At 67.1% G+C, this 110028-nt stretch carries 118 protein-coding genes and 2 tRNA genes (1 of these 120 only partly in view); 70 read left to right on the top strand and 50 right to left on the bottom strand.

Annotated elements, in window-relative coordinates; genetic code table 11:
* The 3 genes from AC1RT8_RS17575 to AC1RT8_RS17565 form a co-directional block, all read left to right on the top strand.
* A tRNA-Val gene (locus AC1RT8_RS17575) sits at positions 1-38 on the top strand (it extends 38 nt beyond the left edge of the window).
* Positions 39-240: 202 nt separating this feature from the next.
* The gene (locus AC1RT8_RS17570; protein ID WP_493077002.1) at positions 241-750 is read left to right on the top strand and encodes a PilZ domain-containing protein; all 510 of its coding nucleotides are present in this window, start codon (positions 241-243) and stop codon (positions 748-750) included.
* A gap of 126 nt (positions 751-876) precedes the next feature.
* Positions 877-1149: a hypothetical protein gene (locus tag AC1RT8_RS17565; RefSeq protein ID WP_493077000.1), complete on the top strand. Its 273-nt coding sequence runs from the start codon at positions 877-879 to the stop codon at positions 1147-1149.
* Positions 1150-1153: 4 nt separating this feature from the next.
* On the opposite strand, the gene AC1RT8_RS17560 is transcribed toward AC1RT8_RS17565, so the two are convergent.
* On the bottom strand, positions 1154-1717 hold the full coding sequence (locus AC1RT8_RS17560) for a helix-turn-helix domain-containing protein (protein WP_493076998.1): 564 nt from the start codon (positions 1715-1717) through the stop codon (positions 1154-1156).
* A gap of 164 nt (positions 1718-1881) precedes the next feature.
* On the opposite strand from AC1RT8_RS17560, the gene AC1RT8_RS17555 reads away from it, so the two are divergent.
* A complete protein-coding gene (locus AC1RT8_RS17555) occupies positions 1882-2961 on the top strand; it encodes a DUF2855 family protein (RefSeq protein WP_493076996.1) in 1080 nt (359 codons plus the stop codon).
* Here AC1RT8_RS17555 and AC1RT8_RS17550 read toward each other — a convergent pair.
* Positions 2943-5846 (bottom strand): DUF2339 domain-containing protein, encoded by a 2904-nt coding sequence (locus tag AC1RT8_RS17550; RefSeq protein ID WP_493076994.1) that lies wholly within the window; start codon positions 5844-5846, stop codon positions 2943-2945. The genes AC1RT8_RS17555 and AC1RT8_RS17550 overlap by 19 nt on opposite strands.
* A gap of 149 nt (positions 5847-5995) precedes the next feature.
* On the opposite strand from AC1RT8_RS17550, the gene AC1RT8_RS17545 reads away from it, so the two are divergent.
* Positions 5996-6658: a glutathione S-transferase family protein gene (locus tag AC1RT8_RS17545; RefSeq protein WP_493076992.1), complete on the top strand. Its 663-nt coding sequence runs from the start codon at positions 5996-5998 to the stop codon at positions 6656-6658.
* Positions 6659-6671: 13 nt separating this feature from the next.
* Here the strand turns inward: AC1RT8_RS17545 and AC1RT8_RS17540 are convergent, their stop codons facing one another.
* Positions 6672-6893, bottom strand: a complete 222-nt coding sequence (locus AC1RT8_RS17540) for a hypothetical protein (RefSeq protein WP_493076990.1) — start codon at positions 6891-6893, stop codon at positions 6672-6674.
* 112 nt (positions 6894-7005) lie between these two features.
* Here AC1RT8_RS17540 and dapF point away from each other — a divergent pair, with 112 nt between their 5' ends.
* From dapF to AC1RT8_RS17525, 3 genes are all read left to right on the top strand, one after another.
* Positions 7006-7947, top strand: coding sequence for a diaminopimelate epimerase (gene dapF, locus AC1RT8_RS17535; protein WP_493076989.1), 942 nt, complete (start codon positions 7006-7008; stop codon positions 7945-7947).
* Positions 7948-8359: 412 nt separating this feature from the next.
* A complete protein-coding gene (locus AC1RT8_RS17530) occupies positions 8360-8656 on the top strand; it encodes a hypothetical protein (RefSeq protein WP_493076988.1) in 297 nt (98 codons plus the stop codon).
* A gap of 121 nt (positions 8657-8777) precedes the next feature.
* Positions 8778-9326, top strand: a complete 549-nt coding sequence (locus AC1RT8_RS17525; protein ID WP_493076987.1) for a glycine zipper 2TM domain-containing protein — start codon at positions 8778-8780, stop codon at positions 9324-9326.
* 97 nt (positions 9327-9423) lie between these two features.
* Here AC1RT8_RS17525 and AC1RT8_RS17520 read toward each other — a convergent pair whose 3' ends face one another.
* Positions 9424-9732 carry a UBP-type zinc finger domain-containing protein gene (locus AC1RT8_RS17520; RefSeq protein WP_493076986.1) on the bottom strand — a complete coding sequence of 103 codons (309 nt, stop codon included), beginning with the start codon at positions 9730-9732 and terminating at the stop codon, positions 9424-9426.
* An 87-nt stretch (positions 9733-9819) separates the two neighbouring features.
* Here AC1RT8_RS17520 and AC1RT8_RS17515 point away from each other — a divergent pair, with 87 nt between their 5' ends.
* On the top strand, positions 9820-10500 hold the full coding sequence (locus tag AC1RT8_RS17515; RefSeq protein ID WP_493076984.1) for a polyamine aminopropyltransferase: 681 nt from the start codon (positions 9820-9822) through the stop codon (positions 10498-10500).
* Here AC1RT8_RS17515 and AC1RT8_RS17510 read toward each other — a convergent pair.
* Positions 10497-11003, bottom strand: coding sequence for a DnaJ domain-containing protein (locus AC1RT8_RS17510; RefSeq protein ID WP_493076982.1), 507 nt, complete (start codon positions 11001-11003; stop codon positions 10497-10499). The two genes, AC1RT8_RS17515 and AC1RT8_RS17510, sit on opposite strands and share 4 nt — an antisense overlap.
* A gap of 190 nt (positions 11004-11193) precedes the next feature.
* On the opposite strand from AC1RT8_RS17510, the gene AC1RT8_RS17505 reads away from it, so the two are divergent.
* The 3 genes from AC1RT8_RS17505 to AC1RT8_RS17495 all read left to right on the top strand — a co-directional run bounded on the left by AC1RT8_RS17505 (position 11194) and on the right by AC1RT8_RS17495 (position 14744).
* Positions 11194-11406, top strand: coding sequence for a cold-shock protein (locus AC1RT8_RS17505; RefSeq protein ID WP_493076980.1), 213 nt, complete (start codon positions 11194-11196; stop codon positions 11404-11406).
* Positions 11407-12030: 624 nt separating this feature from the next.
* A complete protein-coding gene (locus AC1RT8_RS17500) occupies positions 12031-13158 on the top strand; it encodes an OmpA family protein (RefSeq protein ID WP_493076979.1) in 1128 nt (375 codons plus the stop codon).
* A 284-nt stretch (positions 13159-13442) separates the two neighbouring features.
* A complete protein-coding gene (locus tag AC1RT8_RS17495; RefSeq protein ID WP_493076977.1) occupies positions 13443-14744 on the top strand; it encodes a UDP-glucose dehydrogenase family protein in 1302 nt (433 codons plus the stop codon).
* Positions 14745-14795: 51 nt separating this feature from the next.
* On the opposite strand, the gene AC1RT8_RS17490 is transcribed toward AC1RT8_RS17495, so the two are convergent.
* Together AC1RT8_RS17490 and ygfZ are read right to left on the bottom strand one after the other, a co-directional pair.
* The gene (locus AC1RT8_RS17490; RefSeq protein ID WP_493076975.1) at positions 14796-15317 is read right to left on the bottom strand and encodes a DUF1993 domain-containing protein; all 522 of its coding nucleotides are present in this window, start codon (positions 15315-15317) and stop codon (positions 14796-14798) included.
* 90 nt (positions 15318-15407) lie between these two features.
* Positions 15408-16136, bottom strand: a complete 729-nt coding sequence (gene ygfZ / locus AC1RT8_RS17485) for a CAF17-like 4Fe-4S cluster assembly/insertion protein YgfZ (protein ID WP_493076973.1) — start codon at positions 16134-16136, stop codon at positions 15408-15410.
* A gap of 50 nt (positions 16137-16186) precedes the next feature.
* On the opposite strand from ygfZ, the gene AC1RT8_RS17480 reads away from it, so the two are divergent.
* Together AC1RT8_RS17480 and AC1RT8_RS17475 are read left to right on the top strand one after the other, a co-directional pair.
* The gene (locus tag AC1RT8_RS17480) at positions 16187-17515 is read left to right on the top strand and encodes a dihydroorotase (protein ID WP_493076971.1); all 1329 of its coding nucleotides are present in this window, start codon (positions 16187-16189) and stop codon (positions 17513-17515) included.
* Between the two features lie 51 nt (positions 17516-17566).
* On the top strand, positions 17567-17959 hold the full coding sequence (locus AC1RT8_RS17475; protein ID WP_493076969.1) for a hypothetical protein: 393 nt from the start codon (positions 17567-17569) through the stop codon (positions 17957-17959).
* 111 nt (positions 17960-18070) lie between these two features.
* On the opposite strand, the gene AC1RT8_RS17470 is transcribed toward AC1RT8_RS17475, so the two are convergent.
* Positions 18071-18895, bottom strand: a complete 825-nt coding sequence (locus AC1RT8_RS17470; protein WP_493076967.1) for a DUF1134 domain-containing protein — start codon at positions 18893-18895, stop codon at positions 18071-18073.
* 164 nt (positions 18896-19059) lie between these two features.
* Between AC1RT8_RS17470 and AC1RT8_RS17465 the strand changes: the two genes are divergently transcribed.
* The 4 genes from AC1RT8_RS17465 to AC1RT8_RS17450 all read left to right on the top strand — a co-directional run bounded on the left by AC1RT8_RS17465 (position 19060) and on the right by AC1RT8_RS17450 (position 23382).
* Positions 19060-19152 (top strand) — tRNA-Ser (locus tag AC1RT8_RS17465).
* Between the two features lie 117 nt (positions 19153-19269).
* Entirely contained in the window at positions 19270-20298 is a 1029-nt protein-coding gene (locus tag AC1RT8_RS17460) for a polysaccharide biosynthesis protein (RefSeq protein ID WP_493076965.1), read from the top strand.
* A gap of 73 nt (positions 20299-20371) precedes the next feature.
* On the top strand, positions 20372-22048 hold the full coding sequence (locus AC1RT8_RS17455) for a type I secretion system permease/ATPase (RefSeq protein ID WP_493076963.1): 1677 nt from the start codon (positions 20372-20374) through the stop codon (positions 22046-22048).
* Positions 22045-23382, top strand: a complete 1338-nt coding sequence (locus AC1RT8_RS17450) for an HlyD family type I secretion periplasmic adaptor subunit (RefSeq protein WP_493076961.1) — start codon at positions 22045-22047, stop codon at positions 23380-23382. Before AC1RT8_RS17455 ends, AC1RT8_RS17450 begins: the two co-directional genes overlap by 4 nt.
* Positions 23383-23398: 16 nt before the next feature.
* Here the strand turns inward: AC1RT8_RS17450 and AC1RT8_RS17445 are convergent, their stop codons facing one another.
* Both AC1RT8_RS17445 and AC1RT8_RS17440 read right to left on the bottom strand, forming a co-directional pair.
* The gene (locus AC1RT8_RS17445) at positions 23399-25309 is read right to left on the bottom strand and encodes an acyltransferase family protein (RefSeq protein ID WP_493077298.1); all 1911 of its coding nucleotides are present in this window, start codon (positions 25307-25309) and stop codon (positions 23399-23401) included.
* Between the two features lie 106 nt (positions 25310-25415).
* Positions 25416-27041: an alkaline phosphatase D family protein gene (locus tag AC1RT8_RS17440; RefSeq protein ID WP_493076959.1), complete on the bottom strand. Its 1626-nt coding sequence runs from the start codon at positions 27039-27041 to the stop codon at positions 25416-25418.
* Between the two features lie 90 nt (positions 27042-27131).
* Between AC1RT8_RS17440 and AC1RT8_RS17435 the strand changes: the two genes are divergently transcribed.
* Positions 27132-28595: a glycosyltransferase family protein gene (locus AC1RT8_RS17435; RefSeq protein WP_493076958.1), complete on the top strand. Its 1464-nt coding sequence runs from the start codon at positions 27132-27134 to the stop codon at positions 28593-28595.
* Here the strand turns inward: AC1RT8_RS17435 and AC1RT8_RS17430 are convergent.
* The 5 genes from AC1RT8_RS17430 to AC1RT8_RS17410 all read right to left on the bottom strand — a co-directional run bounded on the left by AC1RT8_RS17430 (position 28592) and on the right by AC1RT8_RS17410 (position 34720).
* Positions 28592-30235, bottom strand: coding sequence for a hypothetical protein (locus AC1RT8_RS17430; protein WP_493076956.1), 1644 nt, complete (start codon positions 30233-30235; stop codon positions 28592-28594). The genes AC1RT8_RS17435 and AC1RT8_RS17430 overlap by 4 nt on opposite strands.
* Positions 30232-31980: a hypothetical protein gene (locus tag AC1RT8_RS17425; RefSeq protein WP_493076955.1), complete on the bottom strand. Its 1749-nt coding sequence runs from the start codon at positions 31978-31980 to the stop codon at positions 30232-30234. The genes AC1RT8_RS17430 and AC1RT8_RS17425 overlap by 4 nt, the downstream gene beginning before the upstream one ends.
* A gap of 86 nt (positions 31981-32066) precedes the next feature.
* Positions 32067-33260, bottom strand: a complete 1194-nt coding sequence (locus AC1RT8_RS17420; RefSeq protein WP_493076953.1) for a glycosyltransferase — start codon at positions 33258-33260, stop codon at positions 32067-32069.
* Between the two features lie 7 nt (positions 33261-33267).
* Positions 33268-33807, bottom strand: a complete 540-nt coding sequence (locus tag AC1RT8_RS17415) for a DUF2141 domain-containing protein (protein WP_493076952.1) — start codon at positions 33805-33807, stop codon at positions 33268-33270.
* Positions 33794-34720, bottom strand: coding sequence for a hypothetical protein (locus AC1RT8_RS17410; RefSeq protein WP_493076951.1), 927 nt, complete (start codon positions 34718-34720; stop codon positions 33794-33796). Before AC1RT8_RS17410 ends, AC1RT8_RS17415 begins: the two co-directional genes overlap by 14 nt.
* A gap of 174 nt (positions 34721-34894) precedes the next feature.
* Between AC1RT8_RS17410 and AC1RT8_RS17405 the strand changes: the two genes are divergently transcribed.
* Positions 34895-36016 (top strand): glycosyltransferase, encoded by a 1122-nt coding sequence (locus AC1RT8_RS17405; RefSeq protein ID WP_493076949.1) that lies wholly within the window; start codon positions 34895-34897, stop codon positions 36014-36016.
* Here AC1RT8_RS17405 and maiA read toward each other — a convergent pair.
* The 6 genes from maiA to pyrE all read right to left on the bottom strand — a co-directional run bounded on the left by maiA (position 36000) and on the right by pyrE (position 40621).
* Complete coding sequence (gene maiA, locus AC1RT8_RS17400) at positions 36000-36635, bottom strand: maleylacetoacetate isomerase (RefSeq protein WP_493076948.1); 636 nt, start codon at positions 36633-36635, stop codon at positions 36000-36002. The genes AC1RT8_RS17405 and maiA overlap by 17 nt on opposite strands.
* The gene (locus AC1RT8_RS17395) at positions 36632-37699 is read right to left on the bottom strand and encodes an AI-2E family transporter (protein ID WP_493076946.1); all 1068 of its coding nucleotides are present in this window, start codon (positions 37697-37699) and stop codon (positions 36632-36634) included. The genes maiA and AC1RT8_RS17395 overlap by 4 nt, the downstream gene beginning before the upstream one ends.
* A 3-nt stretch (positions 37700-37702) precedes the next feature.
* On the bottom strand, positions 37703-38653 hold the full coding sequence (gene lepB / locus AC1RT8_RS17390; RefSeq protein WP_493076944.1) for a signal peptidase I: 951 nt from the start codon (positions 38651-38653) through the stop codon (positions 37703-37705).
* A 9-nt stretch (positions 38654-38662) separates the two neighbouring features.
* Complete coding sequence (gene acpS / locus AC1RT8_RS17385; RefSeq protein ID WP_493076942.1) at positions 38663-39067, bottom strand: holo-ACP synthase; 405 nt, start codon at positions 39065-39067, stop codon at positions 38663-38665.
* Positions 39068-39311: 244 nt separating this feature from the next.
* Positions 39312-40040, bottom strand: coding sequence for a pyridoxine 5'-phosphate synthase (locus AC1RT8_RS17380; protein WP_493076941.1), 729 nt, complete (start codon positions 40038-40040; stop codon positions 39312-39314).
* Positions 40037-40621: an orotate phosphoribosyltransferase gene (gene pyrE / locus AC1RT8_RS17375; RefSeq protein WP_493076939.1), complete on the bottom strand. Its 585-nt coding sequence runs from the start codon at positions 40619-40621 to the stop codon at positions 40037-40039. The genes AC1RT8_RS17380 and pyrE overlap by 4 nt, the downstream gene beginning before the upstream one ends.
* A gap of 197 nt (positions 40622-40818) precedes the next feature.
* Between pyrE and coxB the strand changes: the two genes are divergently transcribed.
* The 11 genes from coxB to AC1RT8_RS17320 all read left to right on the top strand — a co-directional run bounded on the left by coxB (position 40819) and on the right by AC1RT8_RS17320 (position 50197).
* Positions 40819-41958: a cytochrome c oxidase subunit II gene (gene coxB, locus AC1RT8_RS17370; RefSeq protein WP_493076938.1), complete on the top strand. Its 1140-nt coding sequence runs from the start codon at positions 40819-40821 to the stop codon at positions 41956-41958.
* 3 nt (positions 41959-41961) lie between these two features.
* Entirely contained in the window at positions 41962-43626 is a 1665-nt protein-coding gene (ctaD, locus tag AC1RT8_RS17365) for a cytochrome c oxidase subunit I (protein WP_493076936.1), read from the top strand.
* An 80-nt stretch (positions 43627-43706) separates the two neighbouring features.
* Positions 43707-44612 (top strand): heme o synthase, encoded by a 906-nt coding sequence (locus AC1RT8_RS17360; RefSeq protein ID WP_493076935.1) that lies wholly within the window; start codon positions 43707-43709, stop codon positions 44610-44612.
* The gene (locus AC1RT8_RS17355; RefSeq protein ID WP_493076934.1) at positions 44612-44743 is read left to right on the top strand and encodes a cytochrome c oxidase system small membrane protein; all 132 of its coding nucleotides are present in this window, start codon (positions 44612-44614) and stop codon (positions 44741-44743) included. The genes AC1RT8_RS17360 and AC1RT8_RS17355 overlap by 1 nt, the downstream gene beginning before the upstream one ends.
* On the top strand, positions 44740-45276 hold the full coding sequence (locus tag AC1RT8_RS17350; RefSeq protein ID WP_493076933.1) for a cytochrome c oxidase assembly protein: 537 nt from the start codon (positions 44740-44742) through the stop codon (positions 45274-45276). The genes AC1RT8_RS17355 and AC1RT8_RS17350 overlap by 4 nt, the downstream gene beginning before the upstream one ends.
* A 35-nt stretch (positions 45277-45311) precedes the next feature.
* On the top strand, positions 45312-46226 hold the full coding sequence (locus AC1RT8_RS17345; RefSeq protein WP_493076932.1) for a cytochrome c oxidase subunit 3: 915 nt from the start codon (positions 45312-45314) through the stop codon (positions 46224-46226).
* Positions 46227-46233: 7 nt separating this feature from the next.
* Positions 46234-46740 carry a DUF3291 domain-containing protein gene (locus AC1RT8_RS17340; RefSeq protein ID WP_493076931.1) on the top strand — a complete coding sequence of 169 codons (507 nt, stop codon included), beginning with the start codon at positions 46234-46236 and terminating at the stop codon, positions 46738-46740.
* A complete protein-coding gene (locus tag AC1RT8_RS17335; RefSeq protein ID WP_493076929.1) occupies positions 46682-47113 on the top strand; it encodes a DUF983 domain-containing protein in 432 nt (143 codons plus the stop codon). The genes AC1RT8_RS17340 and AC1RT8_RS17335 overlap by 59 nt, the downstream gene beginning before the upstream one ends.
* Positions 47110-47727, top strand: coding sequence for an SURF1 family protein (locus AC1RT8_RS17330; protein WP_493076927.1), 618 nt, complete (start codon positions 47110-47112; stop codon positions 47725-47727). Before AC1RT8_RS17335 ends, AC1RT8_RS17330 begins: the two co-directional genes overlap by 4 nt.
* A gap of 42 nt (positions 47728-47769) precedes the next feature.
* The gene (gene thrC, locus AC1RT8_RS17325) at positions 47770-49170 is read left to right on the top strand and encodes a threonine synthase (protein WP_493076925.1); all 1401 of its coding nucleotides are present in this window, start codon (positions 47770-47772) and stop codon (positions 49168-49170) included.
* A 145-nt stretch (positions 49171-49315) separates the two neighbouring features.
* A complete protein-coding gene (locus AC1RT8_RS17320) occupies positions 49316-50197 on the top strand; it encodes a class I SAM-dependent methyltransferase (RefSeq protein ID WP_493076924.1) in 882 nt (293 codons plus the stop codon).
* A 123-nt stretch (positions 50198-50320) separates the two neighbouring features.
* On the opposite strand, the gene AC1RT8_RS17315 is transcribed toward AC1RT8_RS17320, so the two are convergent.
* The 3 genes from AC1RT8_RS17315 to AC1RT8_RS17305 are packed head-to-tail and all read right to left on the bottom strand — an operon-like array spanning position 50321 to position 51962.
* Positions 50321-50965 carry a heme exporter protein CcmB gene (locus AC1RT8_RS17315; RefSeq protein ID WP_493076922.1) on the bottom strand — a complete coding sequence of 215 codons (645 nt, stop codon included), beginning with the start codon at positions 50963-50965 and terminating at the stop codon, positions 50321-50323.
* Positions 50962-51552 carry a heme ABC exporter ATP-binding protein CcmA gene (ccmA, locus tag AC1RT8_RS17310; RefSeq protein WP_493076920.1) on the bottom strand — a complete coding sequence of 197 codons (591 nt, stop codon included), beginning with the start codon at positions 51550-51552 and terminating at the stop codon, positions 50962-50964. The genes AC1RT8_RS17315 and ccmA overlap by 4 nt, the downstream gene beginning before the upstream one ends.
* Positions 51549-51962 carry a metallopeptidase family protein gene (locus AC1RT8_RS17305; protein ID WP_493076919.1) on the bottom strand — a complete coding sequence of 138 codons (414 nt, stop codon included), beginning with the start codon at positions 51960-51962 and terminating at the stop codon, positions 51549-51551. The genes ccmA and AC1RT8_RS17305 overlap by 4 nt, the downstream gene beginning before the upstream one ends.
* Positions 51963-52011: 49 nt before the next feature.
* Here AC1RT8_RS17305 and AC1RT8_RS17300 point away from each other — a divergent pair, with 49 nt between their 5' ends.
* Complete coding sequence (locus tag AC1RT8_RS17300; RefSeq protein ID WP_493077297.1) at positions 52012-52305, top strand: 4a-hydroxytetrahydrobiopterin dehydratase; 294 nt, start codon at positions 52012-52014, stop codon at positions 52303-52305.
* A 213-nt stretch (positions 52306-52518) separates the two neighbouring features.
* Here the strand turns inward: AC1RT8_RS17300 and AC1RT8_RS17295 are convergent, their stop codons facing one another.
* Complete coding sequence (locus tag AC1RT8_RS17295; protein ID WP_493076917.1) at positions 52519-53325, bottom strand: SDR family oxidoreductase; 807 nt, start codon at positions 53323-53325, stop codon at positions 52519-52521.
* A 57-nt stretch (positions 53326-53382) separates the two neighbouring features.
* On the opposite strand from AC1RT8_RS17295, the gene AC1RT8_RS17290 reads away from it, so the two are divergent.
* Positions 53383-54159, top strand: a complete 777-nt coding sequence (locus AC1RT8_RS17290; RefSeq protein WP_493076916.1) for an ATP-binding cassette domain-containing protein — start codon at positions 53383-53385, stop codon at positions 54157-54159.
* The gene (locus tag AC1RT8_RS17285) at positions 54156-55688 is read left to right on the top strand and encodes an ABC transporter permease/substrate-binding protein (RefSeq protein WP_493076914.1); all 1533 of its coding nucleotides are present in this window, start codon (positions 54156-54158) and stop codon (positions 55686-55688) included. The genes AC1RT8_RS17290 and AC1RT8_RS17285 overlap by 4 nt, the downstream gene beginning before the upstream one ends.
* A 5-nt stretch (positions 55689-55693) precedes the next feature.
* Here AC1RT8_RS17285 and AC1RT8_RS17280 read toward each other — a convergent pair whose 3' ends face one another.
* The 3 genes from AC1RT8_RS17280 to ubiG form a co-directional block, all read right to left on the bottom strand.
* Positions 55694-56230 (bottom strand): GNAT family N-acetyltransferase, encoded by a 537-nt coding sequence (locus AC1RT8_RS17280; protein WP_493076913.1) that lies wholly within the window; start codon positions 56228-56230, stop codon positions 55694-55696.
* Positions 56218-56538: a type II toxin-antitoxin system TacA family antitoxin gene (locus AC1RT8_RS17275; protein WP_493076912.1), complete on the bottom strand. Its 321-nt coding sequence runs from the start codon at positions 56536-56538 to the stop codon at positions 56218-56220. The genes AC1RT8_RS17280 and AC1RT8_RS17275 overlap by 13 nt, the downstream gene beginning before the upstream one ends.
* A 165-nt stretch (positions 56539-56703) precedes the next feature.
* The gene (ubiG, locus tag AC1RT8_RS17270; protein ID WP_493077296.1) at positions 56704-57435 is read right to left on the bottom strand and encodes a bifunctional 2-polyprenyl-6-hydroxyphenol methylase/3-demethylubiquinol 3-O-methyltransferase UbiG; all 732 of its coding nucleotides are present in this window, start codon (positions 57433-57435) and stop codon (positions 56704-56706) included.
* 57 nt (positions 57436-57492) lie between these two features.
* Between ubiG and AC1RT8_RS17265 the strand changes: the two genes are divergently transcribed.
* Both AC1RT8_RS17265 and AC1RT8_RS17260 read left to right on the top strand, forming a co-directional pair.
* Positions 57493-58752 (top strand): aspartate kinase, encoded by a 1260-nt coding sequence (locus AC1RT8_RS17265; protein WP_372857261.1) that lies wholly within the window; start codon positions 57493-57495, stop codon positions 58750-58752.
* A gap of 281 nt (positions 58753-59033) precedes the next feature.
* Positions 59034-60020, top strand: a complete 987-nt coding sequence (locus AC1RT8_RS17260; RefSeq protein ID WP_493077294.1) for an NAD(P)H-dependent flavin oxidoreductase — start codon at positions 59034-59036, stop codon at positions 60018-60020.
* 327 nt (positions 60021-60347) lie between these two features.
* Here the strand turns inward: AC1RT8_RS17260 and AC1RT8_RS17255 are convergent, their stop codons facing one another.
* Genes AC1RT8_RS17255 through AC1RT8_RS17235 form a run of 5 tightly spaced genes read right to left on the bottom strand, consistent with a single transcriptional unit; the run spans position 60348 to position 63685 of the window.
* Complete coding sequence (locus AC1RT8_RS17255) at positions 60348-60752, bottom strand: VOC family protein (protein ID WP_493076911.1); 405 nt, start codon at positions 60750-60752, stop codon at positions 60348-60350.
* 59 nt (positions 60753-60811) lie between these two features.
* A complete protein-coding gene (locus tag AC1RT8_RS17250) occupies positions 60812-62245 on the bottom strand; it encodes a hypothetical protein (protein ID WP_493076909.1) in 1434 nt (477 codons plus the stop codon).
* Positions 62246-62256: 11 nt separating this feature from the next.
* Positions 62257-62991: an ABC transporter ATP-binding protein gene (locus AC1RT8_RS17245; protein ID WP_493076908.1), complete on the bottom strand. Its 735-nt coding sequence runs from the start codon at positions 62989-62991 to the stop codon at positions 62257-62259.
* Between the two features lie 48 nt (positions 62992-63039).
* Positions 63040-63252, bottom strand: coding sequence for a helix-turn-helix transcriptional regulator (locus AC1RT8_RS17240; RefSeq protein ID WP_493076907.1), 213 nt, complete (start codon positions 63250-63252; stop codon positions 63040-63042).
* The gene (locus tag AC1RT8_RS17235) at positions 63245-63685 is read right to left on the bottom strand and encodes a hypothetical protein (RefSeq protein ID WP_493076905.1); all 441 of its coding nucleotides are present in this window, start codon (positions 63683-63685) and stop codon (positions 63245-63247) included. The genes AC1RT8_RS17240 and AC1RT8_RS17235 overlap by 8 nt, the downstream gene beginning before the upstream one ends.
* A gap of 124 nt (positions 63686-63809) precedes the next feature.
* On the opposite strand from AC1RT8_RS17235, the gene ybgC reads away from it, so the two are divergent.
* From ybgC to AC1RT8_RS17190, 9 genes are all read left to right on the top strand, one after another.
* On the top strand, positions 63810-64277 hold the full coding sequence (ybgC, locus tag AC1RT8_RS17230; protein WP_493076903.1) for a tol-pal system-associated acyl-CoA thioesterase: 468 nt from the start codon (positions 63810-63812) through the stop codon (positions 64275-64277).
* A 32-nt stretch (positions 64278-64309) separates the two neighbouring features.
* Positions 64310-64978, top strand: a complete 669-nt coding sequence (tolQ, locus tag AC1RT8_RS17225) for a protein TolQ (protein ID WP_493077292.1) — start codon at positions 64310-64312, stop codon at positions 64976-64978.
* Positions 64979-65416: a protein TolR gene (tolR, locus tag AC1RT8_RS17220; protein ID WP_493076901.1), complete on the top strand. Its 438-nt coding sequence runs from the start codon at positions 64979-64981 to the stop codon at positions 65414-65416. It begins immediately after the preceding gene.
* A gap of 28 nt (positions 65417-65444) precedes the next feature.
* Positions 65445-66329 carry a cell envelope biogenesis protein TolA gene (locus AC1RT8_RS17215; RefSeq protein ID WP_493076900.1) on the top strand — a complete coding sequence of 295 codons (885 nt, stop codon included), beginning with the start codon at positions 65445-65447 and terminating at the stop codon, positions 66327-66329.
* A 5-nt stretch (positions 66330-66334) separates the two neighbouring features.
* On the top strand, positions 66335-67729 hold the full coding sequence (gene tolB, locus AC1RT8_RS17210; protein ID WP_493076898.1) for a Tol-Pal system beta propeller repeat protein TolB: 1395 nt from the start codon (positions 66335-66337) through the stop codon (positions 67727-67729).
* A 114-nt stretch (positions 67730-67843) separates the two neighbouring features.
* On the top strand, positions 67844-68344 hold the full coding sequence (gene pal / locus AC1RT8_RS17205) for a peptidoglycan-associated lipoprotein Pal (RefSeq protein ID WP_493076897.1): 501 nt from the start codon (positions 67844-67846) through the stop codon (positions 68342-68344).
* Positions 68345-68492: 148 nt separating this feature from the next.
* The gene (locus tag AC1RT8_RS17200) at positions 68493-69395 is read left to right on the top strand and encodes an SPFH domain-containing protein (RefSeq protein WP_493076895.1); all 903 of its coding nucleotides are present in this window, start codon (positions 68493-68495) and stop codon (positions 69393-69395) included.
* A 7-nt stretch (positions 69396-69402) separates the two neighbouring features.
* Entirely contained in the window at positions 69403-69621 is a 219-nt protein-coding gene (locus AC1RT8_RS17195; RefSeq protein WP_493076894.1) for a type II toxin-antitoxin system antitoxin, read from the top strand.
* Between the two features lie 103 nt (positions 69622-69724).
* On the top strand, positions 69725-69994 hold the full coding sequence (locus AC1RT8_RS17190; protein WP_493076893.1) for a hypothetical protein: 270 nt from the start codon (positions 69725-69727) through the stop codon (positions 69992-69994).
* Here the strand turns inward: AC1RT8_RS17190 and AC1RT8_RS17185 are convergent.
* From AC1RT8_RS17185 to AC1RT8_RS17170, 4 genes are all read right to left on the bottom strand, one after another.
* A complete protein-coding gene (locus AC1RT8_RS17185; RefSeq protein WP_493076892.1) occupies positions 69991-70851 on the bottom strand; it encodes a S1/P1 nuclease in 861 nt (286 codons plus the stop codon). The genes AC1RT8_RS17190 and AC1RT8_RS17185 overlap by 4 nt on opposite strands.
* Before the next feature lie 48 nt (positions 70852-70899).
* Positions 70900-71817 carry an isoaspartyl peptidase/L-asparaginase family protein gene (locus AC1RT8_RS17180; RefSeq protein ID WP_493076890.1) on the bottom strand — a complete coding sequence of 306 codons (918 nt, stop codon included), beginning with the start codon at positions 71815-71817 and terminating at the stop codon, positions 70900-70902.
* Positions 71814-72989 (bottom strand): acyltransferase family protein, encoded by a 1176-nt coding sequence (locus AC1RT8_RS17175; RefSeq protein ID WP_493076888.1) that lies wholly within the window; start codon positions 72987-72989, stop codon positions 71814-71816. Before AC1RT8_RS17175 ends, AC1RT8_RS17180 begins: the two co-directional genes overlap by 4 nt.
* A gap of 105 nt (positions 72990-73094) precedes the next feature.
* Entirely contained in the window at positions 73095-74258 is a 1164-nt protein-coding gene (locus tag AC1RT8_RS17170) for an acyltransferase family protein (protein ID WP_493076886.1), read from the bottom strand.
* A 143-nt stretch (positions 74259-74401) separates the two neighbouring features.
* Here AC1RT8_RS17170 and AC1RT8_RS17165 point away from each other — a divergent pair, with 143 nt between their 5' ends.
* The 5 genes from AC1RT8_RS17165 to AC1RT8_RS17145 all read left to right on the top strand — a co-directional run bounded on the left by AC1RT8_RS17165 (position 74402) and on the right by AC1RT8_RS17145 (position 78257).
* A complete protein-coding gene (locus AC1RT8_RS17165; RefSeq protein WP_493076884.1) occupies positions 74402-75202 on the top strand; it encodes a LytTR family DNA-binding domain-containing protein in 801 nt (266 codons plus the stop codon).
* Positions 75203-75263: 61 nt separating this feature from the next.
* Positions 75264-76382: a flavodoxin-dependent (E)-4-hydroxy-3-methylbut-2-enyl-diphosphate synthase gene (gene ispG, locus AC1RT8_RS17160; RefSeq protein ID WP_493076882.1), complete on the top strand. Its 1119-nt coding sequence runs from the start codon at positions 75264-75266 to the stop codon at positions 76380-76382.
* Between the two features lie 135 nt (positions 76383-76517).
* Complete coding sequence (locus AC1RT8_RS17155; RefSeq protein WP_493076880.1) at positions 76518-77423, top strand: DMT family transporter; 906 nt, start codon at positions 76518-76520, stop codon at positions 77421-77423.
* A complete protein-coding gene (locus AC1RT8_RS17150; protein ID WP_493076879.1) occupies positions 77420-77899 on the top strand; it encodes a GNAT family N-acetyltransferase in 480 nt (159 codons plus the stop codon). Before AC1RT8_RS17155 ends, AC1RT8_RS17150 begins: the two co-directional genes overlap by 4 nt.
* 1 nt (position 77900) lies before the next feature.
* Positions 77901-78257 (top strand): TfoX/Sxy family protein, encoded by a 357-nt coding sequence (locus AC1RT8_RS17145; RefSeq protein ID WP_493076878.1) that lies wholly within the window; start codon positions 77901-77903, stop codon positions 78255-78257.
* On the opposite strand, the gene AC1RT8_RS17140 is transcribed toward AC1RT8_RS17145, so the two are convergent.
* The 3 genes from AC1RT8_RS17140 to AC1RT8_RS17130 all read right to left on the bottom strand — a co-directional run bounded on the left by AC1RT8_RS17140 (position 78184) and on the right by AC1RT8_RS17130 (position 81462).
* The gene (locus AC1RT8_RS17140; protein ID WP_493076876.1) at positions 78184-78894 is read right to left on the bottom strand and encodes a hypothetical protein; all 711 of its coding nucleotides are present in this window, start codon (positions 78892-78894) and stop codon (positions 78184-78186) included. The two genes, AC1RT8_RS17145 and AC1RT8_RS17140, sit on opposite strands and share 74 nt — an antisense overlap.
* Before the next feature lie 7 nt (positions 78895-78901).
* Entirely contained in the window at positions 78902-79459 is a 558-nt protein-coding gene (ppa, locus tag AC1RT8_RS17135) for an inorganic diphosphatase (protein ID WP_493077290.1), read from the bottom strand.
* A gap of 95 nt (positions 79460-79554) precedes the next feature.
* Positions 79555-81462: a M61 family metallopeptidase gene (locus AC1RT8_RS17130; RefSeq protein WP_493076874.1), complete on the bottom strand. Its 1908-nt coding sequence runs from the start codon at positions 81460-81462 to the stop codon at positions 79555-79557.
* 167 nt (positions 81463-81629) lie between these two features.
* On the opposite strand from AC1RT8_RS17130, the gene AC1RT8_RS17125 reads away from it, so the two are divergent.
* Both AC1RT8_RS17125 and AC1RT8_RS17120 read left to right on the top strand, forming a co-directional pair.
* Positions 81630-81788 (top strand): hypothetical protein, encoded by a 159-nt coding sequence (locus AC1RT8_RS17125; protein WP_493076872.1) that lies wholly within the window; start codon positions 81630-81632, stop codon positions 81786-81788.
* Between the two features lie 329 nt (positions 81789-82117).
* Positions 82118-82336, top strand: a complete 219-nt coding sequence (locus AC1RT8_RS17120) for a hypothetical protein (protein ID WP_493076870.1) — start codon at positions 82118-82120, stop codon at positions 82334-82336.
* On the opposite strand, the gene AC1RT8_RS17115 is transcribed toward AC1RT8_RS17120, so the two are convergent.
* Positions 82324-83262: a LysR substrate-binding domain-containing protein gene (locus AC1RT8_RS17115; RefSeq protein ID WP_493076868.1), complete on the bottom strand. Its 939-nt coding sequence runs from the start codon at positions 83260-83262 to the stop codon at positions 82324-82326. The genes AC1RT8_RS17120 and AC1RT8_RS17115 overlap by 13 nt on opposite strands.
* A gap of 92 nt (positions 83263-83354) precedes the next feature.
* Here AC1RT8_RS17115 and AC1RT8_RS17110 point away from each other — a divergent pair, with 92 nt between their 5' ends.
* From AC1RT8_RS17110 to AC1RT8_RS17100, 3 genes are read left to right on the top strand one after another with little or no spacing between them, the layout of a single operon-like run.
* A complete protein-coding gene (locus AC1RT8_RS17110) occupies positions 83355-84434 on the top strand; it encodes a hypothetical protein (protein WP_493076867.1) in 1080 nt (359 codons plus the stop codon).
* Positions 84431-85306: a TolB family protein gene (locus tag AC1RT8_RS17105; RefSeq protein WP_493076865.1), complete on the top strand. Its 876-nt coding sequence runs from the start codon at positions 84431-84433 to the stop codon at positions 85304-85306. The genes AC1RT8_RS17110 and AC1RT8_RS17105 overlap by 4 nt, the downstream gene beginning before the upstream one ends.
* A gap of 29 nt (positions 85307-85335) precedes the next feature.
* Complete coding sequence (locus AC1RT8_RS17100) at positions 85336-85821, top strand: anthrone oxygenase family protein (RefSeq protein ID WP_493076863.1); 486 nt, start codon at positions 85336-85338, stop codon at positions 85819-85821.
* 123 nt (positions 85822-85944) lie between these two features.
* Here AC1RT8_RS17100 and AC1RT8_RS17095 read toward each other — a convergent pair whose 3' ends face one another.
* Positions 85945-86844 carry a LysR family transcriptional regulator gene (locus AC1RT8_RS17095; protein WP_493076862.1) on the bottom strand — a complete coding sequence of 300 codons (900 nt, stop codon included), beginning with the start codon at positions 86842-86844 and terminating at the stop codon, positions 85945-85947.
* Between the two features lie 116 nt (positions 86845-86960).
* On the opposite strand from AC1RT8_RS17095, the gene AC1RT8_RS17090 reads away from it, so the two are divergent.
* From AC1RT8_RS17090 to AC1RT8_RS17075, 4 genes are all read left to right on the top strand, one after another.
* Complete coding sequence (locus AC1RT8_RS17090; RefSeq protein WP_493076860.1) at positions 86961-87701, top strand: SDR family oxidoreductase; 741 nt, start codon at positions 86961-86963, stop codon at positions 87699-87701.
* A 42-nt stretch (positions 87702-87743) separates the two neighbouring features.
* Positions 87744-88643, top strand: coding sequence for an SDR family oxidoreductase (locus AC1RT8_RS17085; protein WP_493076858.1), 900 nt, complete (start codon positions 87744-87746; stop codon positions 88641-88643).
* A 133-nt stretch (positions 88644-88776) separates the two neighbouring features.
* The gene (locus AC1RT8_RS17080; protein WP_493076857.1) at positions 88777-89265 is read left to right on the top strand and encodes a methylated-DNA--[protein]-cysteine S-methyltransferase; all 489 of its coding nucleotides are present in this window, start codon (positions 88777-88779) and stop codon (positions 89263-89265) included.
* The gene (locus AC1RT8_RS17075) at positions 89262-89954 is read left to right on the top strand and encodes a 2OG-Fe(II) oxygenase (protein WP_493076856.1); all 693 of its coding nucleotides are present in this window, start codon (positions 89262-89264) and stop codon (positions 89952-89954) included. The genes AC1RT8_RS17080 and AC1RT8_RS17075 overlap by 4 nt, the downstream gene beginning before the upstream one ends.
* A 439-nt stretch (positions 89955-90393) precedes the next feature.
* Here AC1RT8_RS17075 and AC1RT8_RS17070 read toward each other — a convergent pair whose 3' ends face one another.
* The 3 genes from AC1RT8_RS17070 to AC1RT8_RS17060 form a co-directional block, all read right to left on the bottom strand.
* The gene (locus AC1RT8_RS17070; RefSeq protein ID WP_493076855.1) at positions 90394-90759 is read right to left on the bottom strand and encodes a response regulator transcription factor; all 366 of its coding nucleotides are present in this window, start codon (positions 90757-90759) and stop codon (positions 90394-90396) included.
* 81 nt (positions 90760-90840) lie between these two features.
* The gene (locus tag AC1RT8_RS17065) at positions 90841-91482 is read right to left on the bottom strand and encodes a response regulator transcription factor (RefSeq protein ID WP_493076854.1); all 642 of its coding nucleotides are present in this window, start codon (positions 91480-91482) and stop codon (positions 90841-90843) included.
* The gene (locus tag AC1RT8_RS17060; protein ID WP_493076853.1) at positions 91479-93767 is read right to left on the bottom strand and encodes an ATP-binding protein; all 2289 of its coding nucleotides are present in this window, start codon (positions 93765-93767) and stop codon (positions 91479-91481) included. The genes AC1RT8_RS17065 and AC1RT8_RS17060 overlap by 4 nt, the downstream gene beginning before the upstream one ends.
* Before the next feature lie 170 nt (positions 93768-93937).
* Between AC1RT8_RS17060 and AC1RT8_RS17055 the strand changes: the two genes are divergently transcribed.
* Complete coding sequence (locus AC1RT8_RS17055; RefSeq protein ID WP_493076852.1) at positions 93938-94708, top strand: alpha/beta fold hydrolase; 771 nt, start codon at positions 93938-93940, stop codon at positions 94706-94708.
* Between the two features lie 16 nt (positions 94709-94724).
* On the opposite strand, the gene AC1RT8_RS17050 is transcribed toward AC1RT8_RS17055, so the two are convergent.
* Both AC1RT8_RS17050 and AC1RT8_RS17045 read right to left on the bottom strand, forming a co-directional pair.
* The gene (locus tag AC1RT8_RS17050) at positions 94725-95687 is read right to left on the bottom strand and encodes an SDR family NAD(P)-dependent oxidoreductase (RefSeq protein ID WP_493076851.1); all 963 of its coding nucleotides are present in this window, start codon (positions 95685-95687) and stop codon (positions 94725-94727) included.
* A 94-nt stretch (positions 95688-95781) separates the two neighbouring features.
* On the bottom strand, positions 95782-95928 hold the full coding sequence (locus AC1RT8_RS17045) for a hypothetical protein (RefSeq protein WP_493076850.1): 147 nt from the start codon (positions 95926-95928) through the stop codon (positions 95782-95784).
* A gap of 33 nt (positions 95929-95961) precedes the next feature.
* Between AC1RT8_RS17045 and AC1RT8_RS17040 the strand changes: the two genes are divergently transcribed.
* Both AC1RT8_RS17040 and AC1RT8_RS17035 read left to right on the top strand, forming a co-directional pair.
* Complete coding sequence (locus tag AC1RT8_RS17040) at positions 95962-96732, top strand: AraC family transcriptional regulator (protein ID WP_493076849.1); 771 nt, start codon at positions 95962-95964, stop codon at positions 96730-96732.
* An 85-nt stretch (positions 96733-96817) separates the two neighbouring features.
* On the top strand, positions 96818-97285 hold the full coding sequence (locus AC1RT8_RS17035) for a hypothetical protein (protein WP_493076848.1): 468 nt from the start codon (positions 96818-96820) through the stop codon (positions 97283-97285).
* Here AC1RT8_RS17035 and AC1RT8_RS17030 read toward each other — a convergent pair whose 3' ends face one another.
* Entirely contained in the window at positions 97286-97912 is a 627-nt protein-coding gene (locus AC1RT8_RS17030) for a DUF1345 domain-containing protein (protein ID WP_493076847.1), read from the bottom strand.
* A gap of 109 nt (positions 97913-98021) precedes the next feature.
* Here AC1RT8_RS17030 and hisS point away from each other — a divergent pair, with 109 nt between their 5' ends.
* From hisS to AC1RT8_RS16995, 7 genes are all read left to right on the top strand, one after another.
* Positions 98022-99269, top strand: coding sequence for a histidine--tRNA ligase (gene hisS / locus AC1RT8_RS17025; protein WP_493076846.1), 1248 nt, complete (start codon positions 98022-98024; stop codon positions 99267-99269).
* The gene (gene prfA, locus AC1RT8_RS17020; protein WP_493076845.1) at positions 99269-100342 is read left to right on the top strand and encodes a peptide chain release factor 1; all 1074 of its coding nucleotides are present in this window, start codon (positions 99269-99271) and stop codon (positions 100340-100342) included. The genes hisS and prfA overlap by 1 nt, the downstream gene beginning before the upstream one ends.
* 102 nt (positions 100343-100444) lie before the next feature.
* On the top strand, positions 100445-101299 hold the full coding sequence (prmC, locus tag AC1RT8_RS17015) for a peptide chain release factor N(5)-glutamine methyltransferase (protein WP_493077289.1): 855 nt from the start codon (positions 100445-100447) through the stop codon (positions 101297-101299).
* 254 nt (positions 101300-101553) lie between these two features.
* Positions 101554-102486, top strand: a complete 933-nt coding sequence (locus tag AC1RT8_RS17010) for a DUF4167 domain-containing protein (RefSeq protein ID WP_493076844.1) — start codon at positions 101554-101556, stop codon at positions 102484-102486.
* Positions 102487-102767: 281 nt separating this feature from the next.
* Complete coding sequence (locus tag AC1RT8_RS17005) at positions 102768-104159, top strand: DUF4139 domain-containing protein (RefSeq protein ID WP_493076843.1); 1392 nt, start codon at positions 102768-102770, stop codon at positions 104157-104159.
* Positions 104160-104161: 2 nt separating this feature from the next.
* Positions 104162-105745, top strand: a complete 1584-nt coding sequence (locus AC1RT8_RS17000; RefSeq protein ID WP_493076842.1) for a DUF4139 domain-containing protein — start codon at positions 104162-104164, stop codon at positions 105743-105745.
* Positions 105745-107328 (top strand): DUF4139 domain-containing protein, encoded by a 1584-nt coding sequence (locus tag AC1RT8_RS16995; RefSeq protein WP_493076841.1) that lies wholly within the window; start codon positions 105745-105747, stop codon positions 107326-107328. Before AC1RT8_RS17000 ends, AC1RT8_RS16995 begins: the two co-directional genes overlap by 1 nt.
* Here AC1RT8_RS16995 and AC1RT8_RS16990 read toward each other — a convergent pair.
* Positions 107325-107636, bottom strand: coding sequence for a hypothetical protein (locus AC1RT8_RS16990; protein ID WP_493076840.1), 312 nt, complete (start codon positions 107634-107636; stop codon positions 107325-107327). The genes AC1RT8_RS16995 and AC1RT8_RS16990 overlap by 4 nt on opposite strands.
* Positions 107637-107720: 84 nt before the next feature.
* On the opposite strand from AC1RT8_RS16990, the gene AC1RT8_RS16985 reads away from it, so the two are divergent.
* On the top strand, positions 107721-108149 hold the full coding sequence (locus AC1RT8_RS16985) for a CBS domain-containing protein (protein WP_372857192.1): 429 nt from the start codon (positions 107721-107723) through the stop codon (positions 108147-108149).
* A gap of 132 nt (positions 108150-108281) precedes the next feature.
* Here AC1RT8_RS16985 and AC1RT8_RS16980 read toward each other — a convergent pair whose 3' ends face one another.
* Positions 108282-109763 (bottom strand): lipopolysaccharide biosynthesis protein, encoded by a 1482-nt coding sequence (locus AC1RT8_RS16980; protein ID WP_493076839.1) that lies wholly within the window; start codon positions 109761-109763, stop codon positions 108282-108284.
* Positions 109764-110028: the final 265 nt, after the last annotated feature.

Genomic DNA, 110028 nt, shown 5'->3' with positions numbered 1-110028 from the left:
CGAGAATGTCGGCGGTTCGAGCCCGTCATCGCCCACCATCCCCTGTATTTCGAGCGATGCCGCCAGTCCTTCCTTGCGGCTCCATCTGCGCATCGCCGCAGGCGGACACCTGGGCCAGTACGTACAAGTACGGCATCCATGGAGTGAGCGTCGTTCATCAAGACGGGGGATACCGGCACCCAGGAGCAATGGCGCTCCCGATGCCCGACAGCTGCGCCGGGCCAGCGCGGAAACCGGCTGATGGAACGATCCTTTTTGTACACGGACCGCGAGACCTTTTCTCCGGAAGAAGAAGCGGCGGAGATCGGGACGATTCCGGCTGTCGCCCGATCCGAAGGCGCGCCGGAATCCGGAGACGGCGAGCCGACAGCTGACAGCGCCGGCCCACTAAAGCTGCGCTCGCCGCGTCAACAGCTCTTGCTCGGCGCTGAGATTGCCGGGTTCGGCCGCAGACCATCGACGAAACACCGCATCAAGAACCTGTCGGCGACCGGCGCGCGCGTGGATGGCGCCGCCTTTTTGAAGCCGGGAGAAGCCATATCGGTATCGATCGGCGCGCTTGAGGCCATCGAGGCCATGGTGGTCTGGGTCGACGGCGCGGTGGCAGGATTGAAGTTCGCAGTACCCATCGATCCGGATGCGGCCCGGTCGAAAACCATCGTTTCGAACGGCAAGGTCGTTCCTGCCCCAGTCAACCGCGACCCGTCGCCGACCGCTGGTTGGGTTGCCGAGCTGAAGAGCCCCTATTGAGCGACGCTGAAGCGCAGATTGTCTGATTTCCGGCGTGATGACGGTGCCTGCCCTTTGACCGGGGGAGAGTCTTGCGCGAAGAGCGGAAGCGCCCTCTCGCGGGCAGACGACCATGAGGCAGGGATCATGACCACATCCGACGAGCGGCTGAACAAGCTGCTGGAGAATTTCATGGGACATGTCATCTCGCTCGACGGCGTCCGCATGGCGCATCGGCACGTCATGGCCGAGCTGCTTGCCCGCCTGCCGGACAGCGATTTCGTCGATGAGCTGATCGCCGGTGCCGACGCCAACGAAGCCGAGCCGGGCGAAATGCGCCGCATGGCGGCCTATCGGGCCGAGCTGGATGCGCTCGTCGAGGAAGCCCGGGCGACGCGCGAGCAGCGCGGCGAGAGCTAGGCGCTCAGAGCGACCTCAGCAGCCGCACCGCCCGTGCGATCCAGGGTGGATCGGCCACGACCTGCTGGCGTGCGCCGGCGCCCAAAGGCAGGATCTGGAGCTTGCCCTCCTCGCGGCCGATCAACCGCCCGAACAGGAAGCGGCCCGCCGGGCGTGGCACCAGCACGTCGCGGTTGAGCGCACGGGCATAGACGTCCGGCGCTAGCATCTCGCACCATAGTTCGTCGCCGGCGCGGTAGTCGCCGATGCCCGCGGCGATCACGACCGCGGTCAGGCCGGGCGCGGGCAGTGGCGGGGCGACCGTCGCCGGGCGCCTGGGGGCATGCGCGCCGCTGGCGTCGAGTACCGCCGCCACGGCGATCTCGGCGCGGTCGGGCAGCCTGACCAGGTCGGCCGCGGTGACGCCGAGCGCATCGGCGATTCGGTTGAGCCAGCCGACCGATACGGTGCGCGTGCCGGTCTCGAGCCGCCCGATGGTCTGCGCGGTGGTGGGCGGTACGCAGCGGCGGGCGACGTCGTCGAGCGTCAGCCCCTTGGCGCGACGCACTTCGCGGATCGCAGTGATCATTGACCCTCTCCTAACCAGATCGGTTTGCCATTATCTCCCAAATGCGCCAGTGCGGCAAGGCTGCGACATTTCGTGCCGCAGCGCACATAAACGGGCTGGCGTCCGTCCCTCTCGCCGATCATGATGCGTGCTGCGCCGGTGGGGCGGCGCGAGGGAGACCGGCGATGCCCGTGAAGCGCGAGATGATGGTGCGGCGCGACGATCTGAGCCAGACCGCGATCAACGAGACCCTGGTATCGGAGCCGAAGGACGGCGAAATCCTGCTCGAGATCGAGGCCTTTGCGGTCACCGCGAACAACGTCACCTATGCGGTGGTCGGCGATCAGCTCGCCTATTGGAAGTTCTTTCCGGCGCCGGAAAGCTGGGGCATTGTGCCCGTCTGGGGCCATGCGCGGGTGACGGCGTCGCGCCATCCGGAGATCGCGGTCGGCGAGCGCGTCTATGGCTATCTGCCGATGGCGTCGCACCTGATCGCGCAGCCGGGCAAGGTCGCGGCGGACGGATTCCGCGATATGGCGGCGCATCGCCAGCCGATGAGCCCGATCTACAACCAGTATCGCCGCCTCGCCGCCGACCCGGCGCACGACCCGGCGCGCGAAGAGGCGCGCATGCTGTTCGCGCCGCTGTTCACCACCAGCTTCCTGATCGGCGACCAGCTCCGGCGCGCCGACTGGCATGGCGCGGGCGCGCTGATCGTGACCAGCGCGTCGAGCAAGACGGCGATGGCCGCCGCCCATGTCGCGCGGGCCGATAGCCCGGGCGTGCGGCGGATCGGGCTGACCGGCGCCGGCAACGTCGCCTTCGTGCAGGGGACCGGCCTGTATGACGAGGTCATCGCCTATGATGCGATCGATGGATTGACCGTGACGGGCAGCGCGGTGCTAGTCGATTTCGCGGGCAATGGCGAACTGTTGCAGGCGCTGTACGAACAGCTGTCCGGGCAACTTGCCTATGTGCTGCGTGTCGGGGTGACTCATCACGACGAGCGCGGCGACACCGGGGAGCTGCCCGGGCCGGCGCCGGTGTGGTTCTTCGCGCCCGATGCGGCGACGGCGCTGATCGGCGAGATCGGGCCGGATGCGTTCAACGCGGCGCTGGCGGCGCGCTGGGCCGGCTTCGTCGCCGAAGCGGAAGGCTGGGTGAGCGTCGAGAAGGGCGTGGGCGCCGAGGCGCTGCAGCAGGTATGGCGCGCCCAGCTCGCCGGTCGCGCCCCGCCGCAAAAGGGCTATGTGCTGAGGCTCTGAACCGCGACGAAACGGCGATAGGCCCAGCTGATCGCGATCAGTGCAATACCGAGCCCGAGGAAGGAAAGGATGCGCAATATCCCTTCCAGGATGGCCGCGTCGACCAGGAACACCTTGAAGGTCACCAGGAACAACAGGCCGAGCCCGACGATGCGCAGATCGCCGAGGCCCTGGCGGATGCCATGGGTGAGCCAGACCAGCGCCAGCCCGAGGAACGCGGCCGAATAGAGCCAGTTCTCCGTCCGGCCGATCGGACCGGTCAGGATAGCGCCATGAGTCGCCTGGCGGACCGTCGCCGCGACCGCGACCGCGATGGCGGCGAGCATCGCCCCGCGCCAATATCGATCGGCGCGCCTCGGCCAGAGCCAGGCGGCGACCAAAGCCGCATCGAGCGTCGCCAGGTTGAGCAGCGGGATCGTGCCGACCGATTGCGGCACGAGCACGGGACACAGCACCGCCAGATCGAACCAGACGAACCGGCCGAGCGCGATCGCCAGCAGAGTGTTGGGCAGCAGCGTGGGGCCAATGTCCCGCCGGTAGCGCGCGGCGAGCCAGGCGGCGGCGAAGAAGAGCTGGGTGATCGCGACCCGCTCGAGGAAACCGAGCGCCTCGAAGCGCGCCAGATCGGCGATGGCGAGCGGCGCCTTGGCAAGTGCGTAGACAGTCACGGCGCCGATGCCCGCCAGCACCGCGACGGCGCGGTTTCGCCACGGCCCGGGCATGTCGGGCGTTCGCAGCAGCGCAGCGCCGATCAGGCCGGCGGACAGGGTCAGCTCCCGCATGATCCGCACCAGCGGCGGCAGATCCAGATAAGGCAGCCGGTTCCCACCGAGCGAGGCGACCGTCATCCAGAGCAACTCGCCGATCAGCGGGGCAGCGCTGGCCAGGGTGGCGAGCCCTGCGGCGGCGGCCCAGAGGCGGGGGGCCGGGCGGTAGAGGATCAGCGCGGCGGCCGCGCCGGCGAGGCCGGGCGTGTGCCACGGCGCGGGCAGTAGCGCCGGGATGAAGCCGAGCGCCAGGGCCAGCGCGGCCCAGCCGAGCGCGGTGCGCATCCGTCCGGGCAAGAGCAGCCAGCCGGTCGCTGCGGCCAGGCACGCCGGCAACAAGCCGATCGCGACGAGATCGGCCGGAGCCGGTGCCGGGTCGGTCAGCATGATGCTGGACAGATAGGGGCCAAGCCGCATGAACCCGATCATCATCGCCGCGCCCGTTACGACGAGCGGTGCGGGCGCGAGATGGTTGAGCGACAGGTCGCGCGTCCGCCGCGACCAGGCCGCGATCGCCACGCCGATGACGAGCCAGGCGGACCAGCGCCATGGCTCGGCGAACAGCTCAGCCTCGGCCAGCCCGGCGAGCAACGCGGCAATAGCCGTGCTGCCGGTCAGTCCGATCGAGGGCGTCAGCGTCTCGCGCGCCGAATGGCGGGCTCGCCAGGCGAGCGACGCCGCGGCGAGGGCCGCCAGCGCCAACAGGCCAGCCCAGGCGGCCGGCGACAGCACGTCATGCGCGATGGCGAGTGTCAGCAACACCGGCCCGGTGGTCGCCCCGAGCGCGATCCCCGCCCATAGCGTGCCGCGCCGGGCGAGGAGGTGGCCGGGGATGCCGAACAGCAGGGCGATGGCCAGCGCCGCCAAGGGCGCATGGACAAGCTCGCCGGTGTCGAGCGCGATGCCGAGCAGGGCGAGCACCAGCGCCAGCGCCGCGGCTGGCCCGGGCGCCAGCGCTTCGTCGCGCCAGCCGAGCCAGAGCGCGGCGGCGCTCAGCAGCAGGTACAGCCCCCAGGCGAGCGGCGCGAAATCGAGCGCCGGCGCCAGGATCAAGAGCTGGACGAGCCCCGCGACCAGCGGGAGCATGCGCAGCCATGACCGGGCAGCGCCGGTGCGCGGCAGCGCCAGGGTCGCGCCGATCGCGAGCAGCACGACGAAGCCACCGACCCCGGCCAGTCCGCGTCCGGTGACCATGGCGACCAGGATGTTCACCCAGGCGAAGCCGCCGCCGCACGCCGCGATCGCCAGCCACACCCAGCCGCGCCGGATCGCCAGCCCGAACAACGCGGCGACGAGCAACCCGAGATAGATCAGCAGCGGCCCGATATTGCCCGGATCGAAGCTCGACACGAGCGGCGCCGCGAAGCCGCCGATCAGCGCCATGATCGCGGTCGGCGGGCCGTGGCGCAGCGCCAGGCCGAGGCCCGCCGCCGTCACCACCACCATGATCGCGAAAGCCGGGCCGGCGCCGAGCAGGTGATAGAGCTGTGCCGCGATGTAGAGCGTGCCGTACAGGCTCGCGATGCCCGCGCCGGCCAGCACCTGGCCGACGCGTTCGTCGTCGCGGGTGGCGGGCAGCCGGCGGGCGACTTCGCTCGCGGCGATCAGCACCAGCCCGAACAATCCGGCGATGATCGTCCGCGCCGTCGGCCCGAGCAGTCCGTTCTCGATCGAATAGCGCACCAGGAAGAAGGCGGAGAGGACCAGGGCCGCGCCACCGATCCAGATCGGCAGCTTGGCGCCGACGATGTTCTCGAACCCGATCCGGGCGGACTCGTGTGCGGGAATGGCATCGGCTTCCTTGACCAGGGTTGCGACTGGCTCGGGCGCAGGCGGCTCGGGGATCGGTGCGTCCGGGAGATCGATCGCCGGCGGCGGCGGCGCAATCGAAGCTTGTGCCCGGACCACGGTGGCGGTGCGGCGTTGTTCCACCGGTTCGTCGCGCTCGGGGGCAGCGTCCTCGCTGCGTGGCTGGCGTTCGGGCGCCAGGCCGGGGTCAAGACGGATCAGCCGGTCGTGCAGTTCGACGAGACGGTGTTCGAGCCGCCGCACCCGGGCGACGAGACGCTCCAGCATGATCCCGAGGGCGACGATCGCGATGAACAAGATGACCGTCACACCCGACTCCCCCGCTCCGCAGCCACGGGATGTGCCACAGTGCCTGCCGCGTGTCTCGTCCCCCGGGGCCTGAAGATGGGTTGCAACATGCAACTTATGTGCTAGGCTGACCCCAGCCATAAAAATGGACCGGGAAAGGGAGCTCAGCGATGATCGTCTATGGATCGAGCATGTCGCCGTTCGTGCGCAAGGTTCTTGCCTTCGGAATCGAGAAAGGCATCGCGCTCGAGCTGTCGCCCGCCGGCTTGGGCCGCGGCGGACCGGCGTTCGAGGAATGCAGCCCGTTCGGCAAGATGCCCGGCTTTCGCGATCCCGGCGCGGATAACGGCCGGGATTTCTGCATCTCGGATTCGACCGCGATCATCACCTATCTCGAGGCGAAATTCCCGGAGCCGGTCATGATCCCGAGCGATCCGATCGCGCGGGCGCGGACGATCTGGTTCGAGGAATTCACCGACACGATCATGTTCGCGATGGCAAGCAAGGTGTTCTTCAACCGCTTCGTTGCGCCCAGGATGCTGAAGCAGCCCGGCGACGCGGCGATTGCCGACGCCGCGGTGGAGATCGAATTGCCGCCTTTGCTCGACTATCTGGAGACCCAGGTCACGGCGAGCGGCTATCTGGTCGAGGATCGCATCACCCTGGCGGATATCGCGGTGGCGAGCCCGTTCGTGAACCTGGGTCATGTCGGCTGCCCGATCGACGTGGCGCGCTGGCCGAAGACGGCGGCCTATGTGCGCGGCATCCTGGCCCGGCCGAGCTTCGCGCCGATCGTGGCGGCAGAACAGGCGTTTATCGCCCGGGTGGCGTGACCGGCCGGGCGAATCAGGTCGACCGGTAGCGCATCCACCAGCGCCGTGCGGCGACGATCGCCCAGACGCTCTCGACCAGCCCGAATGGCCAGGCGCCTTGCAGGAATCCGTAAGCCGAGCCGAGCAGGCAGAACAGGGCGAAGCCAAGCCCCCACCAATGCGATCGAGCGTCGAACGCATAGCAGATCAGCATGCCCGTGACGGCGAAGAGCCCGAAGGCAGCGAGCAGGTCCATCGGCGCCGTCCTATAGAGAAGCCGGTTGGATCAGAAGTAGGGTGGATCAATCGCCCCGCGCGGATCGTGGCGATGGTGGAGCATGGCCGCGATTTCGGCTAGGACGCCGCCCATGCAGTTCGACTTCATCAAATGCCATGGCTCGGGCAATGATTTCCCCCTGATCGATGCGCGCGAGATCATGCTCGACGATACGGTCTGGGCCGGCGTCGCGCGGGCGCTGGCGGATCGGCGCGGGCCGGTCGGTGGCGACGGGCTGTTGCTGCTGACGCCGGGCGACAAGATCCACGCCTTTGGCATGCGCATGTTCAATTCGGACGGCAGCGAGGCGGAGACCTGCCTCAATGGCCTGCGCTGCGTCGCCCGGCTCGGGTTCGAGCGCCTCGGCATCGACCGTGCGCTGGTGCGCCTGAAGACCAGCGCAGCCGAGGCGGCGCGCGACGCCGATATCGCGCCCGGCGTGGTGACGATCCGCGAGACGGCGGGCCCCGCCGATCTCGACGTGACGCGCTGGCCGCTCGATATCGACGCGCACGAGATCGTCCAGCAGCCGATCGCCCTGTTGCCGACCGCGCGCAGCTTCATCGCGGTGGCGATGCCCAACCCGCATCTGGTGAGCTTCGTCGACAGCGTCGACGAGGCGGAGTTGGTCGCGGTGGGCGAAGTCTGCGAGGCGGCGCCGCCGTGGCTGCCGAACCGCGCCAATGTCTCCTATGTCGAGCTGCGGCCAAACGGTCTGTTCGTGCGCACCTTCGAACGCGGCGTCGGCCTGACCGACAGCTGCGGCAGCGCGATGGCCGCCTCCACCTTCGCCGCCTGTCTGACCGGCCGGGCCGAATTCGGCGACGAGCTGACCGTGTTCAACCGCGGGGGCCTGGTCCGCGCCCAGGCCGAGAGCGACGGCATGGTCCGCCTGTCGGGCAATGCGACCTTCGAATGGGAAGGATCGGCCGAGGTCGACTGGGAGCGCGGGCTGGCCGGCGACCTGATCGTCGCGCGGCATTTCGACGCCGAGATCGCCGCCTGGGCGGGGGTGGTCGAGGCGATCGGGTAGCGACGGCGCCGCCTGTTCCACCTGTTATTCCGGCCGAATTTTTTTCTTCACCTGTTATGTTGGATTTTGCGAGCAGGTTTATCCACCAATTCCAGTGAGATGCCGCCAATCCACCTGTTCCGCGATAACAGGTGGATAACAGGTACGGAACAGGTGCGTAACAGGCGAACATCTGCGAGATTTTCCGACTGTGCCAACGATAAGAAAGAGCGAATGCGGACTGTTGATGCAGGCCGATCGTGCACCACATTAGCACCAAACCATGCATGTTGAATCGACGCGGCGGCGATTGCGCCGCCAATGTCTTCCGCTGGAAACCTGTACCTAGCCCGACAACCATGTTCAGCAACCATGCTCGAACTGGCGCGTATCTCTCCTCATCGCCCGATGTATGGGCTTGAGAGGAGTTGTCATGAAGATCACCATTTTGCTTGCCGCCGCCGGCCTTGCCGTCGCGTCGATGGGCGTCAGCACGAGCGCCATGGCGCAGAGCCGGGACCATGACCGGGACGGCTATCGTGACGGGCAGCGCGATCGCGACGGATATCGCGATCGGGACCGCTATCGCGACCGGGACCGGTATCGCGGCGGGTATCGCGACCGCGGCCGTCATTACGGTTATGACCGCCGGCATTATGGCTGGAATCGTCACCGCAATCACTGCCGGACGATCTGGCGCTATGGCCACCGGGTCCGCGTCTGCCGCTGATCGGCGACGCATCGGGCGGCGGCTTTGGCCGCCGCCCCTTTTTGTCGCGGTGTTGGTTGCAACCGCGCAACATTCGGCCGGATCATTTGTTATGAACGCGTAACATCCTAGGGAGAATATCATGAGTCGCTTCACCAAGATCGCCGTCATCGCGGCCACCAGCTGCCTGGCGATCGCCACGCCCGGCTTCGCGCAGACCGCGCAGGACGATGCCCGTTTCCAGCAGGCGCAGCAGCGGCTCCAGAACGAGCTGCGCGTGTTCCAGCAGGAATTCGACCGCTATCAGCAGGCATCGCGCAACCGAGGCGGTGGCTATGGCGGTCCGGGCGGCGGCTATGATCGCGGCCCCGGCGGCCCGGGCGGCTATTATAATGACGACCGGGTCGAGAGCGGTTACGAACCGTCGCGCTATTATCGCGAAGGGCCGAATTATCGCGAGCGCGTGCTGAGCGCTGACGAGCGGGTCTATCGGGGCAGCGACGGCCGCTATTATTGCAAGCGCAACGACGGCACGACCGGCCTGATCGTCGGCGCGATCGGCGGCGGCATCCTGGGCAATGTGATCGACGGCGGCCATTCGCGCGGCGTCGGCACCATCCTGGGCGCGATCGTCGGCGGCGTCGCCGGCAAGTCGATCGACCAGAACAACCAGCAGGTGAAGTGCCGCTGATCTGATGCGGGGCGCCGCGCAATGCGGCGCCTCCATCGCACGAATATCTAACCGGATCGGCGCGGATTCGAAAGAATCCCGTGCCGGTCCGGTTCGTCTAGATGAAGCGCGGGATCGGCCGCGGATGCGGCGTCATACGGTCCGACAGGTCGAAATCGACCTCGTCGACATAGCACCAGCCCCAGCCTTCGGGCGGATCATAGCCCTCGATGATCGGATGCCCGGTCGCATGGAAATGCGCCGTGGCGTGGCGGTTCGGCGAATCGTCGCAGCAGCCGACATGGCCGCAGCTACGGCACAGGCGCAGATGGACCCACCAGTCGCCGGTCTTGAGACACTCCTCGCACCCGTCGGCGCTCGGCACGACGTCGCGGATGCCGTCCAGATGCGTGCATGACTCGTTCATGGCGATACGGTAGCGCAATTGCCGCCCCCGCCAACCCCATATGGCCAACCCCGAAGGTGGGCGGCGCTTCAGGACGAAAGAGCGAAGATGGTTCCCCGGATACTGATCGATACGGCGCAGGTGCCCGGTGGCGGCGAGCTGCGGCTGTTCCGGCGCGGCGACGACTTCTCGATCATGCTCGGCGCGAACGAGCTGATGAACAGCCGGCTTTCGGGATCGGAAGAGGCGCTGGCGACCCTGGTGTGCGATCGTCTGGTGGCCATGCCGGCACCGCGCCTGCTGATCGGCGGACTCGGCATGGGTTTCACCCTGCGCGCGGCGCTGGGCTGCCTTGGGCCGGATGCGATGATCACCGTGGCCGAGCTGGTGCCGGCGGTGGTCGCCTGGGCGCGCGGGCCGATGGCGCCGATCTTCGACGGGAGCCTGGACGATCGGCGGGTGACCGTCGCCGAGGAGGATGTCGGCGCGCTGATCGCCGGTACGGGGGCCGGCGTGCGGGGCGCCTGGGATGCGATCCTGCTCGATGTCGATAATGGGCCCGACGGCCTGACCCGGCGCGGCAATGACCGGCTCTACGGCGCGACCGGGCTCGATGCGGCCCGATCGGCGCTTCGCCCGGGCGGTATCCTGGCGGTCTGGTCGGCGGCGGCGGACGCGAAATTCGTGCGGCGCCTGGAGACGGCGGGGTTCGCGGTCGAGGAAGTCGTCGTGAAGGCGCGGGGCGGTCGCGGCGCGCGCCACATCATCTGGCTGGCGAAGCGGCTTTAGCTGTCGGCGCGTTCGTCCTCCTGGGTCGGCGGCATCGTCTCGACCGACGCGTTCGGAACCAGACGTTCGAATCGGGCGAGCAGGTCCGAGGCGAGCGGGCTGTCAGCGGTATAGGCGACCAGCGTGCGGTGAGTCGCCGGGGCGGTGTCCGGATTGGCGAGCAGCGCGAGCGTGGCGGTGGGCGCCGCGACCAGCAGCAACAGGATCAGGCTGATCGCCGGTCCGCGGATCCGCCGACGACGCGGCGGTGCCGGGCGGAAGATGGGTGGCGGCTGGCGGTGCGGTGTGATGACCGGCCGGCCGCCCCGCGCGCGATCATAGTCGGCGCGGCTGTCGGGCTTGCCGAGCACCGCGAATGCTTCGTTGATCTCGCGGGCTCGCTCCGTCGCCCGGTCGCTCGCATTGGTGTCGGGGTGATGCTTGCGGAGCAGCGCCTTCCACGCGGCATGGACGACGACGTCATCCGCCTGGGGCGACAGGCCGAGGACGGCGTAATAGTCCAATGAACCATTCATCGCTCTGTTGTGCTACGAAGCTGATCGAAATCAAAGAGGCGAGGTACAGTTGCGCGATCGCGAGTAAGCGGCGTCGAGTAAGCAGGGCGATATGGAGATAACTGTTACTCATCCGAAACATAATTGACTTGGAAGGCCCGCGGGGCTGGCATAGGCTTGCGGTGAGAGGAGAGAGACCATGGCGACCGGAACGGTAAAATGGTTCAACGACGCGAAGGGTTTCGGCTTCCTGACCCCGGACGACGGCGGCGAGGATTTGTTCGTCCATTTTTCCGGCATCAACATGCCGGGCTTCAAGACGCTTGCTGAAGGACAGCGGGTGTCGTTCGACGTGATCGAGGGGCCGAAGGGCAAGCAGGCGGCGAATATCCAGGCGGTCGAGCCCGACTGATCCATTCGCCATCGCGCCGATCGGTCCGGTCGTACCGCGAATCCCCCCGATGAGTTCCGTCCGGTCGCGACTCGGCAGCGTCGATTCCGGTTTATCCCGGGATTGATTCAGGCGCCGCGCGGCCACCTTCGAACCAAGTGCGGGGAAATTGTCCCATAACGGGCATAATTTCATTCGCACTTGCGGCATTTCATCGCGTCGCCGAAACCTGGACCAAGGCCTGAAACGCCATCTCGTCCGGAGGTGCGTCGATGCCCCTTTTCCATCGGCGCGCGCCGATTCGCTGCTCCTTCTGGGCGGCCTGCCATGGCCCGCATACGCAGCCGGGAGCCGCACAATCGCGCGCTTTGGCGAGGGGAAAGGCGCGGGCCGGGCAGCGCGGCCCGCAACGCCGGCGCGAACCGCGCCGCGATGTTGCGGGTGCGTCCGTTCGCGTGTGGTCCCGTGGGGCACCGCCGGGGGCATGTGCCGATGCTCGTGCCGACATGCCGTGAATGCCGTCGAAAAAGAGCCAAAGCTGTTGCGCTTCAGCAACAGCCATCGGAATTTGTTCGCTTGCGCGGAAACCTTCCTTTGGGTAGGGAGTTTGCGCTGTCCGAGTGACAACGAAGAAAGGGGATTTTTATGCGGAAGCTTGCCGTTGCTATGGCGCTCGCCTCCACCGCTCTCGCCTCACCCGCCCTGGCCCGCGACGATTCGTGGTATGTGGGTGTCGAAGGTGGTGCGCTGCTCGTCGAAGATATGCATTTTGATATCGGCGCGCTTTCCGACGCAGCGACTGTCGACAACCATTATGGTTATGATGTCGATGGCGTGATTGGCTACGATTTCGGCGCGTTCCGCGTTGAAACCGAAGTCGGCTACAAGAACTCGACCGTCGACTCCTATTCCTCGACGACGACCACCCCGATCCGGAACTTCCAGGGTGTGCCGATCAACGCTCCTCCCGGTACCTATGATTATGCCGGTGGCCGTACGACGGCGCTCAGCTTCATGCTGAACGGCCTGCTCGATTTCGGTGACGACGATGGTATCCAGGGCTTTGTCGGCGGCGGTGTCGGTGTCGCTCGCGTCAAGACGCGGATCGGCCTGAACACGCTCAGCAACTTCATCGACGATTCCGACACGGTCTTTGCGTGGCAGGGTATCGCCGGTCTGCGTGCTCCGCTGACCAGCCACCTCGATGCGACGTTCAAATATCGCTTCTTCAACGCCAACAACGTCAAGCTCGTCGACGTTTCGGGCCGTGCGGTCGATACCCGGTATCGCTCGCACAGCATCCTGGGTGGTCTGACCTACAATTTCGGCGAGCCGCCGGCACCGCCGCCTCCGCCGCCGCCGCCCCCGCCGCCTCCCCCGCCGCCTCCGCCGGAGCCGGTTCCGGTTGTGGCGCCGCCGGTCTGCTCGCCTGGCCCGTTCATCGTGTTCTTCGAATGGGACAAGTCGGACATCACGCCGGACGCGTCGTCGATCCTCGACAACGCCGTCACCCAGTACCAGAATTGCGGCAACGCGCAGGTCATGCTGGCCGGCCACGCCGACCGTTCGGGCGCACCCGCCTACAATGTGGGTCTCTCGCAGCGTCGTGCGGACTCGGTGAAGGCTTATCTGTCCGCTCACTCGATCCCCGAGGGCGTGATCTCGACCGAAGCATTCGGCGAGAGCAAGCCGCGGGTCGCGACCGCCGATGGCGTCCGCGAGGTTCAGAACCGCCGCGTGGAAGTTACCTACGGACCTGGCTCGGGCAACTAAGCCCGGACTTGAGTTCGAAGAATCGAGAGGGAGATCGGCTTGCCGGTCTCCCTTTTCGTTTGTGCGCGACGAATCTGTCGCGCCGGCCGGCCGTCGATTCGGCATGAGATCATGCGCTGCCGACCCTTTCATCTTCGTCGCCCGGCCGATCCGTCGACTTTTTCTTCGGTCCAGCCGGTTTTGTGCTGCAACGGCGAAGGGCGGGGCTGGCAATCGGCCCCTGTTCCGCTAGAGGAATGCGGGCCGCTGGCGGCGCCATCCACCTATGAAACAGGGTATCAGGCATGCGGATAACGATGATCGGTTCGGGCTATGTTGGTCTGGTATCTGGCGCCTGTTTTTCGGATTTCGGCCATGACGTGATCTGCGTCGACAAGGATGCGAGCAAGATCGCCGCGCTCGAGGCGGGCAAGATGCCGATCTTCGAGCCCGGTCTCGACACGCTGGTGGCGACCAATGTCGCGGCCGGCCGGCTGAGCTTCACCACCGACCTGAAATCCGCCGTCTCCGGCGCGGACGCCGTGTTCATCGCGGTCGGCACGCCCTCGCGGCGCGGCGACGGCCATGCCGACCTGACCTATGTCTTCGAGGCATCGCGCGAGATCGCCGCGGCGATCGACGGCCCGATCGTGATCGTCACCAAGTCGACCGTGCCCGTCGGCACCGGCGACAAGGTCGAGGAGATCATGACTGAAGTGGCCGGCGACTATGAGATCGCGGTCGTCTCCAATCCCGAATTCCTGCGCGAGGGTGCCGCGATCGGCGACTTCAAGCGCCCCGACCGAATCGTCGTCGGTACCGAAGATGCGCGCGCGCAACAGGTGATGCGCGATATCTACCGTCCGCTCTATCTCAACGAGAGCCCGATCCTGTTCACCGGCCGCCGCACCTCCGAACTGATCAAATATGCGGCGAACGCGTTCCTCGCGACCAAGATCACCTTCATCAACGAGATCGCGGATCTCTGCGAAGCGGTCGGCGCGAATGTGCAGGATGTGTCGCGCGGCATCGGCCTCGACAATCGTATCGGCTCGAAGTTTCTGCATGCCGGCCCGGGCTATGGCGGGTCGTGTTTCCCGAAGGACACGCTGGCGCTGCTCAAGACGTCCGAGGATTACGAGACGCCGATCCGCATCGTCGAGGCGGTGGTGCAGGTCAACGACAACCGCAAGCGCGCGATGGGCCGCAAGGTGATCAAGGCGCTGGGCGGCGAGGGCAAGGGCAAGACCGTCGCGATCCTCGGCCTGACCTTCAAGCCCAACACCGACGACATGCGCGACGCGCCGAGCCTGGCGATCGTGCAGAGCCTGCTCGACGCCGGTGCGACCGTCCGCGCCCATGACCCGGAAGGCATGGAGATCGCGAAGACGATGATGCCCGCCGTGACCTATTGCGGCGACGCCTATGAGGCGGCCGAGGGTGCCGACGCGGTGGTGATCGTGACCGAGTGGGACACCTATCGCGCGCTCGACCTGGGCCGACTGGCCGGCATCATGAACGGCAAGGTGATGGTCGACCTGCGCAACGTCTATCGCGCGCCCGAGGTCGAGAAGGCCGGCTTCGCCTATAGCTCGATCGGGCGATAGGCGCCGCCCCCTTTTCCGAGGAGGAGGGCCCATCTTCTCAGGCGCGCGGGCTCACGCCTTTGCGCGTGGCCTGCCCATGAAATCGCGTTTGACCAGCGGCACGCCCTTCCAGCGCAGGATGTCGTATGCCGTCGTGGTGTGAAAATAAAAATTGGGTTGCGAGAAGGAGAGCAGGAACTCCTCGGCGGTAAAGTCGATCCGGCGCTCGCCGAAGGAGAAGTACACCTCCTGCCCGATAAAGCCGTCGATCTCGGCCGGGTCGATTGCGCTGAGCGCGGCGATCGTTTCGGAAACCCGCGCGGAAAGCCCGGCGAAATCCCCCGGCGGCGTCGACGTGTCGGGCGAGAAGCCGCCCCGGCGCACCCCCTCGATCGCGCCGAGCGAATGAACCGTCGCCGATTTCACCTGATAGGCGAAAGGCAGCATGTCATCGGCGAGCCGGGCCTGGATGATATCGTCGGGCGCAAGCCCCTTTTCAGCGCAATAGGCCTCGGCCTTGCCGATCAGGCCGGCCACGGCGCCGAGCATCTGCAACTGGGAAGGAATGGTGGCGGCGTGGAGCGAAAAGGTCATAAGGTTCCTCTCTGGTTGTCGGCCGGCACAAGCCGGGGCGGACGTGGATCACCCAATTGGGGAACGCGCGACCATCTTGCTCGCGCCGCCCTATGAAAGCAACGCGGCCTGGAGCCAGGGCGGCGTGATCGCATCGCCCAGCGCCTCGACCCGGCGCAGCTCGACCATCAGCCCGAGATCGGGATAGGTTGCGCGCGTACGGTCGCCCGGCTCGGCGATCGGCGCGACCACCAGGCGGCGATTGACCTTGGCGCGGTGATGCATGCGCGCGGTGTTCTCCTGGCCGACATAACAGCCCTTGGTGAAGCTGACGCCGTTCAACTCGCGGGCATTGGCCTCAAGCCAGAGCGTCTTGTCCGACCCCAGCTCCTCGACGCCTTCGGTGACGCCGAGCGACAGGCGATGAGCCTTCCAGCCGGCTGCCGCCTCGCCAGCCTCGCCGAGCCAGCGCCGGCCGAGTTCGGGAAGGCGCGGATCGGCCACGCCGCGATCGCCGTCGGGTGACCAATGCACTGCGCCGGCGACCCGCTCGATCATGATCGCGCGGCGCAATCGGTAGATCGTCAGGCGCCGGGCGAGCCCATCGGCGGCGTCCGCTTCGCAGTCGACCAGCACGGCGTCGCCATCCGCCCAGAGCAGGAAATCGAACAGCGCCTTGCCCTGCGGTGTCAGCAGGCCGGCCCAGCGCGGCGCCGAGGCATCGAGTGTCGTGACGTCCTGAGTCACCAGGCCCTGCAGGAACCCGCGCACATCATCGCCGGCGATCCGGATCAGCGCGCGATCGGCGAGCATCGTGGTATGCGGGGTGGTTTCGCTCATGGCGAACAGGTAGGAGGTCGGCCGGGCAAGCGGAAGAGCCGGAGGCGATCGTGACAGCGACTTATGACCTGAAGCTGACGGGCGGCACCGTCCACACGCCGGCCGGCCCGATCCAGGCCGATATCGGCGTGCGCGGGGGCCGGATCGTCGCGATCGGCGGGGCGGGCGACGCGGGCGAGACGATCGACTGTGCGGGCCTCGATATCCTGCCCGGCGTGATCGACACCCAAGTCCATTTCCGCGAGCCGGGGCTGGTCCACAAGGAGGATCTCGAAAGCGGCAGCCGCGCCGCCGTGCTCGGCGGGGTGACCGCCGTGTTCGAGATGCCCAACACCAAGCCCAATACCGACAGCGCCGAAGCGATCCAGGACAAACTGACCCGGGCGCATCACCGCATGTGGTGCGACCATGCCTTCTATGTCGGGGCAACCAACCATAACGCCGCGGCACTGGCCGAACTCGAGCGGCTGCCGGGCACGGCGGGGGTGAAAATCTTCATGGGCGCCTCGACCGGGGACCTGCTCGTCGCCGAGGATTCGTCGCTCGCCGAGGTGCTCGCCTCGGGCCACAGGCGCGTCGCGATCCATGCCGAGGACGAGGCGCGGATGAACGCGCGTGCCGGCGAGCGCGTGCCGGGCGATGCTTCCTCGCATCCGGTATGGCGCGACGACGAGAGCGCGCTGCTGGCGACAAAGCGCATTCTGAAGCTGGCGCGCGACGCGGGGCGGCGCATCCATGTGCTGCATGTGACGACCCCGGCCGAGCTGGAATTGCTCGGCCAGCACAAGGACATCGCGACCTGCGAGGTGACGCCGCAGCACCTGACCCTGGCCGGCGAGGAGGCCTATCCCCGGCTCGGCACATTGGCGCAGATGAACCCGCCGATCCGGTCGGGCGCGCACCGCGAGGGGCTGTGGCATTGGCTGCAGCAGGGCGTGCCCGACATTCTGGGTTCGGACCATGCGCCGCACACGCTGGAGGAGAAGGCCAAGCCCTATCCCGACAGCCCCAGCGGCATGCCCGGCGTGCAGACCATGCTGCCGTTGATGCTCAACCATGTGGCGGAAGGTCGTACCACGCTCGCGCGCGTGATCGACCTGACCAGCGCCGGACCGCAGCGTGTGTTCGGCATCATCGGCAAGGGGCGGATCGCGATCGGTTACGACGCCGATTTCAGCGTGGTCGACCTGAAGGCGCGCTGGACGATCGAGGAAAGCTGGCTCGCCTCGCGCAGCGCCTGGTCGCCCTTCACCGGCATGACGCTGACCGGCAGGCCGATCGGTACGATCGTGCGCGGCCGACGGGTGATGTGGGACGGCGCGCTCGCCAACGCGGCGCAGGGCGAGCCGATCCGGTTCGAGGCAGTGGAGTTCGGCTGACGTGCGGCGTGGTGCACCAGGTGCCTCGCGGCTGCTCCTGACACCCTGCAGGTGACCGACCCGATCGAGATCGAAGGCATCTCGCTCCGGGCACTCCGCGCGCTGCCCGCTGAGGATCAGGACGCCCTTTTGGCGTTCGGGCATCCGATCGCCTTCCGGATGGGCAGCGCGACGGTCCTGGCCGAATTCAATCGCACGCCGGGACAACTGCAGGTCAATCTCGCCCATATCGATGGTGGCGGCGAGGGCGTGCTGGTCGCGCTCTGGAAGCTGATCGTCGCCTATGCCGCTGGGCGGGATATCGCCACGATCCGGTGGACCATCCATGCTGCCACCTGCGCGGTGCCCAATCCGCGCTTGCAACGCTTTCTGAAAGCGCGGGGCTTCCAGGAGATCGACGACGCTGACTATGGTCGGGTCTTTGCGCGGACGCAGATTCTGTGAGGCTCTGCCGTTTCGCAGACGATCGTTCAGATGATGGACGATGACAGCTCGATTCCTCGAAGCAGGTGAACCGCCCTTATTTCATGATCCGCACCTTGGCCGAATAGGGGCTCAGAAGGGCAGCCATTTCGATTTGTGACTGAACTTCATATAGCCGACATTCACGCCCTGGCGCCAACCGACGCCGAGCCGGATCGGGATCAGCACGATGTCGCCGCGGCGCAGATAGGTCGCGGCAAAGCCGCCGACGAAATAGAGCCGGCCCTCGCCCGCCGGGAAGCGGCGGTACAGTTCCTCCGAATCATGCAGATTGTAGACCAGCACGAACACCTTGTTGGCGTCGCCGCCCAGGTCGAAGCCGACCGACGGGCCGGTCCAATAGACGGGCATCTGCCCCTCGATCTTGTGGAACATCGTGCCGCTGCCATAGCGCAAGCCGACGACGATCGCGCCCGAGGCCTCGCGGCCGGAGATATAGGCGTTGGGCTCGCCCTGCTCCTTGAGCGTGCGCTCCAGGATGCCGGCGAGGCCCGAGGCGCCCTTGCCGAAGGTGCCTTCGGCGGCGACGAGCAATTCCTCGCGCTTGAACGTCGTGCCCTGGGCAGCGTCTGCATTGGCTTCAGCCAGCGCCGTGCTGCCGTCAGCGGGCGCGCCCTGGGCCTGGCCGCCGCCGGCGGGCATGTTGGGGTTGCTCGGATCATAGGGCGGATATTGCTGCGATCCCGATGCGGCGGGCGCGTCGTTATAGGCCGGCTGGCTGTCGGCCGGCACGGCGGTGTCCGGCTCGCGGGCGGGTGGCGGTGGGGTCTGCTGGCGCTGCAGGTCGCTGTCGATCGCTTCGTTGGGATCGATCGTGCGCACCTGGGCGATCGACGGCGCAGGGCCGACGCCGATGGCGGTCGCCACCAGCAACAGGATAAGAAGGGCCTTGCGCATCCGATATACTCCCCCGGCGCTTAATGGGGCAATGTTGCGCCTGCGCGGCTTGCCCCACAATGAACCGCGCGACGACCCGAGTCGAATTCGCGGCGGATGACATGTCGCAAGGCCGGTTGATCGCAAGCACACCCCTCGCTATAGCCGCGCTTCGCCGCCAAGCCGGAGACGTGGGTGAGTGGCTGAAACCAGCGGTTTGCTAAACCGCCGTACGGGGTTTACTCGTACCGAGGGTTCGAATCCCTCCGTCTCCGCCAGGTGCGATCCCGGCATGCCGTGCGAATGCCATGCCCCGCCAAATCCTGTGACAAGAATGTGCGGCCCGGCTATCGCTTGATCTCCGCCGACATCCGTCAGGAAGCGAAACGGTTCAGATGCAGGATTTGACCGGCAAGACGTTGATGATCACCGGCGGGACCGGCACCTTCGGGTCGACCATCCTGGAAACCTTCCTCGCCCTTCCGATCAGCGAGATCCGCATCTTCAGCCGCGACGAGAAGAAGCAGGAAGACCAGCGCATCCGGTTCGGGGACAAGCGCCTCAAATATCATATCGGCGACGTCCGCGATTTCCGCACGCTCGACATGGCGACCCGGGGCGTGGACTTCATCTATCATGCCGCTGCGCTCAAGCAGGTGCCGAGCTGCGAATTCCATCCGATGGAGGCAGTGAACACCAACATCCTGGGCACCAACAATGTGCTCGATGCCGCGATCCGCAACGGCGTCAGCCGGGTGGTGTGCCTCTCGACCGACAAGGCGGTCTATCCGATCAGCGCGATGGGCATCTCCAAGGCGATGATGGAAAAGGTGATGATCGCCAAGGCGCGGGTCGCCGAGGGCACCGGCACGGTGATCTGCGGCACCCGTTACGGCAATGTGCTCGCATCGCGCGGATCGGTCGTGCCCCTGTTCATGAAGCAGGTCAGCGAGAACCAGCCGATCACCGTGACCGATCCGGCGATGACGCGATTCGTGATGACCCTGGACGAGGCGGTCGACCTGGTCCGCTGTGCGTTCGATCACGGCACCAATGGGGACCTGTTCGTCCAGAAGGCGCCGGCCGTGACGATCGAGGATCTGGCCGGCGCAGTGCTCGACGTGATGGGCAGGCCCGATCATCCGGTACGGGTGATCGGGACGCGCCACGGCGAGAAGCTGTTCGAGACCCTGCTCAGCCGCGAGGAAATGTCGGTCGCCGAGGATCGCGGCGCCTATTACCGGGTCCCGGCGGACAATCGCGACCTGAATTACGAGGCCTATTTCGGCGAGGGCGAGCAGCGTCTGTCGCTATTGGGCGACTTCAATTCGCACAACACGCGCCGGCTGGATCGGGGCGAGATGGCGGCGATGTTGGGCGCACTGCCCTTTGTTCGATCCTATTCGACAGCGACGCACGCGTAGCGACTCGCCAACGGGCGGGATTTCGCTGATATATCGGGCCATCTCGATATTTTCTCGGTCGTAACAGGGCATCATGAAGCGCTTCCTCGACTTGCCCTATATTCGCCAGCCGCTGACGACCGCGCTGGGCGCGAGTCTGGCGATCAATCTGCTGACCCTGGTATCGCCGCTTTATCTTACCCAGCTCTATGACCGGGTGATCCCGTCGCGCAGCGGTGTGACGCTGATCGCGATCACCGGCATCACGCTCGTCGCGGTGGGGCTGGCCGCCCTGTTCGAGATGCTGCGCGGGCTGGTGTTCGCGCGGGCCGGCGCCGCGCTCTATGCCGAGATGGAAGCCGATGTGCTGGCCGTGTCGCGCAAGGCAGCGCTTGCCGGCGCGCCAGGGCGCCGGGCGCGGGCGTTCGAGGATCTGGAACAGGTGCGCGGCTTCGTCACCGGGCCGATCCCCGCGGCGCTGATCGACCTGTTGTTCGTGCCGCTGTTCGTGATCGTGCTGTTCATCGTCCATGTGACGATCGGCCTGCTCAGCCTGGCATGCGCCGCGGCGCTGATGATCGCGGCCTGGATCAGCCGCCGGGCGATGGCGCGCACCGCCGACGAGATGGTGGCGCGCCAGCGCCAGGCGGGGGACGCGCTCGAGGCGCATCTCGATTCGGCCGAGAGCGCGACCGCGATGGGCTATGCCGGCCGCGCCGAGGGGCGCGCGGCCGAACTCAACCGGCTGGCACTGACCGCGCAGATCACCGCGACCGTCTCGACCAGCGGGGTCGCCTCGGTAGTGCGCGGCATCCGCTCGGCCAGCCAGACCCTGATCCTCGGCCTCGCCACCTGGCTCGCGGTGCAGGGTTCGGTCAGCATGGGCTCGATCATCGCCTGCTCGATCGTCTTCTCCAAGGCGCTCGGCCCGGTCGACCAGATCCTCTCCTCATGGCGCCAGGTGTTCACGGTGCGGAGCGCCTGGGCGCGCCTGACCGCGCTGGGCGACCAGTCGGCCCCGCCGGTGACCCTGAAGCTGCCCGCGCCAAAGGGCGTGGTGACGTTCGACAATGTCATCGCGACGGCGCCGGCTGGCACCGCTCCGATCCTGAAGGGCGTTTCCTTCGCGCTCGCGGCGGGCGAATCGGTCGGGATCATCGGGCCTTCCGGCTCCGGCAAGTCGACGCTCGCCCGGCTGATGGTCGGCGCCTGGCCGGTCAGCCGCGGGTCGGTGCGCATCGACGGGGCTGACATCAGCCAATATGATCCCGAGGATCTCGGCCGCCATATCGGCTATCTGCCGCAGAACGTGACTCTGCTGCCGGGCAGTGTCGCCGACAATATCGGGCGGCTGACCGAGCGCGACGACCAGGCGATCGTCGCCGCCGCGCGGGCGGCGAACGCGCACGACATGATCCTCGGGCTCCCCAAGGGCTACGACACGCCGGTGGCGGCGGCGGGCTTCGGCCTGTCCGGCGGGCAGCGCCAGCGCATCGGCCTTGCGCGTGCGCTCTACGGCGATCCGATGCTGGTCGTGCTCGACGAGCCGGAGACCGGGCTGGACGGCGAGGGCGAGGCAGCGCTCAAGGCGGCGATCGCCGAGGTGCGCCGTCGCGGCGCGACGCTGGCGGTGATCGCGCATCGCCCGGCGCTGGTGCACGGCCTGGACAAGATCCTGGTGCTCAAGGGCGGCACCATCGCCCGGTTCGGCGCGACGAGCGAATTGCTGCCCCAGCTATTGCCCAATGTCGGTGTGGGAGCGCGGGCATGAACGCGATGACGCCGGTGCCGCGCACAGCCGAAGAGCGCGAGGCGCTCGCCACCGCGCTGTCCCGGCCGATCGCGCCGGCGATCCGGCGGCTGGCGATCGGGCTCGGCGTGGCCGTCACGGTGATCATCCTGTGGGGCGCGCTGGTGCCGATCATGAGCGGCGTCGTGGCGCAGGGGCGAGTTGCGGTCGAAAGCAAGCGCAAGACCGTCCAGCATCTCGACGGCGGCATCGTCAAGAATATCGCGGTGCGCGACGGCACGCGCGTCAAGGCCGGCCAGTTGCTGATCCAGCTCAACGACGGGGATGCCGGCCTTCAGGTCCAGGTGCTGCAGGCACGGGCGGATTCGCTGCGGGCCGAACAGGCAGCGCGCGAGGCGGAGCTGGCCGGCCGCGACAGCATCACCTTCCCGCCCGATCTCCTCGCTCGCGCATCCTCGCCGTCGGTGCAGGCAGCGATCGCGACCCAGCGGGCCGCCTTCGGCGCGCGCAAGGCCGGCCGCGGCGGGCAGGAGACCGAGATCGACCAGAAGCTCGTCCAGTTCGGCCAGGACGTGCAGGGGTCGACTGCCCAGTCGACCGCGGGCGGCGAGCAGCTCGCGCTGCTCGAGCGCGAGATCCGCGACACCAGCGCGCTGGTCGACAAGGGCTATGCGACACGCCCCAGGCTGCTCGCCCTGCAGCGCGCGGCGGCGCAGCTTCGCGGCGAGCAGCATTCGATGAACGCCCAGGCCGAACGCGCCCGCGCCCAGATCGCCGAGGCCCGTATCGCGCGCCGCCAGGTCGGCCGCGAGGGCGGGGTGACCGCGGCCGAGGCGCTGCGATCGGTCCAGTCCGAGCTGGTCGAGGTGACCGAAAAGCTGTCCAACGCGCGCGAGGTGCTGGCGCGCAAACGGATCGTCGCGCCGGTCGACGGTACCGTGGTCGGGCTGGCGGTGACGACCGTCGGCGGTGTCGTGCGCCCGGGCGAGCCGCTGCTCGATATCGTTCCGTCATCGCTCCGGCTGGTGGTCGAGGCGCAGCTCACCCCGGCGCATGCCGACGATGTCCGCCCCGGCCAGCGTTCCTTTGTGCGGCTGGAGGCGGGCGGATCGCGCACGGCACCGGTGGTCGAGGGCACGGTCCGCACCGTCTCGGCCGATGCGCTGACCGACCAGCGGACCGGGGAGCGCTATTTCACCATGATCGTCGAGATCGCGCCGTCGGCGCATGTGCCAGCGTCGCTGGTCAAGCCGGGTCTGCCGGCATCGGTGCTGGTCCGCACGGGCGAGCGGACCCTGTTCGGCTATCTGCTCGAGCCGATCAACCGGGTGACGTTCGAGGCGATGCGGGAATGACCGGCCGCCTGAACCCCTAGTCGCCGGGCAGCGCGAGGGTCTGCAACACCGGCTCGAACACCGGCGCCACCAGGAGCGCGCCGCGTTCGCTCAGATGGTTGCCGTCGAAATAGAGCGGATAGCCCGCATCGGTGACCTTGCAGGTCTGCGGCCCGCAGAGCAGGCGCGCCGGATCGATCACGCCGATCAGCCCGCGCCGTTCGAGATCCGCCGCGATGGCGCGGAAGGCGGCGTCGCGGTGCAAATGTTCCGCGCGGCGCGGCTCGATGCTGTGCATCACGCCGAGCAACTGCGCCTTGGCCAGCCGCCGGGGTTCGGCGAACGGGGCGTCGGGCACGTCCAGCACGACCTGCACCGCGATGCCGAGCGCGCGCAACTGCCGCACGCCCTCCTCGAACGCGCGCCGGTCGCCGCCCGGCGGTTCCGGATCGGGATGCCGCCCGCCGGCATAGACGCTCCAATGCGCCGCCAGCAGCACCACCCGCGGCCGCTCCTCGGCGAGGAAGCGCATCACCGCCGCGTTGCGCGCGGCGCATTCCCGTTTCCGTTCCGGGCGGAACATCCATTGGTTCGCCTTCTCCTCCTGTGCCCGGACCGGCAGCAAAGGCGGGCAGCCGAGCGAGGTCAGATCGTACCCCACTATGCCGTGGCGCCGGGCCAGCATGTCGAGTGCGGGCAGATAGACCGCAGCATGCGAATCGCCCCACAGCACGAAGCTTGGACGCCTTGCCGCACCGCCGATGCGGCAGCGCGTATCGCTGCGCATCGTGTCGATCGGCTGGCCCGCGCATGCGTAATCGGGCTCGGGGCCGCGTTCGTTCAGCCGCTGAACCGCCGCGTCGAAGCGCCATGGCAGGCCGTTGGCGAGGGCGATGCCGGCACCATACAGCGCAAGCGCCGCGCTCGCGCCGGCCGCGCTCAGGAACAGGGCGCGCCGTGGCAGCAGCAGCCGGGGCTTGCGGAAGGGCAGCTCGACATAACGCCAGGAGAGCCAGGCCAGCGGAAAGGCCAGCAGCACCATCGCCAGCCGGACATAGCGGTACGGCCCGAGCAGATAATAATTGCCGAACACGATCAGCGGCCAATGCCAGAGATAGAGCGAATAGGAGATCAGCCCGATCGCAACGAGCGGCCTGACGCCGAGCGCCTGCGCGACGCGTGAGCCCGGAGCCTGGCTGCCATAGAGGATCGCGGCGGCGCCCAGAACGGGCTCGACCGCGGCGAGGCCGGGAAAGGCCGATCGTTCGGACAAGGTCCAGATCGCATGGCCGATCGCGGCGAGCCCGATCAGCGCGATCGTATCGCCCAGCCAGCGCCAGCGCGGCGCGGGCAGCAGCCCGGCGGCGAGCAGCGCGCCCGCCATGAACTCCCAGGCGCGCGACAGCGGCGAATAAAAGGCGCCGCCGGGATCGGCCTGAACCGCCCAGACGCTGTACGCGAAGGATGCGAGGCCGCCTGCGAGGAGCGCGGTGCGCAGCGCAAAAGGCTGGGGCCGCACCAGCAGGAGCAGCGCCGGAAACAGGATGTAGAATTGCTCCTCCACCGCCAGCGACCAGGTGTGGAGCAGCGGCGTCGCCTCGGTGGTCAGGCTGAAATAGCCTTCCCAGCCCCAGAAGAGCAGGTTCGATCCGAGCAGGGCGATCGCCGCGAGGCTCTGGCCGAAATCGCGGAAATCCGCCGGCAGCAGGATCCAGCCCGCAATGCCCGAGGCGGTCAACATAGCCAGCAGCGCCGGCAGGATGCGCCGCACCCGCCGCTCGTAGAAACCGATCAGGGTGAAGTCGCCTTCCGCGCTTTCGCGCAGGATCAGCTGGGTGATGAGATAGCCCGAGATGACCAGGAAGATATCCACCCCGACGAACCCGCCGGGAAAGCCGCGGATGCGCGCATGGAACAGGACGACCGCCAGCACCGCGATCGCCCGCAGCCCGTCGATCTCGCGCCGATAGGTCGAAATCTGGTCCGTACCCGTCAGTTATCCGCTCCCCTCGATCCGCCAGCACGGCAAATCGAGGGGCGAGTCAAGCTGCGTGTCAGGCCATCATATTGCGGCCGCGCGCGATGCTGGCGCTATGGCCGATACTGCCCTTGGCCGAGGGCGCCTTGATCGTGTCGACCATGATCCAGTCATTGGTCACCCGCTCGGGCGTGATCGTCATCGCCATATAGCCGCGCCGGCTGGTGTCGCACCATTTCAGCTCCGGATTGGCCTCGACCAGCGCCGTGGCCAGAATCTTCGGGTCGACGCCAAGCCCGGCTTCATAGCCCGAGGAGGTGACGCTGTGCCCGGCGAATTCGACCCCCGCTGGCTTGCCGTCCTGCGCCAGATCGTACGCCCAGGCATTGTGGCTGTCGCCCGAGATGACGACCAGGTTCGCGCCGAGCGCCTGCGACGATGTCAGGAAGCGCGCGCGGGCGGCGGGATAGCCGCCCCAATTGTCGAAGTTGAACGGCAGTCCGACCTTCGCCGCCGCGATGCCCGCTTCGACATAGCTCCTGGAACGCTCGCTCGCATCGGGTGCCAGCCAGCTCGCCGCGGCGAGCGGCATTACCGTCCGGCCCATGATCGTGCCGAAGCCGACCACTTGCCAGCGCTGTCCCGCCTTGACCGAGGCGCGCATCGCGTGGGCCAGCCAATCCTCCTGCTGCGACCCCATCATCGTCGCGCCCGGATCGGCCCATGCGCCGTCGCGGAACGCCTTCAGCGCCGCCATCGGATCGGCCTGCTTGAACAAGGGCGCGATATCGGGCTGCTCGGTCCGGGCGAGCAGCCGGGTCTCGGTGCGGAACAGAGTCGCCAGCGTACCGATATCATAGGCCTTCCACGGCTCGTCGGAGACCGGCATCCATTCGCGGAACACCTGGATCGAGGCAGCGCGCCGGGCATTCCAGTCGCCCTCGTCCGCCTGGTGGTTCTCCGCGCCGCCTTCCCAGCTGTCGTTCGCGGATTCGTGATCGTCCCATTGAACGATCATCGGCACCAGGCTGTGCAGCTTCTGCAAGTCCGGGTCGGCGCGGTAGCTGGCATAGCGCAGCCGGTAATCGGCGAGATGGATCATCTCGGTCGCCGGCTCGATCACGCGGCCCGGCACTGACTCCTTTGCTGAAGGATAGGTGCCGATCGGATATTCGTAGAGATAGTCGCCGAGATGCACTGCGAGGTCGATATCGCCCCGCGCCGCGGCATGCGCATAGGCGTTGAAATAGCCGAAGGGCAGGTTGGAGCAGGAGAAGACCGCCGCGCGGAAGCTGCCGATGGCACCCTCGGGCAGAGTCTTGGTGCGGCCTGTGGGCGAGAAGCTGCCATCGGGCGCGACGAAGCGGAAATGATAGGTCCGGCCCGGCGCGAGCCCGCCGACGGTGATCTTCGCGGTATGGTCGCGCCACGGGCCGGTGATCTGCACGCCGCCCGCGACGATCTTCGCGAAGTCGGCGGTGTCGGAGAGTTCGACCTTCAGCTCGACGGCATTGCCGCTCGCGGGCACATAGCGCGTCCAGAGCAGGATCGAATCGGCCGCCGGCTCGCCGCTCGCCACCGAATGGGTGAAGCCGCGACCACCCGCCACCGTCGCCGTCTGCGCGAAGCCGGGAATGGCGAAGGCGCCAAGCCCCAGCGATCCGGTCAGCATGAACGAGCGGCGATCGATCCGGTATTGCATGGTCATTTCCTCCTGCCTGAATGCCGCCCTTGCGCCCGCTTGATGGCGGCTCCGTGACAGCCGCTGGTATCGCTTCTAAGGGCCGAGGCGATGCTCCGACTTTATTCCCAGGCCGCGGACCGGCTGACGACGCCCATCGCGCCCGGCCCTCGGCTGCTGATCGTCCTGCTTGTCGCTATCCTCGCCCGTGCGGTCACCTTCGGCAACCCGATCGTCCATGTCGACGAGGAATTCTATTTCGTCGCGGCGCAGGCCTGGACTCACGGCGCTTTGCCTTATGTCGATGTGTGGGACAGGAAGCCGGTCGGGTTGTTCCTGGTATATCTGCCGGCGGCGGCGCTCGGCATGCCGATCGGTATCTGGGTCTATCAGGCGATGGCGCTGGCCAGCCTGGTTGCGACCGCGCTGCTGATCGCGCGCCTCGCCGATCGCGCCGGCTGGAACAGGGGGGCGCTGGCCGGGGCGCTGGCCTATGTCCTGTGGGTCGATTTCGTCGACGGGCAGGGCGGGCAGGCGCCGATCTTCTACAATCTGCTGATCATCGCCGCCGCCACGCTGATCGCGCCGCGCCCGGGGGAAAATACCCCCCGCACGCGGGGCCTGATGGCGATGGCGCTGGTCGGGCTTGCGCTCCAGATCAAATATTCGGTCGTGTTCGAAGGCATGTTCTTCGGCCTGTGGCTGCTGGTGCGCGAATGGCGTTCCGGACGGCGCTGGTCGATCCTGCCTTATGGCGCCGCGCTGGTCGCGCTTGCCGTGCTGCCGACCCTGCTCGCCTGCTGTGCCTTTGTCTCGATCGGTGCGGGCGACGCATGGGTCTATGCCAACCTCACCTCGATCCTGGAGCGAAACGCCGATCCGCTGCTCGAGCAGCTCGGCAACCTGGCGAAGATCCTGCTGATCACCTCTCCCTTGATCGCGGCGACCATCCTCGCGGTCCGGTCGGGGGGGCAAACGCCGGAGACGCCGGCATTGCGCCGCTGGCTCTTCACCTGGGCGATCTCGGCGGCGTTCGGCCTGCTGATCTTCGGGTCCTGGTTCGACCATTATGCCCTGCCGCTGATGGTGCCGCTGGCGGTTTGCGCGGCCGGCTTCTTCGGCGATCACCGCGATGGGCGGCGCACGGTCCTGGCGATGCTGATCCTTGCCTTTATCGGTGGGCAGGTGGTGCTGGTCAGCAAGCGCTTCACGCGCGGCACGCCGGCGCAATTCACCGCGATCGCCGATGCGATCGGGCGCGGGCCGGGCTGCCTCTATGTCTATTCGGGCGAGACGGCGCTCTATCCCGCCACGGGCCGGTGCGTGCTGACCCGCTATCTCTTTCCGAGCCACCTGGCGCGCGTGCGCGAGACGGGCGCGATCGGGGTGGACCAGACGGCGGAGATCGCGCGTATCCTGGCGCTGAAACCCGCCATCGTCGTGCTGCGGCCGGCCTATCGCGGCGAACGCGCCGATACGCGGGCGCTGGTGATGGCGGATATGCAAAAGGCCTATCGCCTGCGCGCGGTCAGGCCGCTGGGCAGTCAGGCGATCCAGATCTTCGAGCGGCGCTAGAACCTCGCGTCGAGGCAGCAATAGGGTCCGTTCCGGCGCGCCCGGCTCTGCAGCGCGGGGGGCAGGTATCGGCACCCGATCACCGCGCCGGAAGAGCCATGCGCCCGGAGATAGGCGGCCGGATCGCCGATGCTGCCGTTCCAGTCGGACAGGACCCCGGTCCGGTGCAGCGGCCGCCACGTGTTCATATAGGCGATATAGGTCAGGTCGTCGATCAACAGGCCTCTGGTGCGCGGGTCGTCGGATAGGCCGCACAATCTCCCCGTCGCGACGATATCGGTGCGGATCGCGCCATAGCCGAAGGCGGAAACCGAACTCTTCTGCTCAGCGATATAGCCGGGTGTCCTTGCGATGCCCGACAAGGCCGGGCCGTAAAAGGCCATGAGCAGGACGGCGCTCGCCACGGCGCAACCAAGCGCCGTCAGCGACAGGGCGCGGGTCAGCTTCAGCACTCGGGCGGATTCCTGGATCGCGGTGAAGGCGAGGATGAAGACGATGATCGTCAGGGGGACGGTCAGCGCGCTTTCATAGACGTTCTTGTGAATCTGGGCGACGCTCCAGAACAGGATGGTGGTGGCGATCAGCAGCGCCAGTACGAGCCTCCTGGCATCGCCCGGCTCTCTCGGGCGGCGGCGCAGGACGGCGATCAGCACGCCGATCGCCGCAAGCATGCAGGCGGCCCAGCAGATCATGACGAGGATGGTCCAGCCCAGCGCCGTGCCATGGCCAAGTACCTGCGGCGGCAGCCAGTTCGACATGTTCCGCATCTTGGGGACGGTCAGCAGGATATAGTCGAACGGGTTCAGCCCGGCCAACAGCTTGCCGATCTTCGGCGCGATCGGGTCCGAATTGAAGATGACCGACGCGATATTCTCCCGGCCGAGCTTTTCGGCCAGCAGCGGGTCGGCCGGGCAGCGGAACCGGCCGATCCAGTATGGGATCGACAGCGCGGTCGCGCCGACCAGCACCGCCAGGGCGCCGAGCCGCCAGGGCCGGCCCTTCGCGCCATGGCTGCTATAGACAGAAGCCGCCAGGAAGACCGGCATGAAGATGATGCCCTTGAGATGATAGCCCAAGGCGATCATGCCAAGCAGGGTCACCAGCAGCGCCTTAAGCGCTGATGCCGCCGCGCCGTCTTCGACCCGCGCCTTGTTCAATCCGCCGGTCGCAAGGAAGATCGCAGCGGTCAGCGCGAGCAGGATCGGCTGTTCCGGACGGCTGATCACCAGCATGAAGGGGAGCAGGCCGAGGCTGGCGAGGGAGAAGCCGATCGTCCTCATCCGCCCAGCTTCGGCGCTTGTCCGGCTGAGGCGTCCGATTAGGGCCCAGAGCAGCGCGAGCCAGGCCAGCGCGCAGGCCATACCCACCAGTCGAATGGCAAGCGGATCGGCAAAGCTCGTGTTGAAGGCGGCGGTCGCGTAGCGCAGCGGCCGGATGAAGAAGGGCGTCTGGGCGAGCGTGTTGAGACCGCAATTTTCCGCCACGAACCGATCGACCCCGCCGTCGAGCGCCATGCGCGCCTGGAACCGCCAGCCGATTTCGTCCGAATAGATCGGCACCAGCAGGCCCAGCGCGACCGAGCACAAAGCCACGGCTGCGGCGATCCAGGATAATCGGCGTGAGGGCACGGAGAACGTCATGCGATGGGACGGCTCCAGGGCCGGGGCTGGCGGACATCCAGCCGGCACACCGCACGCAGGCCATGTTTGCTGGCATAGGCCCGGACTCGGGCGTCATAGTCGGGCAGGTTCGAATCGGCGAAGTTCCAGTCAGGCGGATTGAAGGTCGAAAAGCCGTTGATCGTCGGCACGCGCCAGAGCTGCGCGAGCAGCATGGCGTCGACATTGTGCGGGTACAGGCCGTTGCCCTCGCCCGGCTTCGGCTTCTTGAGGGCGCTGCCCGCCTTGTTCGGGACTTCCTCGCTGGTCCGGGCAAGCACAACATAGAAGCTGCGGCATCCGGCCGGCGGGGCGGGAATATGCCACAAATCCTGGATCTGCCGGGCCCGGCTCAATTGCGCGGCGGGTTCGGCGGTGAGCTGTTCGGCAATGAGGAAAGCGGCGAATCCGGCGGCCACCCAGGGAGTCGACCGCATCAGCCGCATCGCCTGGTCGCGATATACCGCGAACACCAGCAGCAGCACGGGCAGGATGAGGAAGAGCTGATAGCGCAGCACGATGCGGATGCCGCTCGCGCCGGGGACCAACAGGTGGACGAGGAACCAGGGCGAGAGGATCCAGAGCTGCAGGGTCAGGCCCCAGCTGATCACGATCGCCAGCGCGAACACCCTGAGATCGAGCGGTGCCGTCGGGCTGGTCCGTCGGCGCAGCACGCGGAGCAGGGCAAGGATGATCAGCGTGAAGAGCAGCAGCGGAAAACCGGTCTCATGCTCGCCGCGCAGGAATCGCTCGGGCAGGTTGGACCCGGCCGGCACCAGCGCGCGGAACAGCGCCTCGAGCAGCTGGAAGATCCAGCCCCAGACATAATTGCCCGGCCCGACATTGATCAGGTCGACGAACGTGACCAGCGGGCTGATCTTGTAGCCATGGCCACCCGTCTCGGCGAGCTTCGCCATATAGACGATCAGGAACGGCACGATGCAGAGCGCGAAGGCGAAGCCGGTCGCCGCGATCGTGACGATATGCCGCCGCGCCAGCGCCATGGCCTTGCGCGGCGAAAGCTGTCCGCTCTGCCACACCCAGCATGCCGCAAGGATGCAGGCGAACAGGATCGTGAACCAGGCCAGATAATAGGAGGTGAAGAACCAGGCTGCCATCACCGCCGCGAAACCGCCGCCGAACGCCGCGCTCCGCGCAGGCCGCCCGGCGCGCTCGGCCCGGATCATGCCGATCGCCAAGATGGTGACGATCGGCAGCAGCCCGATGGTGTGGAGCTGCGCATGGCCGCCCTGGACCGCCATGCCGCTGGCGATGGTGAACAGCATCGCGACCAGCAGCGCGATCGGCCGCTCCCAGGCAAGGCTCCTGGCCACCAGCAGGTAGGTCGCGACGAAGCCGATCGTCTTGAAGGTGGCGATGTTCAGCGTGTCGGCATGGAACGGGTCGGCGAACAGCCGCCAGAAAGAATAGACCAGCCCGTAGAGGAAATAGCCGTCATTATAGCCGAGCGTATCGCCATAAGGATGGAAATAGCCCGGCAGGTTCCAGGTCGTCCCATGGACGAAGACGTTGCGCCAATGTTCGAGCAGGCTGATCTCGATCAGCGAATCACCGCGGTCGCCGAACCCCAGGTCGAATCCGCTGAGGATGGTTTCCCGGAAGCACAGGAACATCGCCGCCAGATAGACGGCCAGGAAGGCGCTGCCGCTCAGCGCGCGCGAGGGCCGCGGCGGCGTTGCGATTGATGGTATTCGTGCTTCCTGCAAGATCGGACCGCCCTCGTGCCTGGCGGCGCGCCGCAAGATTGCGGCGGCTTGTCCGGAACGGGTCGAGCGCTGTCAACCCGCCGGGATCAGGCGACTGCGCTGGCCCCGCGTCCCGCGCGCCGCGCCGCGACCAGTTCGGCATAATAATCCATCAGCTCGATCGTGTGCTCGCGGTCGCTGCGCACCTTGCCGGCGGCGACCTTTGCCGCGCGGCGCAGGATCGCCGGATCGCGTTCGAACAGCCGGTGGATCGCCAGTGCCGCCGACTGCGCGTCGCGCGCGGTATAGAGCTCGGAGCAGAGCGGGTCGGCGATCTCGGCACAGCCGCCGGTGTCGGGGGCGATCAGCGGCAGGCCCGCGGCCATTGCCTCGGACGCGACCAGCCCGAACGGCTCGGCTTCCGATCCATGGATCAGCGCGTCGCAGCTCGCCACGATCCGGGCCAGCCGCTCGCGGTCATAGACCGGTCGGAACATGCGGATATGCGGCGAGCCTGCGATCCTTTTCTCGATCGCGCGGCTCTCGATCCCGGCGCCGAGCAACATCAGGCCGACCGGCAGGTCGGCGCCGGCGCGCTCGACCGCGTCGATCACCAGACGCCAGCGCTTTTCCGGATGGTGCCGGCCGAGACCGAGCAGCAAATGGCCCTCGGGCGGCAGGTCGCACTGGGCGAGCAGCGCGGCCCGCAGCTTCTCGTCGCGCAGGCCGGGGGAGAAATGGCCGCGCTCGATGCCGAGCGGCATGGCCGCGTCGATCCGCACGCCGCGCGCCTTCAGCCTTTTCTCCAGCGCCGGGCCGTTGGTCACCACCGCATCATAATTGTCGAGGAAGCGGCTCATATAGCGGCTGTACCAGGCAAAGGCGCGCTCGATCCGGTCGGGCGCGGCCAGCCCCTCGAACCAGCGCATCGCATAAGCCGCGACATTGTCGTTGTGCATGAAGAACACCTTGGCGGCGTCCCCCTGCCATTGCCCGACGATCCAGGCCGGACGCCACGGCGACGAGGCCTCGACCAGGTCGGGCTTCAGGTCGTCGAGCAGCTTGATGACCGGCGCCGCATCCCAGAACAGGCCGTAATTCTTGTCGAAGATCAGGCGCGATGCCTTGACGTAGATGATCCTGCCGCCGCCGGGGCGCTCCTCGACCAGGTCCTCGCGGCCCGGGGCGATGACGATCAGCTCATGCCCCAGTTCGGACATGATTCCCATCTTGCGGTCGATATAGGTGCGCACCCCGCCACCGGTCGGCGAGTAGAATTCGTTGACGTCGACGATGCGCATACGGCCCTCAGCTCTTCGGCTTGATCGGGCCGAAGCCGCCCAGGCCGCGCAGATATTGCGCCTGGATGTCGGTCGTGGTCACGCCCGGGCCGACATTGATCGTCGCCATGTTCAGCTTGGGGCGGGTGCGCCCGAGCTTCACGTTGCTTGGGAAGCCGGCGCCGTCGCTCCAGAAATCGAACTTGTTCCGGCCGTCGCGGTTATGCGTGAACAGCAACGCGTAGCGCCCGGGCGTCGGCGCCTTGATGCACATGATGACCGCGCCCGCTTGCGGGGTCGGCACGCGGACGCGGCGAAAGAATTTGCCTTCCTTCACCAGATCGCGGTCGTCCTTCAGGAAATCGGCCTCGGTCGCCGGATAGAGTTCGAGCTTCAGTTCGCCGGCGCGATCCTTCAGGCCGCTGACATTGACCCGGATCGCAGGGCCGGTGCCGCTCGTACAGGCCGAGCTGTCCGGGCCGAGCACGCCGGCCTGGGCCTTGCCCGTCAGGGGGACCATCATCGCACCGCACAAGGCGATGCCAGCGAGAAGTTTACGCGACGCCATTCTTCGTCCTCAGCAAGCCATGCAGGCTGAAGGAACCGATGAGGACGATGTGCACGAGCAATACCAGGGCCGCGGTCATCGCCATCAGTTCCGAAAGCGCTGCATCCTGGCCGATCAATATGATCGCGAAATTGGCGAAAAGAAGGTCCTTGTTCGGCACCAATGGGAGACGCGAGACGAGCATGCGCGCAGCGCCAAGAATCAGCCACATTCCGATGGAGACGGTCGGCAGGGCATAATGCCAGGCGAAGGCGATGAAGATCGTGCCCGAGATCAGCCGGATGGCGTGCACCATGAAGATCCACCACAAGGTGCCGCGCGGGAGCGAAAAGACCCGTTTGGAGAAGATCAGGAACGGCAGCGACATGGCGAAGGTGATCGCCGCCGAGGTCTCGACCGTGCTCAGCTGGATCGGGGTCAGCAGGCCCGCCCCGAGCGGCAGCGCCAGCGCGATCATCGCCAGGGTGACGGCATTGCCGGCGATCGCCGAGAGGATGCTGACATCCTTCACCGCGCCGAACGGCGCCGCGACGATATGCGTGCGCTGCCGCGCCCAGGCGTAGAAATAGGCCTCGCCCGAATAGCCGAGCACCACGTCGTTCGCGATGCGCTTCTTCAGCAGTGCGGCGAGCCCGGACAGCGGGATGCCCCAGAGGCGGCGATAGATGATGAAGTCGCCGACCGGCGGCGCGAGATACAGCAGCGCGAAGGCGATGTAGAACAGCGGATTGTGCGGCACGGCACGGCTCAGGCCGGCGAGCCCCGATCCGAACAGCTCGCGCCCCAGCCCGGCGATCATGGCGATCGTCACGATCGCGCCGATCACCATCGGCCAGCGCCGCTTCAGCGTCTGCACAGGCTCCAGCCCGGCGAGGTCGGGGACCGTCACCAGAGGAGCTTTGGCATTGTCCATCATAGGAATTTTAGATCCCAGTCCGTCCACGTTTAGACCCGTTTTTTTTGTTTCCGGTCTTGACCGGGGTTGGCGCGCCGTAGCTAGATCGCGTTTTTGCGGCAATTTGCAACCTGCAAGGAAATAATGTCCGTTTTGTGCTGCGCTGCGAAACTTTTGCCTCAATGAGTCGTTATGGCGCCCCTTCAGATGCTGACCTCTCCGCCCGAAGCGGCCAGCATTCTGGCCTGTGCCCAGACGCTCAAGGGTGGCGGGGTGGAGCGGGTGCTATTGCGACTCGCCCGCAATTGGGCCGATCTGGGGCGGCGCGTCACTTTGGTGATCGGCGACGCGAGCGGGCCTCTGGCCGCCGAGCTGCCCGCCAATGTCCCCGCCAATGTCGATGTCCGGGTGCTGGGCGATCCGTCCTATGGCGGGCTGCGCGCTATGGCCGGAATCGTCCGCGATGTGGCGCCCGATCTGATCTTCTGTCCCGGCAATCACTATACCGGCATGGCTCTTTATACGCGCATGCGGCTCGGCCGGCGCTGTCCCCCGATCGTGGCCAAGGTGTCCAACCGGCTCGACCGGATCGATCAGGGCGCGCTCGTGTCGCTCGGCTATCGCGTCTGGCTGCGGCTCCATCCGCGCTTCATCGACCATGTCGTCGCGATGACGCCGGCGATGCGCGACGAGGCGATCGGGACGATGGGGTTCGCGGCGGACCGCATCAGCGTCATCCCCAATCCGCCGGCACCGCGCTTGTCCGAAGCGGCACCTTCATGGATTCCGGGCGGCCCTTTCCTGCTCGGTGTTGGCCGGCTTGCGCCGCAGAAGCGGTGGGACCGGATGATCGCGGCCTTGCCCCGGCTCGCACAGGGCGATGTGCACCTGGTGATCCTGGGCGAGGGCGCCGAGCGCACGGCACTCGAGGCGCAGATCGCCGCACTGGGGCTGCAGGGGCGGGTCCATCTGCCGGGCTATGTCGCCGATCCGCGCGCCGTGCTCGGACGGGCGGCCGCGGTGGTGCTGACCTCCGATTTCGAGGGTGTGCCGGGCGTGCTGCGCGAGGCGCTGGCCGAGGGCACGCCCGTCGTCTCGACCGAATCGAGCGTCGCGGTGCGCGAGATCGTGACCAATCCGGCACTAGGCAGCGTGGTAGTGCCGGGCGACGATCGGGCATTGGTCGCCGCGCTCGATCACTGGCTCGCGCCCGGTCGCGCCCGTCCCGAACCGGTACCGGAGCCGGGTGCCGATTCGGCGCAGCTCTATCTCGACCTGTTCGATTCCGTCGTCGGATCTACACGGCGGGCCTGACCCGGTCGGGCTGCGCGGCGGCGATCTCGGGGATTGCATTGGCCGCGGCGTCGGCCGCCAACAGCCTCGGAAAAGCCTCCAGCGGAATCTTGAAACGGCGCGCGTTGAACATCTGCGGCACCAGGCAGACATCGGCGAGATTGGGCGTGTCGCCGCCGAGCAAGGGCCCGGCGCTCGCCTGGGCCAATTTCTCCAGCGCGGTGAAGCCCTCGACGATCCAGTGGCGATACCAGTCGTCCTTTGCCGCCTGGTCGGCGCCGAACTGGCTCTCCAGCCGCTTCAGGATGCGCAGATTGTTCACCGGATGGATGTCCGCCGCGATCACCAGCGCCTGGGCCAGCACCCGCGCCCGGGCGAGGGGATCGCGCGGCACCATCGGCGGATCGGGATAGAGCGCGTCGAGATAGTCGATGATGGCGAGGCTTTGGGTGATCGGCTCGCCGTCCACCTCGAGCGTCGGTACGAAGCCCTGCGGGTTGCGCGCGAGATTCTCGGGCGCGCGGTGCACGCCTTCGAGCAGCGCCACGTCCTGGCTCTCATAGGGAACGTGCTTCAGGTTGAGCGCGATCCGCACGCGGTACGCCGCGGACGAGCGCCAGTAATCATAGAGCTTGATCATGTGTCGCCCGTCTCCTCTGCGATGGCGCGCTCCGAGTTGCGTTCCAGCGCCACCTTGATCATTGCCACGATCGGGTCGGCGAGCGCGAGGCCGAGCACACCGAACAGGGTGCTGGCCAGGATCTGCGACGACAGGGTCAGGGCAGGGGGCAGATCGACGGTGCGCCGCGCGACCATCGGGATCACGACATAGCCGTCAAAGGTCTGGACGCCGAAATAGACGGCGATCGCCCATAGCCCGGTATCGACCCCGGCGCTGAAGCCGACCGCGATCATCAGCACGCCGCTGGTGAAGGCGCCGATATTGGGGATGAAGGCGAGCATGCCGGTCAGGATGCCGAGCAGCAACGCCATCGGCACGCCCACCGCCCACAGGCACAGCCAGGTCAGCACGCCCTCGAACAACATGCCGGCCAGGCGCCCGGCGAGCAGCCGGCGCATCGTCGCGGCCATGCGCTCGATCGTGATGGCGAATTCGCCGCGCATGTCGGAGGGGACCATCCACTGCAGCCCGCGATCGTAGATCCGCGGCTCCATCGCGACGAACAGGCCGATCACCAGCACCATGAACAGGCTGGTCAGCGCGCCCAGGGCGGTGCCGACCCAGGAGGTGAGCTTGCCGAACGACCCCATCGCCTGCTGGGCCAGCCCGTTCAGGTCGGCCCGGCCCGGCATCAGCCCGCTCGCCGATGCCCAGGCGGCGAGGCGGTTCGCCTGCACCTCGAGCGTCACGCGCAACTGCTCGGCCTGCGCCGCGACCTGAACGCCGGTCATGTAGAAGACGGCGAGAATGAACACGACGGCGCAGACCATTACGATCAACAGCCTCAGGCCACGCCCGATCGGAAGGACTCGCCCGAGCAGGCGGACCCCGCCGTCGAGCATCGCGGCGAAGACGAGCCCGCCGAAGATGATCAGCAAGGGCTGGATCAGCAGCACCACCAATGCCATCGCCGCGGCGAGGCCGAGCCACACGCTCGCGCGTTTCAGCTCCTTGCGGACGAAGGGGTCGCGCAGCTCGTTCGGGCCGGGTTCGGGATCGATCGCTGCGGAGGCTTCGGCCATATCTCAGTCCTTCGGATTGTCCCGTGCCGCGTGAAGCGACGTGCCGGCACGGCCCGGCCGGAAGCTCTGCCCCCAGGTGAACGGGTTCCAGGTGCCGTTGCCGCTCTTCGAGAAGGTGATGAACTCGGCGCGGCCGCCCAGATTCTCCCAGGGCACATCGCCGCCCAAGCCCATGGCGGCGATGCTGAAGCGGCTGTCGGCGCTGTGGTCGCGATTGTCGCCCATCAGGAATACATGGTTCGGGCGGATCGTGATCGGGCCGTAATTGTCGCCGTCGCTCTGCCCCGTCTCGACCGTATCGTAATGGCGGCCATTGGGCAGCGTCTCGGTGACCAGGGTCAGCCGGCAATAGGGCTTGCCGTCCTGCCCGGTCTCGAGCGCGCCGGGATATTGGTCCTCGGCGCACACCGTCTTGTTGTCGACCGGGATCAGCGTGTCGTGCGGAGGGCCGCGCTTCACCGCGACGCCGTTGATGAAGACGGTGCCCTCGATCACCTGCAGCCGGTCGCCGGGCAGGCCGATCAGCCGCTTGATATAATCGGTGTTGCGGGTCGGCGGGGTGACGATGACGACGTCGCCGCGCTCGGGCATCTTCCCGAACAGCCGGCCGGGGATGAAGGGCAGCTGCACGCCCCAGCTTTCCACCTCCTGGTGAAGCACCAGGCTGCGGAACATCGCGATCGGATTGGGGATGGTCGGCGAGACGAACGACCAGCCATAGGCATATTTGGTGACGATCAGCTGATCGCCGACCTGAAGCCCCGGCAGCATCGATTCGGACGGGATGTAGAAGGGCTTGGCGATGAAGCTGTGGAAGCCCAGCACCGCCAGGATCAGCCAGAGGATCCCCTTCACCTCGCCCCACCAATCGGTGGTCGGGCGCTTCTCGACTGTTTCCGGCGCGGGCACGGCCTCCTGATCGGGCACTCCCTCCAACGCCAACTCCTCACTCATTCTATTGTCCTACTCGGCCCTGATCGCTTCGATGATCACGAAGGCCTGCGCCCATGGATGATCGTCTGTTAGCGTCAGATGTACATGGGCGACGTGGCCCGCGGGTGTCAGCGCGTCAAGCCTCGCCCGGGCGCCGCCGGTCAGTGCAAGCGTCGGCGCGCCCGAGGGCGCGTTGATCACGCCGATATCCTTCATGAACACGCCGCGCTTGAAGCCGGTGCCGACTGCCTTGGAGAAAGCCTCCTTCGCGGCGAAACGCTTGGCCAGCGTGCCGGCCTTGGTGAAGGGCCGCCGATCGGCCTTGGCCCGCTCGATCTCGGTGAAGACGCGATTCTCGAACCGCACGCCGAATCGATCGAGCGACGCCTGGATCCGCTCGATATTGCAGAGGTCGGAGCCGAGACCGATGATCATGACGCATTCCTCCCCGGAACGGGGAGGGGGACCATGCGAAGCATGGTGGAGGGGCTTGGAGCGCACTGGTGTTGCCTCAACTCCTCACCACGCCATTTCGCATCGGCGTGGAGACGGGTCACGCTGTCCGAAGATCGACAGGTAATTGAAGCGTTGAAGCAGGAGGACGCTTTGCCGCGCTCCAAGCCCCTCCACCGCTTCGTGGTCCCCCTCCCCGTTCCGGGGAGGAACTGCGGGCGTGTGCTCATCGCGCCGAATCCATCGCGGCGCGCATCGTGCGCACTGCCTTGTCCAGCCCGACGAACATCGCCTCGCCCACCAGGAAATGGCCGATGTTCAGCTCGCGCACCTGCCGGATCGCGGCGATCGGGGCCACATTGTCATAGGTCAGGCCGTGGCCGGCATGGACCTCGATGCCGTTCTTGGCGGCAAGCGCGGCGGCATCGCTCAGCCGGCGCAGCTCCTCTGCCTGCGCTTCGCCCTCCAGCTCGGCATAGCGGCCGGTGTGAAGCTCGACCACCGGCGCGCCGAGGCGCAGCGCCGCCTCGATCTGGCGCGCGTCGGGTTCGATGAACAGCGAGACGCGGATCTTCGCCGCGCCAAGCGCGCTCACCAGCGATGCGAGCTGATTATGCTGCCCCGCCGCGTCAAGGCCGCCCTCGGTGGTGCGCTCCTCGCGCTTCTCGGGCACGATGCAGGCGGCATGCGGCCGGTGGCGAAGCGCAATGGCGAGCATCTCGTCGGTCGCCGCCATCTCCAGGTTGAGCGGGATGGTGAGCTGCTCGGACAGCCGCGCGATATCGTCGTCGGTGATGTGCCGCCGGTCCTCGCGCAGATGCGCGGTGATGCCGTCGGCGCCGGCCTCCGCCGCCGCCAGCGCAGCGCGGACCGGATCGGGATAGCCCGCGCCGCGCGCGTTGCGGACGGTCGCGACATGGTCGATATTGACGCCGAGCCGCAGGAAATCGGTCATGCCGCGGCCCGGCTGCCCGGCTTGATCGCGGGCAGCGCCGCCAGCTCGGGCGGCAGCGACTCGGCAGCATAGGTCGGCACGTCCACGCGGATCAGCGGGAAGAAGGGCACGCCCAGATCGGCGGTGCCGCCCGAGCGATCGACCAGCGATGCCGCCGCGATCGTCTCGCCGCCGGCGCGGCCGATCGCGGCGATCGCCTCACGCGACGAGAGGCCGGTGGTGACCACATCCTCCATCATCAGCACCTTTGCGCCCGGTGTCAGGCGGAAACCGCGGCGCAGCTCGAACACGCCCTCGGGCCGTTCCAGGAACATCGCCTCGACGCCCAGCGCGCGCGCCATTTCGTGCCCGGCGATCACCCCGCCCATCGCCGGCGAAACCACCACGTCGATGCGCGAGCGGATCTCGGTCGGAATGCGCGTCGCCAGTTCGGTGGAGAGCCGCGCGCCGCGCGCGGGATCCATCAGCACGCGCGCACATTGCAGGTAGCGCGAGGAGCGCAGGCCCGAGGACAGGATGAAATGTCCTTCCAGCAGGGCGTCGGCGGCACGGAATTCGGTCAGGATCTCGTCGTCGGTCATCTACGCTGTCTTTCGTGAAAGCGAGCGGTTGATAGGAGCCCCATAGGGGCCGTGCAACGCCCACAACCTATGGTGTGTCAAAAAACGCCCCGACACGCTTGAGGCACCAGCACCTCCCGCGTATAGGCCCATCGCAACGAGCGTATTCCCGCTCGCGCGCCATGGATGGAAAGGCGCAATCAGGGGTGACGAGACGCATGCGCAGTAAGGGGTTGAAGTCGATCGTGCTGGCGGCAGGACTCGCGATAGCGGGTATCGGCTACGCCGCGGCACCGGCGCCACAGGCGGCAACGCCCACCACGGCGGCTCCGGCAACGACCACTGCCGCGCCGACGACCGGGGCTGCGCCTGCCGCGACTCCGGCGACCGCTGTGCCGACCGATCCGATGCTCGTGCTCGACGGCGGTCCGGAGGTGAAGCCGGTTCGCGGCGTCGGCATGCCGGTCGACGGCCACTGGACGCTGCAGGATCAGGTGACCCCCAATGGCCGCCGCGCCCACTGGTTCCACGATGCCATCCTGTTCCCCGTGATCGTCGTCATCTCGCTGTTCGTGCTGTTCCTGCTGATGTGGGTGATGTTCCGCTATCGCCGCTCGGCGAACCCGGTGCCGTCCAAGACCTCGCACAACACCTTTATCGAGATCATCTGGACCGCGGTCCCGGTCATCATCCTCGCGCTGATCGCCGCGCCCTCGATCGGGCTGCTGGCGGCGCAGTACAAACCGGCCCCGGCCAATGCCGTCACGCTCAAGGCGATCGGCAACCAATGGTACTGGACCTATCAATATCCCGATCATGGCGGGTTCGAGATCACGTCGAACATGCTGAAGGAAAAGGCCCAGGTCCAGCCGGGCGAGCGCTTCCGCACCGACGCTGACGGCCCCGAGCTGCTCGCGACCGACAACCGCGTGATCCTGCCGATCAACACCCCGATCCGCCTGATCACCACCGCGAACGACGTGATCCACAGCTGGGCGATCCCGGCTTTCTGGATCAAGCTCGACGCGATCCCCGGCCGCCTGAACGAGACGAGCTTCACCATCGAGAAGGAAGGCGTCTATTTCGGCCAGTGCTCGGAACTTTGCGGCGCGCGCCACGGCTTCATGCCGATCACCGTCGTGGCGGTGAAGCCCGCGGTGTTCGCCGCCTGGGTCAAGGCGAAGGGCGGCACCATGCCGGCCCCGGGCGGCGCCAAGCCCTCCGACGCCGCACTGGCGCCTCCGGCCGATGCCGCCGCCAACACCGCCGGACCGGTCGAGAATGCGACCAGCGCCGCTCCCGCCACCAATCAGGCTGCCACGGCGAACACCGCCGGCGCCGGCAACGCTGGACAGTAAGAAATGACCGACACCGCCCTTCACCCGTCCGCGTTCGACGCGCATCATGACGATCACGCGCATCACGATGCGGATCACAAGCCGGCCTTCTTCGCGCGCTGGTTCATGTCGACGAACCACAAGGACATCGGCACCCTCTATCTGATCTTCGCGATTTTCGCGGGCATCGTCGGCGGCGTCATTTCGGGCCTGATGCGCCTGGAACTGGCCGAGCCGGGTATCCAGTATCTCGGCGAGTGGGCCAGCTTCTTCCACGGCAGTCCGCAGAGCCTCGACGAATCGCTTCATTTCTGGAACGTGCTGATCACCGCGCACGGCCTGATCATGGTGTTCTTCATGGTCATGCCGGCGATGATCGGCGGCTTCGGCAACTGGTTCGTGCCGCTGATGATCGGCGCGCCGGACATGGCGTTCCCGCGCATGAACAATATCAGCTTCTGGCTGCTGATCCCGTCGATGATCCTGCTGTTCGCCTCGCCCTTCTTCGGCGGCGCGGGCAATGGCTGGACGCTCTACGCCCCGCTCTCGACCTATGGCGAGCCCGGGCCGTCGACCGACATGGCGATCCTCGCGCTCCATCTCGCGGGCGCCAGCTCGATCCTGGGCGCGATCAACTTCATCACCACCATCTTCAACATGCGCGCGCCGGGCATGACCCTGCACAAGATGCCGCTGTTCGTGTGGTCGGTGCTGGTGACGGCGTTCCTGCTGCTGCTGGCGCTCCCGGTCCTGGCCGCGGCGATCACCATGCTGCTGACCGACCGCAACTTCCACACCACCTTCTTCGATCCGGCCGGCGGCGGCGACCCCGTGCTGTACCAGCATCTGTTCTGGTTCTTCGGCCATCCCGAGGTGTACATCATGATCCTGCCGGGTTTCGGCATGATCAGCCACATCATCTCGACCTTCTCGAAGAAGCCCGTGTTCGGTTATCTCGGCATGGCGTACGCCATGGTCGCGATCGGCGTGGTCGGCTTCGTCGTGTGGGCGCACCACATGTTCACCACCGGCCTCAGCGTGAACGTGAAGATGTACTTCACCGCCGCGACCATGGTCATCGCGGTCCCGACCGGCATCAAGATCTTCTCGTGGATCGCGACGATGTGGGGGGGCTCCCTGAGCTTCAAGACCCCGATGATGTGGGCGATCGGCTTCATCTTCATGTTCACCGTTGGCGGCGTCACCGGCGTCGTGCTTGCGAATGGCGGCGTCGACGACGTGATGCAGGACACCTATTATGTCGTGGCGCACTTCCACTATGTGCTGTCGCTCGGCGCGGTGTTCAGCCTGTTCGCCGGCTTCTATTACTGGTTCCCGAAGATGTCGGGCCGGATGTACAACGAGCTGCTCGGCCAGATTCACTTCTGGGTGTTCTTCATCGGTGTGAACGTGTTGTTCTTCCCGATGCACTTCCTCGGCGTGCAGGGCATGCCGCGGCGCATCCCGGACTACAATCCGGAATATGAGTATTTCAACCACATGGCCTCGATCGGCTATGCGATCATGGGCATCTCGATGCTGGTGTTCTTCGTCAACCTGTTCTGGTCGCTGTTCGCCGGCAAGAAGGCGGGCGACAACCCCTGGGGCGAAGGCGCGACGACGCTCGAATGGACCCTGTCGAGCCCGCCACCCTACCATCAGTTCGAGACGCTGCCGCGTATAGACTGACGAGCGGAGCCGCCCGCGGCGGCACCACAAACCAATAGCGGCGCCGGATTCGACCGGCGCCGCTACGCATTGAAATGAAGATGAACACGACGACCGCACAGCCACTCATGCTCCCCGCCGACTGGCGCGATTTCGTCGCGCTCACCAAGCCGCGGGTGATGACGCTCGTCGTCTTCACCGGCCTGTGCGGGATGCTGGCGGCGCCGGTCGGGATCGATCCGGTGCTCGGCTTCACCGCCATCCTGTGCATCGCGCTCGGCGCGGGCGCGGCTGGCGCGCTCAACCAATGGTATGAGGCCGATATCGACGCGGTGATGAAGCGTACCGCGCGCCGCCCGCTTCCGGCCGGCCGCATGGACCGGCAATCGGCGCTGCATTTCGGCGTCGGCCTGGCGATCTTCTCGGTGATCCTGATGGGGCTGGCGGTGAACCTGCTCGCCGCCGCGATCCTGAGCGTGTCGATCCTGTTCTACGTCCTGGTCTATACCGTCTGGCTCAAGCGCCGGACGCCGCAGAACATCGTCATCGGCGGTGCCGCGGGCGCCTTTCCGCCGCTGATCGGCTGGGCCGCCGCGACCGGCGATGTCGCGACCCTGCCGGTGCTGCTGTTCGCCCTGGTCTTCCTGTGGACGCCGCCGCATTTCTGGGCGCTCGCCTTGTTCATGAAGTCCGATTACGCCGCCGCCGGTGTGCCGATGCTGCCGGTCGTGGCGGGCGAGCGCACCACCCGGCTTCAGATCGGGCTCTACACCATCCCGATGGCCGCGGTGGCGATCGCGCCATGGGCGCTCGGCCTGACCGGCGCGATCTATGGCGGCGTCGCGGTTGCGACCACGCTGGTTTTCGCCGCGCTGGCGCTTCAGGTGAGCCTGCGCACGACCGGCACGGACGATGCGATGAAGCCGGAAAAGCGGCTGTTCGCCTGGTCGATCCTCTATCTTTTCATTCTCTTCGGCGCCCTGGTCGTCGACAGGTGGGTTGGCTGATGCAGAACGATGACGACATCCGCGCCCGTCAGCGTTCGCGCGCGCGCGTCATGGCGCTGTTGCTTGGCGCCTTCGTCATCCTGGTGTTCGCGATCAGCATCGTGAAGATCAAGGCGGGGATGGCGCATTGACCCGCACGCTGCGCACCGCGATCCTCGCCGGTATCGGCGTGTGCTGCATGACCGGGCTGGGTTATGCCAGCGTGCCGTTGTACCGCATGTTCTGCGAGGCGACCGGGCTCAACGGCACGACGCAGCGCGGCCTGGTCGCGCCGGGCGCGGTCGGCGATGCGCAGGTGCGGATCGATTTCGACACCAATGTCGCGCCCAAGCTGCCCTGGATCTTCAAGCCCGAAGTGCCGTCGGAGACGATCGCGATCGGCGCGCGCGACATGGCGTTCTTCACCGCGACCAACAAGAGCGACAAGCCCATCACCGGGACCGCGACCTTCAACGTCACCCCGGCCCAGGCGGGCAAATATTTCACCAAGATCCAGTGCTTCTGCTTCACCCAGCAGACGCTGAAGCCGGGTGAGACCGCCCGCATGCCGGTGATCTTCTACGTCGACCCGAAGATCCTCACCGATCCCGACGCGGCGGACGTGAAGAATATCACCCTCAGCTACACCTTTTACCCTGTGGATTCCGCGAAAGCAGCCAGCTAGAGCGTTGTCGACAGCCTATTAACGGGGACCGAAGAATGGCCGGCGCCAAGAACCACGATTACCATATCCTGCCACCCGATATCTGGCCGATTATCGGCGCGTTCTCCGCGCTGACCATGGCGATCGGCGGCATCATGTGGATGCATTCCGGCAGCGTGTTCGGCATCGGCGGCGGCACCATCTTCTTCATCGGCGTCGCGGCGGTGCTGCTCACCATGTTCTCCTGGTGGAGCAACGTGATCAAGGAAGCGCATGCCGGCGATCACACGCCGGTGGTGCAGCTTCACCTGCGCTACGGCATGATCCTGTTCATCGCCTCGGAGGTGATGTTCTTCGTCGGCTGGTTCTGGGCGTTCTTCGATTTCTCGCTGTTCCCGGCACCGGTTCAGGTCGTCGACGGCACGGTCAGCCTGATCGCCGATGCGGCCCGAGGCACCTGGCCGCCCAAGGGCCTGGAAGTGCTCGACGCCTTCAAGTTCCCGCTGCTCAACACGATCATCCTGCTCACCTCGGGCACGACGGTCACCTGGGCGCACCACGCGCTGATTCACAATCAGCGCGGTGGCGAAAAGACCGGTCTCTGGGGCCTGCTCGGCGTGGGCAATCGCGACGGCGTGCTCAAGGGCCTGTGGCTGACGATCGTGCTCGGCCTGCTCTTCTCGTCCATCCAGGCCTATGAATATGCCGAGGCGCCCTTCCCGTTCAAGGGCATCAACTATGGCGCGTCCTTCTTCATGGCGACCGGCTTTCATGGCTTCCACGTCATCATCGGCACGATCTTCCTGATCGTCTGCCTGGTCCGGGCCTATCGGGGCGACTTCACCCCGCGCCAGCATTTCGGCTTCGAGGCTGCCGCCTGGTACTGGCACTTCGTCGACGTGGTGTGGCTGTTCCTGTTCGTCTCGATCTATGTCTGGGGTGGCTGGGGCGCGCCGGTCCACGGCGGCTGACACCAGCGTGATTCAGCGCTGGCACCTTGCACAGGTCAATATCGGTCGGCTCGCTGCGCCGGCCGATGACCCGCAAGTGGCTGGCTTCTTCCAGGAACTCGACCGGATCAACGCGCTCGCGGAAGCGAGCGCTGGATTCGTCTGGCGGCTGAAGGGCGAGGGCAACAGCGCCACCGATCTTCAGCCGACGCCCGATCCGAGGCTGATCGTCAACATGTCGGTCTGGGCCGATGCCGAATCGCTGTTCGACTATGTCTATCGCAGCGCCCACACGCCGGTGATGGCGCAGCGTCGTAGCTGGTTCGACCGGTTCGACGGCGCCTATCAGGCGCTGTGGTGGATTCCTGCGGGGGCCACGCCCAGGATCGACGACGCCTTCGCGCGGCTCTGGCTGCTCGACCGGTTCGGTCCGAGCGACCGGGCCTTCACCTTCAAGCTGCGCTACCCCGCGCCCGATGCGCCCGGCACCCCCGTCGATATGCGGCCCGATCCATGGTGCATGGGTCACGCCTGATCCTGCCTCCTCGCCGAGCCCGGCGCCCGCTGACGTGGCGATCAAGGGCCTGTGTCCGCGCTGTGGCGCCAAGACGCTGTTCGCCGGCGTGACCAAATTCGCCGATCGCTGCGCAGCCTGCGGGCTCGATTTCACCCAGTTCAATGTGGGCGACGGGCCGGCCGCGTTCCTCACGCTGATCGTCGGCGGATTGCTCGTCGGTGTGGCGGTAACCTTGCAACTGACCGTCGAGCCGCCGCTCTGGCTGCTGGCGCTGATCCTGATCCCGCTGGCGGCCGTTGCCGTGACCGGGTCGCTCCGGGTCGCCAAGGGCGCGCTGCTCGCCTTCGAATATCGCAATTCGGCGCGCGAAGGCCGGATCACCGACAAATGAAGCCGCGCTTTCCCATCGTTGCGACCATATTGGTCGGCCTCGCCATCGCCGCGATGGTCGCGCTCGGCGTGTGGCAGCTCCAGCGCAAGGGCCAGAAAGAGGCACTGCTCGTGCAGCTCGCGGCGAATCGTTCACTGCCGCCGATCGCGTTCCCGCGCATTCCGGTCGACGATACGCTGCTGTTCCGCCGCGCCAGCGCCTTCTGTCTCCAGGCGGTCAGCTTCAGCGTCGAGGGTGGGCGCAACGCGGCGGGCCGGACCGGCTGGCGCCACATCGCCCGGTGCCGCACCGGCGCGGAGGGCCCGGGCCTGACCGTGCTGATGGGCGTGGCCAAGGCGCCTGACGCCAAGCCAGCCTGGGGCGGCGGCGAGGTGACCGGCTATATCACCCATGCCCCCGATCACCGGCCGATGATCGCGACCTGGTTCTCGCACCAGCCCAAGACGCTCATGCTCGTTGCTGACCCGCCGGTGTCCGGCCTCGACGCCAATCCGCAGCCCGATCTTGCCTCGGTGCCCAACAACCATCTCGCTTATGCGGTGCAATGGTTCCTGTTCGCGCTCGTCGCCGGCGTGATCTACGCGATAGCGCTGCGACGTCGCCTGAAAGCTTGACGTGCTTGTGACTTTGCCGCGCCGCGGTTAGGCGCAACGGCCATGCGCTATATCAGCACCCGTGGGGCGGCTCCCGTCCTGGACTTCGAACAGGTCACGCTCGCCGGCCTTGCCAGCGATGGCGGCCTTTATGTCCCCGAGAGCTGGCCGAGCCTGAGCATCGACGAGATCGCCGGCCTGCGCGGCCTTTCCTATGTCGACACTGCCGTCGCCGTGATGGCGCCGTTCGTCGAGGGCACGCTCTCGCGCGAGGAACTGCGCGATCTGTGCGCCCAGGCTTATGGCCGCTTCTCGCACAAGGCGGTCACGCCGCTGGTCCAGCTCGACCATCAGCATTGGCTGCTCGAGCTGTTCCACGGCCCGACGCTCGCCTTCAAGGATGTCGCGCTTCAGCTGCTCGGCCTGTTGTTCGAACGCTTCCTCGCGGGCTCCGACAGGCATGTGACGATTGTCGGCGCGACCTCGGGCGACACTGGTTCGGCCGCGATCGACGCGCTGGCCGGCCGCGCCGGCGTCGACGTGTTCATGCTCCACCCGAACGGCCGGGTGTCCGACGTGCAGCGCCGCCAGATGACCACGGTGCTCGCGCCCAACATCCACAATATCGCGATCGAGGGCAGCTTCGATGACGCCCAGGCGCTGGTGAAGGCGATGTTCAACGATCCAGGCTTTTCCGGGAGATTCCAGCTCTCGGCGGTCAATTCGATCAACTGGGCGCGGCTGATGGCGCAGGTGGTCTATTATTTCTACGCCGCCGTCCGCCTCGGCGCGCCCGACCGCCTGGTCGCCTTTTCGGTCCCGACCGGCAATTTCGGCGACGTGTTCGCCGGCTATGTCGCGGCGAAGATGGGCCTGCCGGTGGCGAAGCTGGTCGTCGCGACCAACGTCAACGACATCCTCCACCGCGCGCTCGCGCAGGGCGATTATTCGCAAGGGACGGTCGTGCCGACGCCCAGCCCGTCGATGGACATCCAGGTGTCGAGCAATTTCGAACGCCTGTTGTTCGATCTCGGCGGACGCGACGGCAGTGCGACGCGCGACCAGATGCGCGGCTTCGAGGCGACCAGGGCGATGCGCCTGACCAACGCCCAGCGCGAGGGTGCCGCCGGCCTGTTCGTCAGCGACCGGATCGATCTCGATGACATGGCGCTGGCGATGCGCTGGGCCTGCGACGGTTCGGGCCAGGTGATCGATCCGCACACCGCGATCGGCCTCGCCGCCGCGCGCCGCGCTGGTCTCGCCGCCGATGTGCCGGTGGTGACGCTCGCGACCGCGCATCCGGCGAAGTTCCGCGAACCGGTCGAGCGCGCGACCGGCGTACGTCCTGGCCTCCCCGCGCGCATCGGCGACCTGTTCGACCGGGAAGAGCGTTACGCGACCCTGCCCGGCAGTTTCGAGGCGGTCACCGGCTATATCGCCGAGCGGGCGGTGGCGAAGGCGTGATGATGTTCTCCCCGTTCGTTTCGAGCGCAGTCGAGAAACAGGTACCGGGCGCAGGTTTCTCGGCTTCGGCCCGAAGGGCCGAAGCCTGTCCTGAGCGCCTGCCTACGCAGGCAGTCGAAGGGCTCGAAACGAACGGAGATGGGGTGTGAACCTCGTAACACTCATCGGCGAACCCTGGGCTGACTATGGGCTGATCGATTCAGGCAATGGCCGCAAGCTCGAACGCTATGGCCGTTTCCGCTTCATCCGTCCCGAAGGCCAGGCGCTCTGGGCTCCGGCCCGCGACGACTGGCGCGCCCAGGCGGAATTCGTGCCCGGCTCCGACGAGGAAGGCGGCGGCCGCTGGGATTATGCGGAACCGGTCCCGCGCGAGGGCTGGCCGCTGATGTGGGACCAGGTCCGCTTCCAGGCCCAGACCACGCCCTTCCGCCATCTCGGCTTCTTCCCGGACATGGCGCCGGTGTGGAGCTGGATGCGCGAGCAGGTCTCCGACAAGCTGGCTGAGGGGGAGGCGCCCGAATGCCTCAACCTGTTCGGCTATACCGGCGTCGGCACCCTGGCGATGGCGGCGAAGGGCGCGAAGATGGTCCATGTCGACGCGTCGAAGAAATCGGTCGAGGCGGCGCGCGCCAATGCGGTGCTCTCGGGCATGGCCGACAAGCCGATCCGCTGGATGACCGACGACGCCACCAAGTTCGTCGCCCGCGAAGTCCGCCGGGGCCGCCGCTACGACGGCATCCTGCTCGATCCCCCCAAATTCGGCCGCGGGCCGGAGGGCGAGGTGTGGAAGCTGGAGGAGGGGTTGCCCGGCCTGATCGCCGATTGCCGCAAGCTGCTCGACAGTGAATCGCGCTTCCTGTTCCTCACCGTCTATGCGGTGCGCATGTCGGCGCTGGCGATCGGCGAGCTGCTCAACCAGGCGCTGGGCGATCTCGGCGGCAAGGTGGAAGCGGGGGAATTGGCCGTACGCGAAGAAGCCCGCGGGCTCCTGCTACCAACCGCGATCTGGGCGAGGTGGTCGCGCTAAATTCCTCGTGACGACTTTAATTTCCGTTCGTTTCGAGCGAAGTCGAGAACAGGTACCGGGGGCAGGTTTCTCGACTTCGCTCGAAACGAACGGAGGGAGAGCGGCTCTCTGCCTGAGGAGAAATTAGTCCATCCCCGCCCGCATCGCCGCTCCGGCAACGAACGGCGCCCCGGCGACCAGCATCAAACTCACCGCCGCCAGCAGTTTCACCGCCCCCATCCCGCCATCGATCGACCCGGCCCCGAAGATCAGCAGCGGCACCGCGAGTGGGAGCATCACCAGCCCGGCAACCGCGCCGGCGCCCCGCAGCCCCGATACCAGCGCGGACGTAGCGACCGCCAGCGCCGCCAGCCCCGGTGTCCCGATCAGCAACCCGATCTCCACCCGCAGCACCGTCTCGCCCGACAGGTCCAGCAGCCCCGCCGCGATCACCGCCGCCAGCATCAGCGGCGGTCCGAAGGCGAGCCAGTGCGCCGCGATCTTCGCGGCGGCCACGCTCGCCATGCTGAGCCCGCGTACCGCGAACTGGTCGAGCACGCCGCTTTCCGCATCCGGCCCGATCAGCCGCTCGACCGGCATCAACGCGGCCAGCAGCGCCGCCGCCCAGATCACCCCGCCGCCGACCCGTGCCAGCAGCGCCGCATCGGGCCCGATCGCGAAGGGAAACAGGATCGCGACGAGCAGGAAGAAGGCGAGTGTGTAGGTCACGCTCCCACCCGCCCAGGCCCGGGTCAGGTCGCGCGCGACAAGGGTCAGGAACGGCCTCATGCGGCCCCCAGCGCGATCGGCACCGCGCCCGGCACGTCGATCGGCAGATGAGTCGCGACCACGACGACTCCGCCGCTCGCCCGGTGCCCGGCGATCAGCGATTCCAGCACGCGCACGCTTAAATCGTCCAGCCCATTGGCCGGCTCGTCGAGCAGCCAGATGGGCGCCTTGCTCGCCGCCACCCGCGCCAGCGCGGCACGGCGCCGTTGCCCGGTCGAGAGCAGCCGCACCGGCACCTCGGCCAGCGCCGTCAGATTCGTCGCGTCGAGCGCGGCGGCGACCCGCGCGCCCGGATCGCCATCGTCGTCATCCAGCGCTGCCCAGAAACGCAACGCGCTGCCCAGCCGCCGCTCAGCATCGAGCGCCGCAGCCTCGGCCATCAGCGCGCGCCCCGCCGGCCCCTCGACCTCGCCCTTCGCAGGCCTGAGCAACCCCGCCGCAACCCGGATCAGGCTGGATTTGCCCACTCCGTTCGGTCCGGTCACCAGCGCCGCGCCGCCCGCGGGAATCGCGAAGGAGAGCCCCTCGAACAACACCCGCCCGCCCCGCGCGCAGGTCACGTCGCGGAACGTGAGCGCAGTCGTCACGCGTCCCCCACCATATCCTCCAGCGCATGCATATCGTCGTCGGACAGGCCGAAATGATGCCCCACCTCATGGATCATCACATGCGCGACCAGTTCGTCGAGCCCGACCCCGGTCTCGATCCATTCCTCCAGGATCGCGCGGCGATAGAGATGGATGCGATCAGGCAGTGCACCCGATTCCATTGAGGATTTCTCGCCCACCGGCCGCCCATGATAGAGCCCGGTCAGGTCGAGCGGATGCTCGATGCCCAGCGCATCAAGCGTTTCCTCGTCGGCGAATTCCTCGACGATCAGCACGACATCGCCCAGATGGGTGCGGAATTCGGCGGGCAGGGCGTTGAGCGCCTTCAGCGCGATCGCGCGGATCGCATCGGCATCGGGCGCGGTGCGCGGTTGAACGGATGCTGGCATGGGCTATGCCTTAAGGCCAAGGCGCGGGGTGCGCCAGCAGGAGGAAATGGTGCCGATCGAGCAATTGACCGAGGAAGAACGTACGGACGCGCTGGACGAGCTCGACGAATGGGATTTCGACGAAGCCCGCGACGCGATCACCCGTACTTTCACCTTCGCCGATTTCAGCGAAGCCTTCGCCTTCATGACGCGCGTCGCGCTGCTGGCGGAGAAGGCGGATCATCACCCGGAATGGTCGAATGTGTGGAACCGTGTGGAGATATTGCTGACCACCCATGACGCGGGCGGCTTGTCGCAGCGCGACGTGGATATGGCAGAGGCGATCGACCTGCTGGTCGACTAGCACGAATCGACATTCACTCAGACAATCGCTCCTCTCCAGTGGGAGAGGATAGCGTAACTTGGAGAGGGGCTCCGGGAGCTCTCGATGGCTCCGGAGCCCCTCTCCAACTTCGACTAGATCGCTGCGCTCTCAAGTCTCCGTATCCTCTCCCACTGGAGAGGAAGAAGACGGCACATCCAGTGTCCGGCTGCACTGCTTCGTCATCTAGCCGACCTAGTTCCCTCCGCTCACCGCTCCGCGCCGCATCATCTTGCGCAGCTTCCCCGGCATCCACCGCGCCGCGAAAGCCATGCGCCGCGCGGTCTTGCCGACATAGGTGTGGACCGCATCGCCATGCACCGCATCCCAGGCCGCCTGGGCGACGTCCGTCACCGGCGTCAGCTCGAGCCCGGCCGCCGTCACCGTCTCGCGGATCGACTGGTTCGATCCGCCCGCCGGCGTATTGAGCAATGGGGTCTCGATGAAGCTCGGCACCAGGTCGCGCACCTTGACGCCCGCGCCATACCATTCGCCGTCGAGCGCCTCGGTCATCGCCCGCACGCCGAACTTGGTCATCGAATAAGGCGCCAGCCCGGACGACCCGTAGATTGCCGAGGCGGAGGCGGTGTTGAGCAGACACGACCCCGGCGTCCGCGCGAGATAGGCATAGCCGATCCGCGCCCCGTTGAGCACGCCGGTCAGGTTGATCGAGACGGTCCGGTCGATATCCTCGAAGCTCATCTCGGCGAGCGGCCCGCCCGTGCCGATCCCGGCATTGTTGAACAGCACGTCGAGCGTGCCGCCGCTCGGCGCGGTGAACGCGTCGAGATTGGCCACCCAGGCATCGCGGTCGCGCACGTCCATCATATAGGTCTCGGCCATGCCCGCCGGCAGCATCGCCGCGGTCTCGGCCAGCCCCTTCGCGTTCACATCGGCCAGCCCGACGCGCCAGCCGCGCGCGGCGAACAGCGTCGCCGTCGCCTGGCCGATGCCCGATCCGCCACCGGTGATGAAGATCGATTTCTGCGTCGCGTCCGCCATGCTGCCCCTTTCGTCGTCGTTTGACGTTCGCGGCATCCTCCCGCACAAACTGCGCCGATGCCAGAACAATCGCCCGGTCCTTCGGTCGCCTTTGACGGCGTCACCAAATCCTATGGCGGCACCGTCGCGGTCGATTCCGTCTCGCTGGAGATTGCCGGCGGCAGCTTCGTTGCGCTGGTCGGCGCGTCGGGATCGGGCAAGTCGACCCTGCTCAAGATGGTCAACCGACTGATCGAGCCGAGCGCCGGGTGGATCGCCATCGCCGGCGAAGACGTGACGGGTGCGGAGCCAAATGCGCTGCGTCGCCGGATCGGCTATGTCTTCCAGAATATCGGCCTGTTCCCGCACATGAATGTCGCCGAGAATATCGGCATCGGCCTGCGCCTCGCGGGCGAGAAGGATCGCGCCGGCCGCGTCGCCGATCTGCTCGACCTGGTCGATCTGCCCCGCGATTTCGGCGCGCGCACGCCCGATGCGCTGTCGGGCGGGCAACGCCAGCGCGTCGGCGTCGCCCGCGCGCTCGCCACCGCGCCGGGCCTGATGCTGATGGACGAGCCGTTCGGCGCGCTCGATCCGGTGACGCGCGATCAGCTCGGCGCCGCGATCCGCGCGCTGCACGACCGGCTCGGCCTCACCACCATCATGGTGACGCACGACATGGCCGAGGCACTGCTGCTCGCCGACCGCGTGCTGGTCATGGCCGCCGGAAAGATCGTCGCCGACGCGACGCCCAGGGCTTTGCTGGCGGGCGAGGGCGGGGCAGAAGCCGATGCCCTGGTCGCCGTCCCGCGCGAACAGGCCCGCCGACTCCACGCGCTGGAGGGCGGCGCATGAGGCCCTTTTTCGAAGCGCTCTCCCGGGTCCCCGATCTGCTCGCCGCGCATCTGCTGCTTGCCGCCTCGGCGCTGGCGCTTGGTCTCGTCATCAGCCTGCCGCTGGCCATCTGGTCCGCCCGCCGCCCTGCCGTCGCGCGCATCGCGCTCGGCTTCGCCAGCCTGGTCCAGACCATCCCGTCGCTGGCGCTACTCGCCTTGTTCTATCCGCTGCTGCTCTCGCTCTCGACCCTGGTCGGCGGCGGCATCCCGGCGCTCGGCTTCCTGCCCTCGCTACTCGCGCTGACGCTCTATGCGTTGCTGCCGATCCTGCGGAACGGCGTCACCGGCCTCGCCGGGATCGATCCCGCCGTAATCGAGGCGGCCGACGGTGTCGGCATGACCGCCTGGCAAAAGCTCCGCCTGGTCGAGGCGCCTCTGGTCGCACCGGTGCTGATGGCCGGTATCCGCACCGCGGCGGTCTGGACGATCGGCGCGGCGACTCTCTCCACCACGGTCGGTCAGCCGAGCCTCGGCGACATGATCTTTGCCGGCCTTCAGACTCAGAACTGGGCGCTGGTCCTTGCCGGCTGCCTCACCGCGGCGGCGCTGGCGCTGACGGTCGACGCGCTGCTCGGCGTGATCGAACACGGCATCGCCGCGCGTCGGCCCTTGCGGGTGTGGATCGCCACGGCGGTCCTCGCGATCGGTGTCCTTGCCGCGCTAGCGCCGCTCTGGCCGAAGGGCGGGGAGACCGTCGTGGTCGGCGCCAAGGGTTTCTCCGAACAGTATATCCTCGCCCGGGTGATCGGCCACCGGCTGGAGAAAGCGGGCTACCGCGTCGAATATCGCGAGGGGCTCGGCTCGGTCGTCGCCTTCTCGGCGGTCGCGGGCGGCGATACCGACATCTATGTCGATTATTCCGGCACGATCTGGACCAACGGCATGAAACGCACCGACGTGCCGCCCCGCGCCGCGATCGTGAAGGGTGTGGCCGAGTGGGCGCAACGGTACCACGGCGTGCGCCTGCTCGGCGCGCTCGGCTTCGAGAACAGCTATGCCTTCGCCATGCGCGGCGAGGATGCGGCGCGGCGCGGCATCCACAGCATCGCCGATCTGGCGCCGATCGCGCCGCAACTAAGCCTCGCCACCGATATCGAATTCCTCGAACGCCCCGAATGGGCGGCAGTGAAGCGCGCCTATGGTCTGCGCTTCAGGGAAGCGCATCCCTATCAGCCGACCTTCATGTTCCGCGCGCTGACCAGCGGCACGGCGGATGTCATCCCAGCCTTCTCCTCGGACGGCCGGATCGCGGCTGACAAGCTCGCGGTGCTGGCCGACCCGAAGGGCGCGATCCCGGGCTATGATGCGATCCTGCTGCTCTCGCCCAAACGCGCGAAGGACCGTGCGTTCGTGGACGCCGTCACGCCGCTGATCGGGCGCGTGCCCGTAGAGGCGATGCGTGAGGCAAACTACATGGTCGACCGCGACGACGACAAGGCCTCGCCCGAGGAAGCGGCGCGGTGGCTGGAGAAGAAGCTGGGGTTGTAGGCCCGTCACTCTTCGCTGAAAGCCGCGACCAGCGTTTCTATCGGCAGGAACAGGATTCGGCTGTCAGCGGGATCTTCGAGGAACTCGGCGCATCTCGCATAGAATCGCTTCGCGGCATCGTCCCTGGCATGGACCAGCACCGCGGCGATACCGATGCCCTGCGCGACCGCCGCGATCCGGCGTAGCGCGTCCGAAAGCATGTCGGCACCGATACCCTTGCCGGCATGATGGCGATCGACCGCGAGCCGTCCGATAATGGATACGGGAATCGGGTCGGGGGCGTTGCGCCGGAGCGTCGCGGGCGCGGCGGCCCGTTCCACCCCGCCCGCGGAGAGGCAGAAATAGGCGACGACCCGGTTTCCTTCGCAAACGACATAGCTTCGCGAGAAACGGCTTTCGTTCCGGAGCGCCCGGTGCCGAAGCCAATGGTTCAACCCCGGCTCGCCGCAATCGAAGGCCGAAAGATCATGCCCGGCGGTCAGCGGAACAGGTGCCGAAAGCCCGGGCCTGAAGCGCGCCGGGTCGCTTTCTACTTCTGCCATGCCGGAACCCGGCGCAACAGCGACCGCAGTTTCGGTCCCGGTGCCGGGGGATTGTCCAGCGCCTCGACAAAGGCATCGTAGCGACCGGCATCGAGCGCGAACAGTCGCTGGTCGAGCAACACGTCGATCGCCAGCTCCCGGGCGCTCTCGATCATGAACTCAGTGCGCGTCTTGCCGAGGATCGACGCCGCATCGTCGATGAGCTGGCGCGTGCCCGTATCGATCCGCAGGTTGATGCTGCCCTTTGTCTCGCCACGCGGCGCGACCGCTTCGGCGTCCTTCGCAAAAGGGGTGCGGTCTTCTCGCATGGGTCTGACTATGGATTTTGTATCCACAATGTCAATACGCCGATGCGTCGCGCCAAGCTATTCTACCGTCATGCCGGACTTGTTCCGGCATCCATCGTGCAGCAAGCACTGTCCTCGCAGGTTGAGAGATGGACCCCGGAACAAGTCCGTGGAGACGGGCAGGGTTTACTCCCGAACCGCCGTCACGAAATAATCCAGCTTCAAATCGTCCGAGATCACGAAGCTCTTCGCCACCGAAAAGCTCAACCCGCGCGTCTCGACAACCTTCAGCCCCGCCGCCTCGATCAGCGCGACCAGCTCCTCAGGCGTCAGGAATTTCCCCCAGTCATGCGTCCCCTTGGGGATCTGCCCGGTGCCCTCGCCGATCGTGATCAGCGCCAGCCGCGACAGCGCGGTGCGATTGGGCGTCGACAGCACCATCAGGCCCCCGTCCGCCAGCGCCCCCGCCAGCCCGGCGATGAAGGCGCCCGGATCGGTGACATGCTCGATCACTTCCATGCTGGTCACCAGGTCGAAGCGCGCCGCGCCCAGCCCTTCGATCCCGCCGGTGCGGTAATCGATCGTCAGTCCGGACAGCTGTGCATGGGCATGCGCCGCGGCGATATTCTCCGGCGCCGCGTCGATCCCGGTCACCGCCGCGCCCAGCCGCGCCAGCGGCTCGCACAACAGCCCCGCGCCGCACCCGACATCGAGCGCGGTCTTGCCGGCCAGCGGGGTGAAGCCCGTCTCGTCCAGCCCCCAATGTGCGTCGATCCGTTCGCGCAGATAGCCCAGTCGCACCGGGTTGAGCCGGTGGAGCATCGCCGACGACCCCTTGGGGTCCCACCACTCCGCCGCCATCGCGCCGAAATGCGCTGCTTCGTCGGGATCGATCGTCGTTACGGGGTCGCTTGCCATCACCATGCGGCCTTCCTATCAGGGCGCCCCGCTCACCCCAAGGAATTCTGCACCTCCATGGCTCGTATCGTGATGAAGTTCGGCGGCACCTCGATGGCCGGGATCGAGCGAATCCGGAGCGTCGCCGCGCGCGTCAAACGCGAGGTGGAGGCAGGCAACCAGGTCGCGGTGGTCGTCTCGGCCATGGCCGGCGAGACCGACCGGCTGGTCAATTTCTGCCGTGAGGCCTCGTCGCTCTACGATCCGCACGAATATGACGTGGTCGTCTCGGCCGGCGAGCAGATCACCAGCGGCCTGCTCGCGGTCGCGCTCCAGGCGATCGGCGTGCCGGCGCGCAGCTGGCTCGGCTGGCAGCTGCCGATCCGCACCTCGGACGGCCATGGTTCGGCGCGCATCGCGGAGATCGACACCACCGCGCTCAACGTCTCGCTGGCGAAGGGCGAGGTCGCGGTCATCCCCGGCTTCCAGGGCGTGGCCTCGGGCGAGCGCGTCACCACGCTCGGCCGCGGCGGCTCGGATACGTCGGCGGTGGCGATGGCGGCCGCGATGAAGGCCGATCGCTGCGACATCTATACCGATGTCGACGGCGTCTATACGACCGACCCGCGCATCGTCCCGCGCGCGCGGAAACTGAAGCGGGTCACCTATGAGGAAATGCTCGAGCTCGCGAGCGTCGGGGCCAAGGTGCTCCAGACGCGCTCGGTGGGTCTTGCGATGAAGGAACAGGTCCGCGTCCAGGTGCTCTCGTCCTTCACGGGCGAGGACGCACCGATGGCGGACACATTGCCCGGTACGATGATCGTGGGCGAAGAGGAGATCGACGACATGGAACGCCAGCTCATCACGGGTATCGCGCACGACAAGAACGAAGCGAAGATCACGCTGACCGCAGTGCCGGATCGTCCCGGCGCGGTCGCCTCGATCTTCACCCCGCTGGCCGATGCCAACATCAATGTCGACATGATCGTGCAGAACGTCGCGCATTCGACCGGCTCGACCGACGTGACCTTCACCGTGCCCGGCGCCGATCTCCCCCGCAGCCTCGAAGTGCTCGGCAACGCGCAGGGTGATATCGGCTATGCCAGCCTCGTCCACGACACCCGCGTCGCGAAGATCTCGGTGGTCGGCGTCGGCATGCGCAGCCATGCCGGCGTCGCCGCGACCATGTTCAAGACATTGGGCGAGCGCGGCATCAACATTCAGGCGATCACGACGTCCGAGATCAAGGTCTCGGTGCTGATCGAGGAAGATTATACCGAGCTTGCGGTGCGCGTCCTGCACACCGCTTACGGCCTTGATGCTGAGGACGCCGCGTAAACTCCCTCTGGAATCTCCCTCTCCCAGCGGGAGAGGGAAGGGGCCCATCGCGAAGCGATGGGAAGGGTGAGGGTGATGCGGCGAGAGTCGGAGCCTCATTCACCCTCATCCGCGCTTCGCGCCACCTTCTCCCGCCGGAAGAAGGATTTTAGTCGTCCACTATGTCTGTCCGTCGGTCCCGATTGCCGAACGAGCGCCGGGAGGGCAAGGAAGCAAGCATGACCGAAAACCTCACTGCTACCTCCGCCCGCACCATAGGCGAGGAGCGCCTCGCCCGCCGCATGGCGCGCGGTGCCGCATTCCTCGGTTCCGAAACCGCCATCCTGTGCGGCGCCATGTCCTGGGTGTCGGAGCGCAACCTCGTCTCCGCCATCTCCAATGCGGGCGGCTTCGGCCTGATCGCCTGCGGCGCGATGACCCCCGAGCTGCTCGACGCGGAGATTGCCGGCACCAAAAAGCTCACCGACAAGCCGTTCGGCGTGAACCTCATCACCATGCACCCGATGCTGTTCGACCTGATCGAGGTCTGCAACAAGCACGCGGTCGGCCATGTCGTGCTCGCGGGCGGCCTGCCGCCGACGGGCTCGATCGACGCGATCAAGGCGAACGGCGCGAAGCTGATCTGCTTCGCCCCCGCGCTCTCGCTCGCCAAGAAGCTGATCCGCTCGGGCGTCGACGCGCTGGTGGTCGAAGGCATGGAGGCCGGCGGCCATATCGGCCCGGTCTCGACCAGCGTGCTCGCGCAGGAGATCCTGCCTGAGGTGTCGGAGCAGGTTCCGGTGTTCGTCGCCGGCGGCATTGGCCGGGGCGAGGCGATCGCGGGCTATCTCGACATGGGCGCGGCGGGCGTGCAGCTCGGCACGCGCTTCGTCTGTGCGACCGAATCGATCGCGCATCCCAATTTCAAAAAGGCGTTCCTGCGCGCCTCGGCCCGCGATGCGGTGGCGAGCGTGCAGATCGATCCGCGCCTGCCGGTCATCCCGGTGCGTGCGCTGAAGAATGCCGGCGGCGAGCTGTTCACCGCGAAGCAGCGCGAAGTCGCGCAAGCGCTCGACGAGGGCAAGGTCGAGATGGCCGAAGCCCAGCTCCAGATCGAGCATTACTGGGCCGGCGCGTTGCGCCGCGCGGTGATCGACGGCGATGTCGAGCATGGCAGCCTGATGGCCGGCCAGTCGGTCGGCATGGTGACGAAGGAAGAGCCCGTCGCCGAGATCATCGCCGTGCTGATGGCCGAAGCGGCGCATGCGCTGGAGAAGCGGGCGACCTGATGGCGCAGGCGCGCCTGCATCGATTCAACGTCGCTGCGATTGGGTGCAGCGTAGGGCGGCCGGCACGACATGCGTGTGCCGTGCCGCTCTTTCTTATTGTTGGATCAAATTTGGGTGGCGTTTTGCGGCCGGAACAGCGGAACGAACGTCGTTTTTCCGCTGATTCGGCGGTGATTTACCGCTGTTATGCATAACAGCGGTAAATCGTCGCAGGTCATTGACTTACAAGAAGAATTTCTCCCGGAAAATCCAACATAACAGCGGAAAGAAAAAACGGGACCGCGCTAACAGCGGAAAACCCGAGTCGCTGTTGGAGATTTTCCCCGGCTATTCCTTGATCGGCGATCCGATCGACCAGAGATGCCCGAACGGATCGGTGAGCTGGCCATAGCGGTCGCCCCAGAACTGATTGTCGACCGGCATGGTGATGGTGGCGCCCGCCGCGACCGCGCGCTCCGCCCAGGCATCGGCATCGTCGACCTGCAGGTGAAGCCCCACCCCCTTGGGCTCGGGCTCGTCATAGCCGCGCCATTCGGGGAATTCGTCGGACAGCATCATCCAGCCGCCGTTGATCTTCAGCCCTGCCTGCATCAGCCGCTGGCCGTCCTCGGCGAAATTCTTCTCGGTTACCTCGGCGCCGAACGCGCGGGTGTAGAAATCGAGCGCGTCCTGCCCGCGCTTGCCGCGGATCGTCAGGAACGGGGTGATGCCGTTGGTGGGCCGGTCGACCATCTTCTCTCTCCTGGGGACTGATTCGGAAGCCGGAAGCTACCCCGGCAAGGCAGCCCGCGTCAGCCGAGAAAATAGACCGCCATCGCGGCAAGCCCGCCGAAAACCATCGCGACGATGATCGACAGGATGCCCCCGACCACCGATCCCGAGCGCCTTCTGGCAAAGGCGCTGCGCTGGGCCGGTTTGCCCAGCTTGAGCTCGATATAGCCGGCCGCGGCACCGCCGATCGCGGTGCACAGCAAGGTGACCAGCGCGCCGAGCGGCGACTGGAGCGCGATCGCCACCGGCAGGATCAGGCCCATCGGCACTGCCATGGTGAAGGCGGCCATCAGCTTGACCCGGTCGATCGAAACCTTGGAGACCGGGGCGACGGCGATCAGGTCGGGCGCATCCTCGGCCGAGACGGTCAGCCAGGCGAAGCTGCCGACAAGCTGCCCGGCCAGCAGGACGCTGGCAAAGGCCAGGCCCGGCGCCATCGGCACATGATTGTTCCGTCCGAACGCGACGAAGACGATCGGCGCGAGATAGATCAGTCGCAGCAGGATCTGGAAGATAAGCGCCGGATCGCGCGCCAGCAGCCGCCATTCCTTGGCGAAGACCGACCGGAACAGGCCGGCATGGAACAGCCGGTTGGTCGCCCGCCCGGTCGGCTTGGCCCGCGACAGGCGCGTGCCGCCGTCCTGATAGCCGCTCAGGAACATGTGCTGCAGCGTCACTCCGGCCAGCGCGAACAGCAGCACGCCGGTACCAAGCAGCATGAGGATCGCGATCGGATCGCCGAACGCAGCATGGCCGGGCAGGCCGGAAACGCCGCTATTGCCGACACCGTCTTCGGTGAAGCGCTCAAACAGGATCGATACGCTCGACTGGCGCTTGTCGCTGTGGCTGGCGAGCTGGGAGATGATGAAGAAGGCACCGCCGAGCAGCGCCGCGGCGATCTGGCCGACGGTGCGCGCCGCCCGCGGCCCCGCCAGCTTTGCGAGGCCGAGCGTGATCCCCAGCCCGATCGCCGCAGCCGCCAGCGCGAGCGCGACGAGCAGGGCGACCAGCCCGAACAATTGCGGATGGCCGAAGGTCGCGATCGGCACCACCAGGGTCAGCAGCAACACCGCATAGGTGAGCGCGATGGTGCCGGTGATACCGAGCAGCTTGGCGAGCAGCACCGTCCGCCCCTCGATCGGCGCCGAGAAGAGCAGGTCGAGATCGCCATTCTCATAGAGCGTGCGCTGGCTGCCGATGATCGCCTGGGTGGTCATGAAGCTGAAGGCGACGATGCTGCCGGCGAGCACGCCGGTCATGATCGCGGGCAGTGGCGGGATCGGTTCGTCGCGCAGCACCCAGCCGAGGAAGCAGCCGAATGCCAGCCAGGCGAGCATCAGCGCATAGCCGATCCAGCGGGTGGCGCCCTTCCTCGGCCGCATTCGCCAGCCGAGGCGAATCTCGTGCAACGCAAGCCAGGCGAAGCCGCCCGGCGCCGGTCCCAGCCCCCGCATCAATCCCGGCATCAGCCGCCGCTCGTCAGGCGGATGAAGGTATCCTCCAGCGTCTGGCCCTCGGTGCCCGCGCTGGTCCGCAGCTCTTCGAGCGTCCCTTCGGCGAGCAGCTTGCCGCCGGCGATGATGCCGATCCGGTCGGCCATGCGCTCCGCCACTTCCAGGATATGCGTGGTGACGATCACCGTCTTCCCCGCATCGACCTGCGCCCGCAATGCGTCCTTCACCGCGCGCGCCATGGCGGCGTCGAGCCCGGTCAGCGGCTCGTCGAGGATCAGCAGCTTGGGGTCGTGGATCAGCGCGCCGGCCAGCGCGACCTTCTGCTTCATGCCGCGCGAGAAGCCCTCGCACCGCGTGTCGCGCTCGTCCCACAGATCGAGCCAGTGGAGCAGCCGGTCGGCCTCTTCCGCCGCGACCACCGGGTCCATCCGCCACAGCCCGGCGACAAAGGCGAGATACTCGCTCGGCGTCAGCTTGTCGTAGAGCATCGGCTCGTCGGGCAGCCACGCCGTGATCGCCTTGGCTTCATTGGGGTGCTGCCGTGCGCTGATCCCGTAGATATGGATCGTGCCGGCGTCCGGCCGGGTCAGGCCGGTCACCATGCGCAAGGTGGTCGTCTTGCCGGCGCCGTTCGGGCCGAGCAGGGCGTAAAGCTGGCCCGCGCCGATCTCCAGGTCGAGGCCGGTGATCACCGGTTTGTCGAAACTCTTGGAAAGGCCGCGAATCCTGAGGGCGGGTTCGGTCATGCGCGGCAACCTAGAACAAAGTACGCGGCCGTCCAGATGGCTTGCCGATCAATTGTCCGGGCCGAGCTGGAAGATGTCCTCGACCCTTTTGTCGAGCGCCCGGGCGAGTTTCAATGCGAGGGTGGTGGAGGGCACGAACACGCCGTTCTCGACGGTATTGATCGTCTTGCGGCTGACTCCGACCCGGTCGGCGAGCTCGGCCTGGGTCAGGCCGAGCCGGGCGCGTTCGTCCTTCAGGCTGTTGAGCAGTCCCTCAGCCATCCTTCAAAGCTCGCCGCTCGAGCGTGCCGAAGCGCAGCAGGGCCAGCGCGATGGCGAAGGTGATGATCAGCCGCGCACCCTCGCGCGCCGAGATCGGTTCGTAGAAGCTGATCGCGTAAACGAGCGCGGCGGTGCCGATCGCCCCCCAGAAGCCGAGCGCCATCGCCCGTTTGCGGTGATCGAGCGTGGTCTCGTCGTTGAGCAATGCGCGCACCCGTGCACCGCGCAACAGGCCGCCGGCGAAGGCGAGGAAGAACAAGAGTGCCGCGGCCCAGACGATCCAGGCGGCGAGGTGGATGGTCTGCGGCCGGTTGAGCGACACGCTGTCGGGAAAGCTTCCTGCCTGTGCGGCAACGAACACCACCGCCATCACGGTCGCCGCACGGGCGCGGCCCCAGGCGATACGGTCGGCAAGATCGGTCTGGTCGGTCATTTCGAATCCCCGTTTGTAACTCTGAGGTTACATGTAACCCATGGGTTACTTCAGTGTCAAGCGGTGCTGTATGCACGGCGAACGGGGTTCCTTCCGGTGAATCGCTCGGTTAGGACGATGGGACATGACGGCACCGCAACAGGATCAACCGGTCGAAGGCCGCTTCGACGGGATCGAGCATCGATTCCCGGTTCGCGTCTATTTCGAGGACACCGATCTGTCGGGCGTGGTCTATCACGCCAACTATCTGCGCTACATGGAACGCGCCCGGTCGGACATGCTCCGGCTCGCCGGGATCGACCAGCGCGCGGCGCAGGAGGCGGGCGAGGGCGCTTATGCCGTCAGCGAACTCGCGATCCGCTATCGCCGCCCTGCCCGGCTCGACGATGCGCTGATCGTGGTGACCAGATTGAGACAGGTGCGCGCCGCATCGGTCGATATTCATCAGAGAGTCATGCGCGGTGCTGAGATACTGACCGAAGCGGACGTGACCGCGGCACTGGTCGGGGTATCGGGCAAGCCGAAACGGCAACCAAGAGCATGGGTCGAGGCATTTCAGCGCCTCGTTGACCAAGGGGACCAGGACGCGTGAGCAATTTGTTCTTCAATACCGATGCAGCGACGATGTCGCCGATCGCGCTTTTCCTCCAGGCCGATTTGGTGGTGAAGGTGGTGATGCTGGGACTGTTGATCGCCAGCATCTGGACCTGGGCGATCATCCTGACCTTCTGGCGCCGGATCGGCGGCACGCGCCGCAAGATCGACAAGTTCGAGCGCGATTTCTGGAAGGCCGAGGACGTCGACGCCTTTCACCGAATCCAGGGCGACAGCGACCTGCCGATCGCCCGGGTCTTCTCGGCCGGCGTCAAGGAATGGCGCCGATCGACCGCCAGCGGCGCGATCGACCGCGAGGGCACGCGCGAGCGGCTCGCGACCGCGATGGGATCGATGGTCGCCAGCGAGATCGACAAGCTGTCGGACCGGCTGAACATCCTCGCCACCGTCGGCGCGGTCGCGCCGTTCGTCGGCCTGTTCGGCACGGTCTGGGGCATCATGCGCAGCTTCACCGGCATCGCCTCGGCACAGAACACCTCGCTTGCCGTGGTTGCACCGGGCATCGCCGAGGCACTGTTCGCGACGGCAATCGGCTTGTTCGCCGCCATCCCCGCGGTGATCGCCTACAACCGCTTCAGCCACGGCATCAACCGGATCGAGGCACGGCTCAACCGCTTCGCCGACGGCTTCCACGCGACCTTGAGCCGCCAGCTCGAGACGGACGGGCGGAAGCTCTAGATGGCGATGCAGCTTCCCTCGCAGCGCAGCCGCGGCCGGCGAGCGCCGATGGCGGAAATCAACGTCACGCCGCTGGTCGACGTGATGCTGGTGCTGCTGATCATCTTCATGGTGACGGCGCCGCTCCTGACCGCGGGCGTGCCGGTGAACCTGCCCGACAGCCGCGCCAAGCCGCTCGACCAGGATCAGAAGCCGGTCCAGATCTCGATGGAGGCCGATGGCAAGATCCATGTCGACCAGGACGAGGTCAGCCAGGACATATTGCCCGATGTGCTGCAGCAGCTCGCGACAAAAACCGAAGGCGGGCAACCGCCGCAGGTCTTCCTGCGCGCCGACAAGAGCCTCGATTATGGCCGCGTGATGCGGGTGATGGGCGAACTCAACCGCGCGGGGCTGAACCGAGTTGCGCTGGTGACGGTTGGCGACGACGGCAAATGACCTCAGCCCGGCTGGCAGGATAGGCGCGATGCGGCGCTCCGAAGCGATCGCGCTGGGTGTCGCGCTGGTCGGCCATGCCGTGCTGTTCGGGCTGCTCTCGGTCGGCTTCCTCGCCACGCCCAATCCCGAGAAGTTGAAACAGGCGCCGATCGACGTGTCGCTGGTCGACGAGGTCGGCCTGGTTGCCAAGGCCCCGCAGGCGATCACGCCACCAGCCGAATCGAAAGCGCCCGACCAGGGCCCGCCCGAGGACGCAGCGCCGCCCGCGCCGAAGGAAGAGGCCCAGCCCGATCCCGCGCCGCCCAAGCCCCAGCCCAAGGCAGCGCCGCCGCCCAAGCCCGCGCCCAATGCGGTGCCCGAGCCGAAGAAACCAGTCGCGCCGACCCCCGACAAGTCGAAGAAACCACCCACGCGCGACGCCGCGCCGACCGGCAAGAAGCCATCGGCCGTCGCCGGGACCGGCAATGATCCCGCCTCGGACAGGAAGCGCGCGCGCGGCAATCGCCTCGGCGACGATTTCCTGAAGGGCCTGTCCGACAAGCCGTCGACCAGCAAATCGGTGACGCCGCAGGCGCCGGTGATGAGCCAGCAGGCGGCCGCCGATATCGGCTCGGCGATCCGCCGCCAGGTGCAGCCCTGCGCCGACCGGCAGGTCAAGCCGGGCCCGGGCGCCGAGCGCATCATCGTGACGATCCGGCTACGGATGAATCGCGACGGGTCGCTGATCGGTAATCCGCAGGTGATAGGCCATAGCGGCATCGATGCCGAGAATGGCCGATACCAGGACCGGGTCGACGACAACGCTATCGCCACCTTCAAGGGATGCGCGCCGCTGCGCGGCCTGCCGGTGGAACTTTACGACGTGCCCAATGGCTGGAGTGTCTTCAGCCTGCGCTACAAACTTCCGGGATGAGGACCATGATGACATCTTCCCCTATCGGCCTGCTGGCCGCCGCCCTCGCCATGCTGGTGCCGCTCGCCGCCCATGCGCAGGATGCCCCTGTCGCGCCGCCCCCGGTGACGCAGACCCAGCCGACGCCGACGCAGGATGGCGGCCTGGTCGTCGACGTGGTCGGCGGCACCTCCGCGCCGCTCGGCATCGCGATCCCGGTGATGCCGACCTCCGCGGTGGTGAACACGCCCGCGGGCCCGACCGACAAGCTCGGCCGGGACCTCGCGCAGATCGTCACCAACGACCTGAAGAACAGCGGCCTGTTCAAGCCCGTCCCGCCGACCGGGCTGAAGGGCGTCGCCTTCCCCGAGGTCACCGCGCCTTCGTTCGAATATTGGGGTGGGGCCGGGGCGCAGACGCTCGTCCAGGGCTTCGTCCGCGCCAATGGCGACGGCACGCTGACGGTCGGCTGCTATCTCTACGACGTGTTCGCACGCAGCGAGCTGACCCGGCAGGGCTTCGTCGTCTCGCCCGGCGACTGGCGCCGCGCGGGGCATAAATGCGCCGACATGGTCTATCAGAGGCTGACCGGCGAAGGCCCCTATTTCGACAGCCGCATCGTCTATGTCTCCGAAACGGGGCCCAAGGCGAAGCGTTTCAAGCGGCTCGCGATCATGGATCAGGACGGGGCGAATCACCGCTTTCTGACCAACGGCCAGTCGACCGTGCTGACCCCGCGCTTCTCGCCGGATCAGCGGTCGATCGTCTATATGAGCTATCTGAACGACCGCCCGGCAATCTATGTGTACGATATTGGGACAGCCCGGCAGCGCCTGCTGGTCAACAATCCCAGCCTCACCTTCGCCCCGCGCTTCTCGCCGGACGGACGCTGGATCGTCTTCTCCATGGCGGTCGCGGGCAACACCGATATCTACCGGGTCCAGACCTCGGGCGGCTCGCCGCAGCGCCTGACCAATGCGCCGGGCATCGATACCGGCGGCAGCTATTCGCCCGACGGCAGCAAGATCGCCTTCGAGAGCGATCGCTCGGGCAGCCAGCAGATCTATGTGATGAACGCCGACGGGTCGAACCAGCAACGAATCAGTTTCGGCGGAGGACGTTACGCGACGCCGGCGTGGAGCCCGCGCGGCGATCTGATCGCCTTCACCCGGGTCTCGGGCGACTTCCGCATCGGTGTGATGAACCCGGGCGGCGGCGGCGAGCGGCTGCTGACCAACGACTGGCAGGATGAGGGGCCGAGCTGGTCGCCCAACGGCCGGGTGCTCACCTTCTTCCGCTCGCATCGCGGTGGCGCCGGCAATGCCGATTTATGGTCGGTCGACCTGACGGGCGTCAACGAACGGAAGATTCCGACGCCGCTCGATGGATCCGATCCATCCTGGGGACCGTTACGCCCCTGAAGCAATTCGCGCCTCGTACGACTGCCGAGCCCGGCGTTGACTCTCGTTAACCATAAGGCGATGCCGGTGGAACGAGGCGCAAACGAAACGACTTTTGATCGAAGGAGAAGCCAGATGGCCAGACTGACGACCACGCTCATCGTTGCCGCCGCGCTCGTCGCGACCGCCGCGTGCAGCCCCAAGCCGAAGCAGATTCCACCAGCACCTGGCCAGGATATGGGCAACAACCCGGGTAACGGGGACACTGTCGTTCCCGGCTCGCGCGCCGATTTCGAACGGTCGGTGACGAGCAACACGATCAACTTCGCGCTCGACAAATACGACATCGATGCCCGCGCCCGCGAAATTCTGGACAGTCAGGCCGCGTGGCTCGCCAAATGGCCGAACGTGCCCGTCAGCCTCGAGGGGCATTGCGACGAGCGCGGCACCCGCGAATACAACCTCGCGCTCGGCGATCGCCGCGCCAATGCCGCGAAGAACTATCTCGCGGCGCGCGGCATCAACCCGGCTCGCATCTCGACGATCAGCTACGGCAAGGAGCGCCCGATCGCGCTCGGCTCGGACGAGCAGAGCTGGGCTCAGAACCGCCGCGCGGTGACGATCGTCCTCAACTAGTCCGCTCGCGGGCCATTCCGGCGCAGGCCGGGATCCAGGCACTCTTCGCTGGCGCCGCCGGATCACGCGATCCGGCGGCGCTTTCGATTCTGCTTGCGGCCACTCAAATTCCGATATAAATGTGATATCACATTAACGGGAGGCCTCCATGCCGGATTCGGTTGCCAGGAACACCGCACTCACTCTGTCGAGCGAGCGCACCGCCGCGACGTCGAGCGGCTACGCCATGTTGCTGCTGATGCTGCTCGCCGTCGTGGCCGGCGTGTTCGCCGCGTCGCTCATGCAGGACGATCCGGCCTTGGGCGGGATCATCATGACGATCGCGGTGCTCGTCTTCGTCTTCATCCTGTGTGGCTTCTACATGCAGCAGCCCAACCAGGCGACGGCGATCACCCTGTTCGGATCGTACAAGGGCACCGATCGCAACACCGGCCTGCGCTGGGTGCTGCCCTGGCTCGGCCGGAAGAAAGTGTCGCTCCGCGCGAACAACATGATCTCGGAGCGGCTGAAGGTGAACGACCTGCGCGGCAATCCGATCGAGATCGCGGCGCAGGTGGTATGGCGCGTGACCGACACCGCCCAGGCTTTGTTCGACATCGACGATTACAAGGCCTTCGTCATTGTCCAGATCGAGGCCGCGGTGCGCACCATCGGCGCGCGCTATCCCTATGACGATTTCGAGCATCAGGAAGTCACCTTGCGCGGCAATCACGACCAGGTTTCGGGCGAGCTCCGTACCGAGCTGATCGCGCGGCTGGTGGTCGCCGGCATCACCGTCGATGAATGCGGCTTCACCCACCTCGCTTATGCGCAGGAGATCGCCGGGGCGATGCTTCGCCGGCAACAGGCCCAGGCGGTGGTCGCGGCGCGCAAGACCCTGGTCGAGGGCGCGGTCGGCATGGTCGAGATGGCGCTCGAGATGCTGTCGGAGAAGAATGTCGTCGAGTTGGATGACGAGCGCCGCGCGGCGATGGTGTCCAACCTGATGGTCGTGCTGTGCGGCGAGCGCGATACCCAGCCGGTCGTCAACACCGGCACGCTCTACCAGTAAGCCGGACGTGAGCGCTCCTCCCAAGAAGGCGTTCCCGCTGCGTCTCGATCCCGCACTCTATGCGGCGATCGAGCGCGTGGCGGCGGCCGACCTGAGGAGCGTCAACGCCCAGCTCGAATGCCTGCTCCGCGAAGCGCTGTCGAAGCGCGGCGTGAAGCTCGAAGCGCCGGTCCGCGCGAAACGCGGGCGGCCGGCCAAACTCATGGACGAAGGAGAAACAGAATGATCGGCATGCTCACCACCCGCGCACGGCTCCCCTGGCTGGTCGCGATCTCGTTCGTGTTGATCGGGCTCGGCCTGTTGGTGCGGTTCGCTTGAAGGAGGCAGTGATGGCGTTGGAGACACTCAGGCGCTGGTATGAGGTGCGCGAGGGCTATTGGTTCGCGCCCAAGCTGTTCGGCGTCGGCGCGACGCCGGTGACCTGGCAGGGCTGGGCACTGACCCTCGGCTTCTGCGCCGCGCTGCTGCTCGACATCCGGTTCCTTCCCGGGAACGTGTCGAAGGTCATTGTCGGTCTGGCGCTGATCGCTGCCTTCGCGGCAATCGCCGCGCGCAAGACTGACGGCGGCTGGCGCTGGCGCTGGGGATCGCGCGACTAGGAGAAGGCCTGGTCGAGCAGCTTGGCCAGGCGCAGCCCGCCGCGCTCCACCTCGAGCCGGGCGACCGGCACCAGTGACTCGATCGTCGCATCGTCGAGCATGGAGCGTTCCGGCGTCGGCGCGCAGGGATCGCCCTTCATCGCGCTGGCATAGACGCTGTCATGCGCGACCTGCCAGCTCTCGCGGCTCCAGTCGGTCACGGTGCCCGCCGCCATCTCCCGGCGGTCGGCTGCCGAATACCGTCGGACCAGTGGCGGCGGCGCCGAGATAGCGCGCTCGGCGAGATACCCGTCCCAGATCGAATGCAGGTTGAGCCGGGGCGTCGAGAGGATGCCATAGGCGGCCTTGGCATCGTTGCCGCCCTTGTCGGCCTTGTCGCCGGCATGGAGCGGCTGGTGCAGGTCGCCGACGAAATGGATCAGGAAGACGAGCGCCTGGACACGGTCCTTCTTTGGCGTCGCCTTGTCGCGCAGCAGCTTCACGTCACGCTCGATCTGCGCCGACACGCAATTGCCGTCCTTGCACGGCGCGGTGAGGTCAAAGGGTTGGCAGATGTTCACGTTCTGGAAGTGCCAGTTATAGGCGAAATCGAACGGGCGCTTGCCGTCCGGATCCTTGATCGTCTTGATGCAATCGGCCCAGACGCTGGCATCCTCGATCGTTCGTGCCGGACAGGTCGGCGTGCCGAGCAGCTTCGACTGGCGCAGCAGCCGGTCGACCGCGATCCGGGTCGACGGCTTCACATTCGCCCGCGCGATCCGGGCGATGGTCTGGTGGCCATATTCCCAATAGGCGGCGGCGGGGGAAGCAGTGGCGGCAAGCGCGACGGCGGCGAGAGCGGGGAGGAGGCGACTCATGGCCGCCGCTCTACCCGGTCGGGCGTGCTTGCGAAAGCGGAGCGAGGCCTATTCGTCGCCGTAGATCGCGATGGTCCGGCCCTGGTCCGATCCCGCTCTGGCGCGGAACATGCCGGCGGTGTTGAAGCTCCATACCGCCTCGCCGCCCGGCCCGGTCACGATCACGCCGCCCCGGCCGCCCAGCGCCTTCACATCCTCCATCACCGCATCGGCTGCCGCCTGAAGTGGCACACCCGCCAGCCGCGCCCGCGCGCAGATCTCGTGCGCGACGCCGGCGCGGATGAAATATTCGCCCGATCCCGTCGCGGACACGGCGCCTGCCCGGTCGTCGGCATAGGTGCCGGCACCGATCAGCGGCGAATCGCCGATCCGGCCCCAGCGTTTGCCGGTGACCCCGCCGGTCGAGGTGGCGGCCGCGACATGGCCCGCGCTGTCGCGCGCGACCGCGCCGACCGTGCCGTATTTCATGTCGACGTCGAACGAGTCCGCACCCCGTGCACGCAACTCCTCGAGCTGGCGGCGGCGCTCGGGCAGAACGAGCCAGTCCTGGCCGGCCTGTTCGAGCCCGTGATAGCGCGCGAACAGATCGGCGCCCTCGCCGCCGAGCAGCACGTGGCGGCTCTGCTCCATCACCGCGCGGGCAAGGCTCACCGGGTTGCGGGTGCTGGTCACCCCGGCGACCGCGCCGGCATCCCGACCGGTGCCTTCCATGATCGCCGCATCGAGTTCGGCGACGCCTTCATGGGTCAGCGCGGCGCCGCGCCCGGCGTTGAAATGCGGATCGTCCTCGAGCACCCGCACCGCCGCTTCGACCGCGTCGAGCGCCGCGCCGCCGGCCGACAGCACGGCGGATCCAGCATCGAGCGCCAGCCCGAGCGCGGCGCGCGCGCCGGAATCCTGTTCCGGGGTGATGCGGTCGCGGGTCATCATGCCCGCGCCGCCATGGATCACCAGAGCCCAGGTCACGACATGCTCTCTACAGGGGTGAGCGTGACCGGGCGCGGCGCGGGCCGGGGCGTGATGAAGCCGCGCAGCCCGATCAGCGGCCGTAGCCAGCCGACCTCGCGCCCGACCAGATAGAAGGCCCAGCATCCCGCCACCGTCGTGGTGACGAGGATCGCGAATTCGGCCAGTGGCGGCAGACCATAGGGGCGCAGCGCCCATTCGACCGCGACGATCACGGTCTGGTGGATGATGTAGAAGGGGAACACCGCCTCGGTCAGCGTGCGGCGCCACGGGTGGTCGCGGTTCCAGTAGCGCTCGGCGATGCCGATCAGCGCGATGATCGCGCACCAGCCCTGGATCACCCGTGCGGTCGCGAAGATATAGCCATAGGGCTGGGGCATGCCGCTGCCGGGCCAGCGCAGCTCGATCGCCGCGACGATGGCGTAGTTCAGCACGGCAATGACGCCCGCCGCTTTCCACCAGCGCGCGATCGCCGCCATCGCCGGGCCCGAGCGGGCGAGCGCGAAGCCGAACAGGAAGCCGGGCAGATAATGGACATGCGCGATCGCATCGTTGAGCACGTCGTGGGTCTCGCGCCCGCCGGGCAGCAGATACATGTCGGCGAAGAGCAGCCAGGCAATCGGCGCCAGCACGATCGCGACGGTGCCGAACATGCCGTCGAACAGCCCCTGCAGGCTGCGCCCGCGCATCAGCCACACCGCTGCGGCGAGCGCGACCGTGTAGAACCAGAGATAGCCGACGAACCACATATGCTGCCAGGTCGGCAGGATCAGGTTGTGGAAGCTGCCGAAGCGGAAATAATCGTGCAGCCAGAACCAGCCGAAGCCGCCGTCATAGCCATGCTGGGTGGTCAGCTCGACCCAGGGCTGGATCGGGATGACGATGGTCATGCCGAACAGCAGCGGGATCAGCAGTCTCTTGTTGCGCGATCCGATGAAGGAGCCCGGGTTCTCGCTCTTGGCCAGCAGCGCCCGGCTGGCATAGCCCGACACGACGAACAGCAGCATCAGCCGCCAGCTGTTGGTCGCGTGCATCGGGATCGCCACCCACTCCATTGGGTGAGCCGTCTTCACATGGAAGTCCCACGGCACGAAGACCATGCCGATATGATAGAAGATGAGTAGGCCGAAGGCGCCGATGCGGAGCCAGTCCAGGCCGTAATGCCGTTCCATGCGGCGCCATGTAGCGTTTCCTGAGCCAATGGCTAGTCAAGGGCTTGTCCGGAACGGCGGATCGTGGCCCGGGCGGGGCGGCCCCCCGCCCGGGATTGCTCGAGGTTAGGCCGTCTGGAGGTCGGCGGCGACCGCCTCAGATTTCGGGCCGGTCTTTCGCCGCAGGCCGATCAGCGGCCGCAGCCAGCCGACCTCCCGGCCGATCAGATAGAAGGCCCAGCACCCGACCACCGTCGCCGGCACCAGGATGGCGAACTCTGCGACGGGACCGATGCCGAGCGGTTTCAGCCAATATTCCACGAGGATGATCACTGTCTGGTGGATGATGTAGAAGGGGAACACAGCCTCGGTCAGCATCGGCCGCCAGCTGCTGTCGCGGTTCCAGAATCGCTCGGCGATGCCGATCAGCGCGGCGATGCTGGCCCAGCATTGCACCTCGCGTGCGATATGGAAGGCCCGGGCGATCGGCCGGGTCGGTATGGCGAAGCCGGGATAGGCGATCTCGACCGAGGCGACGACGCCATAGCCCGCCACCGCCAATATCGCCGCCGGCACCCAGATGCGCGCGAGCGCCGCCCGTGCCGGCGCCGACCCGGCCAGGCCGAAGCCGAACAGAAAGGCGGGGAAATATTGCAGGTGGGCGACCCCGTCGGTGACCAGATCATGCGTATCCTCGACACCCGGAAACAGGACCATGCGGAGTATGAGCAGCCAGGCGATGGGCACCCACAGCACGCCGATTCCCCCAAATACCCGGTCGAACGCTGCCTGAACGCCGGAGAAGCGCGGGGTCAGCAGCAGGGCGAGGGCGAGGGTATAGGCCCAGAGATAGGCTACGAACCACAGATGGTTCCAGGTCGGCAGGATGATCCCGTCGAGCGTGCCGAAGCGGAAATAATCGTGCGAGAGGAACCAGAGGAAGCCGTGCGTATAGCCATGCTGGGTGACCAGCTCGACCCAGCTTTGCGGGGGCACGACAGCCACGATGCCGAAGGCAAGCGGCAGCAACAGGCGCGCATTGCGGTTGCGCAGGAAGCCGCGAATGCTGGCCGATTTGGCGAACAGCGCACGGCTGGCGAAGCCCGACACGACGAACAGCAGGGTCAGCCGCCAGGCATTGGTCAGCAGCATCGGTACCGCCACCCAGTCGGCCGGGTCGGCGGTCTTCACATGAAAGCCCCAGGTCACGAAGACCATGCCGACATGATAGAAGATCAGCAGGCCGAACGCCCCGATCCGCAGCCAGTCCATTCCATAATGTCGTTCCATCGCGTCTCTCTCCATCGCGCAGCTCAATCATCGATCGGCAACGGCTAGCGAGCGCCCGCCCGGCCCGGTATCGGGGAGGGCCGGAACGCGGTACCACAGGGACGATGGCTACGAGGATGGGGACGAGCGGCGGCGGAGGCGGGATGAACGGTGCGCAGCGCCGGCTCGCGCTCATCCTCGGCGCGGGCTTCGCGGCGATCCTGCTCGCGGTGATGGTCGCCAATGCCGAATCGACGATGAGCGACCTGGCCGTTGCGGGGCTCCCTGAAAGCAAGGCGCATATCTGGCTGTGGGAGGTGAGCAGCATCGTCTCCTGGCTCACCGTGGTTCCGCTGATCTGGTGGCTGGTCGCGCGCGTCCGCCCACCTTTTGTCTCCTGGCCGGTAGCGCTGCTGCTGATCGCGCTGGCCAGCGTGCCGCTGTCGCTCTGGCACATGGCGCTGATGGTCGGGCTGAGGAAGCTCTACTACGCCATGGAGGGCGGGCAATATCTGTTCTTCAACAAGGTCTCGAATCGCCTGCTCTACGAATATCGCAAGGACGTCGCGACCTATCTCCAGTTCGCCGGCCTCGCCGCGATCGCGCAGTGGCTGCTGGCGCGTGCGGGCGTGCCGGTAACCGCCCCAGAGCCGCCGCGGATCCTCAAGGTGCCGGACGGCGCCGTGACTCATCAGGTGCCGGTCGACGAGATCGATCATGTCAATGCGGCGGGCAATTATGTCGAGCTCGCCTGGGCCGGGCGAACCCTGCTTCACCGCGCGACCCTGGCGGCGGTCGCGGCCGAGCTCGGCCCGGCCTTCGTCCAGATCCACCGCAGCCGCCTGGTCCGCCGCGCCGCGGTGCGGCGGGTCGAGACCGATCGGAGCGGCGACTTCACCGTGACGCTCGCCGATGGCACAAACCTGCGCGGCAGCCGGCGCTATCGGGATTCGGTGCAGGACTGAGGCTCGCGCTTTCGCAGGCGCGAAGGCGGCGCTATATGGCTGGGCGAAACGAGGTAATTCCATGTCCATTCGTCCGTGGCGCGACATCACACGCCGTCAGAGCCGCCAGATCATGGTCGGCAACGTCCCCGTCGGCGGGGATGCGCCGGTCACCGTGCAGACGATGACGAACACGCCGACGTCCGACGCGAAGGCGACGATCGACCAGATCCGCCGCTGCGAGGATGCCGGCGTCGACATCATCCGCGTGTCCTGCCCCGATGTGGAGAGCACCGCCGCGCTGAAGCAGATCGTCCGCGCCAGCCGGGTGCCGATCGTCGCGGACATCCATTTCCACTACAAACGCGCGCTCGAGGCCGCCGATGCCGGCGCCGCCTGTCTGCGCATCAACCCGGGCAATATCGGGTCGTCGGACCGGGTGCGGGAAGTGGTCAACGCGGCCAAGGCCAATGGCTGCGCGATCCGGATCGGCGTGAACGCCGGCAGCCTGGAGAAGGACCTGCTCGAGAAATATGGCGAGCCCTGCCCCGAGGCTTTGGTCGAGAGCGCGCTCGACCATATCAAGATCCTGCAGGACCATGACTTTCACGAATATAAGGTCGCGGTGAAGGCCTCCGACCTGTTCCTCGCGGTCGCCGCCTATCAGCAGCTTGCCGAAGTGGTCGATTGCCCGCTTCATCTCGGCATCACCGAGGCGGGCGGGTTCGTCGGCGGCACGGTCAAGTCGGCGATCGGGATCGGCTCCCTGCTCTGGTACGGCATCGGCGACACGATCCGAGTCTCGCTCTCGGCCGAACCCGAGGAAGAGGTGCGCGTCGGCTTCGAGATCCTCAAGAGCCTCGGCATCCGCAATCGCGGTGTGCGCGTCGTCTCCTGCCCGAGCTGCGCGCGCCAGGGCTTCGACGTGATTCGCACGGTCCAGGCGCTGGAGGAGCGGCTCCAGCATATCCGCACGCCGATGTCGCTGTCGGTGCTCGGCTGCGTGGTCAATGGCCCCGGCGAAGCGCGCGAGACCGATATCGGCCTCACCGGCGGCGGCAATGGCAAGCACATGGTCTACCTGTCGGGCGTCACCGATCACACCGTCCAGAGCGAGGACATGATCGAGCATATCGTCAAGCTGGTCGAGGCGAAGGCCGCCGAGATCGAGGCAGCCGATGAGGCACGCGCCGCCGCCTGAGGCGGCGTTCACCGGGGGACTTATCATGGACAAGCTGGATGCGCGCGGCCGCGTGGCGCAGGCGCTGGTCGGAGTCGCGGCCCTGGTGGCGCTGGCCCTGCTCGCCGGGAGTACGCCGCGTGACAGGCGGGCGACGTGAGCGCGCCGTCCAGATATTCGGCATCGACCATCGCCTTCGCGGTCGCGACTCTCGGCATCGCCACCTATGCGGTGATGGATGCGTTCATGAAGGGCCTGAGCATCGCCAGCGGCGCCTATAGCGCCGTGCTGTGGCGCTCGCTCGCGGGCGCCGCGCTGACCGGCGTGATCTTCCTCCTCCGCAGCAATGCCTGGCCGGAGAGCGTCGCGCTGAAGTTGCACGTCGCGCGCGGCCTCGTTGCGGGCATGTCGGTGCTGCTGTTCTTTTGGGGGCTTGTCCGCGTGCCGATGGCGCAGGGTGTGGCGCTCACCTTCCTCGCCCCGTTGATCGCCTTGTATCTCGCGGCGGCGATGCTCGGCGAACGCATCCGGCGCGCCGCGATCCTTGGCTCGGCGATCGCCAGTATTGGCGTGTTCGTGATTGCCTGGGGACAGGCAGAGGCAGGCGGCAGCCACGACACGCTGATGGGCTCGGGCGCGATCATCCTCGCGTCCTTCCTCTATGGTTACAGCCTGATCCTGTTGCGTAAGCAGGCGCAGCTTGCCGATCCGATCGAGGTGACCCTGTTCAGCGGCCTGACCATCGGCATGCTGCTGCTGGTCGGCGCGCCCTGGTTCGCGGTGATGCCGACGGTCACGCAGCTGCCCGCGATCGGGGTCGCGACCCTGCTCGGTACCTTCTCGGCGGCGGCGCTCGCCTGGGCTTATGGCCGGGCCGAGGCGCAGATTCTCGCGCCGGTCGAATATACCGCCTTCATCTGGGCCGCGATCCTTGGCTGGCTGGTGTTCGGCGAGCATGTCTCGCTCTACACCGTGGCGGGGGCCGGGCTGATCATCGCCGGCTGCCTTGCCGCAATCCGTGGCACCGCCGCACCCGCCCCGCAGACAGAGGCTGCCGCATGACCGAACTCCGTTTCGCCACCCCCGACGACGTCTCCACCATCATGCGCTTCGTGCGCGAACTGGCCGAGTTCGAGCGCGAGGCCGACAAGGTCGTCGCGACCGAGGAATTGCTGCACGAGGCGATGTTCGGCGATCGCCCGGTCGCCGAAGCGGTGATCGCCGAGCGCGACGGCACGCCGCTCGGCATGGCGCTGTTCTTCCATAATTTCTCGACCTGGACCGGCTGGCGCGGCCTGTATCTCGAGGATCTGTACGTGACGCCCGAGGCGCGCGGCCAGGGCGTCGGCGCGGCTCTGCTGCGGCACCTCGCGGCTATCGCGGTCGACCGGGGCTGCACCCGTTTCGAATGGGCCGTGCTCGACTGGAACGAGAAGGCGATCGACTTCTACAAGGCGATGGGCGCGGTGCCGATGGACGACTGGACGGTCAACCGCGTGTCCGGCGATGCGCTGACCAAACTCGCGGGGCGCGGCTGAAATGGCATTCGACCAGGGACTGGTGGACTGGATCGCCGAGGCGATGGAGCCGATCGGTACCGTCACCATGCGCAAGATGATGGGCGGGGCGACCCTGTATTGCGACGGTACCATCTTCGCGATCGTCTCCGATGAAGGGGCGTGGTTCAAATCCGATGCGGTCAGCGATGCCGAATGGGACGACGCCGGCTGCCAACGCTTCTCTTATGAGATGAGCGAGGGCCGGGTTGAATCGATGAACTACAGGCGGGCGCCCGACGAGGTCTATGACGACGCCGACGAACTCAGGCGCTGGGCGTCGCTGGGCCTGGCGGCGGGACAGCGCGCGCCGCGAAAAGCGAAGAAAAAGAAGCAATAAACGCGGCGATCAACAGGGTGACCCAGCCCAGCAGGAAGCCGGCCATCATCCAGCTGCTCGGCATCGTCATCAGGCCAGTCAAGGCAAGCAAGCCGCCCATCGCGATGAAGCCGGCGAAGAGGCGCGAGAGCCGCCGCCCGCGGGCCAGTATCTCGGCGATGCCGATCGTGCCGAGTGCGAGCAGGGCGAACTTCACATGCACCGGCCACCACAGGGCCTGGAGCAGGGCCGGCGTGCCGGGCAGGTCGCGCAGGATCGCGTAGAGCAGCGCCCCCTCGATCTCGTCGCCGATCGCCGCGATCAGCAGCATGGCGACGACCACGCGCCTGACCCAGCCCTGCGCGCCGGCGGCGATCACCGCGAGGACGAGGAACGTGGTGTAGAAGGGAATGAAACCAAGCGCGTCGAGCAGCAGGCCCGTCTTCTGCGCTGCGACCAGAGTCGCGGTGCAGGGCTCGCTGCCGAACAAGGCCGCGATCTGGGCCGGGGTGCGGGCGAATTCGAAGGCGACGATCGGGCCGAGGCCGCCATCGGGCCCGCACGAGGCCATGCCGGGGATACGCCCGAACGACGCGGAGCAGATGAAGGCGACGATCCCCGCCGCCGCGCATCCCCTCCAGGCCGTCCGGGGCGTCATCCGGGGATCATCCCTTCTTGGCCTTTTTCGCCTTCTTGGCGGCCTTGGCTGCGGCGATCGCTTCGACCACGACACGCTTGGCTTCCTCGGCATCGCCCCATTGGCCGATGCGGACCCATTTCTCGGACTCCAGGTCCTTATAGTGTTTGAAGAAATGCTCGATCTGCTGGAGCACGATCGAGGGCAGATCGCCGCGTTCGCCCACGTCCGAATAATAAGGGAAAGTGGTGTCGACCGGCACGCAGACCAGCTTCTCGTCGCCGCCGGCCTCGTCCTCGAGCTTGAGCACGCCGATCGGCCGGGCGCGCACGACGCAGCCGGGCACGAAGGGCGAGCGCGCCACGACCAGGGCGTCGAGCGGATCGCCGTCGGGCGACAGGGTGTGCGGCACGAAACCGTAATTCGCCGGATAGCGCATCGGGGTGTGGAGGATGCGATCGACGAACAGCGCGCCCGACTTCTTGTCGAACTCATATTTCACCGGCTCGCCGCCGACGGGCACCTCGATGATGACGTTGAGGCTGTTGGGCGGATCGTCGCCGACGGAAATCAGGTCGATGTTCATGGTGTCCTGGGCTTTCATGGCCGTTCGCCCGGGCCGGCCGGAGGCGCGAAGGCCCCGGCAGGTCCGGATCGAGCGGTGTTGGGGTGCCCCTCTCCTTACCTCGCCGTCAGCAGCTTATCGAGGCCACCCTCGCCGCTGCCGATCTTTTCGAGGCGCGGATAGCGCAGGCCGCCATGATAGTCGATGCTCACCGGCGTGATGCGGTCGTTTGCCTTGACCAGCAGCACGATCGGCTCCTTGCCGGCCTTCGCGGCGGTGACGGCGGTCTTGACCGCCTCGGCCGACCAGGTGTTGCCGTTGACCGCCACGATCGTGTCGCCGACCGTCATGCCCGCCTTGAACGCCGGGCCGTCCCAGGTCACGCCCGTCACCGCGCCTTCATTGCTCAGCGCGAGGCCGAGCGAATAGCTGAGGTCGGTGCGTTTCGCGACGGTCTCGGCATGCTTGAACGAGGGCGTCGGCTCGTCGGTGTAGATCAGCTTGTAGCCGTTGTTGATGAAACCCTGCAGCGGGGCTGGCTCGCCCGTCTCGGTGATGCGCTTCTTGAGGAAGCCCGCCCAGTCATAGGGCTGGATGGTGTTCAGGGTCGCGGCGACATCGTCGAAATTATAGGTGACCTGGCCCCAGTCGCCGTCCTTGCCGCGGAAGAAGGTGCCGGCGAAATCGTCGATCGATTTGGTGCCGCCCGACAATTTCCGGAGGATCGAATCGACCTCCATCCAGATCAGCAGGCCTTCATTGTAATAATCCTCCGACCGCTGGTTGCTCAGCCAGCCCTTGGGCCGGCGCTGCGAGATGACCGGATCGTTGGTGGTGTCGACCATGTTGCGCCATTCGCGCGCCGGGCGGTTGTCCAGCGTCGCCATGATCGACGCATACATGTCGAGGGTATCCTGCTTCGACACCAGGCCCGAGCGCGCCTGGAGCACATAGCCCCAGAACTGGGTCTGGCCTTCATAAACCCAGAGCAGCGATCCGCGCATCGGGGTGCGGTAGTCGGGCGTCCACAGGTCTGCGCCGCGGCGGTATTTGCCGTCCCAGCTATGGGTATATTCGTGCGGCAGCAGGTTGCGCGATCCGGGGCCGTCCTTCCATTTCAGGAAATAGCCGAGCTTCACCCCGTCCTCGGAACTGCGGTGATGCTCCAGCCCGATGCCCCCCATCTGGTCCGACAGCGACAGCAGGAATTCATACTTGTCGTAATGCTGGGCGCCGAACAGCTTTACCGACTGCTCGACCAGGCGCTTGTGCGCGTCGATCTGCTCGGGGGTGGCGGCGAGTTCCTCTTCATTGTCGGCATAGACGTTGAGGTTGACGCGCGGGCTGAGCGCCCAGCCCTTATAGTAGCGGCCGGCGAGAACGGGTGAGTCGACCAGCACTTCGTAATTGGTCGGCTCATAGGTGTAGGTCGATCCGACGGCCTTTGACGGCAGGCCCGACGAGGCATGCCAGCCATCGGGATATTTCACGGTGGCCTTCACCGGGATCTGCCGGGTGAAATAGCCGGCCGGGTACAGGCTCATCGAGTTGAACTGAAGGCGCAGCATTTCGGGCGAGACCACGATCGAGCCCTGGTCGCTCGCCGTGGAGGAGGCGAATTTCAGGCCGATATCGAGCGTCTTCGCGCCCGACGGCACATCGATATGATAGGCGAAGACATCGACCGGATCGCGCGTCCAGTGGACCTCCTTGCCGCCCGCGCGGATGTGCAGGTCGACTATCTTGTCGAGCTCGCCGCGCGGCGAATGCGCGCCGGGCAGCCATTTCGGGAAGAGCAGCACCATCGGGCCCGATTTCGCGACCGGGATGGTCTCCCTGGCGGTGAAGATGCCGCGCTTGATGTCGGTCGCGTCCACGTCGAGCGTGATCGTGCCCGGATAGGGAATGTCGCGCGCATCAGGGATGGTGTTCACATAGGGCACCGGCTGCGGCTTCGAATTCTCGGCGAGCGCAGGCATGGCTGCGGACGCGAGCAGGGACACGAAGAGGACGCTACGGATCATCAAGGAAAGCCTTTCGGCAAGAGAGGAGATGCGGTGGCTTAATGGGGTAACGCGCCGCGAGTCCAGCGTCCGGCACCGACGTTCGATGCGATTTTGGCAACGTTCGCAACGCTGACCGAAACGGGCGCAATTTTGTGCCGTCGGGCCGGATCGCGGCGATATTTTCGATGGCGAACGGCCAGTCGTTCGCGACAGTGAAGGACAAGAAATCCAGTTGGAAACTGCGTCGCTTCGGCGATTTTGGCCCAGTAATCGCCGATTTTTGCGACCCACCTGCCTGTGCCGCGAAATCGGGCGCTTCTTGGGCTCTGCACGCATTTTATTGAAGACAATGATCCCAAGGTGTCCAGCGACTTGGTGGAAAGGGCGTTGGGGTGCCCAGCGAACTTCGGCCATATTGCCGATTGTCTTGCCGAATTTCGCGAGGGGTATCGGATTTTCAATGGGCGTTACTGTGAGCGGGAAAACGATACTTGGCATGCAGGGGGTCCGGTTGCGACTGGAGGGGCTCCCGGCGATTCAAGCATGATCGCGGCTGCGGTTGAATCAGTCGCGAGTCGTTGCCGCGAGAATCCTGAATACGGGCTTCACCTATTTTGTCGGGGAACCTCCGGCCGCGCCAACCCTTTGCGCTTCAACCAAAATGAGGTCGCCAGTGGGAAGCAAGACTGGAAGCGGGGATTCCGCCGCCTGTATCATCGCCATGTATGGACGCGACGCAGCGAAGCATGTGCTCGATCTGGCCTGGGCCGTGATCGAGGCCGAGCCTGAACCCGACCCCGAGGCGATCGGTCGCCTCGCCCGGCTCCTGCGCGAGATCGAGGCGAACCAGCGCCAGCAGATCGACCAGGTGGCGGCGCTTCATTCGGCCTGAGGGCCGACGGCGCGGCGGATGAACTCAGCCCCCGCCGCACACGCATCCGCCGCCTCGTCGCTCAGCCAGTCGCGGAAGCTGGCAATCTTGCGGCTGCGCTGCCGTGCCACCGGATAGGCAAGCCAGAAGGTGCGGCCGTCGCTCGCGACCATGTCATGCGCGGGCACCAGCCGGCCGGCGTCGATCTCGCCGCGGAACAGGATCGGCGAGGCGATGGCGATGCCATGCCCGGCCAAGGCGGCCGCCACATCCATATGCTCGGTCGCCAGGCTGGTGCCGAAGCTGCCCGGCGGCGGCCCCTCCGCAAAGCCGAGCGCGCGATACCATAAAGCCCACCAGTCGGGCCGGCCGAGCAGCGGTGCCTCGATCGGGCGGCGCGGATCGGCGAGGCCGGCCGCCGCGTCCTTCAGCGTGGGCACGCACAGCGGCATGAAGATGCTCGGCATCAGCCTGACCGAGCGCAGCCCGGTCCAGCGGCCATGGCCGTTGCGGATCGCCGCGTCGAACCGGCCCGCGCCGAGATCCTCGGCGATCGCCGACAGGTCGAGGTCGAGCGATATCTCCGGGTGGCGCGCGCGGAAGCGGCCGAGCCGGGGCGTCAGCCAGCTCGTACCGAAGGTGGGGAGCGCGGTGAGCGACAGCCGCGCCTCGTCCATGTCGGCCGCTCGCACGAAGCTGGCGCGCAGGCCCGCGAACGCATCGATCGCCTCGCGCGCGACGACCGCGCCGGGCTCGGTCAGCTCGACCCGGTGGGGATGGCGGCGGAACAGCGTGACGCCGATCTGCGCCTCCAATTGGCGCACATGATAGCTGACCGAGGCGGCTGAGGTACCGAGTTCCTGCCCCGCTTTGGCGAAGCTGCCCAACCGCGCCGCCGCCTCGAAGGCGCGGATCGAGGATAGGGATGGGAAGCGATGGTGGACCATAAGCCTGACTTAGCCTCTTGCGGCGATCTTCGCCTAGTCAATTGCGCGGCCGCTGCCATCCTGCCGCGCACACAGTGACCCGGGAGTGACTGATGGAGAGGGAGTTGAACCTGCCGGCGCGGCGCGAGGTCGTCGCGGCGCTGACGGCGATGGGTGGCGCTGCGGCGTTCGGTCTGCCCGGCCTTGCCCTGGCGCAGGGCGACCTTGCAGCGAGAGCGCATGACTGGGACTGGCTGATCGGCACCTGGGACGTGTGGCACCGCCGCCTGCGCGATCGGCTCGCCGGCAGCACCGAGTGGGACGAGTTCAAGGGGAGGAGCGCCCTGTGGCTGACCCTGGCCGGGTTCGGCACGATCGACGACAACAGTCTCGACCTGCCCGGCGGCACCTATCGCGGGCTCAGCATCCGCGCGTTCGATCCGGCGGCGGACACATGGTCGATCTGGTGGCTCGATTCGCGCTACCCCACCACGATCGACGCGCCGGTGCGCGGCGGCTTCACCGGCGACAGCGGGACCTTCATCGGCGAAGACCTATTCAAGGGGCGACCGGTGACCGCACGCTTCCGCTGGTTCGAAACCCATAGCCGCCGCCCGCATTGGGAGCAGGCGCTGTCGACCGACGGCGGCAAGAGCTGGGAGGTGAACTGGGTCAATTTTTTCACCCGCACCGCCGCAACGGCGACGCCGCTGCCGCCCTCCGGCGTGGCGCCGCATGACTGGGATTTCCTGGTCGGACGCTGGGATGTGCGGCACCGCAAGCTGAAGCGCCGGCTGGCCGGCAGCAATGATTGGGACGAGTTCGGCGGCACGTTGGTCAACTGGCCGGTGCTGGGCGGGCAGGGCAATGTCGGCGACAATGTCATGGACTTCCCCGCCGGCCGTTATCGCGGCGTCGGCATCCGCGCCTTCGATCCGGCGACGCGGCTCTGGTCGAGCTGGTGGCTCGACGGACGTAATCCGGGGACGATCGCCGCGCCGGTGCGGGGCAGCTTTGCCGATGGGGTCGGCACTTTCATCGGCGACGACGTGCAGGACGGCCGCCCGGTCAAGGCGCGCGTGCTGTGGTCGCGGATCACGCCGGGCTCGGCGCGCTGGGAGCAGGCGCTGTCGGCTGACGGCGGGGCGACATGGGAGACCAACTGGGTCAGCGATTTCACGAGGCGTGCGTGAAAGCCACCCTGGTCTGTGCGCTGCCCCTGCTGCTCGGCGCCGCGGCGCCGTTCGCGATCCTCGGCGAGGCGACCCTGTTCGCGCCCGGCATCGCCTCGACCGACTATTCGGAGGTGCGGCTGACGCTCAGTCCCGATGGGCGGACGGCTTTATGGTTCAGCCGGAACCGGCCCGGCGGCCCGGGCGGCTACGACATCTGGATGTCGCGGCGGACGGCGGCGGGCTGGGGCGCGGCCGAGCCGGTGCCGTTCAATGCGCCCGGTCGGGATTTCGATCCAGCCTTCTCCGCCGACGGGCGCTTCGTCTATTTCTGCTCGGACCGGCCGGGCGGGACGGGTGGCGACGATCTCTACCGGGTGGCCGTCACCGCCGGCGGTTTCGGCGCGGTCGACTCGCTGGGCGCGGCGAACAGTGCTGGCAACGAATTCGCGCCAATGCTGTCGCCGGACGGATCGACGCTGCTCTACTCGAGCGACCGGCCGGGCGGCGCTGGCCGGCACGACCTCTATGTCGCGGCCCGCAAGGGCGCCGGCTTCGCGCCGGCCGTGCCCGTGGCGGGCGGGGTCAACACCAATGGGGACGAGTTCGACGCGACCTTCCTGTCCGACGGCGCGACCATCGTGTTCGCGCGGGCGGGCGATTTCCGCACCGACCGGGTCGACCTGTTCCACGCCTCGGTGCGGAACGGGTTATATGACGCGGGCACCCCGCTGCCCGGCAGCGTCAACAGCGGAGCCGATGGGCAGGGGGACAGCTACGGCCCGATGCTCGACTGGTCCCGGCCCGGCAGCCTTACCTTCTCGGCACAGCGGCCGGGCGCGAAGGGCATGGATCTCTACACGATCGCCTATCGGCTGGAGCAGGGTAACTGATATAGGGACGGCAACGGGAGGATAAGGCCATGGACCAACTCGTGCGGATCCTGTTGTGGTTCTCGGCGATCGGCTGCGGCATGATGGCCGGGCTGTATTTCGCCTTTTCGGCCTTCATCATGACGGCGCTGTCGCGCATCCCGCAGGCGGGCGGCGTCGCCGCGATGCAGTCGATCAACGCGGTCATCCTCAAATCCTGGTTCATGCCGCTGTTCTACGGCACCACCCTCGCCGCGCTGGCGCTCGCCATCGTCGCCGCGCTCGACTGGAGCAAGCCGGGGGCGCCGGCCATGGCGATCGGCGGGGCCGCCTATGTGATCGGCATGTTCGGCTGCACGCTCGCGCTCAACGTGCCGCTCAACCTCGCGCTCGACGCGGTGACGCCGGCGGGCGCCGAGGCGGCGCCGGTCTGGGCGCGTTACCTCAAGGACTGGACCTTGTGGAACCATGTGCGGACCCTGGCTTCGGCGCTGGGCGCCGCGCTGTTCATCGTGGCGATCGTCGCGAGGGCTTAGGTCGATTTCGCCAACTACCTCCCGTTCGTTTCGAGCGTAGTCGAGAAACCGAGCCTGGCACCCCACCAATGTTTCTCGACTACGCTCGAAACGAACGGGGAGGTTCGGTCCGAATGATCGACCCTAGTCGACTATTGTGGCAGCCGCGAATTGCCGGACGATCCAGTCGATGAACACGCGCACGCGTGGCGAGAGCTGGCGGTTGCGCGGATAGAGGATCGAGACCGGGCCGGCGGGCAGCGGATAATCGGCCAGCACGCGTTCGAGCCGGCCCGCGGCCAGATCGCGCTCGATATGGAAGGCCGGCATCTGCGCCAGGCCCAGGCCATGACAGACTCCGTCATGGAAACTCTCGGTGCCGGTGACCGACAGCGGCGCGGGCAGGTCGATGCGGGTCATGCCGCCGTCCGCCAGGAACTCGAACGGGGCGAGCGCACCCGTGGTGATCGAGCGCAGCCCGACCGCGTGATGGCCCGCAAGCTGCTCCGGCGTCTCCGGCCGGCCGAAACGATCGAGATAGCCGGGCGACGCGACGGTGATACGCGGGAGCATCGTCACCGTCCGCGCGACCAGATCGCTGTCGGGCAACGCACCGTAGCGGAGTACGCAATCGACGCCCTCGCGCACGACATCGACCCAGCGGTCGCTCTCGCTCATCGCCAGCTCGATCCCGGGATAGCGCGCGAAGAAGCCCGGCAGCCCTGGCATGAGGAAATGCCGGGCGAGCGTGCCCTGCACTTCGACCCGCAGCATGCCCTTCGGTACCGCGCCGCTGAACGCGCCTTCGGCGTCCTCGACATCGTCGAGGATCGCGAGGCAGCGCCGGTAATAGGCCTCTCCGTCGAGCGTCGGGCGCACCGTGCGCGTGGTGCGCTGGAGCAGCCGCACGCCGAGCCGCTCCTCGAGGTGCTGGATCACCTGGGTCGCGGTCGAGCGGGGCACGTCGAGATCATGCGCCGCCTGGGTGAAGCTGCGCCGGTCGACCACCCGGGTGAACAGCCGCATTGAATCGAGCCGGTCCATATTATTCTGCTTAAGCGAACAGTGTTGCCGATTCCAGCCTGATTATCTCCATCTCTTCAGCGCGCATATCGCTGTCAGCCGCTCGGGACGGGCGGCGCGACACGAAGGAGCAGGCAATGAACGGAGATACGAACAAGGTAGCGATCGTCACCGGCGCCTCGCGGGGCATCGGCGCCGCGATCGCCGAGCGGCTGGCGGCTGACGGCTTCACCGTCGTCGTCAACTATGCCGGCAGCGCGGCCGAAGCCGAAGCGCTGGTGCGCAAGATCGAGGCGGCCGGCGGCCGCGCCATCCCGGCCCAGGCCGATGTCAGCGATGCGGCGGCGGTCGCCCGCATGTTCGACGCGGCGCAGGCGGCGTTCGGCGGGGTCGATGTGCTGGTCAACAATGCCGGCATCATGAAGCTGGCGGGCATCGCCGAGAGCGACGATGCGCTGGTCGACAGCCAGATCGCGATCAACCTCAAGGGCAGCATCAACACCTTGCGCGAAGCAGCGAAGCGGCTCCGCGAAGGCGGCCGGATCGTCAATCTCTCGTCGAGCGTAGTCGGCCTCTACCAGCCCGGTTACGCCGTCTATGCCGCGACCAAGGCAGGGGTCGAGGCGATCACGCATGTGATGGCGAAGGAGCTGCGCGGCCGGAACATCACGGTCAACGCCGTGGCGCCCGGGCCGACCGCGACGGCCCTGTTCCTCGACGGCAAGCCCCAGGCGGTGATCGACACGCTCACGAAGCTCGCCCCGCTGGAGCGGCTCGGCCAGCCGGAGGACATCGCCAGCACGGTCGCCTTCCTCGCCGGACCCGACGGCGCCTGGATCAACGGCCAGATCCTCCGCGCGAATGGCGGGATCGTCTGAGCCGTCGCTTTCCCGAACCCCGAATCATCGAAGGAAATTCCCATGTCCAAGATCATCCTCATCACCGGCGCCTCAAGCGGTTTCGGCCGTCTCACCGCCGAAGCGCTCGCCCGGGCCGGTCACACCGTCTACGCCTCGATGCGCGACATTGCCGGACGCAACGCGACCAATGCTGCCGAGATGGCCGAGATGTCGGCCCGTAACGGCGTCGACCTCCGCGCGGTGGAGCTCGACGTCCAGTCCGAGCCGTCGACCGATGCTGCGGTCGAGAAGATCATCGCCGAGAGCGGCCGGATCGACGTGCTGGTGCACAATGCCGGGCACATGATGTTCGGCCCCGCCGAAGCCTTCACGCCGGAGCAGTTCGCCCAGCAGTACGACGTCAACGTGCTGGGCACGCAGCGGGTCAACCGCGCCGTGCTGCCGCATATGCGGGCGGCGAAGCAGGGTCTGCTGGTCTGGGTGTCGAGCAGCAGCTCGGCCGGCGGCACCCCGCCCTATCTGTCGCCCTATTTCGCGGCCAAGGCGGCGATGGATGCGCTGGCAGTGCAATATGCCCGAGAACTGAGCCGCTGGGGTATCGAGACGTCGATCATCGTGCCGGGCGCCTTCACCAGGGGCACCAACCATTTCCTGCACTCGGGCCGCCCCGCCGACGCGGCACGCCTCGCCGATTACGAAGCGGGTCCGTACCAGGGTTTCGGCGAGCAGGTGCAGAAGGCCTTCGCCGAGATCGTGCCCGACGATGCCGATGTGTCGGGTGTGGCGGACGGGATCGTGGACATCGTGGGCATGGAGTTCGGCACCCGCCCCTTCCGCTTCCACTATGACCCGACCCAGGACGGTGCCGATGTCGGCTTCACGGTGCTCGACCGCCTGCGCGCGGAAATGCTGCACCGGGTCGGCCTGTCCGACCTGCTCAAGCCGGCCAGGCTGGTCTGAACGGTTTGTCCACGCCGAGAAGGGCCCGCCACTCGTGCGGGCCCTTTTTGCGTCCATGCTTTGAAGGCAATCTCCGGGGTGTGTCGATCCGCCCGCGGGGCCATGTCATGGTCCACAAGAACGGAGCAATGACATGACCTATTCTTACAAGACGATCCCGTCGCCGGTCGGCGAACTGAAGCTCGTCGCGAGCGACAAGGGCCTGACCGCGATCCTGTGGGAGAATGACAAACCGGGCCGCGTTCGGCTGGGCGAGATGATCGAGGATGTCGGCCACCCGGTGCTGGTCGAGACCGAAAAGCAGCTCGGCGCCTATTTCGCCGGCACGCTGACGGCCTTCACCGTCCCGCTCGATTTCGCGGGCACCGATTTCCAGAAGAGCGTGTGGCACGCCCTGCTGACCATCCCGTTCGGCGAGACGCGCAGCTATGCCGAGATCGCACGGCAGATCGGCCGGCCGAGCGCGGTGCGGGCGGTCGGGGCGGCGAACGGCAAGAACCCCATTTCGATCATCGCGCCCTGCCACCGGGTGATCGGATCGAACGGCGCACTGACCGGCTTTGCCGGCGGACTTGCCGCGAAGGAGCGGCTGCTCGGCCTCGAAAGCGGGCAGGCGGCGTGATCGAAGGGATCGACTGGGAGGCGGTGCGGGTTGAGCTGGACGGGCAGGGCTGGGCGGTCCTGCCCGGCCTGCTCTCCGCCGCCGAGTGCGACGCGACTGCCGCGCTTTACGGCCCGGGGCCGATGTTCCGCAGCCATGTCGTGATGGCGCGGCATGGCTTTGGCCTCGGCGAATATCGCTATTTCGCCTATCCGCTGCCGCCGCTCGTCGCCGGGCTGCGCACGGCGCTCTATCCACGGCTTGCGCCGATCGCCAATCGCTGGAACGAGCGGATGGGCATCGATGTGCGTTTCCCCGATGAGCATGCCGCATTTCTCGATCGCTGCCATCGGGCGGGGCAGGTCCGGCCGACGCCGTTGCTGCTCCGCTATGGCCCGGGCGACTATAACTGCCTGCACCAGGACCTGTACGGCGAGCATGTCTTCCCGCTTCAGGTCGCGATCCTGTTGTCGGCACCGGACGAGGATTTCACCGGCGGCGAGTTCGTGCTGACCGAACAGCGCCCGCGCATGCAGTCGCGCGCCGAAGTGGTGCCGCTGGCCAAGGGCGATGCGGTGGTCTTTGCGGTCAACCAGCGGCCGCACCGGGGCTCACGCGGCGATTACCGCGTGGCGATGCGCCACGGCGTCAGCAAGCTGCGCTCGGGCCATCGCCATACGCTTGGCGTGATCTTCCACGACGCGCATTGAATCCCCCGGGACCCCAGACCCCGGGGACCCTAAACCAAGGTGTGGATTATATCGGCCCGCGGGAGGCGTATCTGTGAGCCATCAGCTTGTCGGCCCCCAGTCTCCCACTGAGGGACGGCAGCGGCGGCGCGTCCTCCCCTCCCCCCAAGCCCGGGCGCGTCGCCGCGATATATTTGAATAGTTCCGGCGGCGGCGCGTCAGGCTCGCTGCCGTTTTTGCGGTTGGCCTGGCGGGAGCGGACCCTTGCGGCGAAACCCTTCCGTCATGCCGGACTTGTTCCGGCGTTCGAGCGAGATTGTGTTCGGGGACCACGATCTCGCTCGAACGCACGGTGCCGCGAACCAATCGGCCGGTGGAAAAGGTCAACGGTGGACCCCGGAACAAGTCCGGGGTGACGATGTTGGTGAACCGGCCATGGCGCCGGCAGGAGGTCGGGTTCCTACGCCGCCGCGCGCTCGATCGCTTCCAGCAACGTATCCGGATCGATCGGCTTGGACAGGAACGCCGCCGCGCCGGCTTCCATGGCCTGGTCGCGCGCGGCATCGGTCGGATAGGCGGTCATCACGATCACCGGATTGCGCCAGCCGCGCCGGGCGATCTCGGCCTGCAGTTCGAGGCCGGTCATGCCGGGCATATGCAGGTCGGTGACGATACAGGCGATCCGGTCCTCGAGGCCGCAGCCGAGCAGGGCCGCGCCGCTGGGAAAGCAGTGGGGCGTCAGGCCGGCCGACCGCATCAGGCTGTTCAGGCTGCCCCGCACGCCAGGATCGTCGTCGACGATCGCGATGAGAGGGGATGCGGTCACGGGATACTCCAATCACTATGGCGGTTTAAGGCCTGGGCAAGGCCCGCACATGCGCCCCGCCGGCAAAATCCACCATTATACTCAGGCGTTAAACCGGTGGATCGATTCGTCGCGGATGCCGAGCTGCTCGGCCATGCGGACCAGGTCGGCGAGCGACTGTGCCTCCATCTTGCGCATCAGGTTGCCGCGGTGGATCTTCACCGTGATCTCGGACAATGCCATGCGCCCCGCGACCTGCTTGTTCATCAGGCCGGTGACGACCAGCCCCATCACCTCGCGCTCGCGCGGCGTGAGGGCGGCGTAGAGCTGGTTCAGCCGCTCGATGCCGGCCGACGCGGCGCGGCGCACACGGTCGCGCTCGATCGCCGCGGCGACCGCCTCGAGCATCTGATCCTCGCTGAACGGCTTGGGCAGGAAATCGACCGCGCCCGCCTTCATCGCGCGCACCGTCATCGGGATGTCGCCATGCCCCGTGATCAGGATGACCGGGATATGGATCCCCCGGGCGGCGAGGCCTTCCTGGAAATCGAGCCCGTTCTCGCCCTTGAGCCTGATGTCGAGCACCAGGCAGGAGGGAGGGCCGGGCAGCCCCGCGGCAAGGAAGGAAGCGGTCGTGTCGTGGAGCGCGACCTCGAGCCCGGTCGAGCGGAACAGGCTGCCGAGCGCGCCCCGCACATCGTCATCATCGTCGATGACGCACACACAGCCCTGATCGATCGTCATGCGGCAACCCTCTCGCCTTCGACGACCGGCAGGCGGAAGCGGAAGCTTGCGCCGCCCTCGGGGTTGTTCTCGGCTGTCAGCGTGCCGCCATGCTGTTCGACGATCGAGCGGCAGATCGACAGGCCCATGCCCATCCCGTCCTTTTTTGTGGTGAAGAAGGGGCGGAACAGCGCCTCCGGGTCGTCGCCGGCGATGCCGGGGCCGCAATCGCGCACCGTGACGGTCACGCCGGTGCCGTCGATCGTCGCGTCGAGGCACAGGTCGCGGCGGTCCGGCGGGTTCTGCGCCATCGCCTGCTCGGCATTCAGCATCAGGTTCATCAGCACCTGCTGGATCTGCACCCGGTCGCCCGTCACCTCGGGAAGGCCGGCGGGGATCGCGGCATGGACGGTCACATGGTTCGCCAGGAGATCGCGGTCGAGCAGCGCGATCGTCTCCTCGATCAGCGCGGCGAGATCGATCCGGCTCTGCTTCGGCTCGGCACGGCGGGCGAGGTTGCGGATCCGCGCGATCACGCTGGCGGCACGCGTGCCGTTGGAGGCGATATGGTCGAGACAGTCGGACACTTCGGCAGCGCCCGGCGCCTCGCGCGCCAGCCAGCGCTTGCCGGATTTGGCATAGGTGATGATCGCCGAGAGCGGCTGGTTGACCTCATGCGCGATCGAGGCGGCGAGCTGGCCGAGCGTGGTGACGCGCGCGACATGGGTCAGCTCGGCCTGGGCCTGGGCGAAGCGGGCCTGGGCGCGGTTCCGCTCGGTGACGTCGAGCGCCATCACCAGCACGCGCGACCAGCCATGATTGTCCTGCGGCAGGGTCACGCGCAGCACCACGTCGACGATCTCGCCCGAGAGGGTCCGGAACTGCGATTCCTCCTCCATCCAGGTTTCGCCGCGCTTCAGCGCATTGAAGATACGGACCAGCGCCGCACCGCCGACGGGTGTATAGTGCCGGAAGATGCCGCCGGCGATGAGCGCCTCGCGGTCGGGCAGGCCGAACAGCCGCGCGGCGGCGAGGTTGGCGTCGCGGAGGCGCGCGCCGCGCGCCGCCCGTTCGACCAATTCCTGGTCGGCCTCGCGTCCGTCCTGCAGCAGGGCAAAGGCCCCCGACCAGTCCGATTCCCAGATCGGGAAGCCGGCGGCGTTGAAGATGGTGCGATAGCGTTCCTCGGAACGGTGGCGTGCCTCGATGTCCGACAGATGCCGTGCCGACAGCACGGTGGTGACGCCGATCGCGAAGAGGCTGACGGCCAGGCGCATCGCCGGGGAGCCGAGCGGCTCGGCGGCGTGGCTCACCATATAGCCGGTCATGGCGAGCAGGGCGCAGACCGTGCCGGCGGCGATCGTCAGCAGGCGGTCGCCGCTGCGCGCGGCGATCAGGACGACGGTGGTGTAGAGCACGGCGACCGCGCCCTGCAGCGGGCTCATGATGTCGAGCGCGAGGATGCCGAGCGCGACGATCATCGCCGCCGCGAGGCGCAGGCGGGCGGCCAATCGCCTTCCCTCCCTGTCTCCGCGCATCATCGCCTCCCGCCAGTGCCGGGGCCATCCCGACCAGACGGGCTCCACGCTGGACGAGAGGATGGGCGAGTGCAACAGGTCAGATGGGGATTGGCGCCAGGGGATCATCGCGTCCCGACGCAGAGTTCGAACCGGGTGCCGGGCTGGGCATTCAGCCAGGCATGGTGCCCGCCCAGCCGCGCCGCCATCATCCCCACCAGCCGGCCGCCAAGGCCCGTGCTCCGCGGCGTCATTCAGGCCGAGCCCCTGGCCGCGATCCTCGACCTCGAGCAGATAGCCGCCGCGCGGGCCCGCGCGCAGGGCGATGCTCACGACCCCGGGCGCGCCCGGCGCATAGGCATATTTGAAGGCGTTGGTGACGATTTCCGAGACGATGATACCGATCGACATGGCTTCCTCGGCCGGCACCTCGACGCCGGCCGCATGCACGACGATGTGGCGGCCGGCGGCCGTATCGGCGACGCTCTGCTCAAGCTCGCCGCCAAGCTCGTCGAGATAGAGGCCGAGATCGACCATCGCGCCCTGGTGCAAGCGATAGAGCTGGCGGTGGACGCCGGCGATCGCGCCGATCCGCCGGAGCGTCATGTCGAGCGCGGCGGCGGCCACCGGATCCTGGATGCCGCGCGCTTCGGCGGAGACCATCGCCGAGAGCAGCTGAAGGCTGTTCGCGACGCGGTGATTGATTTCGTCGGCGTTACAGGGTTCGGGCGCCGGCGGCGGGACGGCTGTTCGGGCATTCTGCGCAACACGATCGATCGTCGTCGTCATCATGGCCATCCTCCACGCAGGCTATGCGCCGCTGAGGGGGCAGTGATCCCCGATCGCCGCGGGGCGGGCCATCATACGGTGGTTTAGGGTCGGGCCACCCCTTCGTATGATGGCACCGGCCCCCTGCGTGGCAGATATCCCGGTTCGTCACACCTGCGAGGAGCAACGCCATGATGGACCGCCGGACCTTCGCCCTCACCCTGGGCGCCGCTATGGCAAGCGTCGCGCTTCCGCCGGTCGCCAGCGCCGCCGCGCCAAAGGTGCGAAACGTCGTGCTGGTGCACGGCGCCTATGCCGACGGATCGAGCTGGAGCGCGGTGATCCCGCTGCTCCAGGCGGCGGGCATGAAGGTGACGGCGGTGCAGAATCCGCTGACCTCGCTCACCGACGATGTCGCCGCGACGCGGCGTGCGCTGGCGCTGCAGGACGGGCCGGTGGTGCTGGCGGGGCATAGCTATGCCGGCACGGTGATCAGCGAGGCGGGCATGGATCCCAAGGTCGCCGCCCTGGTCTATGTCGCGGCCCGCGCGCCCGATGCCGGGGAGGATTATCCGGCGCTGACGAAGAATTTCCCGACGCCGCCCGCATCCGCCGGACTGACCCATGCCGGCGGTTTCGCGCAACTGAGCGAGGAGTCGTTCCTGCGCGACTTCGCCAATGGGGTGGATCCGGTGCGGGCCCGGGCGCTCTATGCCGTGCAGGGGCCGATATCCGATACGTTGTTTGACGGCCGCACCACCCAGGCGGCGTGGCGCGGCAAGCCGAGCTTCTATGCGGTGTCGCGGGCCGATCGCACGACCAACCCGGACCTCGAGCGCTTCCTCGCGCGGCGGATGAAGGCGACGACCATCGAACTCGATTCAGGCCATTTGTCGCTCGTCACCCATCCGCGCGAGATTGCCGGGCTGATCCTGCGCGCTGCCAATGGCGGCGCGCCCTGAGATCAGGCAGCGGCGGTCAGAACCGCTCGCCGACCATCTCCTCGCTCTTCGCCCAGAGTGCCCGGGCGTGGTCGGGGTCGAGCGCATAGGGGCGCACGCCGCCGCGGATGCCTTCGCCCTCGACGATTTCGGCGACATGGCAATCCTCGCAATATTTGCCGCCCACTTCTTCGGGCGCTGCGACGATCGCCGCCCAGACCGAGGTGGCGGCGCCCTGCGGGATGGTCTTGAAGCGGAAGGCCTCGCCGCCCGCCGCCTGCTGGGCTTCGTTGATCGACTTGACCAGCGCGTCCATCGCTTCCTCGGTCATATGGCGAGCGAGTTCGGTGTGGATGCCGCCGGGATGGACCGCCGTCGCACGGATGCCCCGATCCTTGTGGCGGCGATCGAATTCGACCGCGAACAGGGCATTGGCGGTCTTGGACCGGCCATAAGCGGTGAATTCGGCATAGGGCGTATGCTCGAAATTCGGATCGTCGAGATCGACATCGGCGAAGCGATGGCCGGCCGAGGACAGGTTCACCAGCCGCCCACCCGCATTGATCAGTGCGGCGATGCGGTTGACTAGCACGAAATGGCCGAGATGGTTGGTGCCGAACTGGGTCTCGAAGCCGTCGGCCGTGAAGCCCTTGGGCGTGGCCATCACGCCGGCATTGGCGATCACCACGTCGAACCGGCGGCCGTCGGCGACCAGCGCATCGGCGCAGGCGCGCACGCTGGCGAGGTCGGCCAGGTCGAGTTCGACCAGGTCGAGGCCGCCGCCACTGGCCGCCTGCTCGCGCACGATCCCGGTCGCGCGCCGCGCCTTGTCGAGATCGCGGGCTGCGCCGACCACCTGCGCGCCGTGCGCGGCGAGCGCGCGCGCGGTCTCGACGCCGAGGCCGGCCGAGACGCCGGTCACCAGGATGCGCTTGCCGCGCAGGGATACGCCGTCGAGCACTTCGTCGGTGGTGGTGGTGTCGCCGAAATTGCTGCTCATGGGAAACTCCTTTGGGGGAAGATTGCGGCCCTTCATCTGGTCGCGAGGTGTGGGATCCGAGCGCCCGATCGTGTCGAGTTCTTGCCTGATTCTATCATGCGGCCATGTCGACGCTTGTTTCGCAGGCCCCGCGCGCCATGTTGGCGCCATGCAGGAACACCTCGATCGATTGTGCGGCCTTGCCCTCGGGCATCATGACGACGGCCGCCGCGGCGGGGCGATCCCGAACCTTGCGATCCATGTCAGCGGCGCGCCGACCGGTTCGATGCCCGGCATGTACGAACCGATGATCTGCCTTGTCCTGCAGGGCGCGAAGCAGGTGATGATCGGCGACCGCGTGCTTCACTATGGCGCCGGAGATCAGTTGATCGCGTCGATCGATCTGCCGGTATCGGGCTGCGTCATCAAGGCGAGTGCCGACCAGCCCTATATCGTGGTCGGCATGACGTTGAACCAGGAAGCGGTGACCTCGCTCCTGTCCGAGGTACCGCCGCGGCCGGAGGAGCAGACAACGGGCTTTGCGGTCGGCGCGGCGACGCCGCAATTGCTGGATAGCTGGGCGAGACTGCTCGGATTGTTCGAAACGCCGGAGGATGCGCCGGTGCTGGCGCCGATGTTCGAGCGCGAGATCCTCTACCGTATCCTGCAGGGGCCGCAGGGCGGCATCCTGCGCCAGGCCGCGATGGCCGACAGCCGTTTGTCGCAGGTGCGCGCCGCGATCGGCTGGATCCGCAACCATTTCGACAAGCCGATCCGGATCGAGGCGCTGGCCGATATCGCCGGGATGAGCCCCGCCTCGTTCCACCGGCATTTCAAGGCGGCGACGGCGATGAGCCCGCTGCAATATCAGAAATCGCTCCGTCTCCAGCAGGCGCGGCGCCTGCTGATCGCGAGCGCTGACGCGGCGCGCGCGGCCTATTCGGTCGGCTATGAAAGCGCGTCGCAGTTCAGCCGGGAATATGCCCGCATGTTCGGCTGCCCGCCGGCGCGCGATGCGGAGCGGCTGCGCGGGCAAGGGGTATTGGAGGTCGCCACCGCCGCCTGAGCCGGTCGCGGGCGCAACGTGGCTATGGCGTCCGCCCCTTCGCCGCGCTAGGGTTCCAGATTATATATCATATAGGAGTTGTTCGGTGACACTCAGCATATGTCGGTCGGCGGCACTTTCGGCCGCGCTGGTTCTCGGCGGAGTCATGGCGGTGCCGGCGCAGGCGCAGGCGCAGGATTGCCGGTCGATCGCAGATCCGACCCAGCGCCTCGCCTGTTACGACCGGCAACAGGGCGCGCCGGTCGCTCCGATCGCGACACCGGCGCCTGCGGCCGAACCGGCCCAAGTCAATCGGACTGGCCTGCGCGCGGCCAAGGCGCCCGAGGCCGCCGAGCGCAAATCCGGCTTCAGCAGCACGATCGTCGGCATCTCGCCTTTGAGCTTCGGCCTGTACGAGCTTCAACTGGCGGACGGCAGCGTGTGGAGCACCACCACGAGCGGCGGCCGGCGGCCCGTGGTGGGCGACGCCGTGACCTATCGCCGCAGCATGCTCGGCGCGCACTTCTTCGACATCAGGGGCCAGCGTCCGGTGACGGTGCGGCGCGAGCGCTGATCAGCCGCCGAGCACGTTGATCGTGAAGGCCAGCACGCCGATGTTGAACACAAAGGCGGCGAGGCAGTGGCCGATCACGACGCGGCGGATGCGGGGCGAGGTGATCTGGCAGTCCGAGGTCTGGAAGGTCATGCCCAAAGTGAAGCTGAAATAGACGAAGTCCCAATAATCGGGCTCCTTCGCGTGCGGAATCTCGATGCCACCGGCATCGCCGCCGCCGCCGGTGCGCGAATAGAACAGATGCGCATAATGCAGCGCATAGATGGTGTTCGAGAACAGCCAGGCCAGGACCAGCGTCGCGACCAGCAGCGCATTGGTCAGCGGGCTGCCCTTGCCGCTCATCATCTCGCTGGCGACCGAGACGAGGATGACGAGCGACACCAAAGCGGTCAGGCCGAGCAGCAGGGCGCGGTTGGCGTCATTGTCCTTGGCATGCTGGCGCATGTCGTCGGCCCGGTCGCGCAGCAGGGGCGCGACGATGAGCAGGAACAGGGCGCTGGCGATGTCGAACGCGGCCATGGTGCCAAGGCCGCTGCCCAGGCGGGGGATGAGGATCGCCAGACCCGCCGCGAACACCAGCACGAAGGCGACGAACCGGGGCGGCGCGATCTTTCTGCCGAGCTGCATGGCATCACCCCTTCCAATGGCCGAGTTGAATGGCCGAGTGCGCGTGGTTCGGCGCGTATTATCCACAGGCTAGCGCTTGGCGCCGCCCTCGCATAGATAGCGCGCCTTCATGGCCCGTATCGAAACCCCCAAGCGCATCCGCGGCACGCAGGATATTTTCGGCGACGAGCAGCGGCGCTTCGCGCGCGTGCTCGAGGCGTTCGAGACGGTGCGCCGTCTTTATGCCTTCCAGCGCGTCGACGTACCGGTGTTCGAATCGACCGCGGTCTTCGCGCGCTCGCTCGGCGAGACGACGGACGTCGTCTCCAAGGAAATGTACAGTTTCGAGGATCGCGGCGGCGATTCCCTGACGCTCCGGCCGGAGTTCACCGCCGGCATCGCGCGCGCCTATCTGACCGAGGGCTGGCAGCAATATGCGCCGCTGAAGCTCGCGACCGCCGGACCGGTGTTCCGCTACGAACGGCCGCAAAAGGGGCGCTTCCGCCAGTTCCACCAGATCGATGCCGAAGTGATCGGCGCGGCCGAGCCGGCGGCTGACGTCGAGCTGCTGGTCTTTGCCGACCAGTTGTTGCGTGAATTGGGCATTTCGGACGGCGTCACGCTTCAGCTCAACACGCTGGGCGATGCGGAGACGCGCGATGCCTGGCGCGCCGCGCTGATTACCCATTTCGGGCAGCATCGTGCCGATCTGTCGGCGGAAAGTCAGGACCGGCTGGAGCGTAATCCGCTACGCATCCTCGACAGCAAGGATCCCGGGGACCGACCCATCGCCGACGCCGCGCCCGATATCGACGCTTACCTCACGAGCGAGGCCGGTGCGTTCTTCGAAAGCGTGGCCAAAGGCCTCGATGCGGCCGGTGTCGCCTGGACGCGCAACGCGCGGCTGGTGCGGGGGCTCGATTATTACCGGCACACCGCGTTCGAGTTCGTCACCGACCGGCTCGGCGCGCAGGGCACGGTGCTGGCCGGTGGGCGCTATGACGGGTTGATCGGCGCCCTGGGCGGCAACGAGACGCCGGGCATTGGCTGGGCGGCCGGCGTCGAGCGGCTGGCGATGCTGATCGACGAGCCGGCGATCGAGCGGATCGACGCGGTGATCGTACCGATGGGCGAAGCCGCGGAGGCGCGCGCGATGGGTATCCTCGCCGATCTGCGCCGAGCGGGTATCGCGACGGACATGGCGTTCAAGGGCAATATGAAGCGGCGGCTGGCCAAGGCCGACGCGCAGGGCGCGCGCTTCGCGGTGATCATCGGCGACGATGAGATCGCCAAGGGCGTCGCGGCGGTGAAGACGCTGGGCGCCGGCACGCAAAGCGAAATCCCGTTTGGCGATCTCGCAAAGGTATTGAGCGTCTGATGTCGACGATCTCGGGGGAGAGGATCGCGCAGATCGAGGCGCGGCGGGACGAGTTGCAGGCGCTGATGGCGACCGGCGACCTGCCGTCCGACCGGTTCGTCGCCGTCTCCAAGGAATATGCCGAGCTGGAGCCGGTCGCGCGCGCGGCGGGCGAAGTGCGGCGGCTGCGCGCCGAGCTCAACGTGCTCGCCGTCATGGAGAATGAGGCCGATCCCGAGATCCGCGCCATGGCGCGCGAGGAGATCGAGACGATCCGCGAGACCTTGCCGCTCGCCGAGCGCGGCCTGGCGCTGTCGCTGCTGCCGCGCGATGCCGCGGACGAGCGCGCCGCGATGCTCGAGATCCGCGCCGGCACCGGCGGGGACGAGGCAGCCCTGTTCGCGGGCGACCTGTTTCGCATGTACCAGCGCTATGCCGAATCGCAGGGCTGGCGGGTCGAGCTGATCTCGGCCTCCTCGTCCGAATCGGGCGGTTTCAAGGAAGCGATCGCCTCGGTCGAGGGCAAGGGCGTGTTCGCCAAGCTGAAGTTCGAAAGCGGCGTGCACCGCGTCCAGCGCGTGCCCGTCACCGAGGCGGGCGGGCGCATCCACACTTCCGCCGCGACGGTCGCGGTGCTGCCCGAGGCGGAGGAGGTCGACGTCAAGATCGACGACAAGGATCTGCGCATCGACATCTACCGGTCCTCGGGGCCGGGCGGTCAGTCGGTCAACACCACCGATTCCGCGGTGCGCATCGTGCATATCCCGACCGGCCTGGTGGTGATCCAGCAGGACGAGAAGTCGCAGCACAAGAACAAGGCCAAGGCGATGAAGGTGCTGCGCACCCGCCTGTACGAGCTTGAGCGCGATCGGCTGCATTCCGAGCGCGCCGGCGCACGGAAATCGATGGTGGGGTCGGGCGACCGGTCGGAGCGGATCAGGACCTATAATTTCCCGCAAGGGCGGGTGACCGATCACCGCATCAACCTGACTCTGCATCGGCTGCCCGAGATCCTTCAGGGCGAGCTGGACGAACTGATCGGCGCGCTGATCGCTGAGGACGAGGCGGAACGCCTGGCAAGCCTCGATGGCTAAAATCCCCCTCCTGCCTGCAGGAGGAGAGTGCGGCGGCTCTTTGCCCTGCCCGGGGGGCAGGGCTGCTGCCGCACTGGGAGGGCCTGTCCTCCCCGGTCCACTATTGTGACAAACCCTCCCCCGATCCCTCCCGCAAGCGGGAGGGGAGTAAGACAGGCGCTCGCCGAAGCCACTCTGACCTTTACCGAAGTCTCCCAAACCCCCCGCCTCGACGCCGAACTGCTCATGGCCAACGCCCTAGGCACGACCCGCGAGTCCCTGCTGCTCCGTCATCTCGACGACCCGGCTCCGCCCACCTTCGCCCCGCTCGTCGCCCGCCGCCTGAATCACGAACCGATCGCCTATATCACCGGCACCCGCGCCTTCTGGACGATCGAGCTGCAGGTCGGCCCCGGCGCGCTCGTCCCCCGCGCCGACAGCGAGACGCTGATCGAGGCGGCGATCGAGCATTTCGGCACGCGCCCACCGACGACGATCCTCGATCTGGGCACTGGTCCGGGGACCCTGCTTCTGGCCGCCTTGTCGCAATGGCCTGAGGCTCATGGCCTCGGCATCGATCGTTTCGAAAAGGCTCTGGACTATGCCGAGCTTAATGCGATCGATCTCGGATTGGAGGAACGCGCTCGCTTCAAACTGGGCAATTGGGCAGCCGATCTGCAGGGCCGGTTCGACCTGATCCTCGCCAACCCGCCCTATATCGGCTCCGGCGAGGCGCTGCCCGCCGAGGTGCGCGACCACGAACCTGCCTCGGCCCTGTTCGCCGGACCGGACGGGCTCGACGACTACCGCCTCATCGCACCCCAGCTCCCGCGCCTGATGGCGCCTGGCGGCGTCGCGATCCTGGAGATCGGGTCGACCCAGGCCGAGGCCGTCACCGCGCTCCTCGTCGCGCAGGGGCTGTCGGTTACACTGCGCTACGACCTGGGTAATAACCCGCGCGCGCTCATCGCGACTTGAATCAGCACAAAAACGTCACAATATTCTTCTTGGAGATTGCGCCGCCAGCCGCTATTGAGCGGAGCAGGGGCACGCGTTTTCATCATAACCGGTTGAAAACGGGCTGTTGCCCGCCTCCTTCGTCATGCAGTCGCTGCCGTCCGGCGACCGTGGCAGGCACGTTTCGCCGATGATCGGCGAGGACGCGCCGAGGAGCATGCATCCACATTTCTGGAGCACGACCGGGTTGGTTACGAACGACAGGACAACGACACTTGATCAATAATCGTCAGGCCGGCCGCCGTCGCGGCCGTGGCGGGCAGCAGCAGCGCCCGCAAGGTAATTCGGGCCGTCAGGATAACGGCAACCGCATCGATAATCGCGCGCGCGGCAACGCCGCCCAATTGCTCGAGAAATACAAGACTCTCGCCCGCGACGCGCAGATGCAGGGGGATCGGGTCAACACCGAATATTACCTGCAGTTCGCGGATCATTATTTCCGCGTGCTCGCCGAGACGCGTTCGCGCTTCGAGGAGAACCGGCGCCAGAATGGTGGCGCTGCGTACGAAGAAGACGAGCAGGAATATGACGAGGACGGCGAGCCGATCGCCCGCGAGCATAATGTTCGCGAGTCCCGTCAGCCAAATGGCAATGGCCAGGATCGCGGCCAGGATCGCGATCGCGGCAACGAGGGCCAGAACGGCAACCAGGCCGGCCAGTATGACGACGAGCGTCCGCGCTCGCGCAACGGCAACAACAACGGCAATGGCGACCGCAACGGCAACAGCTATGCGGATAGCGGCAACGGCAATGGCCGTTACGCCCGCGAAGACCGGGGCGGCAACGAGCGCAACGGTAATGACCGGGGGGGTAATGACCGCGGCGGCAACGACCGGAACGATCGCGGCAACCGTGGCGAGGATCGCGGCAACCGCGCGACCTATGCCTCCGACGAGGATGTCCGCCAGGAGGCTCCCCGCCAGGAAGCACCGCGTGCCGACGTCGCTGCCGAGCAGCCGGCCGAGCGCCCGCGTCGCGGCCGCCCGCCCCGCCGTCCGGTAGAGGAAGAAGCGCCCGCGATGTTCGAGGCCAATCTGCTGCCGCCGTCGCTGAGCATCTCCGCAGTGACGGTCGAGGAAGAGCCGGCCGAAAAGCCCAAGCGTCGCCGTGGCCGTCCGCCCGCGAGCGAGACGACGACCGCCGGCTGATCCGGTTCGGACGTGAAGAAAAACAGGCCGGTCCCGCGAAAGCAGGGCCGGCCTTTTTCATTCTTCATTCCTCCCCCAGGAACTGGGGGAGGGGACCATTCGCCTTCTTCAGGCGAATGGTGGAGGGGCTTGGAGCGTGAGGAGCTGCCCCGAATCCCAGCCCCTCCACCACGCGCTGAAGAAGCGCGCGGTCCCCCTCCCCGTACCGGGGAGGAGCCAAGGACCATTGACGCCGCCTCCCGCTCGGCTAGCATGATACTTCATAACCTGGGAGGACGGGGATGCGGTTCTGGACCTTGCTGGCGCTGACGGCGCTGCCCGTGGCGGCGGGCGCGCAAACGACACCCACCTTGCCGACCGGGCCGAGCGCGCAGGGCGATGTCTCGGTCACCATCTATCAGAACGGCCAGTCGCTGGTGCAGGACCTGCGCCAGCTCGATCTGCCCGCCGGCCGCACGCGGCAGGAATTTCCCGACGTCTCGGCACAGATCCGCTCGGAGACGGTCACGCTCGGCGGGCCGGGTATCGGCATCGTCGAACAGAATTTCGATTTCGACCTGCTCTCCCCCGACAAGCTGATGGAGAAAGCGGTCGGCTCCGTCGTCACCATCGTCCGCACCAACCCCGCGACCGGTGCCGAGACGCGCGAGCAGGCCAAGGTACTCGCCGCCAATGGCGGCATCGTGCTGCAGATCGGCAACCGCATCGAGGTGCTGCGCGACGACGGGCTGCCTGTCCGCGTTGTGTTCGACAAGGTGCCCGAGAATCTCCGCGCGCGCCCCACTTTGTCGGTGACGCTGCAGGTCGCCAGGGCAGGCCGGGTGCCTGCCACTCTTTCCTATCTGACACCCGGGCTCGGCTGGACCAGCGATTACGTCATGCTGTTCGACGAGGCCAAGGGCGCGATCGACGTGCAGGGCTGGGTCACGCTGACCAACAGCACGGGCACGACCTACAGCAATGCCGATGTGCTGCTCGTCGCCGGCAACCCCAATCGCAACCCCGGCAGCTTCGAGCGGCTCGGCGGCGGCGCGATCGACCAGGCCGGGACCGAGACGGGCACGCGCGAACGGCTCGGCGATTATTATCTCTATCCGCTGAGCGACCGCACCACGATCGCCAACGCCCAGCAGAAGCAGGTCAGCTTCCTCGACGTGAAGGGTGCGCCGGCACGCAAGGCCTATGAGTGGATCAATGGCTGGCTCGGTACCACCTCCGATCCGCGCAGCGCCTCGACCGTGCTCAAATTCTCCACCTCGAAGAGCGGCGGGCTCGGCGATCAGCTCCCGGCCGGCACGATCCGCGTCTATATGCGCGACGCGCGCGGCGACCCGCAATTCATCGGCGAGAACCGCATCCCCGCGACGCCGATGGGATCGCAGATGTCGATCCGCACCGGCGACGCGTTCGACGTGAAGGGCGCGGCCGTGATCGTCGAGCGCAAGCGCCTGTCGTCGAGCCGCTGGCGCACGACGATGCGCTATGACTTCACCAATGCCCGGCCCGAAGCAGTGACGGTCGATCTGGCGCAGGACGGGTTGTGGGGCGATGTCCGCGTGACCGACCAGAGCATCACCGGCGAACGCATCTCCGCCGACCGGATGGAATGGAAGGTGCCGGTGCCGGCCAATGGCAAGGCATCGCTGAGCGTGGTGTTCGACACGCGGTACTGACGGTGCGGCGTTTCGCCCTCCCGATCGCGCTGCTCGCCGGGTTGCCTCTAGCGGGGCCCGCGGCGGGGCAGGTCATCGTCCAATCGGACCGGATCGATGCGGTGTCGGTGACGCTGTACCGCGAGCCGGGCCGGGGCGAGGGCGCGATCCGCCCTGGCTGGCCCGGCGGCTATGCCCTGGTCACCGAGACCCGCACGATCCGCGTGCCCGCCGGCCGCTCCGTCATCCGCTTCGAAGGCGTGGCGGAAGGCATGCTGCCCGAAAGCGCGATCGTCACTGGCCTGCCGCGGCCGGTGAACGAGAAGAATCGCGACGCCCGGCTGTTGTCGCCCGCCGCGTTGGTCGACGCCTATCTCAAGCGCCGGGTGATGATCACCCGAACGAGCCGCGCGACCGGCAAGGCGAAGACCGAGGAAGCGGTCATCCAGTCGGGCCCGCGCGGCGGCGTGCTGCTGACCACCGCGGCGGGCGTCGAGGCCCTGTCCTGTTCCGGCCTGCCCGAATCGCTGCGCTATCCCGACGTGCCCGACGATCTGTCCGCCAAGCCGACCCTTTCGATCGTCACCGACACGGCCAAAGCGGCGACAGCGACGGTGCAGCTTTCCTATCTCGCCCAGGGCTTCGACTGGTCGGCCAATTATGTCGCGCGCGTCGCCGATGACGGCAAGACGCTCGATCTGTTCGCCTGGCTGACCGTCGCGAACGGCGGCAGCCAGGGCTTTGCCCGCGCCAAAACCCAAGCAGTCGCCGGCGGGCTGCACCGCGAGGCGGCGGCGCACCTGCCCCAGGGGATGCCGCCCAAGCTGACGCTGCAATGCTGGCCGATGGACATCACCAGCACCTATCCGGCGTGGGACATCGAACGCCCCCCGCCGCCGGAGATGGTGATGGAGGAAGACAAAAGGGACGGCGTCCTCATGGAGGTGATGCCCGTGCCCATGATGGCTATGGCACCGCCGCCTCCACCCCCGCCGGCACCGCCCCCGATGATGGCGCAGCAGGAGGATCTGGGCGACCTCAAGCTCTACCGCATCCCCGAACCCGTCACCGTCGCCGCGCTCAGCCGCAAGCAGGTCGCGATGATCGACCGCAAGGGCGTGAAGTTCGAGCGCATCTATACCGGCTATTTCAACGGCTCGTTCTATGCGCCGCCTTCCTACGCCATGCCGAGCCAGCCCGCCGCGCTGATCCTGCGTACCGAAAATCTCACCCGCAACGGCCTCGGCCTGCCGTTGCCGGCTGGCGGCGTCGCGGTGTTCGAGAAAGGCGGCGGCGCCTCCTTGCTGGTCGGGGAGAGCAGCCTGAAGGATCGCGCGATCGGCGAGGAGGTCGAGCTGGGCGGCGGCGCCAGCCCCGATATCCGTTATGTCACGACCAGCCTGGCGCGGACGAAGGACACAGCACCTTTCACCGTGCGCGTCACCAATGCCCGATCGACGCCCGAGACGTTCGAACTTCCTCTCCCGCTCAAGATCAGATCGGCCGGCGACACGCTGATCGAGCGCAAGGGCGCCAAGGTCTGGCGCGTCGTCGTGCCCGCCAACGGTACCGCCGAGCTGAACGTGATCTTCGAAACCAGGCAATGATGCGTGGCGTGGCCATCCCGGTCGCACTGGCCGCGCTCCTTGCCATCCCTGTCGCCCCGGCCACGGCGCAGACGATCGTCGAATCGGACCATGTCGATACAGTCTCGGTCACGCTCTACCGCGATCCCGGCCGCAGCCAGGGCGCGGCCGAACAAGGCTGGCCCGGCGGCTATGCGCTGATCACCGAGACGCGCACGATCCGCGTGCCCGCCGGCCGATCGGTCATCCGGTTCGAGGGGGTGTCGGAGGGCATGTTGCCTGAAAGCGCGATCGTCACCGGCCTGCCGCGCCAGGTGAACGAAAAGAACCGCGATGCCCGGCTGCTGTCGCCCGCGGCACTGGTCGACGCCTATCTCAAGCGCCGCGTCACCCTCCGCCGCACCAATCGCCGCACCGGCGTGACCACCACCGGCGAGGCGGTCATCCAGTCCGGCCCTGGCGGTGGTGTGCTGTTGACCACGGCCGAGGGCGTCGAGGCCTTGTCCTGCTCCGGTCTCCCCGAATCCTTGTCCTATCCCGGGGTACCGGCCGATCTGTCCGCCAAGCCGACCCTCTCCGTCGTCACGGACAGCACGGCGGCGGCCACTGCGACGGTACAGCTCTCCTATCTCGCCCAGGGCTTCGACTGGTCGGCCAATTATGTCGCCCGGCTCAGCCAGGACGGCAAGACGCTCGATCTGTTCGCCTGGATGACCATCGCCAATGGCGGCAGCCAGGGCTTTGCCGATGCCCATACCCAAGCCGTCGCCGGCGCGCCGAACAAGGAAGCCAATGCGGCATTGCCCAAGGGACCGCCGCCCGAGTTGCACCTGCAATGCTGGCCGATGGACAATACCAGCACGCATCCCCGCTGGGGTGTCGAGCGCCCCAGTCCCCCGGTGCCGGTTGTGGTGGACAGCCTGGAGGCATACGACATCGTCGTGACCGGCCAATTGCGGCGGCGCACGTCGTTCGAAAGCGCGAGCCCCGTCACCGTGGTGATGACGGCAAAGCTGGAGGAGCTGGGCGACCTGAAGCTCTATCGCATCCCCGAACGCGTGACGGTCGCCGCAAAGAGCAGCAAACAGGTCGCGATGATCGATCGCCCGAAAGTCCGCTTCGACCGGATCCATACCGGCATTTTCGACGAATTCGACTATGACAAGGACGACAAGCCGGAAAGCACGGCAGCCGGCGTCGTGCTCCGCACCGAAAATCGCGAGGCGAACGGGCTCGGCCTGCCCTTGCCGGCAGGGGGCGTCGCGCTGTTCGAACCGGTCGACGGTGCCCCGATCCTGGTCGCCGAAAGCCGCCTCGCCGACCGGGCGATCGGCGACGAGGTGGAGATCGGCGCCGGAGAGAGCCCCGACCTCCGCTACATCATCGCCGCGCGGCCGGCATCGGCGCGGCGCAAGCCCTATTCGGTCCGCGTCACCAACGCGCGCCCCACGCCGGAGCTGTTCGAGCTGGAGATTCCCTACAAGATCAATTCCGCCAGCGAGAAGCTGATCGAGCGCAAGGGCGTGAAAACCTGGCGCGTCACCGTCCCGGCCAATGGCGAGGCGAAGCTCGACTTCGCGCTGAAACTGGAGCCGGAACGCTAGGGCCGGTCGTGCCGCGGCGCGCCCTCGTCATGGTCGCGCACATCGACCGATTCGTCATGGCCGGTGCCCGAGCTCAGGAACACCAGCCCCATCAGCGCGGAGGCCATCAGCACCGATCCCCCGATCCCGCCGATCGCGGCGGCGATCGCCACCCAGGACAGCGGCCCATAGAGATGCTGCAGCCCGAGCACCGCGACGAGCCCGCACGACAGCGAAAACAGCGTCATCCAGCCGAGCAGCCGGCGATAGCGTCGCCAGGCAAATGCCGCCTGTTCGGGGTCATCGAGTCCTGACGGGTGTTCGCTCATGCTTCCCATATGGCCGCAAACGTGGAATCCTCAAGCGCCTCAGGGACTCGGGTGTTACCGGGCCGCGCATGGGGAGTATGGACGATGACGATAGCAGCGATCCTGGCCGGCAAGGGACGCGACGTGATCTCGATCACCGCGCATCAAAGCCTGGGCGAGGCAGTGGCGCTGCTCGCCGAGCGACGAATCGGCGCAGTGCCGGTGATGGACGGTCCGCAGGTGGTCGGCATCTTTTCGGAACGCGACGTAATCCACGCGCTGAGCCGGGACGGCGCCGCGGCGCTCGATCGCAAGGTCGGCGAGGTGATGATCTCGCCCGCGATCACGGTTGGCCCGTCCGAGGCGGCGATCGGCGCGCTCTCGCTGATGACCCGGCGGCGCATCCGGCATCTGCCCGTGGTCGAGGGCGGCCGGGTGATCGGCGTGGTGTCGATCGGCGACCTCGTCAAATACCGCATCGACCGGATCGAAGCCGATGCCGAGGCGATGCGGAGCTATATCCAGTCGGCGTAGTTTTCGACCTCGGCGCTTCCTCACAACCAAATCGTCGCCCCGGACGTGTTCCGGGATCCATGGCGCCACATCGTCGCGGTCAGTTGGTTCGCGGCGGATCAAGTCCCGGGTGACGAAGAACCGGGGAGGGCCCTACGCCGGAAGCGGCTGCTTCCTGACGATCGCGATCAGCTCGCCGACGACGCTGCGCGCGAACACCATCAACCATCCGGCATAGACGACCCCGCCGGTCGCCACGAGAATCGCGAGTCGGGGCAGGGCATGGAGCGGCGGCAGGATGTCGTCGACCAGCACCACGGCCAGCGCCATGCCCAGCGCGGCAAGCAGGGCCGGGGCGATCGCATCGGCGACTGCGCGCACATCGGTACCGATCACCGGCAGCGACCGCCACAGGCTGATGCCGAGATAGATGGGATAAGCGATAATCCACGCGGTCGCGAGTCCGGCCGGTCCCCAGTTCACCCCGAACAGGAACGCGATCGCCAGCACGATCGCGCCGATCGCGCCGTTGCGCACGCCGATCCCCGGGCGCCCGCGCGCATCGCAGGCTGGCTGGAGCAGCACCTGCAAGGTCATGAACGGCATCGCGAGCGCGAGCAGATGGACGACGGGCACCGTCTCCACCCATTTCTCGCCGAGCACGGTCAGCACCAGCGGCTCGGCGGTCGCGGCGAGCCCGAAGTAAAAGGGCAGGGCAGCGATCATGATGATCCGCACGCTGCGGGTGAAGGCCGTCGCCACTGCCTGGGTATCGTGCTGGATACGCGCATAGGCGGAGAAGGCGACCTCATTGAGCGGCGGCACGAACTTCGACACGAAGATCTGAGTGAGGAACAGGCTGGTCGTATAGATGCCGAGCATATGCGGCGTGAAATGCCGGCCGGCGATGAACACGTCGGCCTGGCTCTGCGCGAACCAGAAGAGCTGGCCCGCCGCCATCACACCCCCATATTTCGCCAGATGGCCCGCGCCGCGGAAATCGAAGCTCGGCCACATCAGCGATTTCGCCGCGATCGTCATGCCGATCGCACGCACGGTGAACAGGACGAGCGGGGCGAGCACCAGGGTCCACACGCCGAGACCGGCCAGGGCGCCGGCTAGTGCGGCACTGGCGCTCGCGACCGAGGCGACGATATTGACGCGCGCCTGCAGGCGGAAATCCATCGTGCGCGACAGGAGTGCATAGGGAAGCGCGATGAACGGGGTGGTGAGGTAAAGCAGCGCCTGCACCCGCAAGAGATGCATCACGATGTCCTGCCGGTAATAGGCGGCGGCCAGCGGCGCGAGCAGGAACTGCGCTGCGCCCAGCCCGAAGTTCAGCAGCACCAGCATGCCGAACAGCTGGCGAATCTCCTTCCGGCCGATCTCCTGCTTCTGGATGAGCCCGCTCGCCAGGCCATAGCCATTGAGCATGTTGAGCAGGACGAGAATCACCTGAGTCATCGCGAACAGGCCGTAGTCGTGCGGATCGAGGATCCGAATCACGAGGAAAGTGGCAGCCCATTGAACGAGTTGCGCGAGAATCTGGCTGCCGGAACGCCATATGACGGCGCTCCTGACCTGCTGCGAAAGCGACTCAGGGACGTGATTCGATGGGTTGGCGGCCGATTCCATGGGAACAGCCCATAGGCGTCAGGGTCTTACAGAGGCGTAAACTCGCAGAAATCTGCGGTTTTTGAAGAGCGTTGTAAGAAAATTGCAAAAACCCGTTGACGGTCCGGGACCCCCCACCTAAATGACCTCCACCGCAGCGACGGACCACACGGTTCGCCTTTACGGTCACCATAAACCAGGCGCCGGGTCGCCCCAGTAAAAAGGGGTGGGATTTGGCGTCGGGTTTGTGTGCTCTTTGACATTGTTGGTATAGATGAAGGGACAT

The sequence above is a fragment of the Sphingomonas sp. GW821-FHT10F11 genome (genome assembly GCF_058809095.1).
This window is presented reverse-complemented; position numbering and strand designations above follow the sequence as displayed.

Bases quoted from the DNA above. Each gene is read 5' to 3' on its own strand.
- AC1RT8_RS17570 (WP_493077002.1), top strand. From the start codon at position 241: ATGGAACGATCCTTTTTGTACACGGACCGCGAGACCTTTTCTCCGGAA.
- AC1RT8_RS17565 (WP_493077000.1), top strand. From the start codon at position 877: ATGACCACATCCGACGAGCGGCTGAACAAGCTGCTGGAGAATTTCATG.
- AC1RT8_RS17560 (WP_493076998.1), bottom strand. From the start codon at position 1,717: ATGATCACTGCGATCCGCGAAGTGCGTCGCGCCAAGGGGCTGACGCTC.
- AC1RT8_RS17555 (WP_493076996.1), top strand. From the start codon at position 1,882: ATGCCCGTGAAGCGCGAGATGATGGTGCGGCGCGACGATCTGAGCCAG.
- AC1RT8_RS17545 (WP_493076992.1), top strand. From the start codon at position 5,996: ATGATCGTCTATGGATCGAGCATGTCGCCGTTCGTGCGCAAGGTTCTT.
- AC1RT8_RS17540 (WP_493076990.1), bottom strand. From the start codon at position 6,893: ATGGACCTGCTCGCTGCCTTCGGGCTCTTCGCCGTCACGGGCATGCTG.
- dapF (WP_493076989.1), top strand. From the start codon at position 7,006: ATGCAGTTCGACTTCATCAAATGCCATGGCTCGGGCAATGATTTCCCC.
- AC1RT8_RS17530 (WP_493076988.1), top strand. From the start codon at position 8,360: ATGAAGATCACCATTTTGCTTGCCGCCGCCGGCCTTGCCGTCGCGTCG.
- AC1RT8_RS17525 (WP_493076987.1), top strand. From the start codon at position 8,778: ATGAGTCGCTTCACCAAGATCGCCGTCATCGCGGCCACCAGCTGCCTG.
- AC1RT8_RS17520 (WP_493076986.1), bottom strand. From the start codon at position 9,732: ATGAACGAGTCATGCACGCATCTGGACGGCATCCGCGACGTCGTGCCG.
- AC1RT8_RS17515 (WP_493076984.1), top strand. From the start codon at position 9,820: ATGGTTCCCCGGATACTGATCGATACGGCGCAGGTGCCCGGTGGCGGC.
- AC1RT8_RS17505 (WP_493076980.1), top strand. From the start codon at position 11,194: ATGGCGACCGGAACGGTAAAATGGTTCAACGACGCGAAGGGTTTCGGC.
- AC1RT8_RS17500 (WP_493076979.1), top strand. From the start codon at position 12,031: ATGCGGAAGCTTGCCGTTGCTATGGCGCTCGCCTCCACCGCTCTCGCC.
- AC1RT8_RS17495 (WP_493076977.1), top strand. From the start codon at position 13,443: ATGCGGATAACGATGATCGGTTCGGGCTATGTTGGTCTGGTATCTGGC.
- AC1RT8_RS17490 (WP_493076975.1), bottom strand. From the start codon at position 15,317: ATGACCTTTTCGCTCCACGCCGCCACCATTCCTTCCCAGTTGCAGATG.
- ygfZ (WP_493076973.1), bottom strand. From the start codon at position 16,136: ATGAGCGAAACCACCCCGCATACCACGATGCTCGCCGATCGCGCGCTG.
- AC1RT8_RS17470 (WP_493076967.1), bottom strand. From the start codon at position 18,895: ATGCGCAAGGCCCTTCTTATCCTGTTGCTGGTGGCGACCGCCATCGGC.
- AC1RT8_RS17460 (WP_493076965.1), top strand. From the start codon at position 19,270: ATGCAGGATTTGACCGGCAAGACGTTGATGATCACCGGCGGGACCGGC.
- AC1RT8_RS17455 (WP_493076963.1), top strand. From the start codon at position 20,372: ATGAAGCGCTTCCTCGACTTGCCCTATATTCGCCAGCCGCTGACGACC.
- AC1RT8_RS17450 (WP_493076961.1), top strand. From the start codon at position 22,045: ATGAACGCGATGACGCCGGTGCCGCGCACAGCCGAAGAGCGCGAGGCG.
- AC1RT8_RS17440 (WP_493076959.1), bottom strand. From the start codon at position 27,041: ATGCAATACCGGATCGATCGCCGCTCGTTCATGCTGACCGGATCGCTG.
- AC1RT8_RS17435 (WP_493076958.1), top strand. From the start codon at position 27,132: ATGCTCCGACTTTATTCCCAGGCCGCGGACCGGCTGACGACGCCCATC.
- AC1RT8_RS17430 (WP_493076956.1), bottom strand. From the start codon at position 30,235: ATGACGTTCTCCGTGCCCTCACGCCGATTATCCTGGATCGCCGCAGCC.
- AC1RT8_RS17420 (WP_493076953.1), bottom strand. From the start codon at position 33,260: ATGCGCATCGTCGACGTCAACGAATTCTACTCGCCGACCGGTGGCGGG.
- AC1RT8_RS17415 (WP_493076952.1), bottom strand. From the start codon at position 33,807: ATGGCGTCGCGTAAACTTCTCGCTGGCATCGCCTTGTGCGGTGCGATG.
- AC1RT8_RS17410 (WP_493076951.1), bottom strand. From the start codon at position 34,720: ATGGACAATGCCAAAGCTCCTCTGGTGACGGTCCCCGACCTCGCCGGG.
- AC1RT8_RS17405 (WP_493076949.1), top strand. From the start codon at position 34,895: ATGGCGCCCCTTCAGATGCTGACCTCTCCGCCCGAAGCGGCCAGCATT.
- maiA (WP_493076948.1), bottom strand. From the start codon at position 36,635: ATGATCAAGCTCTATGATTACTGGCGCTCGTCCGCGGCGTACCGCGTG.
- AC1RT8_RS17395 (WP_493076946.1), bottom strand. From the start codon at position 37,699: ATGGCCGAAGCCTCCGCAGCGATCGATCCCGAACCCGGCCCGAACGAG.
- lepB (WP_493076944.1), bottom strand. From the start codon at position 38,653: ATGAGTGAGGAGTTGGCGTTGGAGGGAGTGCCCGATCAGGAGGCCGTG.
- acpS (WP_493076942.1), bottom strand. From the start codon at position 39,067: ATGATCATCGGTCTCGGCTCCGACCTCTGCAATATCGAGCGGATCCAG.
- AC1RT8_RS17380 (WP_493076941.1), bottom strand. From the start codon at position 40,040: ATGACCGATTTCCTGCGGCTCGGCGTCAATATCGACCATGTCGCGACC.
- pyrE (WP_493076939.1), bottom strand. From the start codon at position 40,621: ATGACCGACGACGAGATCCTGACCGAATTCCGTGCCGCCGACGCCCTG.
- coxB (WP_493076938.1), top strand. From the start codon at position 40,819: ATGCGCAGTAAGGGGTTGAAGTCGATCGTGCTGGCGGCAGGACTCGCG.
- ctaD (WP_493076936.1), top strand. From the start codon at position 41,962: ATGACCGACACCGCCCTTCACCCGTCCGCGTTCGACGCGCATCATGAC.
- AC1RT8_RS17360 (WP_493076935.1), top strand. From the start codon at position 43,707: ATGAACACGACGACCGCACAGCCACTCATGCTCCCCGCCGACTGGCGC.
- AC1RT8_RS17355 (WP_493076934.1), top strand. From the start codon at position 44,612: ATGCAGAACGATGACGACATCCGCGCCCGTCAGCGTTCGCGCGCGCGC.
- AC1RT8_RS17345 (WP_493076932.1), top strand. From the start codon at position 45,312: ATGGCCGGCGCCAAGAACCACGATTACCATATCCTGCCACCCGATATC.
- AC1RT8_RS17335 (WP_493076929.1), top strand. From the start codon at position 46,682: ATGCGCCCGGCACCCCCGTCGATATGCGGCCCGATCCATGGTGCATGG.
- AC1RT8_RS17330 (WP_493076927.1), top strand. From the start codon at position 47,110: ATGAAGCCGCGCTTTCCCATCGTTGCGACCATATTGGTCGGCCTCGCC.
- thrC (WP_493076925.1), top strand. From the start codon at position 47,770: ATGCGCTATATCAGCACCCGTGGGGCGGCTCCCGTCCTGGACTTCGAA.
- AC1RT8_RS17315 (WP_493076922.1), bottom strand. From the start codon at position 50,965: ATGAGGCCGTTCCTGACCCTTGTCGCGCGCGACCTGACCCGGGCCTGG.
- AC1RT8_RS17305 (WP_493076919.1), bottom strand. From the start codon at position 51,962: ATGCCAGCATCCGTTCAACCGCGCACCGCGCCCGATGCCGATGCGATC.
- AC1RT8_RS17295 (WP_493076917.1), bottom strand. From the start codon at position 53,325: ATGGCGGACGCGACGCAGAAATCGATCTTCATCACCGGTGGCGGATCG.
- AC1RT8_RS17290 (WP_493076916.1), top strand. From the start codon at position 53,383: ATGCCAGAACAATCGCCCGGTCCTTCGGTCGCCTTTGACGGCGTCACC.
- AC1RT8_RS17285 (WP_493076914.1), top strand. From the start codon at position 54,156: ATGAGGCCCTTTTTCGAAGCGCTCTCCCGGGTCCCCGATCTGCTCGCC.
- AC1RT8_RS17280 (WP_493076913.1), bottom strand. From the start codon at position 56,230: ATGGCAGAAGTAGAAAGCGACCCGGCGCGCTTCAGGCCCGGGCTTTCG.
- AC1RT8_RS17275 (WP_493076912.1), bottom strand. From the start codon at position 56,538: ATGCGAGAAGACCGCACCCCTTTTGCGAAGGACGCCGAAGCGGTCGCG.
- ubiG (WP_493077296.1), bottom strand. From the start codon at position 57,435: ATGGCAAGCGACCCCGTAACGACGATCGATCCCGACGAAGCAGCGCAT.
- AC1RT8_RS17265 (WP_372857261.1), top strand. From the start codon at position 57,493: ATGGCTCGTATCGTGATGAAGTTCGGCGGCACCTCGATGGCCGGGATC.
- AC1RT8_RS17260 (WP_493077294.1), top strand. From the start codon at position 59,034: ATGGCGCGCGGTGCCGCATTCCTCGGTTCCGAAACCGCCATCCTGTGC.
- AC1RT8_RS17255 (WP_493076911.1), bottom strand. From the start codon at position 60,752: ATGGTCGACCGGCCCACCAACGGCATCACCCCGTTCCTGACGATCCGC.
- AC1RT8_RS17250 (WP_493076909.1), bottom strand. From the start codon at position 62,245: ATGCGGGGGCTGGGACCGGCGCCGGGCGGCTTCGCCTGGCTTGCGTTG.
- AC1RT8_RS17245 (WP_493076908.1), bottom strand. From the start codon at position 62,991: ATGACCGAACCCGCCCTCAGGATTCGCGGCCTTTCCAAGAGTTTCGAC.
- AC1RT8_RS17240 (WP_493076907.1), bottom strand. From the start codon at position 63,252: ATGGCTGAGGGACTGCTCAACAGCCTGAAGGACGAACGCGCCCGGCTC.
- AC1RT8_RS17235 (WP_493076905.1), bottom strand. From the start codon at position 63,685: ATGACCGACCAGACCGATCTTGCCGACCGTATCGCCTGGGGCCGCGCC.
- ybgC (WP_493076903.1), top strand. From the start codon at position 63,810: ATGACGGCACCGCAACAGGATCAACCGGTCGAAGGCCGCTTCGACGGG.
- tolQ (WP_493077292.1), top strand. From the start codon at position 64,310: ATGTCGCCGATCGCGCTTTTCCTCCAGGCCGATTTGGTGGTGAAGGTG.
- tolR (WP_493076901.1), top strand. From the start codon at position 64,979: ATGGCGATGCAGCTTCCCTCGCAGCGCAGCCGCGGCCGGCGAGCGCCG.
- AC1RT8_RS17215 (WP_493076900.1), top strand. From the start codon at position 65,445: ATGCGGCGCTCCGAAGCGATCGCGCTGGGTGTCGCGCTGGTCGGCCAT.
- tolB (WP_493076898.1), top strand. From the start codon at position 66,335: ATGATGACATCTTCCCCTATCGGCCTGCTGGCCGCCGCCCTCGCCATG.
- pal (WP_493076897.1), top strand. From the start codon at position 67,844: ATGGCCAGACTGACGACCACGCTCATCGTTGCCGCCGCGCTCGTCGCG.
- AC1RT8_RS17200 (WP_493076895.1), top strand. From the start codon at position 68,493: ATGCCGGATTCGGTTGCCAGGAACACCGCACTCACTCTGTCGAGCGAG.
- AC1RT8_RS17190 (WP_493076893.1), top strand. From the start codon at position 69,725: ATGGCGTTGGAGACACTCAGGCGCTGGTATGAGGTGCGCGAGGGCTAT.
- AC1RT8_RS17185 (WP_493076892.1), bottom strand. From the start codon at position 70,851: ATGAGTCGCCTCCTCCCCGCTCTCGCCGCCGTCGCGCTTGCCGCCACT.
- AC1RT8_RS17175 (WP_493076888.1), bottom strand. From the start codon at position 72,989: ATGGAACGGCATTACGGCCTGGACTGGCTCCGCATCGGCGCCTTCGGC.
- AC1RT8_RS17170 (WP_493076886.1), bottom strand. From the start codon at position 74,258: ATGGAACGACATTATGGAATGGACTGGCTGCGGATCGGGGCGTTCGGC.
- AC1RT8_RS17165 (WP_493076884.1), top strand. From the start codon at position 74,402: ATGAACGGTGCGCAGCGCCGGCTCGCGCTCATCCTCGGCGCGGGCTTC.
- ispG (WP_493076882.1), top strand. From the start codon at position 75,264: ATGTCCATTCGTCCGTGGCGCGACATCACACGCCGTCAGAGCCGCCAG.
- AC1RT8_RS17150 (WP_493076879.1), top strand. From the start codon at position 77,420: ATGACCGAACTCCGTTTCGCCACCCCCGACGACGTCTCCACCATCATG.
- AC1RT8_RS17145 (WP_493076878.1), top strand. From the start codon at position 77,901: ATGGCATTCGACCAGGGACTGGTGGACTGGATCGCCGAGGCGATGGAG.
- AC1RT8_RS17140 (WP_493076876.1), bottom strand. From the start codon at position 78,894: ATGACGCCCCGGACGGCCTGGAGGGGATGCGCGGCGGCGGGGATCGTC.
- ppa (WP_493077290.1), bottom strand. From the start codon at position 79,459: ATGAACATCGACCTGATTTCCGTCGGCGACGATCCGCCCAACAGCCTC.
- AC1RT8_RS17130 (WP_493076874.1), bottom strand. From the start codon at position 81,462: ATGATCCGTAGCGTCCTCTTCGTGTCCCTGCTCGCGTCCGCAGCCATG.
- AC1RT8_RS17125 (WP_493076872.1), top strand. From the start codon at position 81,630: ATGGCGAACGGCCAGTCGTTCGCGACAGTGAAGGACAAGAAATCCAGT.
- AC1RT8_RS17115 (WP_493076868.1), bottom strand. From the start codon at position 83,262: ATGGTCCACCATCGCTTCCCATCCCTATCCTCGATCCGCGCCTTCGAG.
- AC1RT8_RS17110 (WP_493076867.1), top strand. From the start codon at position 83,355: ATGGAGAGGGAGTTGAACCTGCCGGCGCGGCGCGAGGTCGTCGCGGCG.
- AC1RT8_RS17100 (WP_493076863.1), top strand. From the start codon at position 85,336: ATGGACCAACTCGTGCGGATCCTGTTGTGGTTCTCGGCGATCGGCTGC.
- AC1RT8_RS17095 (WP_493076862.1), bottom strand. From the start codon at position 86,844: ATGGACCGGCTCGATTCAATGCGGCTGTTCACCCGGGTGGTCGACCGG.
- AC1RT8_RS17090 (WP_493076860.1), top strand. From the start codon at position 86,961: ATGAACGGAGATACGAACAAGGTAGCGATCGTCACCGGCGCCTCGCGG.
- AC1RT8_RS17085 (WP_493076858.1), top strand. From the start codon at position 87,744: ATGTCCAAGATCATCCTCATCACCGGCGCCTCAAGCGGTTTCGGCCGT.
- AC1RT8_RS17080 (WP_493076857.1), top strand. From the start codon at position 88,777: ATGACCTATTCTTACAAGACGATCCCGTCGCCGGTCGGCGAACTGAAG.
- AC1RT8_RS17065 (WP_493076854.1), bottom strand. From the start codon at position 91,482: ATGACGATCGATCAGGGCTGTGTGTGCGTCATCGACGATGATGACGAT.
- AC1RT8_RS17060 (WP_493076853.1), bottom strand. From the start codon at position 93,767: ATGACGACGACGATCGATCGTGTTGCGCAGAATGCCCGAACAGCCGTC.
- AC1RT8_RS17055 (WP_493076852.1), top strand. From the start codon at position 93,938: ATGATGGACCGCCGGACCTTCGCCCTCACCCTGGGCGCCGCTATGGCA.
- AC1RT8_RS17050 (WP_493076851.1), bottom strand. From the start codon at position 95,687: ATGAGCAGCAATTTCGGCGACACCACCACCACCGACGAAGTGCTCGAC.
- AC1RT8_RS17045 (WP_493076850.1), bottom strand. From the start codon at position 95,928: ATGGATCGCAAGGTTCGGGATCGCCCCGCCGCGGCGGCCGTCGTCATG.
- AC1RT8_RS17040 (WP_493076849.1), top strand. From the start codon at position 95,962: ATGTACGAACCGATGATCTGCCTTGTCCTGCAGGGCGCGAAGCAGGTG.
- AC1RT8_RS17030 (WP_493076847.1), bottom strand. From the start codon at position 97,912: ATGCAGCTCGGCAGAAAGATCGCGCCGCCCCGGTTCGTCGCCTTCGTG.
- hisS (WP_493076846.1), top strand. From the start codon at position 98,022: ATGGCCCGTATCGAAACCCCCAAGCGCATCCGCGGCACGCAGGATATT.
- prfA (WP_493076845.1), top strand. From the start codon at position 99,269: ATGTCGACGATCTCGGGGGAGAGGATCGCGCAGATCGAGGCGCGGCGG.
- AC1RT8_RS17005 (WP_493076843.1), top strand. From the start codon at position 102,768: ATGCGGTTCTGGACCTTGCTGGCGCTGACGGCGCTGCCCGTGGCGGCG.
- AC1RT8_RS16995 (WP_493076841.1), top strand. From the start codon at position 105,745: ATGCGTGGCGTGGCCATCCCGGTCGCACTGGCCGCGCTCCTTGCCATC.
- AC1RT8_RS16990 (WP_493076840.1), bottom strand. From the start codon at position 107,636: ATGAGCGAACACCCGTCAGGACTCGATGACCCCGAACAGGCGGCATTT.
- AC1RT8_RS16985 (WP_372857192.1), top strand. From the start codon at position 107,721: ATGACGATAGCAGCGATCCTGGCCGGCAAGGGACGCGACGTGATCTCG.
- AC1RT8_RS16980 (WP_493076839.1), bottom strand. From the start codon at position 109,763: ATGGAATCGGCCGCCAACCCATCGAATCACGTCCCTGAGTCGCTTTCG.